The sequence below is a fragment of the Rhodococcus sp. AW25M09 genome (assembly GCF_000333955.1).
Lineage (GTDB): Bacteria > Actinomycetota > Actinomycetes > Mycobacteriales > Mycobacteriaceae > Rhodococcoides.
Genome location: NZ_CAPS01000005.1, coordinates 1 through 115,343, shown reverse-complemented (window position 1 = coordinate 115,343; position 115,343 = coordinate 1). Strand labels below are relative to the sequence as shown.

Genomic DNA, 115,343 nt, shown 5'->3' with positions numbered 1-115,343 from the left:
ATTTTGGTCTCGACGGCTGGGCGCCACGGAGCGACGGCGTCGCTCGCGCAGGAGATGGCGCGAGTATTCCAGCACGAGGGCGCCGATGTCGACGTGCGTACCCCCGACTCCGTCGACGACGTGAGTCGCTACGACGCTTTGATCATCGGCAGTGCCGTCTACTCCGGCCGCTGGCTTCCGGTAGCGAACAAGTTGGTGAACAGGGTGTCCGGGATGGAGCATCCTCCCGTGTGGTTGTTCTCCTGTGGACCGCTGCATTCGAGCAACAGGCCGGTCAACGACACCTCCGATGCCGCACACGCTGTATCGGTTCTGACTGCCATCTCGCATCGTACGTTTACAGGAAAGCTTGATGCAGAACGGCTTTCGGTGGGGGAGCGTCAGATCTTCGCTTCCTCCGGCGCAGTAGCAGGAGACTTCCGAGACTGGGTACTCGTGTGCAACTGGGCGCGAGAGATACTTGCTTGTCTCACGGCCAAGAAACCGGGCGCGTAACCGATTTCGGCACCGACAGCGTCGATCCGACGCCGGGACGATGAGCCGACGGACAGACGTGCGTGTGTATTTCCGCCGCCAACTGCTCCACCGATTCGATCAAGACAGTATTCGCCTCGATCATGTCCTGCAGCAGCGCAGTATTCGAAAGTGTGTGTACCGCAACCTCACTGCTCACCGAGTCTGCACGTTTCGCCGATATCAGCAGAATCGCTCCTTGAAGGCCCGCGATCAGCGACAGGAACAGATTGAGCAGGATGAACGGGTACGGGTCGAATCCATCGCTGCCGTTGTAGACGGCCCATAACGCCATGGTGCCGAGAAAGAGGAATACGAAGGGCCACGAGCCCATTCCGTTGCGGACGCAGTCCGCGGCTCGCTCGCCCGTGGTCAGCGCATCACCGGTTCGGACGCCGGGGTGTCTTCTCCACAGGTTCATCGCCCGAAGGCCTTCGACCGGGAGTGTGCAGCAGAGTCCATGGAACCGAGTGTGTTCCACGTCCATGTGATGGGCGAGGGACGAAAGGCCTCGATCTCCAGGCTTTGTGCCTCCTTGCCCTGCACCTCCGAAATCCGGACCGGCAACTCGGGATGCGTCCCGAATGGGCGGTGACTTCCGGCCCTACATGCCGATCACCGCAGCGCCCACAATCGACAGTGTGCATTGCTCGATGGTCGAGAATGGCACTGATATTCGAGTTGGAGGAAATCCGCGATGAAAGCTGCTGTTGTCACCGAGTTCGGCAAACCACTGGTCGTCAAGGACATCCCGGTCCCAGAACCTGCGCCCCATCAGGTGCTGGTGAAGATGGAGACGTGCGGGGTCTGCCATACCGATATCCATGCGGCGCAGGGCGACTGGCCGGCCAAGCCGACGGTTCCCTTCGTCCCGGGCCACGAGGGTATCGGCACGATCGAGGCGGTCGGTTCGCAGGTATCGAAGGATCGAATCGGAGAGCGTGTGGCCATCGCGTGGCTCGGTTCGGCGTGCGGTGAGTGCGACTACTGCGTCTCCGGCTGGGAGACACTCTGCCTGAAGCAGGAGAACAGCGGATACTCGGTCGACGGTGCATACGCCGAATACGCTGTGGCAGATGCTCGTTACGTCGTTCGCGTGCCCGACGCCATTACCTCCTTCGATGCGGCTCCACTGACCTGTGCGGGATTGACCACCTACAAGGCCGTCAAAGTCGGCGGAGTCACGCCGACACAACGCGTCGCCATCTTCGGAATCGGCGGTCTCGGTCACATGGCTGTGCAATACGCCAAGATCGCCGGCGGATCTGTCATCGCAGTGGACATCGAGGACGAAAAGCTCGATCTTGCAGCCGAACTCGGCGCAGATCAAACCGTCAATTCGGCGACAACCGACCCGGTGGAGGCTATCCAGGCGCTCGGCGGTGCCGATGTCGTGATCGTCCTGGCCGTCATCCCGGCCGTCTTCGATCAGGCCTTCCGATCATTGCGCCGCGGAGGCCGACTGGTCTGCGTCTCGATGCCCGCTCAGGGCGTCTTTCCGGTGCCGATCTTCGACACTGTGGTCGGCGGAATCTCGGTCCTCGGGTCGATCGTCGGCACCCGAGAAGATCTACGCGAAGTCTTCGCGCTGCACGCGGCCGGGCGAACGACGGTCTCGGCTGTCTCCCGCAAGCTCGACGAGGTCAACGACTGCTTCGACGACCTGATGGCCGGACGAGTGACGGCTCGCCAGGTCTTCGAGTTCTGATGGCCGAATTCTCCCTCACCGTAGGTGCATTCAAAGAGTGCTTCGACGGCGAGCAGCGAGTCAGCGTCACCCCGAAGTCGATCACCAGGCTGGCCACTCACGGTGTAGGCGTTCTGGTCGAAGCCGGTGCCGGTGCCGGTGCGTTCATCTCCGACGACGAGTTCGCAGCAGCGGGAGCCGACGTGTGCTCGCGGCAGCGAATCATCGACGACGCGGCAGCGATCACCTGCATCCGGCCACCAGCACAGGAGGTGCTCGGTGCCATGCACCCGGGGCAGATCTTGGTCGGCATGCTGCACACCACGACCGACACGTCGCTGGCTCGGACCTTGGACGAACAGTCCATCGTCGGAATCGATCTCGCTCTGTTGCCGAGGACGCTGAGTAGCGCGCAATCGATGGACGCGATGACCTCACAGGACAGCGTCGCGGGCTACAAGGCAGTCATCGTGGCAGCGGGATTGTTCGGTCGCTACTTCCCGATGATGATCACTGCGTCCGGAACATCCCGGCCGACCAGACTTCTAGTTCTCGGTGCCGGTGTCGCGGGACTGCAGGCCATCGCCACGGCCCGCCGGATGGGAGCGGACGTCACCGGATACGACATTCGGCCCGAATGTCGTTCGGAAATCGAATCTCTCGGTGCCAGGTTCCTCGAACTCGCGAGCGACATCTCGAGTACCACCTCGGACGGCTACGCGCGTTCGCTGACCGCGGAGGAGCAGGGCGCGCAACAGAAGGCGATGGACACCGCACTGGCGGCATTCGACGTCGTGATCACCACGGCCAGGGTCCCGGGGCACCGTCCTCCGACTCTCGTCACGACCGCTGCGATCGAGGGAATGCGGCCGGGATCGGTGGTGCTGGACATGGCGGCCAGCAGTCTCGGCGGCAACGTCGAGGGTTCGGTCCAGGACACCACCACTCATACCGCCAATCATGTGAGCATCGTCGGTGCGGGCAATCTTGCGTCCACCGTGCCCTCGGCTGCGTCAGCGGCGTACGCACGCAACATCGCCGACGTGATCGCACACTTCGTGCGTGATGACAGGCTGAACATCGACACAGACGATCCGATCGATGCTGCAATCGTGGTCGGCAAGCAGACCGACCGGCTCCAGAAGGATTCTGCGCAGCACACGCCTGCCATGGCGAGCGGAATGGCATCGTGAACAGCGATCTCGTCACTGCCATCACCATATTCGTGCTGGCAGTCCTCGTCGGTGCAGAGGTGATCAGCAAGGTGCCCGCCACCCTGCACACACCACTGATGTCCGGTGCCAATGCAATTCACGGCGTCGTCCTGGTCGGCGTGATCCTCATCGCGGGCCGGGTGGACAGTCCAATCGGACTCGTGCTCATGGCATTCGCCGCGATGCTCGCGTCGATCAATGTGGTGGGCGGCTACATCGTGACCGACCGGATGCTCGCCATGTTCCATCACGACGCAGCGGTCCACCATGAACGGAGTTCGAAGTGACGACAACCGACACAGGTGTGCGGTCGCTGCTGTATCTCGCCTGCGCCGTGGCGTTCGTGGTGGGGCTGCACCTGATGAACTCACCTCGCACGGCCAGGCGCGGCAACGCGATCTCCGCATTCGGTATGGGTGCGGCCGTGGTGATCGCAGGCGTGTGTGCGGCCGAAACCGGGTTCGAGTGGACCGTCGCACCGGTGGTGTTGGTCATCGCCGTCGCGATCGGCTCGCTCATCGGTGTGCTCACCGGTAGGCGAGTGAAAATGACCGCGATGCCGCAATTGGTCAGCGCGTTCAACATGGTCGGCGGCGGGGCAGCCGCCCTGATCGCCATCGACGAGACACTCGCTGCGAGTTCGAGTGCCGCGATCAGCGTGGCTGTACCCACGGCGCTGGGAATCCTGATCGGATCGGTGACCGTGACCGGCTCGCTCATCGCCGCCGGAAAGCTCCAAGGGTTTGTGTCCGGCAACCCGATTCGGCTTCCGGCGCACCGGATACTGGAAGCCGGCGCGGTGGCGATCGCACTCCTCGCGGTGATCTGGTCGGTACTCACTCCCGACGGTATGGCACCGCTTGGCCTTTTGATCGTGGCGGCTTTGTCGGTCGGAGTACTCGTAGTTCTGCCCATCGGCGGTGCGGACATGCCCGTGGTGATCTCACTGCTCAACGCCTGCACAGGAATTGCGGTGGCGATGGCTGGGTTCGCACTGGGAAGCACCATCATGATCGTCGCGGGCGCGCTGGTCGGTTCCGCCGGAACCATCTTGAGCGTGCTGATGGGTAAGGCCATGAACCGTTCTATCGCCTCCATCGTCATCGGCGGATTCGGCGTCGGCGGCGCAGCCAGTACCGTAAACGGCGACGAAGCTGGGACACCGGCGCGAGAAACCTCCGCCGACGACGTCGCAATTCAACTCGCATACGCCCACACGGTGATCATCGTTCCCGGGTACGGACTGGCAGCAGCGCGCGCTCAGCGGGAGTGTGCCGATCTCGGCAATCTGTTGGCCGAGCGAGGTATCGACGTCAGCTACGCGATTCACCCGGTCGCCGGCCGGATGCCGGGACAGATGAACGTTCTTCTCGCCGAGGCGAACGTGCCCTACGAACAGCTCCACGACCTCGAAGGCAGCAATCCCGAGTTCCCTCTTGCCGATGTCGCATTGGTGGTCGGAGCGAACGACGTCACCAACCCCGCGGCGCGCAGACCCGGAAACGCAGTGTCCGGGATGCCGATCCTCGACGTCGACAAGGCCAAGAGCGTCGTGGTGTTGAAGCGATCGATGGGCCACGGGTACGCGGGAATCGACAACGAGCTGTTCACCGAGCCCAACACCACCATGCTGTTCGGCGACGCCAAAGCGTCTCTGCAGCAGCTTCTCTCGGCAATCAAAACCCTCGTCGCCTGACGCAGGAACCTATGACAGGAGCACTCCATGTCCTACGCCTCGACCAATCCGTTCACCAATCAGACGGTGGCCACCTTCCGCGACATCACCGACCACGAGTTGGACAACGTGGTGGTGAACGCACAATCCACGTTCCTCTCGTGGAAGGACACCTCCTTCGGCGATCGAGCCAAAATCATGCACCGTGCCGCGGTTCTGCTGCGCGACAACGCAGCCGAGTACGCCCGACTGCTCACTCTCGAGATGGGGAAGCTCTACGCCGAAAGTGTGGGCGAGGTAGAGCTGTCCGCGTCGATCCTCGAGTACTACGCAGACAACGCCGAGGCCTTCCTCGCCCCGCAGGTATTGCCGGCGAAGTCGGGAGAAGCCGGCCACGCCGTGGTGCACAGTGAGCCGTTGGGAATTCTGCTGGGGATTCAGCCGTGGAACTTTCCTTACTACCAACTGGCCCGCGTCGCCGGACCGAACCTGATGGCAGGCAACGTCGTCATCGTCAAACACGCCTCCATCGTGCCCCAGTCGGCAGCCGCGTTCGAGAAGCTCTTCCTCGACGCCGGTGCACCGAAGGGGTTGTACTCCAACATCTATGCAACCAAGGAACAGCTCTCCTCGATGATCGACGATCCGCGCATCCGCGGGGTTGCGCTCACCGGAAGCGAGCAGGCCGGTGCCATCGTCGCGGCGCGGGCGGGGAAGAATCTGAAGAAGTCGACCATGGAACTCGGCGGTACCGATGCATTGATCGTCCTGGCCGATGCCGACATGGACAAGACTGTCGCCTGGGCGCTGTGGGGCCGGATGAACAACGGCGGCCAGTGCTGCGTGGCATCCAAGCGCATCATCGTAGAAGAGAGCATCGCCGACGAATTCACCGCGAAGTTCCTCGACGCGATGGCCGGACTGGAAGCCGGCGATCCACTGCTGGTCACCACCACGTTGCCGCCGATGTCCTCGCAGGCGGCCGCAGACGGTCTACGGGCACAGGTCAAAACGGCACGGGAACACGGCGCGATCGTCACCGAGGTAGGTCCGACAGTCCCGTCCTCGGGAGCGTTCGTGCAACCCACGGTGATCACCCAGATATCGGCCGACAATCCGGTGTACGACATGGAATTCTTCGGGCCGGTCGCGTTGGTCTTCCGAGCTGCCGATGCCGACAATGCCGTTCGGATCGCCAACGACTCCAGTTACGGACTCGGCGGATCGATCTTCACCACCGACATCGCACGTGGTGAAGCGCTCGCGCAAAAGATCGACACCGGAATGGTGTTCGTCAACCATCCCACGTGGACGCGGGCCGATCTGCCGTTCGGTGGGGTCAAGAAGTCCGGATACGGCCACGAGTTGTCCTCGGCCGGAATTCAGGAATTCGTCAACAAGAAACTGATCAACACCGTCCCCATCGACGCTCCCGCCTGAGGGTCGATCCGGACTGCATCACCGGTGGATGTACCCAGGCGGCTCGAAACACCGTAGGGTTCGTCGTGGGCACGCGCTCTACCAGCGCGTGTGCCCACAACGAATCGAGCAGGCATGAATGCAGGGCACACCGGTGACCCCGATCGGGCGAGCCCGGTCGCAGGTCTCGCCGGCTCGGATCAACCCGGCAACGACGAACTCGACGACGACTTCCGGGCCAGCCTCACCGGGCTCGGTCGTTTGGCGATGAGCACCATGTCGCTGAAGGAAACTCTTGCTCATGTAGCAGAATTCGCGGTGCGGGCCATCCCGGGTGCCGACGGTGCCGGGTTGACGCTGTTGCATCCTGACCTGCCCGCGACGATCGTCGCCAGCGCCGACTTCGTCGGTGTGGTCGACGATATCCAGTACGGATTGGGTCAGGGCCCGTGCATCACCGCGGCCGCAGAGGGGATCACCGTACGGTCGGGTTCTCTGGACGTCGATCCCCAGTGGCCCGACTTCGGACCGCGGGTGGGCCGGCTCGGTGTGCACAGTGTGCTGTCGCTGCCGTTGATGACGAAGTCGACAGTGCTGGGCGCGATGAACGTCTACGCACATCGACCCGATGCCTTCGACGATCGAGCGGCCGAGCTCGGCGAGCTCTTCGCGGTTCCCGCGGCGATCTCGGTGCAGAATGCGCGAGCGCTGGACAGCGCGGTGAAACTCACCGAGCAGCTGGAGAAAGCACTGGGCAGTCGAGCAGTGATCGATCAGGCCATCGGAATACTGATCAGTAGAACCGGCTGCAGCGACGCCGAGGGATACGACAAGCTTCGCTCTATCAGTCACGCCGAGCACAAGAAGATTGCCGTGATTGCGCAATCCATGGTCGCCGACGCGATGAAGGCAGCACGCTCACGTCGCCGACGCACATAAACGGTACACAAGCGCGTAGCGTCGTACATGCGGGTGCATCCGAGCCGCGGAGTCCGACGCTGGCCTCGCACCTGCACCGGACGGTGGAATCCCACCGTGGCAGGATTTACGCAAGTACCGAACAGGCGGTCGGGCCGCTCGGGATTCTCGATGAAACTACAGCCACGTCTGCTCGCCGATCTGGCGCGTTTGACCACAGCACTGGACAGCTCCACCGTCGACCTCGCACAACTGGTCGACAGGCTGTCCGCCGACATCGACGCCGCCGTCTCGGCCGTGGTCTCGATCTCTCTCACCGTCATTGTCGACGGCGAATATTTCGAGGTCTCTGCGTCGACGGGTGGCAGTGCCGACCGGTTGCCGGCATCGTCGCTCAGGCTCACCCTCGCCGACCCGCGCAGCACCGGCAGCGAGAAGTATCTGCTCATTCTGTCCGGCACTGCAGGCGCTCTCGTGGACTTCGCGGCCGACGTGAGCTATTCGCTCGGGCTCGACGGTGATGCAGCAGTCCTCGACAGACACCTGCGCATCGACGGTGAGGCAGGATTGCCCGTGTACGGCAGTCACGCCCTCGCCGCTGTGAGCGAGGTCAATCAGGCGATCGGAGTGCTCATCGCGGGTGGGCGCAGCGCCACAGAAGGCCGTGCCGAGTTGCACAGGTTGGCAGCACAATCGGGAACACCGACAGCCGAAGTCGCCCGTCGCACCCTGCGGGATGCTCGTGGCTGGTTTCCACCGCAGGGGCCGTGACGGACGTCCAGATATCGTGACTCAGCGGAAACGATGCGCAATGACGCTGCGCGGCAACTGCAATGGGCTGGGATACGCCACCAGGACCCTGTTTCCGTCCGGGTCGCACCCATCCACATAGCTGATCTCGTCGGCTGTGTGGATGTAGGTGGCCGGGTAGTGCTTGCGCAGTCGAACGCCGATCTCGTTCAGCGACTGAGCACGTTGGGCAGACCACATGATTTCACTGACTCCCAGAGCTGTGATCGGTCGCTCCACCGAGAGGGGGTCTGCGTGGAGATATATCTGAAAGCCGTTTCGGGCCAACAACAATGCTGCATCCTGCTCTCGGATCGAAACGGTGAACTCGAATACCGAGCAGTAGAAGTCGATCGATCGGTCCAGTTCCCGCACCCGGATCAGAGCCGAGGCCACGGCCACCGTGGCGATGTGCGACGGTGTGGGCCCCGCGGGCCCGCTAATGATGATCCCCGGAATGAACGACGAGAACCGGGCACTGCGCGTGCTCGGCGCATTGGCCACTGACCGATCCCAACAACAAACCGACGAATCCTCCATGGCCTCGGCTGCCGACGACGAGCATCTCGGCCTCGGCGCTGGCCTCGATCAGAACCTGCGACGGATATCCATGTGTCACAATCTCTTCGAGACCTTCCGGTCGATCGCTTCCGAACGCTGCCTCGACGGCGTCGTGCAGGAACTTTCTGGCGTCGTCATCGGGGTGCAGCTCACCGACTATGCCGGCTCCGAGGTACGACGGGTACTGCCACGCGGCCACCGCGTCGATTTCCCACTGTGAGGCATCGGCGATGGGGCGTGCGCGCTGCAGCGCAAGAATCGAGCACGGGGAGCCGTCCACTCCCACCACGATTCGCTTCGCAGCTGCTGTGTCATTGGTCATGATCTTCCGTTTCCATTCGCTTGTCGTTGTGTTTGGGTCAGACCGCAGAGCTGGGTCGGACCGAATCGGGCACCAATGGCGCCGCGAAGGTGTCCGGTATCAGTGGTTGCGCCGCGGCAGCTTCCCGAGAAAGGAACGTTCCGAGTTCGCCGATCGTGCTCATCAGGGGCGCGGGAAAGACGACGGTGGTGTTCTTGTCGACGCCGATCTCCACGAGGCTCTGCAGGTTCCGCAGCTGGAGCGCGAGCGGGTGCGCCATCATGATGTCCGATGCATCTCCCAATGCGGCTGCGGCCAGAGACTCACCTTGAGCGTTGATGATCTTGGCCCGCTTTTCGCGTTCGGCTTCTGCCTGACGAGCCATGGCCCGCTTCATGCTGTCGGGAAGCTGAATGTCCTTGAGCTCGACCAGAGTGACTTCGACGCCCCAATCGACCGTCGAGACGTCGAGGATCTCGCGGATGTCGAGATTGATTCGGTCGGTCTCGGAAAGTGTTTCGTCCAATGTGTGTTGTCCGACGACCTTGCGCAACGTGGTCTGCGCGATCTGGTCGATGGCCGCGTAGAAGTCCTCGATGGCTACGACCGACTTCGTCGCGTCGATCACCCGGAAATAGGCGACGGCCGACACATCGATGCTGACGTTGTCCCGGGTGATGATCCCCTGAGACTGAATGGGTTTGGTGATGATGCGCAGTGATACTCGGTGTAGCACGTCGACCATCGGGATGAGTAGGTGTAGTCCCGGGTCTCGCACTCCGACAACGCGTCCGAGTCGGAACAGGACGCCTTGCTCGTACTGCTTGACAACACGAATCGATGCGACGAGTACGAGCACGACGACGACGACGATGGCCACGAGGACTGTCATAGCAATGTTCATGATTACTTCCAGAGAGGTTGAGGAACAGAGGAATTGTCGGTCATAGCCATTACCGGAGGCCGGATGCGGAGGCAGCGAGGTTGCCGCAGATGGCACCGGCCCATTCGTCGACCTCGGCGCGTGATCTGTCGTCCCCGTCGCCGGCGTTGATCATCCGCACCACCGCTCGCTCGAACAACGACAACGTCGACCGATCGAGCTTGCCGCCGAACACCTTGTGCTCTACAGCCCAGGATGCCTCGCTCCATTTCGACTTCGTCGCCGATGGAGTGCTGCCGCCGATCGGTCCGCTGGAGAACAACCACACCGGCCGAGTCTCGAGTTCGGACTGCTCACGGTCGACCAGTGACCGGGCGTCACCGAGCCAGCGGCCCATGTACACGGCACTTCCGATGACGACAGCGTCGTACTCGGCGATGTTGTCCACATCGGCGGCGTCACGGACGTCGACCGTGTCCGGTGAGGCGGTGTCCGACGAGGCGGTGTCCGCCAGCCTCGCGGAGATCTCTGAACCCAGCCATTGCCCGATCTCACGGGTGGAACCATGTCGGCTTGCCGTCGCGATCAGGATGCGCATGATGGGTTCTTCTTCCTCGAGATGGCAGGGGCGGTCGAAAAATGCAGCTGTGCGGCAAGTAGATCCACGGACCGGGTGTACTGGGCTCGGTCGATATCGCCGCGTGCGTAACGAGCGGCGAACAACTCCTCCAACGTGTCGGGACCGGCGATGGTGCGCGCTCTCGCCCATGCTGGAGTTGGAACACGGGACCGCATCACGGCGCACGACAGCACTGCTACAGCGAAAGCGACTGTGAGGGAAAGCGTCATGCGGGTGATCCTGTCGGTGGTTGCACGTGAACATCACTGACGATGACTCTCCCCGGTGGCACGCCCCGGAAACAGGGACTTAGGACCCATGTAGGTCGCCGAAGGTGGTCACCACGATGGTCCTGATCACCGGCCGGGTGTTGTCTGCCGACAGTCCCTACCGATCGGGTACCTCGGACCCTTCCGTCCAGAATCCGCAGGTCGATAGCGTGCGACTGGACGCTGAATTTCCCGAACCGAAGGACTGTCATGCCGAACAGCACTCAGACTGCAGCCGATCAGGTAAGCCGTTCCTTGCCCTCCGATCTCGATCGGCGTCTGACACTGACGCCGCCGATCTCCGGGGTCAGGCCCGTCGGGGAGGTCGACGGTGCGTGGCTGTCGTTCAGTGACGACCTCGACTACGAGGGCCCCGAGCTCATCGAAGCGTTGACGCAACGCCTCGGCCCGATCGATCGAGTCCTGTACTGCCTCGACGAATGGCGGACTGCGCCCAGGCGCATCGCCGTGGCCGGGCGGACTACTCACTTGGACGGGTATCGGTACCAGCCACCACACACGTTGGGTGCGCTCACCGTCGATGGTGACCGTGTGGTGCTCGTCGTGGTCCCGCCGATGATGAGTGAGCCTGCGGCGCAGGTAGTTCTGCACAGTGCCGGTGAGCGTGGAAATGCCGAGACGGTGGAGCAGTTGTTGGGGTTGACCTTGACCGACGTTCCGCCGTTCACCGATCCGATCGTGTCGGGGAATCGATGGGAGTCCGAGGGCGGCGCAGCTCTGTCCTCGGAGTTCGAGGATATCCAATGACCACCGACATGAACGCACCCCCGAGCGCCGGACCTTCGAAGGCCTCGACCGGCTCGGACGATCGACGGTTCGGACTTCCGACGGCAACCGCACTCGTCATCGGTTCGGTCATCGGAACGGGTGTATTCGCGCTGCCCTCCGCGCTCGCGGTCTACGGTCCGATCAGCCTGGTGGCCTTCGTGTTCGTCACCATCGGCGCGATCGGCTTGGCTTTGACGTTCGGCGCGTTGTCCAAGCGGGTACCGGGCTCCGGAGGGCCCTACGTGTACGCACGCGATGCATTCGGTGACTTCGGTGGATTTCTGAATGCGTGGTCGTATTGGATCACTGCCTGGGCGGGTAATGCTGCAATTGTCGTGGCCTGGGTCGGTTACGTCGAAGTCTTCGTCAACACCGACCACGCGAAGCTCTGGTCGATTGCCATTGCGCTGGCGGGCCTGTGGATTCCGGCTGTGGTCAACCTGTCTGGGATACGGAACATGGCGATCACCCAGATCGTCTCCACCATAATGAAATTCGTCCCGCTACTGTTCATGGCCACCGTCGGCCTGCTGTTCGTGAAGTCGGCGAACTTCGGCGCGTTCAATGCCAGCGGAACATCGGTGGCCGGGGCCATCTCGGCGGCCTCCGCCATCGCGTTGTTCAGCTATCTCGGTATCGAGACCGCCTCGGTGGTGGCCGGAAGAGTGCGAGATCCGGAGCGAAACGTCGCACGCGCAACGGTTCTCGGTACCCTGGGCTGTGCGGTGGTCTACATCCTCGGCACGGTGACCGTGTTCGGGACCGTCCCCAACGCGACCCTGCAACTGTCGACCGCGCCGTTCACGGACTCGGCCAATGCCATCTTCGGCGGCAACTGGGCCGGCAACACGGTAGCGATCGCGGCCGTGGTCTCCGGGCTCGGCGCTTTGATCGGCTGGACCCTGATCGTCGGCGAAATGCCCATGGCCGCTGCGAAAGACCGATTGTTTCCCACGGTGTTCGGCAAGACGCGCAGGGGGATTCCGGTATTCGGCATCATCAGTGCAACCGTGCTTGCCTCGGCCTTGACCGTCGTCAGTTACACCAGCTTCGAGAAGGTGTTCACCACCTTGGTGCTGCTGTCGGTGTTCACCGCCGTCGTTCCGTACCTGTTCAGCGCCGCGGCGCAGCTCTACTGGCTGCTGACCCGAGGACGGGCCACCGTATGGCCCCATCTCGTGCGTGACTGTGGCGTTTCTGCTGTGGCATTGGTCTTCTCTTTCTGGGCGCTGGCAGGCAGTGGATATCAGGCCGTCTACTACGGGGTGTTCTGCCTCCTGCTGGGAGTGCCGGTGTACATCTGGCTGAAGGTGGGCCGTAAGGAGTACGGCGAGCTACCGGTCGCGCGATGAACTCCGTCCGGCTCGACCGTCATCACACAGAAGAGGCGCCGGACGACGACGCGAACAGATCTGTCGCGGAGCTTTTCAGGGACCTCAGGACCGGTGAACAGGGGCTCGACGACGCCGAAGGTGTGCGTCGATTGTCGACCTACGGACCCAACGTACTCACCAGGAGTCATGAGCGTCGATGGCCGAAAGAGCTACTGACTCAGTTCACCCAACCGCTCGCGGTGCTATTGGCGTTGGCTGCGGTATTGGCGTGGATCGGCGGAACACACGCGCTCTCCTACGCCGTCGTCGCAGTGATCGTGCTGAATGCGGCTTTCGCTTTCGTGCAGGAGATGCAGGCCGAGAAGGCTGTGGAGGCACTGTCGAAGTTCTTACCCGCCGCCGCCCGAGTAATTCGGGGAGGTGTCCAGTGGGAGATCGCTGCCGCCCAGGTGGTGCCCGGTGACCTGCTGGTCGTGTCGGAAGGCGACAAGATCAGCGCCGACGGAAGAATCATCGATGGGGAATTGACCGTGGACCTGTCCGCGTTGACGGGCGAGTCCATGCCGGTCCAGAGATCCACCGATGCCGGCGACGTGGGAGTGCCGCGACTCGAGGCCTCCGATCTGGTATTCAGTGGCACCACCTGCGTCGGGGGAGACGCGCGCGTGGTGGCTACGCGCACCGGCATGCACACCGAACTCGGTCGCATCGCGTCCTTGTCGCAACGGCCCTCCACCGGCAAGAGTCCCCTCGAACGCCAGGTCACACACGCGACCTTGATCATCGCCGTCGTAGCGGTGGCGGTGGGTGCTGCGTTTCTGCCGATCGGGTTGGTCGCTGGGCTGGGTTGGGCAGCGGCCATCAGTTTCTCGATCGGTTTGATCGTCGCGAACGTGCCCGAAGGCCTGCTGCCCACGATCACGCTCGCACTGGCTGCCGGTGTCAGGCAGCTCGCGGCCAGGGGTGCCGTGGTCAAACGTCTGTCGGCCGTCGAGACGTTGGGGTCGGTGACCGTGATCTGCACCGACAAGACCGGAACTCTCACCGAGAACAGAATGCAGGTCACCCAGCTCTGGTTGCCGAGTGGTCCAGTGAATCCAAATGTTGCACAGCGAAATGCGGGCGCAGTAATGCTGGTGACATCCGGAGCGGCATGTACCACCGCCGAACGTGCAACCGGAGTCAGGGCATCGCCGCTGGGTGATCCCACCGAGATCGCTCTGCTGAATCTCGCGGCGGTCCTCGGAGTCGATGTGTCCCCGGATCAGCGCGCCGCGAATCGGATCGAAGCGTTCGGCTTCGACTCACACCTGAAGAGGATGACGACCGTCGACACCGGTCCTGACGGCCCGGTGATTCATACCAAGGGCGCGCTCGAGACCGTGCTGCCATTGTGCACGCACCTCGGCGGTGGTGACGGTGTTCCGGTTCCTCTCGATGACTTTCTGCGACAGGCATTCTCCGATTCGCTCGATCGTTATGCCCGCCAGGGTCTGCGTGTCCTCGCCGTCGCCGAGCGGGCAATCGAGACGGGTCAGGAGGTGCCGACGCGACGCGAGGACGCCGAAACCGGACTGGGCATCGTCGGGCTCGTTGCCATGGCTGACCCGGTGCGCGATGGCGTCGCGGATGCCGTTCGTGATGCGCACCGCGCAGGAATCCGCATCCATGTGGTCACCGGTGACAACGGTTTGACGGCGTCGACCATTGCCCGTCAGGTCGGTATCGGTACTGCTGCAGGCAGGATCGTCGACGGCGGTGCGCTGGACAACGCGACCGACCGTGAACTGACGGCCATTCTGTCCGGGGACGACGAGATCGTCTTTGCCAGATCATCTCCCGAGGCCAAATTGCGCATTGCACAGGCACTTCGGTCGGCCGGTGAGATCGTGGCGATGACCGGTGACGGCGTCAACGACGCACCGGCGTTGCGTCACGCCGACATCGGAATAGCCATGGGGCGCTCGGGAACCGATGTGGCCCGCGAGGCGGCGACCGTGGTGCTCACCGATGACAACTTCGCCACCATCGTCACTGCGGTCAGCGCAGGGCGTCAGGTCTACGACAACGTTCGAAAATTTGTCCTCTACATCTTCGCGCACGCCGTGCCCGAAGTGGTGCCGTTCCTGGTGTTCGCGGTATCGGGTGGTGCGATTCCGCTTCCGCTGACCGTGCTGCAGATCCTCGCGATCGATCTCGGCACCGAGACCCTGCCAGCACTGGCGCTGGGTCGCGAACCCGCCGAACCGGGACTGATGGATCGTCGTCCACGGCGACAGACCTCGCCCATCATCGATCGTGCCCTACTCTTTCGCGCGTGGCTGATCCTCGGAGCACCTTCTGCGGTACTGGTGATGATGGGGTTTGCGTTCACGTTGCACCGCGCGGGGTGGACTTTCGGAGATCCGACCGGTGTCGGAGACCCCTTGCATCACGCATACATGCAGGCCACAACCATGACGTTTGCGGGAATTGTCGCCTGTCAGATCGGCGTTGCCTTCGCGGCACGCACCGGTCGTGCGTCGCTACGGTCGATCGGGCTACTGAGCAACAGGCCACTGCTGTGGGGCATCGCGTTCGAGCTCGCCTTCACTGCTGCGGTGATCTACGCTCCGCCGCTGCAGTACATCTTCGGAACTGCAGCGCTCGGTCCCGCTCAACTCGTCGTCCTCGTGCCCTTCCCGTTCATCATCTGGGGAATCGACGAAGGCGTGCGTTCGATTCGTCGCCGCCACACCGAGCGCAGCACCGTCACGTCGAAATCGGTCGGCGAGGTCGTTGCCGGGCAGGGACCTCCGCGTCCGGTGTAGGGACGTTGTGCCCTGTTCGCGTCCGGCCCATCGAACGAGGATTGCCTGGCACCGAAGTTTCGCAATCTCGTTCGCGTCATCACACATCGATCAGAAGGAGACCGCCGTGAGTCGTTCGCTCGGAGTTCGATCCGAAGTCGGTCATCTGCGCCAGGCCATCGTCCACCGACCCGGCCTCGAACTGTCTCGTCTCACCCCGGGTAACTGCGACGAGTTGCTCTTCGACGATGTGCTGTGGGCCGAGAAGGCGCACCAGGAGCACGACGCATTCACCGCGACGCTTCGTGCACACGGTGTACGAGTGCACCATTTCGACACTCTGCTGACCGAGACCCTCGGTAACGAGGAAGCGCGCGCGTTCGTCCTCGATCGCACTTGCACCGACGAGTCGGTCGGCCCCACCCTTGCCGGACCCCTGCGAAGGCTGGCCGAGCAGAGCGACGCGGCGACGCTCGCCTCGCTGTTGGTCGGAGGGGTCACCAGGGCAGACCTCTCGCCCCTGCGTGTCGGTAGCCTGCGCTTCGACACCCTGGGGCTCGACCAGTTCGTGCTGCCTCCGCTGCCCAATGCCCTTTTCCCCCGGGATAATTCGGCGTGGATCTACGGCGGAGTCACCATCAACCCCATGGCAAAGCCGGCCCGTCAACGCGAATCCTTGCATGCGCGAGCGGTATACAAGTTTCACCCGCTCTTCACTGCGGAAACCTTTCCGATCTACTACGGGGACGACGACGACTCGCATCAGCCGGCCACTCTCGAAGGCGGCGATATCCACGTCCTCGGACACGGGGTCGTACTGATCGGGATGGGCGAGCGGACCACGCCCATGGGTGTGGAAATCGTGGCAAGGGAATTGTTCCGTACCGGACAGGCGTCCTCGGTCATCGCAGTCCAGCTCCCCAAGTCGCACGCGTTCATGCACCTCGACACCGTGCTGACGATGCTCGATCACGGCACCTTCATCCGCTATCCGTACCTCGATCCGGCATCACTGCGACCGTGGGTGATCACGGCGAGGGACCCGGAAGAGGTGATCGAGCACGACACCGGTGGACTGCACGTTCAGCAACGCGAGAATCTGTTCAGGGTGATCACGGAACTGCTCGACCTGGACAAGCTGACTGTCCTGTCGGCCGACGAGAGTCCGCGAGCCGCAGAGCGTGAGCAGTGGGACGACGCCAACAATTTCCTCGCCGTCTCACCCGGCATCGTCGTCGGTTACGAGCGCAACACGATCACCAACACCATGTTGCGCGACAACGGGATCGACGTCATCGGAATCGCGGGCAACGAACTCGGCCGAGGCCGCGGCGGTGCGCGTTGCATGACCTGCCCCATCGAACGCGATGGCATCTGATGGCATGCGCTCGAGGGTCCTTGCTCAAGGAGATCGACCTGACCAAGGCGCAGTTCCTCTCTCTGGTCGAGGACGCGCGTCTGCTCGCGCAGGCGCATTACGACGACGACTCGCGAGAGCGGCTCGCCGGTAAGAACATCGCGCTCGTCTTCGAGAAGAGCTCCACCAGAACACGATGCGCCTTCGAAGTTGCAGCACACCGCGAAGGTGCCCACGTCACCTATCTGGGCCCGAGCGGGTCTCACCTCGGCAAAGAGGAATCGATTCGCGACACCGCCCGGGTGCTGGGGCGGATGTTCGACGGTATCGAGTTCCGCGGCTTTTCGCAGAGCTCCGTCGAGGAGCTCGCCGAAAATGCCGGCGTGCCGGTGTGGAACGGCTTGACCGACCAATGGCATCCCACTCAGATGCTCGCCGACATCATGACCATGATCGACAATCACGATGGGCCCGTCGAGGAGATCGTGTACAGCTTCGTCGGGGACGGCCGGAACAACGTCGCCCGGTCTCTTCTGGTCACCGGAGCGCTGCTCGGAATGAACGTGCGGATCGTCGCACCGCGTGAGCTGTGGCCGCCGGCGGACGTCGTCGACATCGCCGAAACGCTCGCCGTCGACAGCAGAGCCCGAATCCTGATCACCGACAACATCTCCGATGGTGTCGACGATGCAGATTTCGTCTACACGGATATGTGGGTGAGCATGGGAGAATCCGACGAGCAGTGGTCGTCACGGGTGGAGCTGTTGTTGCCCTATCGCGTCACCGAACAGACGATGAAGCTCACCGGGAAGCCCGAATCGCGCTTCATGCACTGCCTCCCCTCGGTTCACGATCGAAGTACCGCGCTGGGGCAGAGTGTGTTCGATCGGTTCGGTCTGGACGGTGCAGAAGTGACCGACGACGTGTTCGAGTCGCCGCAGTCGCTGGTGTTCGAGCAGGCGGAGAATCGCTTGCACACCATCCGCGCTGTGCTCGTCGAAGCACTGGGCAACTGAGATGCGCATCGTTGTTGCCGTGGGTGGCAATGCCCTTCTTCGCCGCGGTGAGCGGCCCGACGCGGCAGCTCAACTCGACCATATCCGCTCTGCAGCAATCGCTCTCGCACCGATCATTGCCGATCACGAGGTGATCGTCTGCCACGGGAACGGACCGCAGGTGGGGTTGCTCGCGCGGGAAAGCACTGCCGACACGTCGCTGACTCGACCGTATCCGCTCGATGCACTCGTGGCTCAGACCCAGGGAATGATCGGATACTGGCTGTCGCAGGCGCTACGCAACGCCGGAGTGGTCAAGCCGATCGTCAACCTCACGACTCAGGTATGCGTGGATCCGGACGATCCGGCGTTCGCTGTGCCGACGAAGTTCGTCGGACCCATGTACACCCGCGCACAGGCAGAGGCCGTAGTAGACCAGCACGGTTGGTCGGTCGCAGTCGACGGATCGGGGTGGCGTCGAACGGTACCGTCTCCGAAACCGGTTCGCATGATAGAGAAATACTCGATCAACACGTTGCTCGAGGCCGGGTCCGTGGTGGTGTGCGGAGGCGGCGGTGGAGTGCCCGTCGTCGAGGCGGCGAGTGGTGAGCTCAACGGAATCGAAGCAGTGATCGACAAGGACTGGACAGCGGCAATCATGGCCCTCGACTGCGGGGCACGCCGTCTGCTGATTCTGACGGATGTTCCGGCTGTCGTCGACCACTTCGGGACAGCGCAGGAAATCCCGCTGCACAACGTCTATGTCGACGAGTTGATCACGACCGATTTCGCCGAGGGTTCGATGGCACCGAAGATCGAAGCGTGTTGCGCATTCTCCTCTGCCTCAGGGTATCCGGCGATGATCGGCTCACTCGACGATGCGCAGAACGTGCTCGCAGGAATCTCGGGGACCATCATCGCAGACCGGCGAACCGAGGACATCAGCTCGGGCCGCGGGCGTTACTAGATTCTCTTCAGTGATGCTGCGTGTGCCGATAAATGGCAACACCCGCACTGGAACAACTCCACTCGGGTCAAACCCGGGGCATCCTGAGCTTCGCCACGCGAAAAACGAGTTCCACTCCGAATGCCAACAGCACCATGCTCAGCAGAACCAGGCATTGCCCCAGGCTGCTCGTCGCGACAAGAGCGACCAGCGCACCGACGCACGCCAACGCGGCAACCATCGAGATCCACGGTCGCGCATCGCCGCGACTGCGCGCGGTCCGTGCTTCGGCAGTGTTCACCACTGCGAACACGATCAGAAATCCGGCGCTTCCCATGGTGGAGATACTGTGGAGATCGAGAACATTTGCGATGACGACGGTCGATCCACCGGTGATCAGCAGCCCTAGGATCGGTCGGTTCCAGATCGGCCGCTCCAATCGTGCGGGGAGTTCCCCGGACGTCGCGATGACGTAGGTCATCCGTGCCGATCCATACAGTGTGGCGTTGATCGCGGACGCGGTCGACAACATCGCCGCAACCGCAATCAGCGTAAATCCCGCGGACCCCAGAGCTGGTCGGGCGGCCTCGGCCAATGCGTAGTCTTGCGCGTTCACAAGTTGCCCAATGGGGAGGGATCCGACTGCGACAACGGCAACGGCGATGTACAGGACGATCACGAACAACACCGAGATGTAGTAGGCCCGGGTCAAGGTTCGCTCGGGGTGTGCAACGTCTTCGGCGGCGTTGGCGATGAGCTCGAAGCCCTCGTACGCCAAGAAGATGATCATTCCACCCGCAACAATCGATACTGGTGAACTCCACTGCGCCGGTGCCAGTCTGGTGGTCGATACCCCGAATACACCGACTGCGACGAAGAAGATGAGAATCACGACCTTGATTGCGACGACGAACCGCTCGGTGCGTGCAACGGTGCTCGTGCCCGCGACGTTGACAGCTGTGATCGCGAAGAGCACGACGGTGAGAAACAGGTGCTTGCCCAGTCCGTGATACGCGGGCGGAAGGAAACTGGCCGCATAACCGCCGAAGGCCTGTGAGTAGAGAGCGAGCATGACGATGTAGCTGAGCCACAGTAGGACGTTGATGCCGCCGGAGAACAGGCCGCTGCCGAATGCATGGTTGACGAATGCGACGGTTCCGCCGCGGCTCGGATAGGCCGTCGACAGTCGCGCGTAGGACCGCGCCGTCAGCATCGCCACCAAGCCGGCCAGCAGAAACGCCAGTGGTGCTGCGCCCTTGGTTATCTGGACCGACAGCCCCAGTACTGCGAAGATCCCGCCGCCCACCATGCCGCCGACGCCGATCGCGACAGCGCCCCACAAGCCCATCGGCGCAGTGGCAGCAGAACCCGAGCGCGGTGCCATTGCGATCGCTCCTTCCTGCCGGCGTGGCCGGATCAGCGAGACACTGCCGTCAAAGTTAACCGCGTCAGGCACGATCTACCTCGGTGCGTGTGTGGTGCTGGTCGAATGAACACCCGCGATGAGAATGCTGCCTGCGAAAGTACATGAATGACGATCACCGCGATGAGCGCCCTCATCGGCCACTTTTCATCGCTGAGTTCGCTCATGGACACAGCGTGCAGCGCCCAGTGCCGTCGATGTAGAGCATTAGTGCCCTGGCACGTCGGCGAACGGCAGCTCGTACTCGAGTCGGATCACGCGACGTCCGGGTTCGATGTCCCGGTGGTCCGCACGAGACGGCGGCCGGCCGTCGGGACGACGGTGACCGGACATGATGCGCGTGCCAGCACCGATCGGCTGGTCGAACCGAGCATCATTCCGGCGAATCCACCGCGTCCGTGACTACCGATCACCGCCAGCTGAGCGCCCTGCGCATGATCGAGGAGCGCTTGTACCGGTCGGTCCTTGACCACCACCGGGCGCACCGACACCGTGGGATACCGTCGAACATTCGGTTGGAGCATTCGCGCCAACTGATCTGCAGCAGCGGGCCGGTTCGCCGGCCATTCGAGCCCTCTGATCGGGACCCCCACCGACAGATCCGCATCGGACCACGAGTGCACCGCAGTCAGTGGGGCCGAGCGCACATAGGCCTCGTCGAAGGCCAGTTCGACCGCCGCCGCGCTCGCCTTCGTTCCGTCCACTCCTACGACCACCGGACGGGACTCGTGATCGAGACTCTCTCCTGTCCAGCCGCGCACCACCGTGACCGGGCATCGGGCATGGGTGGTGACGGCGAAGCCGATGGACCCGAGCGATCGTTGCTCGGTGCCGCCCAGCCCCCGGGTTGCGATGACGATCATGCGCGAGGTGTCCGACAGCTCGAGCAGCGTGGCGACTGCCGAATTTTCTGACGACACGGTGTCGATGGTGATCTCACCCATCCTCGCGTTGTCGCGAGCCGCCAGTGCACGGGCCTCGTCCAGAATTCTGTCGATCTCCGATCTCGATTGCTGTACAACGGGTTCGGGCAGAATACCCACGCCTGTCAAGGCTCTCGGCAGCGAAATTGCCGAGACGACAACCACATCGGACCGGTGTAATCGCGCGTCGAGTGTTGCCCAGCGCACGGCGTCCAACGCTGCAGCTGATCCATCGACTCCGACGACGGTCGGCAGTGATCTCATCGGGTGACCTCCTCGGTCGGGTGTTCGAGTTACATCAGAGCCCACCCACCGGGTCGGGCGCGGCAGGCGAACAACACCGGAACAGAGGACTTTCGTCTCCGGTTTCGGTGACAAAAGGTCAGGTTGCCCGCGCCTGCGACCCGTAGGCTCGGAAGTAGAGGCGCCCAGCGTGGACGCAGGTGAGGGGTGTCGCCGTGGTCACGGTGTTCTTGGTGGACGATCACGAGATCGTGCGTCGTGGTCTGATCGACCTCATCGACTCCGATCCTGATCTCGAGGTCATCGGAGAAGCGGGCAGCTGTGCGCATGCGCTGGCCCGAATCCCGGCACTGCAACCGGACGTCGCGGTACTCGATGTACGATTGCCGGACGGCAACGGCATCGAACTGTGCCGTGAACTTCTCGATCGCCTGCCCGACCTCAAGACCATGATGCTGACCTCGTTCACCGAGGACCAGGCCATGCTCGACGCGATCCTCGCGGGCGCGAGCGGCTACATCGTCAAGGACATCACCGGCATGGAGCTCACCCGCGCGATCAAGGAGGTGGGGTCCGGCAGATCGCTGCTCGACAATCGCGCTGCCGCGGCGCTGATGGACAAACTGCGAGCCGGAACAGCGACCCCCGGACCGATCGATCACCTGACCAGTCAGGAGCGCACGCTGCTGGATCTGCTGGGTGAGGGTCTCACCAACAGGCAGATCGCTGCCCGAATGTTCTTGGCGGAAAAGACCGTGAAGAACTACGTGTCCCGGCTGCTCGCCAAGCTCGGGATGGAACGTCGCACGCAAGCTGCGGTGTATGCGTCGAAACTCGCCGACACTGCACCGGCGACCGGGCCACACTCGGGGTCGCGCGATGGATGAGGCACACCCCGATACCGCATCGTCACTGCCGCAATTACGACTCGCCGAGTTGCTGGCCGAGGTTCAGGACCGCATCGGAAGGATCTCCGATGCCAGGGTCCAGGCCGACGGACTGCTCGACGCCATGCTCGTGATCACCTCCGGCCTCGATCTGGACGTGACGCTGCGGTCGATCGTGGAATCGGCCGCCAAGCTCGTTGACGCTCGATACGGCGCTCTCGGGGTACGGGGCGACGGTCACGGTCTGAGTGCGTTCATCAACTACGGCATGGACGAGGACACCCGCGTCGCCATCGGCGCGCTGCCCACCGGTCGCGGGGTACTGGGACTGCTGATCGACCAGCCGGAAGTACTACGCCTGGAAGACCTGACGGCACACTCGGAGTCGGTAGGATTTCCGCCGAACCATCCACCGATGAAAACCTTCCTCGGCGTGCCGATTCGGGTTCGCGACGAGATCTTCGGGAACCTCTATCTCACCGAAAAGAAGGACGGCACGCAGTTCACCGAGGACGACGAGGTCGTGACGAAGGCGCTGGCGTCCGCGGCCGGAATCGCCATCGAGAATTCGCGACTGTACGAGGACTCACGTGTACGCCAGGCATGGATGGAAGCGACGCGCGACATCGGAACCGAACTCCTCGCCGGAACGGACATCGACGACGTAATGCAGATGGTGTCGCGAAAGGCACTGCACCTGACCGGTTCCGACGCCGCATTCATCGCAGTTCCCGAGGACGCCGATCAGCCCTTCGAGGATGTGACACAACTCGTCGTCACAGTCAGTGAGGGCGTCGGGGCCAACCGGATGGTGGGGACAGTCATCCCGATCGCTGGGTCGAGTACGGGGATGGCGTTTCACAACCGAACGGCGCTGAGGAAGGAACGACTCGAATACGGGGTAAAGGAATTGGGCAGCGGATTCGGGCCCGCGCTGATTGCACCGTTTCGCGTCGCCGAGGGCGTCAGCGGTGTCATAGTGGTACTGCGCAAGGACAGTCGTGAGCCGTTCGACGACTCCCAGCTCGAACTCGTCTCGAGCTTCGCAAATCAAGCTGCTCTGGTTTTGCAGATCGCCGACTCCACCCGCCGGGTGCAGGAACTCGAGGTGCTGTCCGACCGGGACCGCATCGCCCGCGATCTGCACGATCATGTCATTCAACGAATCTTCGCCGCCGGCCTGGCTTTGCAGAGCACCTTGCAGCGCACCGAGTCTCCCGACCTTCGGCAGCGCCTGTCTCGAACGATCGACGACCTGCAGGACACGGTTCAGGACATTCGGACCACGATCTTCGACCTGCAGAGCACATCGCACTCGGCCACACGATTGCGTCAACGCATCAACGGCGCGGTACTGGAATTGACCGAGAACGTTCCCATTCGTGCCGTCGTGCGCATGTTCGGGCCGCTGTCGGTCATCGATACCAAGCTCGCCGATCATGCTGTTGCCGTAGTGCGCGAGACGGTCAGCAACGTGGTGCACCACGCGCAGGGCGACACGGTGACCGTCACCCTGTCGGTCGGTGACGACCTCGATATCGTGGTGTCGGACAACGGAATCGGGATGCCCGAGGACACCACGTCGAGTGGACTGTCCAACCTCGGTGCCCGCGCCGTCGAATGCGGTGGATCGCTGACGATCGCTCCGGGATCCTCCGGCAGCGGTACGGAGGTGACCTGGTCGGTGCCACTGCCCTGACGGGTGTAGCCGTTGGTCACCTGTTTCGGTGACCTCCGACCGCTGCGCCGAGCCAGGATGCGCTCGTAGCGTTCTCGATGACAGTGCAGGCCGTCGGCGAATCTCGCCTACTGCTCGCAGCTCCGTCGCACCATCGAGAGGAACCCGATGAACAGCTCACACACCACCGGACCCGTTGTGGTCGGAATAGACGGATCGACTGCGGCACTCGATGCGGTTCGCTTCGCCGTACGCGAGGCACGGGGACGTGAAACATCATTGCGGCTGGTGCACGTGATCGAACCCCACCTGCAGCATGAAACCGTATACGGCGCGCCCGACGTGGACGGTGATTACGCCCGCACGGTGTTGGACCAGGCGGCGGTGATGGCCAAGACGAGCGATCCCACCGTAATCGTGGAAGCGATTGTTCTGCAGGGTGACCCGGCGAAAGTGATGCTGTCCGAGGCGGCATCGGCGTGCCTGACAGTGTTGGGCATCACTACCGAGAACTCACTTGCTGCATGGGTTCTCGGATCGGTGGTTCACACCGTCGTGGAGTCCTCGGCTCACCCCGTGGCCCTTGTCCGAACCTTCGACTCCCAGCGAGGAGGCGCGGTGGTTGCCGCACTCGGGGATGCCGAGGTGTCGGCTAAAGACGTCGTCGTGGCCCAGGCATTTCAGGAGGCGGCAATGAGAGGGGCCAGCGTGCTGGCCGTACACGCCCAGGCCGTCTCCTCGATTCTCGCGTCAGCTCTCAGCGGCCCGCCGGATGGACTACACCCCGAATCGGCCATGGACGTTCGGTTGGAACCCTTCGGAGCGAATTACCCGAACATCCGGGTGGCATCGGTCTACGCCGAGGCGGACGCGGGATCGGAACTGGTCGCGGTCTCCGACACTGCCCAGCTGATGGTGGTCGGCCACGAGCGTGATCGAGTGCCGGGACCGACATTGATTGCGCTTCTTCGGCACTCCGAGTGCCCCGTACTCGTCGTCCCGCACGCATGAGTACCGACGGTTCGTCTGCAATCGTCGTCGGCGTCGACGGCTCCAGTTCGTCACTCGACGCGGTCGGTTGGGCTGCACGAGCGGCAGAGCTCCGCGGCGCCACGTTGAGGCTGGTGTCCGCGTACCAGGTCAAGGAGCTCTACACCAGCTTCGTGACGCTGCCAGTGCACATCGGTACCCAGGAGCGCGCTGCGGCAGACACGATTCTCGCCGGGGCCTCGCTCGTCGCCCGTCGTTCGGTGCTCGAACCTGACGCATTGTCCATCAGCGTCGATGCCCTCGTGGGGCCGCCGATCCAAGCGATGATCGATCAGTCCTCCGACGCGTCGTTGATCGTGGTGGGCACCCGCGGCAACGGAGAGTATTTTGCCGAACTGCTCGGCTCGGTGAGTACAGCGGTCTCCGGGCAGGCGCATTGTCCGGTGGTCATCGTGCCGCGAAACGTCTCGATCGAATCGGCACGCGACACGGTGGTCGTGGGGGTCGACGCATCGACCGGCAACGAGAGGTCGATGCAGTTGGCGTTCGAGGAAGCCGCGCTTCACGGAACCGGTCTGGTGGCCGCACACGTCGCGCCGGACGATTCGACCGGGCAGAGCGTTCTGGAGCAGTCTCTCGCGGGCTGGGGTGAACAATATCCGCAGGTGGCGGTGACGCGAACAGTGCTGCACGGGAACGTGGTCGAGAATCTTCTCGAACTCTCCCAGCGGGCACAGGCCGTCGTGATCGGCAGCGGTCGACGCGGACGACTCAGCGGACGCCTGCTGGGCTCCACCGTCAGGTCGCTGTCCCACCGCGTCGACTGCCCGCTGATCATCGCGCGCGGATAGCTACCGATCGGTCACGACCACCTCCATCCGCGAATCTCGGGGAGATCCTCGAAATGTTCGCGGATGTAGGCGTCGTGCCGGATCAATTGGTCGTGGCAGAACTGCCGGAGTTGCTCCTCGCCCTCGGGTGCGTCGGCCGCGCGATCCAGAGCCTCCACGGCCAGGTGATAGCGACTGATCTTGTTCAGCACCACCATGTCGAACGGCGTTGTGGTGGTGCCCTGTTCGATGAATCCACGAACGTGGAATCGCTGAGCGTTCGGGCGTCCGTGCAATAGCTGGTGCACCGCTCGCGGGTAGCCGTGGAACGCGAAGACCACATCGACTGCATCGGTGAACAAATCGACGAACTGCTCGTCCGTGAATCCGTGCGGATGATCGACGACGGGCAGCAGCGCCATCAGATCGATGACGTTGACGACGCGAACCTGCAGCCCGGGTGTCCAGGTACGCAGCAGATCGGCGGCAGCCAGAGTTTCTTCGGTCGGCACGTCGCCGGCACAGGCCAGTACGATCTCGGGACTGCCTGGCACATCGGTGTTCTCGGTGCCGGCCCATCCCCATCTCGATGCACCCGCGGCGGCGTGTTCGCGGGCCTGAGCCAGCGTCAGATACTGGGGATGGCTTTGCTTGTCGACCACCAGCACATTGACGTGTCCGCGGCTGCGGAAGCAGTGATCCGCGACGGCGAGGAGGGTGTTCGAGTCCGGCGGGAGCCAGACGCGCACCACATCGGGAGCCAATGGGATCACCGCGTCGATGAGCCCGGGACCCTGATGGCTGAATCCGTTGTGATCGTTACGCCAACAGGTACTGGTCAGCAGTACGTTCAGTGAGGCAACGGGTGCTCGCCAGGCGAGTGTGCCCGCGTGCTGCAGCCACTTGGTGTGCTGGATCAGCATCGACACACTCACCATGGCGAAGGCCTCGTAGCTGGCGAACAGCCCGTGCCGACCGGACAGCAGGTACGCCTCGAGCCAGCCCTCGCAGAGGTGCTCACTGAGCACTTCCATGACGCGTCCGTCGGCGGCCAGGTTGTCGTCGAATTCTGTGGTCGGCAGCTGCCAGCATCGATCGGTGGCCTCGAAGACGGCCTGAAGTCGGTTGCTGGCCGTCTCGTCGGGGCAGAACAGACGAAAGTTTCCGCCGCCGTGCGGCGTCGAATTGTCGAGATAGATATCGCGCATCATCTCCCCGAGTACGGTGGTCGTCTCGTGCGAGCTGTGCCCCGGTGACTCGACGGTGAGCGCGTAGTTCTCGAGATCGCGAATGACCAAGGGCTGCAACAGAACGCCGCCATTGGCGTACGGGGTGGCACCGAGTCGTTCGTCTCCCGATGGAGTGAGCTCGCGGATGGAGGCCGCCGGGGCGCCGTCATCGTCGAACAGTGACCGTGGATCGTAGGAAAGCAGCCACTGCTCGAGCTGGGCCAGATGCGCCGGATTCTCGCGGACACCGGAGAGCGGAACCTGGTGTGCCCAATGCGTTCCCTCGATCAACCTGCCGTCGACCTCGTGCGGTCCGGTCCAGCCCTTGGGGGTACGCAGGACGATGGCAGGCCACTCGATGCCGTGGTGCGATTCGTTGCTGCGGGCCGCGTGTTGAATATTCCGGATCGCGTCGTGGGCGCGGGTGAGAGCGGATTCCAAGGCCGGGAACACCTCTCGTGGATCGTCGCCCTCGACGAAGATCGGTGCCCAACCCTGGCCTCCCAGGTAGTCGGCGATCGACTGATCGGTGCTGCGGCCGAGTACCGTCGGGCCGGAGATCTTGGCGTCGTTGAGATGCAGGATGGGCAGCACCGCACCGTCGCGGATCGGATTGAGGAAGGCCGGAATCTTCCACGAACCCGAGAGGGGACCGGTTTCGGCCTCACCATCGCCGACGACGCAGGCGACCACCAGGTCGGGGTTGTCGAATGCCTCACCCGCGGCGTGGATCAGTGCGTAGCCGAGTTCGCCGCCCTCGTGGATGCTGCCGGGCGTCTGAACACTCACGTGGCTCGGAATACCTCCGGGAGTGGAGAATTGGCGGCACAGGCGCAGGACGCCGTCGTCGTCGAGCGAGATGTCCGGATAGATCTCGCTGTAAGTGCCCTCGAGGTAAGTGTTCGCAACGAGAGCCGGACCGCCGTGGCCCGGACCGGTGACGTACAGCCAATCGGAATGGGTTCGACAGATCAGGCGATTGAGCAGCGTGTAGATCATCGACAGCCCGGGACTGGTACCCCAGTGCCCGAGCAGTCGTGGTTTGATGTGCTCCACTTCGAGGGGGTGACGCAGCAATACGTTGCCCTGCAGGTAGATCTGCGCCACGGTCAGGTAGTTCGCGGCCGCCCAGTACCGAAGGTCTGCGTCCAGTTCCTCGGAGCTGTAACCGGTGTCGATCGACGGAGCGCTCATCGTTCGGTGGGAACGACAACGACGGGTACGTCGACCGAGTGGACGACCGCGCGTGCGGTGGACCCCAGAAGCATCGATGCGAAACCGCCTCGGCCCCGGCTGCCCACGACGACCAGTTGGGCCGTCTCGGATGCGTGGCGCAGTTCTCGTACCGGCCTGTCCTGAACCACCACTCGGCGAATCACCACGTCCGGGTAGTCGGCCGACCATCCGGCCAGGCTCTCGGCCAACGATGTTCGCTCGGCAAAATCGGAATTTTCCCACGGACCGTCGTCGTCACGGGTCAACACACTGCCGAGCTCCAGATCGCTCCATGCGTGTACGGCGACGAGGTCGACGCCCCGCAGCGATGCTTCTCGCACAGCGAATCCGATGGCGGGTTGGCTACTGGCGGTGCAATCCACGCCGACGATGATCGGTCCGTCGACGACCCCGCCCTTCTTGATCACTGCTACAGGGCATTTGGCGTGCGTCAGAACAGCGCTGCCGACCGACCCCATCAGACCGCCGGTGAATTCGCCGAGTCCCTTCGATCCGAGGACGATCATGGCCGGCTTCACCTCGAGATGGGTGAGGACCCGGGCAGCGGAGCCGTGTTCGAGGCGAGTCTCCAGCTCGAGCGCCTGCCCGTCCAGAGCGTCGCGCACAACATCGACTGCCTCGCCCAGCACCCGTTTCGCGTCGACGTCCGGGTCTGCGAATCGCCCCCATCCGAAGGCCGACGGCGTCGCCGTAGGTGCCCGGTGCGAACAGCGACGACGTGATGACTTCGAGCGGGGCGTGGCGTCGAACAGCCTCGTGCGTTGCCCAGCGGACCGCGTCGAACGATGCGGCAGATCCGTCGACTCCGACGACGACCCGTGTCGATGCATTCATGACGAATTCCCGTCCCTTGACTTTCGTGAGTGAAGACCTCTCGAGCATCGCGGGGTCGGACCGTCACCGACAGAGGCGGAAGTCCCTCGGCTGGTGGCGGAAGTCCCGTGAATTACCCCTGGGGGGTATCACTGCTATCGTCGATGACATGCACTCAGTGGTTCGACACGGCCGCCGGGGTCATGTCGCAGCGAAGACAGTGCTGATTGCGCTGTCGATTTTCGGAGTGCTCCTGATGCATTCGGTGACACCGACGACCATGGTGAGCGGGGAACATGCCGCAATGGTGTCGATGTCCCACCACGAGAGCTCGATATCGGCGGGTGCCGTCGAGCCCATCTGTCCGTCGGCGCATCAGATGATGCATCCCTGCGCAGGCACCACGGTGTCGTGGCCTGCGCTGTCCGTACCTGCGACGAGCAGCGGCGTCGATGTCACGCTCGGCATCGCGGGCGGCATCGGCGGTCATGCCGAGTTCACCTCGGAGCGGGCGCCGCCTTGGACTCTCTGGGAGTTGGACAGATCGGTGACCTTGCGAGTGTGACAGGGAGACCGGTGGACGCACGTTCACCGGCGGATCGACAGACAGTTCATTCCCTCTGTTCGACACTCTTGCAAGGAAATTCACATGCGTACAAAACTGGTCGCTACGTTGGCTGTTGCCACCGTGAGCGCATTCCTCGTCGCCGGCTGCAGCGACACCCCATCGGATTCCGCGGATGCGGGGAACTCGCCCTCGTCGACCTCGGCCCAGTTCAACGATGCGGACGTGACGTTCGCGCGGGAAATGTATCCGCACCACGACCAGGCCGTCGAGATGGCGGCGATGGTCGAGGGTCGCACCGACAACGCCGACATTCGGACGTTGGCGTCATCGATCGAGGCCGCGCAACAGCCCGAGATGGATCAGATGACCGAGTGGCTCACCGAATGGGGCCAATCCGCACCCGAGTCCGATATGGGCGATATGGGCGGCATGGGTGAGTCGAACGGCATGGGCGATATGGGCGACATGGGTGAGTCGAACGGCATGGGCCAGATGGGCGAGATGGACCACAACTCGGCCGGCGGCATGATGTCCCGTCAGGACATGGATGGTTTGACCGCTCTGTCGGGTGCGGAGTTCGATCGAGCGTGGTTGACGATGATGATCGGCCATCACGCCGGCGCAATAGAGATGGCGAACGTCGAAATTGCGGACGGTTCCAACCCTGACGCACTGGAGATGGCCCGCAGCATCGTCGCTACCCAGCAGCAGGAGATCGACACGATGCAGAAGCTGCTCGGCTGACCTGGTTCCTGTCAGCGCGCATTTCAGCAGATCTACCCGTCGACCAACTCGAGTAGGGTGTGACCCGCGGGGAATCCATCCTCGCGGGTCGGTCCGAGGGAGAACGTTCAGATGGCACGTCCACGTGTTGTGGTGCTCGGCGGCGGATTCGGCGGACTCCATGCCGCGCGACGTCTGCGCAAAGAGGACGTCGATGTCACCGTGCTCGAGCGCGGCACCTCCCACGTTTTTCAGCCGTTGCTCTATCAGTGCGCCACCGGTTTGGTGTCCGAGGGCTCGATCGCCAGCCCGCTCCGACATCTGTTGCGTAAGCAGAAGAACGTGCACGTCGTGCTGGGTGAAGCGACGACGGTGACCGCCGACGGTGACGGGGGAGTGGTGACCGCGAGCCGCTTCGACGGGTCGACGTTCGAGCTGCCCTACGACTACCTCGTCGTCGCGGTAGGGATGCAGCAGGCGTATCACGGGCACGATGAATACGTGCAGTGGGCACCGGGGATGAAGACCCTCGACGATGCTCTCGCGATCAGGCGAAAGTTGATCTCCGCCTTCGAGATGGCCGAATCCCTCCCCACGCCCGAGGAGCGTCGCCCGTGGCTCACGTTCACCGTGGCAGGGGGCGGGCCGACGGGCGTCGAATTGGCCGGTCAGATAAGAGAACTCGCCACCAGAGCGCTGGCGAAGGAGTTCGATTCGATCCACCCGTCGGAAGCGCGCGTGCTACTTTTTCACGGCGGCGAGCGTGTGCTCGAATCCTTTTCGGATTCGCTGACCGACAAGGCGCAGCGCACCCTCGACGCCGTCGGCGTGGAAACCCATCTCGGTGTGCACGTCACCGATGTCACCGGAACCGATGTCGAGGTGACGGCGAAGGCCGAACCGAAGACCGTGACCCGCTACGACACTCGCACCGTGCTGTGGACGGCAGGCGTCGAGGCCGTCCCGTTCGTGAAACAGCTGGCCGACGCGATGGGCGTCGAACAGGACCGATCGGGACGTATCGCCGTGCAGCCCGACCTGTCGATTCCGGGACACCGCAACGTCTTCGTCGTCGGAGATATCATGTCGCTGAACAAACTTGCAGGCGTCGCGGAAGTGGCGATGCAGGGTGGGAAAGCAGCGGGCTCAGCGATCGCAGCCGATCTATCCGGTTCTGCGCGTTCGGATTTCAAGTACCGCGATCTCGGCACCGCGGCCTACATAGCCCGCGGGCACGCGCTGGTACAGGCCGGACCGCTGAAGATGTCCGGATTCCCCGGATGGGTGTCGTGGGGCGTCATCCACATCGCGTTCCTGGCCGGCAACCGCAATCGCATCGGGACGCTGATGAACTGGGCGGCAACCCTTGCCACCGGAACCCGACGCGAACGCGCCATCACCTACGGCGATCCGGAAAGTGCTCGCAAACCGTACAACTGAGCGGGCCCCACGGTTCACTGTCGTCGCTGATCGGCGGGAACCCGCCGCCGGACGACGATAGCGAACAATCAGGTGCGAATCAGCCGATGCCGGGGAACACCTCTAAGGTGAACTCGTGATTGCCGTGGATCGCTACGGGCCGGGTGTGGCAACGGTGTGCGGCGGATTCATTGCCGGGTATTCGATTCGGGAATCGCTCGGCTGGGATTCGTACTACATCGAGTCGTCGGGGAAATGGTTCGGGGCGTTCGTCACCGCGCAGTGGGCAGGCACGCTCGCCGTCATGTCCGCCGTGATCGTGTTGGCCGTCGTACAGTCTCGACGCTCCCCAGTGCTGGCGGCAGCGGCTGTGGTGTTCGGCTCGGTCATCGTGGCGTTGCCCTCGTTCGTGCCGATCGCGGCCAATCAGGCCGTCACCACCAACGCCATCGGGGCCGGTGTTCTGGTGGGCGTGTGCGGGCGCATCGCGGCCGGACGTCGAATTCCCTCGGCCGCGCTCGCGGTGGGTCTGCTGCGTTCGATGCTGTTCTACGGCGCGATCTCTGCACTGCGCCCACCGCGTATCGGGCGGTGGATGGATGGCTTGGGTCCGATGTACGTCGAATCCACGGTCCCTCTCGTTGTACTTCTCGCGACCGCGGTCGTTCTGGTGGTGGTGGTGCTGCGCGCACCCGCGGTTCGTTTCGAGGCGGCGGATGCGGTGGTCGTTCTGGTGCTCGCGTTCGTCTACCTGGTCGTCTACACCTATCTCGGCAATACGACGTCGACGGTGCGAATGTGGCTGTTCGCGGTGGTGATCGTGGCCGCGCTGACTTACGGTGGCGCAGTCGATCTGGACGGCCGAGACCGCCGGTACCTGATGCTGGGGTTGGCGATCGCCGCGTCCGGAGTCAATGCGTTGGGTTGGTCGCATGCGTCGTGGTGGGTGCTGATCATTGCCGCGTCGTTGTTCGTGGCAGCGGTAGCGGTGGGTCTGCGGCGAGACCTGTCCACCGCCGCGCTCGGGGTGTTGGCCGTGGTGACGGCCACCGGTCTTGTTCCGGTGGGGGAGAGCTCGGTCAATGTCGTTGGAACCGTTGTCTACTGCACCGTGTATCCCATTGCCCTCGGCGTGGCCGTCGGATCGATGCAGTCGGCGCGCACGGTGGCGTCGACCATCACGCCCCTCCTTCCCTTCGCGCTGACGTTGTTCTGGGTCTCGGCTCCGGTGCCGCCGCGAGAGTTCGGGTGGACGGACGGGACGCCCGATGACTACGTTCCTCCCGTTGTCTGGTTGTCTTCGCCGCTTCCCGTCGGTGTGGTGGTCGCGGTGATCGTCGTCGTGGGTTGCCTGTTCGTCATTCGCAGGGGCGAGCGCGAGCATCACGATCGCATCTCGTATTCGTCCGGTCCATAACGCTCGGGCGGTTTGCTCGAGGTAACGTCACCTCATCTTCGGCCGATGTAGGAACTCGACCGGGTTAACTCGACGAAAAGGTGAAACAGCGTGCCACGATCTCGACGACACGGCTTCCGGCGAATCGGTTCGGCTACGGCCGTCGCCCTCGCAGTGGCGATTCTTCCGACCGCGCTGATGACGCCCGTCGCGTCTGCGGACGAACTGCCTGCTACGACGACGCAGTCGAGCAACGGATCGCGGATCGAGTCGGTGAATACCCTCGACAACAAGCAGGTTCAGCTCGAGGTGTTCTCCGCGTCGATGAGCCGCACCATCCCGGTCACGGTGCAACTGCCCGCCGACGACAGCGTGTCTCGCCCGGTGCTGTACCTGCTCAACGGTGCAGGCGGCGGCGAGGATTCGGCTTCGTGGCAGTCGCAGACCGATGCCGAGGCATTTTTCGCCGACAAGAACGCCTTCGTCGTGACCCCGCAGAAGGGCAAGTGGTCGTACTACACCGACTGGTTGAAAGACGACCCGAAGCTCGGTACCAACAAGTGGAGCACCTTCCTCGGTGAAGAGCTGCCCCCGCTGATCGACGCCCAGTTCGACACCAACGGTCGTCAGTCGCTCGCCGCGCTGTCCATGACGGGTACCTCGGTCCTCAACATCGCGATCAAGTATCCGGGCAAGTTCACCGGCGTCGCGGCATACAGCGGTTGCGCTCAGACCTCCGACCCGATCGGCCAGCAGTTCGTCAAGCTCGTCGTCGAGACCTACGGCGGCGGCAACGTCGAAAACATGTGGGGACCGCTCGACGGACCGGTGTGGCGTGAGAACGACCCGCTGCTCAACGCAGAGAAGCTCCGCGGAACGCAGATCTACATGAGCACCGGCAGTGGCCTGCCCGGTGCACCGAACGACACGTTTGCCAACCCGCGCCTGGACAACGACCCGGCTGTCCTTGCCAACCAGGTCATCGTCGGCGGTGGCATCGAGGTCGCCACCAACTACTGCACGTCCAACCTGGCCAAGCGTCTCGACCAGCTCGGAATCCCCGCGACGGTGGACTTCCGGACCGTCGGTAACCACTCGTGGGGCTACTGGGAGGACGACCTGCACAAGTCCTGGCCGTTCCTGGCAGGGTCGCTCGGCCTCTGATCCTCGTACACGACTACGGCCCCTCGCACATCACGTGCGAGGGGCCGTTGTTCGTAGTCGGGGCAGGTGGATCGACGGTCCGATCGAACGTATGATCGAACGATGGCACGGCGCGCGCACCCTCGACCGCCGTCCGCCATGCGCCCCTTCAAGTTGCTCCGGCCACCGCTGAAGGTATGGATCGACCTCAACATCCTCTACCCACTGCCGCCCCACCACGCGTCGAAATTCAATCCCGAAGGATTCGATGTGCGACGCGTGGTGCCGGGCGATCTGGTCGAATGGTCCATCACCGTGGACGGAGACTGGCTGGGCCGCGTCACGTACGAGCTGATGTCGCGAGACCGCAGTGAAACCGTCACGCACTGGGTGCCCAGCCGTGCGCTCAAACCGCTGTAGAGACGCCGAAAGCCCCGCCTCGATCGAGGCGGGGCTTTTGTGTACTTACCTTCAGAAGCTGTGCTTGCGGGCCTTCTTGGCGAGTTTGCGGGTGGTGCGCTTCGAGGGCACGAACAGGTGCACGGCGCTGCGGCGACGGTTGCGTCGACGAATCAGCACGAATGCGACTGCGCCGGCGGCTGCTGCGATGGCTGCGATGACCGGAGTGCCGACCTTCGCGGCCTCGGCCACATCCTCGCTGTCGATGCGGGGAAATTTGTTCATGACGTCGTCGGCGACGGCAGAGGCCTTGTCGGCTGCCTTGTCGGCGACCTGGGAGGCCTTGTCCTTCACATCCTCGGCGTCGACGTTGCCGACCTTGTTCTCGATGGTCTCCTCGAGGTCTTCGGCCACGTCTTCGACCACGTCGGCGGCCTTCTCGGTGACGTCTGCGGCGGCGTGCTTGGCCTCCTTGGCGGCACCGGCTGCGGAGTCGGCGGCGCTCTCTGCGGCATCGGACACCTTGTCGGCGGCCTGGTGGGTGTTGGCCTTCGCCTGATCGGTGGCACCTTCGGCGCGAAGGCTGTCGTCACCGGTGACCTCGCCGGCCGTCTCCTTTGCAGTCCCGGCCAGTTCCTCTGCCTTGTGCTGAGCCTTGTCGGTGAAGTCGGCCATCGGTGCGTACCTCTTTCGTGTAGGTCGTCTCCGGGTACCCGGAGCTTGGGGCGTCAGATGCAACGCCGATAAGTATGAGTCGAATCGGCCGCTCCGAAACATACGTCCGACCGTGCGTGTTCTGGGTCACTACGTGGAGGCGGGTTCGGTGGTCGGTCGATCGGTGACCGCCGCGAGAGCGGCCTTGGTGAGTTCGACCAGGGTGTCGACATATGGGGTGAACGTCGAATCGGTGGAGTCCGAGAGCGCCCACTCCTGAGCAAAGATGTTGGCGGCACCGATGATCGCGAGAACGACCAGTCGATAGTTGCGGCCCGGCAATTCTCCGCGCGCCGCTGCAGCTTCCGCGAGCGCGCCGAACATCTCGACGATCACCTCTCGCTGGTGAATCCGCCACAGCTCGATATCGGTGCTGACGCCGACGACTTCGACGTAGCAGACCCGGGCCGCCATGCGGGTACGGCAGGTCACGGCGAGGTACGCACGAATAGCCGTCTCGATCGATGCCGAAGCCGACTGCCGCCCGTCGTCGGTCAGGGCTTCTCTCGCCGCGCGCTCGCCCTCCTCGTTCATGGTGGTGACGATCTTCTTCAGTAGCTCCGAGCGGCTTCCGATTTCGCGATAGAAGTGTCGAGTGGACACGTTCGATCCGGAGCAGAGCATGCCGATGGTCGTCGCGGCGTATCCGTGCGTGCCGAACAGAGTGACCGCAGTGTCCATCAGTCGGACGATGCGTTCGGAGGACCGCTCCTGCGGAGACCGGCCTGCATATTTCCTCTCGGACACGAGTCGAGCCTACTGACCGGCGTCGAAGGCAGTTTGGGTGATGTCACAAAAGCGAAAATATGTATTGCCACTTTGATGTGGCGCGGCTTACAGTCAGGCCGGCGCGCAGTCCTGCACGCATGGACGACCGGACGGCAACGAACCATGTACCGAATCAAGCGGGCCGCGATAGTTGCAGTGGTAGTGACTGCCGTCGTGATGAGTGGGGCCGGCGTCGCAGCGGCGAATCCCGGTTTCCCGCCGTCGTTTCCTCTCGGTCAGAATCAGCTGCCCCAATTGCCGACCGAGCCGCAGATCTACGACGTACTGCCGATTTCGGTACCCGACCAGGACTCGTGGTACGACGACCCGTCGGGCATCGGCGACTACGCACCCGGTCAGATCGTGCGGTCGCGAGAAGTGCAGACCCGATTACTAGGAATTCCGTTTCCCGTCTACACCCGCCAATTGCTGTACCGCAGCACCGACGTGCACGGCGGTCCGATCGTGACGGCCACCTCGGTCATCGTCCCCGGGATTCCGTGGGTCGGTGGACCCCGCCCGGTGGTGTCGTATCAGGAGGCGATCGATGCCACGGATTCGTCGTGCAATCCCTCGCATACTCTGCAGGTCGGCACCATGAAGGAATCGGCGCTGCTGGCCGGGTGGCTGGCGCAGGGTTTCGCTGTAAACATGCCGGACTTCGACGGAAAGTTCAACACCTTCAACACGTTCGACGAAGGCAACATGGTTCTCGACAGCCTGCGGGCAGTCAAGAATGACCCCTCGCTCGGGCTCACCGATTCGCGCTTCGCCCTCTACGGGTACTCGGGCGGCGGCTCGGCCTCGATCCGCGCCGCCGAACGGCGGCAGTCCTACGCGCCCGATGTGGAACTGGTCGGCACTGCCTTCGGTGGCACTCCCGCCGATCTCACCGAAATAGCCAGGTACGCACTGTATCCACGACCGGGCGTCACCGGAATCTCGTCGTTCCTGATGTGGCTCGGTCTCGCGGCCCTGTCTCGCGAATATCCCGAAGAGTTCGACACCGCCGATCTGCTCACCACGGAAAGTCGGCAGATTGTGCAGGACCTGCGGAGTAGATGTGTGTACACCGCCGCCCTGACCGGGATGTACCGACCGATGAGCGAATACTTTCAACCCGGAAAGTCGATCGAGACCCAGCCGGGAATCATGAGAGTGCTCGCCGACAACAGCTTGGGCAAGGCGATCCCGGACAGTCCGCTGCTGTGGTGGCACGGCGTGTGGGACGAATTGGTCCCGCCATCGGGAGTGCTCCCCACCGTCCAGAAATACTGGGACGGCGGTGCCGATCTGCGCTTCTACACCACCGCCCCCGAGCACATCACCGCTGTGACTGTCAGCTATCCGCCTGCGCTCGCGTGGATCTCGGCGGTGCTGCGTGGTCTTCCTCCGGGCCCGAAAATCAAGGCCGACTTCGCGCCGTTGCCCGCAGACTTCCCAGGTAGCTGATGGTCATTCGGTCGACGGCTGACGCGTCGAGTGCCATTGCTGAACGGTGACATTGACATCACCATTCAGCAATGGCACATTATTCGGTGTTAGTCGCGGTTTCGCTGGACATTCGGCCGAACCTCGATGGTGTTCGGCGAGACAGCGAGGCGTGGCGTGAAGAAGAGCACAGGTCGATGGCCAGAGGTCGACGGTTCTGCCGACAACTTCAAGGACGTTCTCATCGTCGGGGCCGGGATTTCGGGCGTCGGAGCGGCGTACCGCTTGCAGCAGATGGCACCGGAGCTCAGCTACGCCATCCTGGAAGGTCGTGAGCGAGCCGGCGGTACCTGGGATCTGTTCCGGTATCCCGGAATTCGTTCGGACAGCGACATCTTCACTTTCTCGTTCCCGCACACGCCGTGGCAGGGTGACACTCTGCTCGCCCATGGCGAGGACATCCGCAACTACATCGTCGATACCGCCTACGCCAACGGCATCGACGAACACACTCACTTCTCGACCTCGGTCATCTCGGCGAACTGGGATTCGTCGACGGATCTGTGGACAGTCGAGTCGCTTTCGGGCGGCGTTCCGCGGACCTACCGCAGCCGTTTCGTATTCCTGTGCACCGGCTACTTCGACTATTCGGGTGGGTATACCCCCGACCTGCCCGGGGCGGACGAGTTCACCGGGCAGATCGTGCATCCCCAGCAGTGGCCCGAGAGTCTCGACCACTCCGGCAAGAAGGTCGTCGTGATCGGAAGTGGTGCAACCGCCATCACGTTGGTGCCCTCGCTCGCGGCTGACGCCGCGTCGGTGACGATGCTGCAGCGTTCGCCGACCTACATCGCCTCGCTGCCGATGACGGATCCGTTCACCACGATCACGCAGCGGGTACTACCGGACGCGATTGCCCACAGTGCGCTGCGATGGCGCAACGCACTGTTGATGGTCGGTTCGTATCAGCTGTGCCGTCGCGCACCGAAAACCGCTCGCCGGGTTTTCCGGGCGATGACGAAAGCCCAACTGCCGCGAGGGTACGACGTCGACAAGCACTTCAACCCAACCTATAACCCGTGGGACCAACGGCTGTGTGTCGTGCCAGACGGCGATCTTTTCAAGGCCATTCGATCGCGGCGCGCGACCGTGGTGACCGACCGGATCGCCAGGGTGACCGCCGACGGCATCACCCTGGAATCCGGTGACGAGATCGAAGCCGACATCATCGTCACCGCAACGGGATTGAAGCTCCAAGCATTCGGCGGCATCGAACTGTCCCTGGACGGGCAGCCGTTCGGAGTGCACGACAAGTTCGTCTACAAGGGCCACATGCTCGAAGACGTGCCCAACGTCGCCTGGTGCATCGGGTACACGAATGCGTCGTGGACACTCAAAGCCGACATGACGGCTCAGGCTGTGGCAAAGCTGCTTCTGTACATGCGATCTCACGGCTACACCCACGCGATTCCGGACCGGGCGGGTAAACCGGTGGAATCTCGCCCAGTAGTGAACCTCGCGTCGGGATACGTCACCCGGTCCCTCGACGAGCTACCGAAATCGGGGACCGAACGTCCCTGGTCGGTTCGACAGAACTATATTCTCGACAGAATCGACGCGCGGTTCGACGATCTCACGGAATCGATGACGTTCGGGCGGACTGTGCCTACGAGGGTGGTCGGCCCCGAGGCAGTAGACGTTCGCTCCGCGTAGACCAGAAGAGATTGGATCGCAATGACTTTCGAAATCGACGGCTCCGGGCTCGCGCACACCATCCGCGGTGAGGGGCCCACCTTGGTGCTGATCCACGGAATAGTTCATCGCCAACATGCCTGGGACAGCGTCGTCGAGGCGCTGGCGCGTCACCGGCGCGTGGTGACGGTGGACCTGCCGGGCCACGGCGATTCTCCGGACCTCCCCACCGAAGAATTCGACCTCGGCCCGTGGATAGTCGCGGAGTTGGAGCGATTTCTCGAGCACGTGTCCGTGGACGGCGAGAAACCGCACGTGGCCGGGAATTCCTTGGGTGGATACTTCGCACTCGAACTCGCTGCCCGCGGGGCGGTCGCCTCTGCCACCGCGCTCTCTCCGGCGGGTTTCTTTCGCGGACAATGGGATCAGACGCGTGCGCTACTGGTGTTTCGTCTACTGCGAGCATTGTCCCGAGTCATCAGTCCGATCGCACCGGCCGTGATGCGTTCGGTCGTGGGCCGCACGATCGCCAACGGAGTCTTCTACGCCAAGCCGTGGCGAGTTCCCGCGGCAACCGCGACCATCGACGCGCTCAGCATTACCACCAATCGTGCCATCGACGCAGCTGGTAACGCAGTGCCGCGCTTCAGCATCCCGGTCGACGAGGACGTTCCTATCACCGTCGCGTGGGGGCGTCGCGATTGGGTACTGCCGGTGTATCAGGCACCGTTGGTGCGCAAAATCTTTCCGCAGGCGGAGGTTCGAACGTATCCGGGACTCGGGCACGTGCCGATGTCGGACGATCCGGAGCTGGTGGCGTCGATTCTGTTGAGGGGATCGCGAACCGTCTCACAGTCGGCGTGAGTGCAACGGAAAAGGTCGACGGGCGCAGTCATCGGTGGCGCGATCACAGGGTCGCCCGTCGGCGCGAACTGCTCGACTGCACTCTGGCAGCGATTCGTCGGCAAGGACACGACATCAGTCTCGATGAGATCGCCTCGTCGAACGGTGTCTCGAAAACCGTGTTGTACAAGCACTTCACCGACAAGAAGGGCCTCACTGACGCCGCTATGGCGCGATACGTCGAGACGGCGTTGGTGCCTCGAATCCAAGACGCGATTTCCGAGGATCTCGACGAGTACGCCCTCACCCGGGCGGTGATCACCGCCTACGTCACGACGGTCGACACCGATCCCGAGATCTACATCTACGTTCATTCCAACAATGCGGTCGGTGGCAACCAGGACATCATCACCGCGTCGGAGGAGCTGATCGCAGAGTTGCTGGCCACTGTCATCGGCGAAAGATTTCGAGAGCGGGAGTTCTCGACGGAGGGCTCGATCCCGATCGCATTCGCCATGATCGGTGCGGTCCGATTGGCGGCACACTGGTGGATCTTCGACAGGACAATGACGGCCGACGAGCTCATCGACTACCTCACCATGATGGTGTGGGGTGGAATCGCGGGAATTGCGCGTGCGGCGGGATCGGTCGTGGCCTTCGGCTCGGAGCCTCACTCGTTGACGCTCGAGGGCCCCGGCATGGCGAGTTCGCGAGCCACTCACGGCTCCGTGAACTGCGAGATGTGAGCTTGGTCATGCGCTTTCAACAGATACGGGCGACGTTCGGGGTAGGCCTGATGACAGTCGGTTTCGCTGCCGTGGTGGCGGCGACGTTGCGCGCAGGGGACCCATTCTCTCTGCTCAGCGGTATGCAGTGGATCGCCGTTGCAGTAGGGGCAGGAGCCGTAGGCCTGGGGTGTTGGTGGATTCTGCGTCCGAACACACCGTGGTTCGCGTCACGCGAATGCATTTGGGTAGCCGACATCATGCTCACCGTTTTCGTACTCAGCTTCGAGTCGGCGGTAGCCGCCATGCCGCTGCTGTTCTTGTTCGCGGTCATCGGTTGCTACGCAGGCAGCGTTCATACCCTGACTGTGTATCTCGCGCATCAGGGTTGGGTATTGATGAGCTCCTGCATTCTGATCGTCCGCGCGCTGGCATCACCGCAGCAGTCGACGGCAACGGTCTCGGTCTTCGCAGCAGTACTCGTCTCGGCTCTGCTGCTCGCTCCGACCATTACGCAGCTATCGGTGTTCGAGCTCCGCGAAGCGGCCGCCTCGGCAAACTACGATTCTCTCACCGGCCTGCTCAACAGACGCGGTCTGTACGGCCGTGCGTCAGCTGTGGCCCGAATGGCACGACTGTCACGAACAGCGATCAGCGTGATCGTGTTCGACATCGATGCTTTCAAAACGATCAACGACAGGTTCGGCCATGCTGCGGGGGATCTCGTTCTCGAAGCCGTCGCCCGCAGTTTGGTCGACTGTTTTCCCGAGCCTGCGGCCGTGGCGCGGACTGGGGGAGAAGAGTTTGCGGTACTCGTCCCCGCGAGAGCGAACATCACCGAGGAGCGATCCGCCGAATTCACTGCCGTTGCTGCCCATTCGGCGGGGCTGGCCCTGCATGGTGTGGCCGACGTCGCGGTAACCCTGAGCTTCGGTATATCGGAATACGAGCCTGCCTCCGGTGATTCGGAGCCGGCGACCGACGACTGGCTCCCGTCGATTCTCGCGCGAGCAGACGAGCTCATGTATTTGTCGAAGCGCGCTGGTGGAAACAGAGGTACGACCGACCTCTGAAGCCGGCTCAGTCGGGAAGCGTGATGTTTCGTGCAAGGGCGGCGGCGGCCACTTCCACCGGAAGAATGTTCTTGAACAAGAACAGGTCTTGGCCGAGTATCCACTCGGGAGCCAGTGTGGCCGAGTATCTTTCGAAGTACCCCAGCTGCTTCCCGAACAACACCAGTTCCTCCGGCGTCGAGACCCCCCAGCGCTTTCCGGTCTCCACCAGAGAAGCGACCAGCTTGCTGAGGTCCATCCGGGCGGCTCCTCGGCCCAGAATCGGCTCGAACAGCTTCCGCAGCTGCAGGCCGATCAGTTTGTCGCCCAATGTGGTTCCCTGGGTGACGCCGAGCAGGCGGATGCGTCGCGCAGCTTCGGTGTAGTTGCCGTCGAACAAGGACGCCCGAAACATCTCGCGCAGCACGACGCGCCACTCCTCTGGCAACTCCCCGACGATCCCGAAGTCCAGAAATCCCACCCGACCGTCGTCCAGTGACCACAGATTGCCCGCATGCACGTCGCCGTGGAACGGGCCGTGCAGCACAACGGCTTCCAACCACACCTTCACCCCCCGACGGAGTTGAAGCTCGGAGTCGATCCCTACAAGATCGCCCGGTGTGATGCGGCCGACCGGCGTTCCGTGAACTCGTTCCATACAGATCACCCGGGGTCCGCAATGGCTCCAGTAGATCTCCGGGACCATCACACCGGAGTTGTCCCCGAACGCGTACAGATTGTCGCGAAAGTGCTCCTGCCGCAGTGCTTCGGCTGCACTGTTGAGTTCGAGGGCGGTCAGGTCGTTGAGTTCACGCACGATGACCGTCGCATTGGCGATACGGAAGAACTCGAAGAATCTCTCCAGCAACGAGGCTCCGGCGAACGCCACCCGGAGATCGACGCGCATGTGCCGTCGGATCTCGGGACGCTGGACTTTGACCACAGCCTTTCGGCCGTCCAGCAATACGCAGGCATGGACCTGCGCAACCGACGCCGCAGACAACGGCACGTCCTCGAACGAGTCGAACAGATCCTCGATCTTGCCGCCCAGGTCGCGCTCGATCGCGCGGCGGGCCCTGCGTGCCGAAACGGGAGGAACCCGATCGAGCAATCGCAAACACGCGTCGGCCAGAACCGGAGGAAACACCCCGGGCGACGACGCCATGAGCTGGCCCAACTTGACGAATGTCGGCCCCAGCGCCTCGAATCCCTTCACCACTCCTTCGGCAAGGGCCACCGAGAACCGGCGTCGTTTGCGGAGCCAGAAGATCGGCCAACGGACAATGGCAATGACTGCGGCCGCAACCAGCACGACGGTGATCCAGATCGCGCGGCCCAGCTCTTCGAGTCCGAATCGCGTGATGTCCGGATACTCGATCTCGAGTGCCTCGGGCGGCGGCCCGTCCGGATAGGGACCCGTGGAGGACGCGTAGTCGGTATCACCGCGCGGCACTGGGATTGGCGACGTCACTGGTCAACCACCTACCGTCTTCCTGCTTTTCGAGTGTCATCACCACGGCATTCACCGCCTGGCGTGGTTCGGTGACGGTCGCATTCGATGCCGTCTGATCGATGATAACCAATACTTCCACCTGGTCGATGGCGGTGGATTCGGCAGCGATATCGAGTACCTGCGCTGTCGATGTTGCGCCGGCCTCCACGAGAGTCGCTTGCAGATCACTACTGGTCTCGGCAAACGTTTCGGCCAATGACCCTGTTGCACCGGACAATACGTTCTCCACATAGGTGTCGAAACTATCCGCGCTGTAGGTGAACAGGGTGACCGCAAAGGTGCGAGCAGTATCGACGGCCTCGGTGCGGGAGGTGTCCAAGGATCGCCGGTGTTCGAGCTGATATGCGAACACTCCGGCAACGACGATTGCGCCGATCAACGCCGCCGCGAGAGCGGACACCAACGCGGACGGCCGTCGGCGTAGGCGCTTCGGAGACCGAGGTGAGTCGGCAGGTTCGGGTAACTCTGCCGCGGGCTCTGTTTCGGGCAAGTCGACGGGCTTGTCCACCTCGTCGTCGGTTGTCGGTTCGTCGGTTTTCAGGTCGGTCATCTCGGCTCCTTCGTGGCGAAGACTGGGATCGGTTGTGCGCCCGGTCGGGCTGGAGAGTGGGGGGCCGGTCAGCCACCTGCTACCCGCTCTTTCCCGGTGGACCCGGCAGGTGGACCTCCGGTGTCGTCACCGGGTGGACGCGGAACGTTCTGAGCTCCCCGAACTTGAATCCCCGGATCGGTGCTGTTGCAGTACATGTATTTCAGCGGCGGCGTCATCGCGGCGATGGACGGCGACACGGTCGGGTTGAGGTAATCGCATGTCGGCCTCGGGTACGGATCGGCAACGACGTTGAGTTGGTTGTCGTGGCCTGCAAGTCCGAATGCGCCTGCGCCCGCCGACATCGCCGGGAACAGAGCCTCGATCGCGGGCGTGTGCAGCCGAGCGGCCCTGGCGATGCGGGCCAAGTTCTTCAGTAGATCTCCACCCGTGTTGCGATTGTCGGCGACGACCGCTTTCACGGAATCGAGTCGAGCAGGCGTGTCGTCGAGCAGAGCGCGGATCTCGGCGTCCGACGCGGCCAGCTGCTCGGCCAACGACGTGCCGCCGAGTGCCAGGCGGGTCAGATCGGGCTCGATGTCGCCGACGGTCTGCAGCAGTGTCCGGCCGGTGCGAATCAGGGTGATCGTTTCGGGAAGAACTGAATCCAAGCCGGCGAGCAGAGCCGCTCCGCCGTCGACGATCGCCTGCAGCTGCGCGGGGCCACCTGCCATCGCGGTATCGAGCTCGTCGATGATCGACGACAACTGTGCGGGATCGATCTGACTCACCACATCGGTGACGCCGACCAGCATCGTGGCGAACGGAACCGGGGTATTCGTGCGATCCTGTTCGACCACGTCGCCGTCGACCAGATACGGGCCGTCGTCGGAATCGGGACGGAAGTCGATGTATTGCTCGCCTGCAGCGGACAGTGCAGCGACTACGACGGTGCCGTCGGCCGGAACGCGGTGAACGGCCGCGATGTCCAGCTGCGCCTCGACACCATCGTCGGTGATGTCGACAGCGACGACTCGCCCGATTCGTTGCCCGCGTACCGAGACATCTCCGTTCGCTTGTAACCCGCCGGATCCGTCCAGTCGCACGGTGACGCGGTAGTCGTTCGCAAACGGATCGATCCGCAGCGCTCCGATGGTGAGGTATGCCGTCCCCATCAGGAGGACGAGTACGAGCGCAGTGTTCGAAACGAGTACACGGTGTCGATTCACCCAGTGGCGCAGTATCATCGGCCGGCCGCGTCGTCGTTCGGGGTGCCGGTGGGAGTCGGCGGATCAACGGTGGGCACAGGAGTGAGCCCCTGCCCGGTGACACGTCCGTACACGCGGTCCAACGTGTCGGTCAGGCTGCCGACGAAGTCCTCGCCGTCCTGTGCGCCCGGCCAGTGGCTCGACGGATCGTCCAGCGCCGCCAGGCTCAGCCACGACAGTCGAACGTAGATCGCGACAGAGTTGCCCTTGGTGCTGGAGGCCAGCTTCGGCGCGAGCTGCTCGAGTTGCTTCATGGCGACGTCGAGGTCGTCGCCGATCGCTGCAACGGACGAGAAGGTCTGCTCGGTGCCGACGAGTAGGTCGCGCAGCGCCGGACCTGCTTCGTCGGTGAAGGTTCCGAGCTTGTCGGCCGCACCTCCCGCGGCTGCGAGGACATCGGTGATTCCTGTGCTGTTGTCGGCCAGGGTCTGAGTGAGCTCGGGCAATTGTTGCGCAATTGCGTCGATGGCTTCGGTTCTGGCACCCAGAATCGAACTGAGCTCCTGAGTCCTGGTCAGCATCGAATCGATTTGATCTGTGCGTTGATTCAAGTCTGTCACCGTCGCGGTGAGGTCGGTGATGATGTGCGATGCGTCTGCACTTCGGCCCGCCGTTGCGGTGTCCAACTCTTCGATGATGGTCTGCAGTCTGCTTACGCCGCCACCGTTGACGACCATCGACGCAGAGGCGAGTAGTTCCTCGACGCTGGCACCCGCTGAGGTCGAGGCAACATCGATGGTCGCACCGGGCCGCAACCGCGGAGTGTCCGGGTTCGCTTCCGGCGACGAAGACAGTGAGACGAAGACGTCTCCAAGCGGAGTCGCTTGCCGCAGTTCTGCTCGCACATCCGTAGGCAGGTCCACTCCGGATCGGATAGCCATCTGTACTCGCGCCGTGTAGTTTTCCGCATCGATCTCCTGGACCTGACCGATGTCGACGCCGCCGAGTTTGACCTTCGCCTGCTGGGGGAGGTTCAGCGCATCGGTGAAGACGGCGTCGATGCGGTAAGAATCGGCACCGACCCCAGGGCTGGGGAGCGGCAGGTCCTCGAGTGTGGTGCTGCAGCCGGCAAGGATCGCAGTAGCCGAGAATGCCGCAATCGGCATCGCCCAGGACCTCACGGCTGACTCAGCCCCAGCAGCGCAGCCGAGATTCCGAAGTCCGGCCCGAAGTCGTACACGCGACCGGTTCTGCAACCCTCCGACTTCAGTTGGATGCGCTGGCAGAATTCGTTGACCAATTCGGTATCGAATACCGTTCTGTCGGTGAGGAAATGGACGCGCAAAGCTTGGGAGGCCGGATCGGTGGCGTTCTCCAGATTGCGGAACAGGGTCGGTGCCGTGTCGATCGTCTCGGAGAGCTCACGACCGTGATCGGTCAGTCCTGACACCGCAGTCTTCAAGTTCGCGAACAGGGCTGGGAACGAGTCACGGTTCGCGTCGATCAGACCCGTCAGCTCACTCGTCAGCCGATTGATCTGTGCAACGGTATCGCCGAGGGCAGCCGACTGATCACCGGCTTCGCCGATCACCTGCGCCATGTCGGTCGAGAAGTCACGAATCTGCGTATCGTTCTCTGCAGCAACGCGGCTCAGCTCGCTGACGGAGGTGATCAGGCGAGTCAAGGAATCCTTGTTGTCCACCCCGACCGCCAAGGCTCCGGACAGGTCGTCGAGCGTGGACCGGATCTTGGCACCGTTTCCCGTCAACCCGTCGTTCGTCACCGCCAATAGGTCCGCGATCGGTCGATTGCCGTCGCTGTTGTCCGCGAGTGTGGTCGACAATTCGGTCACGGCGGCAAGCACTCTGTCGATCTCGACGGGTACGTGAGTTCTGGCCAGCGGCACATGCGCGCCGTCTTCGAGTACCGGTCCGGTTCCCGAGTACGGAGGGGTCAACTCGACGTGCCGATCGGTCACCACCGACGTCGAGATCGTCGCCACATCGAGATCGGCAGGCAGTTGGACCGACTGGTCGACCGTCATGCTGATGCGTACGTGCGATCCCTGCGCCTCGACGCTGTCGACCGTTCCTACCGACATGCCCAACACCGCAACCTCGTTTCCTTCGTAGAGTCCGGCAGAGTTGTCCAGATCGGCGGTTATCGTGATGGTCGAACCGGTCACGGACGACAACGACCGGGGCACACCGCAGCCGGCGGTCGACACGAGCACCGCTGACACGCACACAACCGCGCCGACGCGGATCCCGGCTCTCATCGGCACCCCTGCACCACGTTGGCAGAGCACAGCCAGTTGTCCGGCAGAAGCGACCACGGAGTGGCGATGTCGGCATAGGGGCCGTTACCGAAGGCGTTCGTCATCTGTCGGACTGTCACCGGTAGACCCTCGTAGACCCTCCGCAGTGTGTCGTCGTTGTTCGCCAAACCCTGACTCAGCGCGGTCAATTGACCGATCAACGGTTCTATGGCTGCGCGGTTCTCGGTGAACACGCTGTCGAGCTGGGCGGTGAGGGCGTCGGTGGCCGCAATCAGCTTCGCCACCGCACCCCGTTGCGAGACAATGGATCCTGCGAGTGCAGCGCCTTGGCCCAGCATCGACGTCAGGGCGGCGCTGTTCTCCGACAATCGCTCCGTCACCTGGTCCGCGTCGTCGAGTAGTGCGGCTATCTGATCGCGCCGATCGGAGATCACCCTGGAAAGGGTCGAGATGCTGTCCAATGCCTGCCCGGTCAGTTCGGGAGTGCCCTCGAGCTGATCGGCGACCGTGGTCAGTGACTCGCGCACCGTTCTCGCGTCGACCTGCTCGATCACCGGTGTGCCGGTCTGAATGGCCTTCTGCAGATCGAAAGGAACTGTGCTGTGCGACAGATCGATCGGATTCTTCCCCAGCGGGGTATCGCCGTCGGGCGTGAGCGAGACATAGCGCGATCCCAGAATGGTGGACAGCTTGATTTCGGCTCTCGTGTCGGAGCCCAGCTCCACGGAGTCGTCCACCTCGAGTGCGACCGAGACGTGATCGCCCGTCAGCGCGAGAGAATCGACCTTCCCGGCGGAGACTCCGGCGATCCGAACGTCGTCTCCGCTCTGCAGTCCGGCGGACTGAGCGAAGAGGACGTCGACGGTGCGATTGCCCATACCGGCATGCTGGTAGCCGATCACTGCGACGAAGAGTAGGACGATCGTCGCGCATCCGACGATGCCGCGCCAGAAGTCGCGCTGCATCGTCGGTAGGGATGCCCGAATGCGGGACGGTAACGATGTCATTCGAGGCAGACCTCCGACTGTGCTGTGCCGCCGACTTGACTGAAAACACCTGGTGAAAAGAGTAATCCGGCGAAGCTGACGTCCAGATTGCACACGTACATGTTGATGAAGCTGCCGTTCTCGGTTATGCGCGCGAACGACGCGAGCACCGAGGGCAGTAACCCGATCGACGTGCGCAGTTGCGCACCGTCTCCGTTCACGAGATCGGTGGTCGCTCCGAGTCGATCGATGGTGCCTGACAGCGTCGGCCGTACGTCGTCCACCATGTCGGCCACGGGACCGGCAGTGTCTCCGATCGTGCGCACCGCAGTGGCCAGCGGCCCCGCCTGCGCATTGAGATCGGTCATCAATTTCTGTGTGGACTCGATCAGGGTCACCGTTTCGTCGCCGCGATCGGCAACCTCGGCCAGTACCTCTCCCAGGTTGGTCAGAATGAGGCCGATTACTTCGTCCTTCTCCGCGAATTCCGATGCCAATGAGACGCTTTGAACGACCAGAGTGCTGATCGAGACACCATCTCCCTGCAGCGTCTGCACGATGGACTCGGACAAGGAATTGACCTGCTCGGGATCGAGCACGCTGAACAGTGGTTGGAAGCCGTTGAGGAGAGCCGAGACATCGAACGACGGCTCGGTGCGATCGGTCCCGATGGTCGAGCCGGGCTGGACCGACCCGGTGGCTTCCCCGCTGGTGTCGAGGGCGAGGTAGCGCTGGCCGATCAAGTTCTGGTACTTGATCGAGATTGTCGTGTTCTGGTACACCGTCTGACCGCGCTCGAGGATGAAACGCGCTCGTGCTGTGTGACCGTCGAGCGATACGTCCTCCACCTTACCTACTCGCACGCCGGCGATCCGGACGTCGTCGCCGCTCTGCAGTCCAGATGCATCCTCGAAAAGCGCGGCGTACGTGTTGGTTTCGCCTGCGACCGAGCGGCCCAGCGTGGTCCAGATCAGCGTTGTCACCGCAATGGCCAGGACCATGAAGACACTGAATCCGATCAACGGACGGCGGATCGACTTCATGGTGCACCGACCGAATCGGCATTGTCGATCGCGATGGTCTGCCCACGAAGCAATGGGCCGAGAAGGATGACCGAAGTGGCATCGGCCGGTCTACCCAGAACGGCGCCGATCGCCGCCTTCTCGTCATCGCTGCCGACGGATCCGACGTTGCCCGGTGAGTACGAAATACCCTCGGCCGATGCGTCCTCGTCGTCCCCAGTGCCGTTATTCACAGGGCCGTCGTCCCCAGTGCCGTCGCCCGAAGTGCCCTCGACCACAGTGCCGGTGCCCACAGTGCCGTTGCCCCCGGACCGCGACGGCGGTGCCGTGCTGCAGCTGGGTCCGGCCAGATCGCCGTAGCGGGGGCAGTCCTGCCTGGTGTACGGAGTGAAGGGGGTAGCGGTGATGTCGATCGACCAGATCAGTCGACCGTTGGGGCCGGTGAAAGCGCGGTTGAAGCCTTCCAGAGTCTGTCCGAGTGCTCGCACACCGGCAGGGAGGTCGTCCCCGTTGACGGCCAGTGCACCCATGACCGGATCCAGGTCGCGAACCAACGCGATGGCGCCGGACAGGTTGGGTGCCAGTGCCGCGTCGAGACTTGCAGTGGACCCGGCCGCGCTGGTCAGGAAGTTCGTCAGTTGGGAGCGTTTCTCCGCGATGGTTGCAGCGGGAATCAGCGAACTTTCCAAGGTGTCCAACAACTGTGGTGCAGTTCTGCTCAGGCTGCCGATCGAGGTGTCGAGCAGATCGATATCGGTGGTGAGGTCCGGTATTTCGGCACGGAGTGTGCTGAGGTACTTGCTGGCAACCGAGACCGTGGTGCCTATCGATTCGCCTCGGCCTTCGAGGGTGTCGGCGAGCGTGCTCAGTACCGAGCTCGACTTCTCCGGGTCGACGGCCGTCAACACGTTTCGCAGACTCGTCATCGCGGTTTGCAGCTCCAGTGTTTCCCGTGATGCGTCGCCTGGAATGGTTGTGCCTGCCTCGATGCTGGTTCCTGCACCGGTGTCCACCAGCTCGATCGAGGAGACGGCGAAGATGTTGCTGGGCACCACCCTCGCGGTGACGGTATTCGGAATCGTCTCGGCCCGGGCAGGATTCAATCGGATTGCTACCGTACTCGTTCCCGCAGCATCATTGTCCACCCCGGCGACCATGCCGACCAGAACTCCGCGGAACTTGACGTCCGCATTCTGCGGCAGACCGTCGCCGAGTGAAGGCATCGACGCGACGACATCGACGGTGTTGCGCCAGATACCCGTGTAGCGCGCCAGTAGAACCCCCGCGATCGCACTGATCACCAGGAATACACACAGGCCGCGAATTACGAGCGCGGACATCGATGGTGTCCGTCCTCCCACGTCGAACATGCCGCCCTTATCCCGAGATCCTGATGCCGGGATCGGATCCCCACATCGCAAGGGTCATCAAGGTATTGACAAAAATGACGACGATGATGCTGGTCCGAATGGCTCTGCCTGCTGCCACGCCCACGCCCTCCGGACCGCCGGACGCGTAGTACCCGTAGTAGCACTGGATGATCGTCGTGAGCAGAACGAAGACAACGGCTTTGGCCACCGAATACAGGACGTCCTGGACGGAGAGGAACGAGTGGAAGTAATGCAGGTACGTGCCCGCGGATTGTCCGCTCTGCACTCCGACCACGATTTGGGCGGTCAGGTAGCTCGCGCTCAATCCGAGGACGTAGAGCGGCAGAATCGCGATCACCGCGGCCATCATGCGGGTGCTGACGAGGTAGGCCAGCGGGTCGATTGCGAGTGACTCGAGCGCGTCGATCTCCTCGCCGATCCGCATCGAACCCAATTGTGCTGTGAATCTGCAGCCGGCCTGGGCGGCGAAGCCGATGGCTGCGATCAGGGGTGCCAGTTCTCGAGTGGTCCCGAAGGCGGACACGGCCCCGGTCAGAGGACCCATCCCCAAGAGATTCAGCGCGGTGTAGCCCTCGATACCGACGGTGGCTCCGGCGAAGGCCCCGAGCAGGACGATCACCCCGATGGTGCCGCCGCCGACGACGATGGCACCGTTTCCCCAGCTGACGTCCGAGAGCAGCCGCCAGAGTTCGGGTCTGTACCGCCTCAGCGTGTACGGCATGGATCCTATGGATCGGCTCAGAAAGGTCGCTTGATGGCCCAACGTGGCCAGGGCGCGAGTCGGGGCGCCGACGACGATGGTTGCGGTCGTGACGACAGGCCTCAGCAGCGGCGGAGTGTATCGAGTAGCCATGTCAGATCAACCGAGCCGGGAACACAATGGTGTAGAGCTGGGTGAACAGCACGTTGACCGCGAAGAGCAGGATCACCGAACTGACCACCGCCGCGTTGACCGAATTCGCCACACCGCCCGGGCCGCCCCTGGTCGTCAATCCCTTGTCGCAGGCCACGATTGCGACGATCGCGCCGAAGACGACGGACTTGACAAGCGCCAGGACCAGATCGCCGACGGTGGCGAAGGCAGCGAACGTGCCCAGATAGCTTCCCGGTGTGCCGGACTGAACGAATACATTGAACATGTAGCCGGTGATGAATCCAACGAAGCAGACGCTCCCGCACAGCAACACGCTGACCAGCATCGCTGCGGCCAGCCGCGGCACCACCAAACGCTGCAGCGGCGAAATGGCCATGACCTTCATCGCGTCGATCTCGTCCCTGATGGTGCGCGAACCCAAGTCCGCGCACACTGCCGACCCGACGGCTCCGGCCATGAGCAGTGCAGTCACCAACGGAGCCCCCTGCCGGATGATGCCGAGACCGTTCGCAGCTCCCGCGAAGGACGTGGCACCGACCTGGCCGGCGATGGCACCGACCTGAACCGAGACGATGACTCCGAAGGGGATCGCGACCAGCAAGGTCGGAATGACCGATGTGCTTGCCATGAAGGCACATTGGCGGATGAACTCGGAGAACGGAAACGTTCGGTGCGCTATGTCCGACGTGAGCGATCTACCCGCGCGGACGCCCATCGCCATCTGGCGTCCGAAAGTGGAGACCGCGACAGCGGGGTGCTGTCGCAAGTAGTTCGAGGCCATCCGGCCCATCGCGTTGGTCATCAGCGGTCGAGCACCGCTCGAATCGGTTCGGCGGCAGGCACTGATTGGCATGCCAGCCGGACACCCTGGTGAAGTTCGTGGTCGTCGAGCGTCTCGTTCGCCAGCATTGTCACGGTGCCCGCTGTGAGTGTGTAAGCGCAGCCACCGCAGGTGCCTTCGCGGCACACGTACGGCGGATCGAGACCGAGTTCGAGGAGCCGGTCGAGCAGCTTCGTGCCTGTATTCCAGGCGAATTCGGTCGATATTCCGTCGATCTCGACCTCGGCGGTGACAGAGTCCGAATCCGGTTCGTGGGTGAGAGGGGAGTCGTTGTTCCGAAACGGATTCGAGTCGAAGGAGGAGAACACCTCGCGATGTGTTCTGCGTGCTGTGGTGCCGGTGCGGGTGAGCCATTCCTCGGCGACGTTCATGTATTGCGGGGGACCGCACAGGAGTGCCTCGTACTCGGTCGGGATTCTCGTGTCGAGCGATGCCAGTCCGGCAGCAGTGGGCAGTCCCGAGTCCGAGGCGTACCAGTGGTGGATGTCGAGTCGATCGGGAAAGCGAGACTGCAGCTCGGTCAGTCGGTCCGCGAAGATCACCGAGTTGCGGTTCTGATTGGCGTAGACGAGGGTTATTCGGTTGGCGTGCTGGAACAGCGCAGTCTCGAGGATCGACATCATCGGGGTGATTCCGCTACCCGCGGCCGCGAGCACGAAGTCGACGTCCCAGTTCTCGGGTCCGAACATGCCCGACGGCTTCAGCGCCTTCAGTCGCATCCCTCGAACTGCGTTCTCGTGCAACCAGTGCGACGCGACACCGTCCTGGATTCGTTTGATTGTCACAGTCGGCAATGGGCCACGTGCCGGTGAACTCGAGAACGAATAGCAGCGCGCAATCGAATCGCTGTCGGCGTAGGGAATCTCGAGCGTGAGAAATTGCCCCGGCTCGTAGTGAAGATACTCGTCTCGGCGTTCGGCAACGACGAAGCCGAGAGAGATCGCATCTTCTGTCTCGTAGGTCACCTCGGCAATTTCCAGTTCGAGGATTCTGGCTTCTGAACCGCTGGTAGACGTACCGAGCTGTGCCAATGGTGCGCCTTTGAACATCGTCACGTGCTCCCCCCTTCGGGCTCGAAATGTGTCAGCCGTCACTGTTGCACACTTCGCCATCTTTTAATAGGCCATTGACAAATGGCGGATAGCGGATCATGGTGACGAGGTGACTACGACCACAAATCGCGACCACCTGCCGCGGGGCGTCTTCGCCGCAGGTTCCCGACGAACTCGTATGGCGGCGTTGACGACTCGGCTGACGCTGCGCCCGATGACCAACCTGCTACCGACGAACCGCAGTGGTGTCGAGTTCTCCCGGCGCCTCGTCGCCACCTCGATGAACCTCTTCGGACCGGTTCCGAAGGGAACGCGAGTGGATCTGGTGTCCGACGACCCGGTACGTGGCGAGTGGGTACGAGCACCCGGGCTGACCCCGGGGCCACGCGTGGTTCTCTACATCCACGGCAGCGCCTACGTCATCTGCTCCGCGCGAACGCACCGCGGCCTGACCTCGCGATTGTCGAGATCCACCGGACTGCCGGTGTTCACGGTGGACTACCGGCTCGCTCCGGAACACCCGTTCCCCGCCGCAGCCGACGACGTCGAATCGGCCTATCGCTGGCTCCTCGACCAGGGGTACTCGGCCGCGAACATCGTGATCGCAGGAGACTCGGCCGGCGGCCACCTCGCGGCCGACCTGCTCATCGAGAACGACCGAACCGGGACGCCCCAACCGGGGGCAATGGTGTTGTTCTCGCCGCTCGTCGACCTGAACTTCGGGCTCTCTGCGCAGGCCGAACGCTCGCGGAAGGACCCGATGATCTCGGCAGCGGCAGCTCGAAAACTAGTAGCGCTGTACACCGACGGTCATGACGCCGACCTCCCTCGGCTACGGCTCGATCTTGCACTGGTGCGCGATCTGCCGCCCACCCTGATTCAAGTGGGCGGAGCCGAGATGCTGCGCGGCGACGCGCGGCATCTGAACACGATGATCCATGCGGCCGGTGGACTGTGCGAACTCGAGATTTGGCCCGACCAGATGCATGTGTTCCAGGCTCTCCCACGGTTGATACCCGAGGCCGAACACGCACTCGAGCATGCATCCGAGTTCATCACCCGAACACTCGACAACCCCGTCGTACAACATAATTCGATGAAACAGGTAAATCGATGAGAACCAAGATCGGGAAACCGTCGTACGGGTCGAGGGCGGTGGTGACCGGTGCAGGCAGCGGCATCGGCCGAGCATTCGCGCTCGAGCTGGCCCGCCGCGGAGGTGCCATCATGTGCGCTGACATCTCGTTGCCGCGAGCGCAGGAGACGGTAGCGATGGTGCACGCACTCGGCGGCATCGGATTCGCCGTCGAATGTGACGTGTCGATACGTGAGCACGTCGAAGAGCTCGCGCTGCGCGCCGGCATCGAGTTCGACGGGCCCGTCACGGTACTGATCAACAATGCCGGGGTCGGGATCGGCGGAAAGCCCGTTGGAGACATCGGTTTCGAGGACTGGAACTGGGCACTGTGTATCAATTTGTGGGGCGTCATCCACGGCTGCGAAGTGTTCACCCCTGCGTTCCGGACCGCAGGCGAGGGCGGAATCATCAACGTCGCCTCTGCCGCCGGCTTCGCCGCAGCGCCGCTGATGGGTCCGTACAACGTGGGTAAGGCCGCAGTGATGTCGCTGTCGGAAACGATGGCGGCGGAACTGTCGGGCACCGGTGTGCGCGTATCGGTTCTGTGCCCCACGTTCGTCAAGACCAATGTGGCGGTCGACGGCCGAATCACCGCGAGTTCGTCCCGGCTGGCCGAGATGGCGATGCGCTGGACCGGACGATCGCCCGACAAGATCGCTGCCGGAACCCTCGATGCCTTCGACAAGGGGCGGCTCTACGTCGTGCCCCAGTTCGACGCCAAGGCCGTATGGCGATTCAAGAGACTGCTACCCGCGGTGTACGTGCGAGTTCTGGGGCTACTCAACCGTGTGATGCCCGCCGAGCAGGAGCCGACGAAGAACGACACCCTTACCTCGACAACCACAGGAGCCTGACATGGCAATGGATTTCGAAGACATGTTGACCAAGATCAAGGATCGGCAGTGGGCGCTGGCCGACATCGATTGGGACGCACCGGGGGCCGAGACCATCAGCCCGGAACTGCACGCCAAGCTCAAGCCCTTCATGTCCGATCTGATGTGGATCGAGAACGTGGGGGCGCGAGGCTTCGCCGCGATGGCGCTGAAGGCACCGAACGAGACCTTGGCCGAAATCTATCGCTACTTCCACGCCGAAGAGCAGAAGCATGCCAATGCCGAACTCGCTCTCATGCGTCGGTGGGGCATGCTCGACGGCGATCAGATGCCCGAGCCGAACATCAACGTCAAGCTCGTGATCGACTGGCTGGACAAGCACTCCGACGGGCTGTCGCTGGCCGTGCTGGGAACCGTCATTCCGATGCTCGAGGTCGCATTGGACGGTGCGCTGGTGAAGTTCATCATGGACGAGATCGACGACCCGGTGTGTCAAGCCGTGTTCAAGAAGATCAACTCGGACGAATCACGCCATCTGGCTGTCGATTTCGCGGTGATCGAGCTGCTCGGGCATTCTCGGATGCGCAAGATTCTGGTCGACACCGTCGGTGCGTGGATGAATCCTGCCCTCATCGTCGGCACTCTGCGGTACATCCCGCTGCTGAACAAGATGCGCGACAACATCGTCGAGATGGGCGTCGACGAAGAGCGGCTCTACACCGCGATGAAGAGATTCCGCAGTGTGGGGCAGCGCAGCCCGGAGGCGCTGCGCGTGCCGATGTATCGAATCGTGCAGTGGCACGGCAGCATCGTGATCAATCGCAAGCATCCCTATCACCTCCTTGCGGACGGACTGGTGAAGCTGACCGGCCGGTACCCGGCCAAGACACTCAATTCCGAGCCGACCTGGGCCAAGGAACTGACCTACGAGCCCGTCGCATGAGCGAGTTCGATGTGCGTGAAGATGTGCTCGATGCGGTGATCGTCGGCGCGGGATTCGCCGGAATCGGTGCGGCTATCCGACTGCGCAACAAAGGTATCGAGAACTTCGTCATCCTCGAACGCGGCAGCGCAGTCGGTGGAACCTGGCGCGACAACACCTACCCGGGCGCAGCCTGCGACATTCCGTCGAGGTTGTACTCGTACAGCTTTGCGCCCAATCCGGACTGGTCGCACACCTACTCCGGTAGCGGCGAGATTCTCGACTACATCCACACGATGGTGAACGAGTTCGACATCGAGTCGCGTATTCGATTCGGGCACAACGTTATCGACATAATCTGGAACGAAGCGGCCGGTCACTGGCATCTGAGCAGCGACGGGCGGGCCGATGTTCGAGCGCGCACGGTAGTGATGGCGTCGGGGCCGCTCGCCAACGCCAGCCTACCGAACATTCGCGGCATCGACACCTACGAGGGGCACAAGATCCACAGTGCGCGCTGGGATCACGACTACGACTTCGAGGGCAAGAAGATCGCGGTCGTCGGAACCGGGGCGAGCGCTGTGCAGATCGTTCCCGAACTGGTGAAGATCGCCGAGACGGTCAAGGTGTTCCAACGCACTCCCGGTTGGACGTTGCCCCGGATCAATCGAAAGACGCGGGCCGGCACCAAGCGTCGATACGCGCGGGTCCCGCAGACTCAGACCCTGGCGCGTTCGCTATGGTTCTGGGGCCACGAGTTCGTCGCCCTCGGTGTCGTCTGGAAAACACCGCTCACTCGCATCGTCGAATTGGTCGGTCGCGTGCATCTGCGTCGTCAGGTTCGCGATCCCTGGCTACGGCGTCAGCTGACACCCCGTTTTCGGGCCGGCTGCAAGCGACTGTTGATGACCAGCGACTACTACCCGGCTCTTCAGAAGCCGAACTGCACGCTGGTGACCTGGCCGATCGCGACGCTCTCACCGAGGGGAATTCGGACCGTGGAAGGCGTCGAGCACCAGTTCGATGCCATCGTCTTCGCCACCGGATTCGACGTCTCCAACACCGGGACGCCCATACCGATCACTGGTCGCGACGGCCGCGTGCTGGCCGACGAATGGAGCGCAGGGGCCAAGGCGTACAAGAGTATTGCGGTATCGGGCTACCCGAACATGTACTTCACCTTCGGGCCGAACTCCGGGCCTGGACACAGCTCGGCGCTGGTGTACATGGAGGCTCAGATCGACTACCTCGTCGAGGCGATCTCCCTCGTGCTGGACGGCAATCTGCACAGCGCAGATGTGCGCCAGGACGTTCAGGATGCGTACAACGAGGAGATTCAGCGCAAACTGGCGAAGACGACCTGGAATTCCGGTTGCAGCAGTTGGTATCTCACCGAAGACGGTTTCAATGCCACCATGTTCCCCGGCTTCGCCACCCAGTACGTCGCCCAACTCGAACACGTCGAGCAGGGCGACTACAACGCCGTCCCGAGTCGCGTGGACGTACCCCGGGAACCCACCCGGGTCGTTGCCCACTCCTGAACCACACGAAAGAAACGAAGATGGGATTTCTCCCCAAAAACCCGGCCGACGTGATCGGACGGGCAGACAAGGCACTCGGCAACGTCGACGACGTGCTCGGGCGCGTCGATGGAACTCTCGACGAGGTGGCGGCGACGTTGGCGAAAGTACAGGAGGTTCTCACCATGCTCGACGCCAAGTTGGGTGCACTCGATAAGGTAGACACCATCGCTGACCAAGTGAACGCCTTGCACGAGAGCATGCTTCCGGTGCGATGAGGTTCAAAACCGGCTCTCCCTTCCGCCGCGTGGTCGACGTATATCCTGTGGGTCGGCGCGCGGCGGAGGGAGGGAGATCGGTGGAGTATCGAATCGACGACTTGGCTCGAGAGGCCAAGACGACCACTCGCAACGTGCGGGCTTACCAGGAACGCGGACTACTTCCGCCGCCAACTCTCCGAGGCCGCGTCGGAATCTACGATGACGATCACCTGACGCGGCTGAAGGTGATCGACGCGCTGCTTCAACGGGGGTTCACCTCGGCGCACATCGCCGATTTCTTCTCGGGCTGGGAGCAGGGCAAGGATCTGGGGGAGATCCTCGGGCTCCAGGAAATCGTCACCCGTAAATGGTCGTCCGAAGAGACCACTACCATTCCCCTCGAGCTGATCGCGGAATTTCTCGGAGATGACAACGACACCATCGTTGCGCGACTGACCGCAGCGAAGCTGATCAGGATCGACGGCGACCAGTGCGAGATCCTCGACCCCGCTCTTCTCGAGGTGTTCGTCGATCTGAGCCAGTACGGCTTCACCCTGGAGCAGTTGCTCGATCAGCACGAGCTGACCGCCTCGAAGATGAATGCCATCGCCGAGTCGATGGTGGGGTGCGTGACCGACCACTTGGCGGAGCAACACGGGCCGGGTTGGCTCCCGAAATCGGGCGAGATCGCCGAGACCACCGAGATGTTCGAGAAGATGCGCAGCCTGGCGATGACATCGGCGCAAGCGGAACTCGCCCGAGCCCTCGACCGCGTCCAGGAAAAGGCACTGGATGAGTATCTGTCGCAGACGCTGGCCAGGCAGAACGAGTGAATCCGGTTTGAAGAGTGCGGCAATCGGACACACTCGTTTACCGACAGCCGAACGGCGGCTGACTGCTGAAGGGGGCACCATGAGGTTCGTAACGTTGATCGTTCTCGTCTGGCTGATTGTCGGCGCTTTCGCGTCGTACCAGCGCGGAGACTTCGAGAGCGGACCCGAGAACTGTGCAGGCGCGGGAACCATCGCCTTGACCGTTGTCGCAGGACCACTCAACTATTTCGGCATCAACCCCGAGGTCACGGACTGCAACGTCACCATCCCGCAGCCCAGCGAGTGAGTGATCCAAGTCTCTGATCGCGCGCCCGCGGATCACCTTCCCTAACCTGGTGAGGTGCTCCGCGGACGCTTGCTGCTGATTCTCGCTTTCGCGATCCCAGTTGTAATGGTGTCTCTGGTGGGTATCGGCGGCTACGTCGCCTTCACCAAGGCTCGCGTCGATCCGATGACTACCGCCGATGCCATCGTCGTGCTGGGCGGTGAGCACGACGGCCGAGAGGCATACGGCATCTCACTCGCTCAGCAGGGAGTGGCCAAGACCGTCGTGCTGTCCGATCCGTACGGTTCCAGCGACCCGACGATGAAGAAGTACTGTGCGGCTTCCACCTCGCAGTTCGAGGTGCTCTGCATTCCACCGGCTCCGTCGACCACGCGCGGAGAGGCAATCTTCACCCAGAACCTCGCCCGTGAGCGCGGGTGGAATCACGTCGTAGTCGTCACCTGGCGCTACCACCTACCCCGTGCACGGTTCATCTTCGATCGATGCTTCGACGGCACCGTCACCATGCGTCCGACGCCTCGTGCCTACGACTTCTCCCTCGTCGAGTGGGAATTCACCTACCTGTACCAGCTCGCGGGATTCGTCAAGGCAGGTATCCAGGGAACGTGCGATAACTCGCTGAACGACTGACCTGCTCACACCAGCTTGTGATAGAGCGTGACGCCGGACTTCCATGCCAGGAATCCGAACATCACGGCAGCGATACCGCCCACGATGTTTGCAACGAAAAATGCTGCTGCGCTGCGATATTGCTGATCGCGGGTGAGTCGGAGAGTGACCACTGCCACCGCTGCCATCGGAGCCACGGAAGCCAGGAAACCGACGGCCACCACCGATCGAAGAGCTTCCGGTGGATCGATCGCGAATACCAGTCCCAAGGCCGCAGATGCCGTCAGATTGAGCGCGGACAGCCGTCGCCGAGACGTGAGCGCGAACGAGAACACGAACTGCGCGAGCGCCGCCAACCCACCCCCGGCTGCCACCAGCACGATCGTCGTCATGGCGTGGTGCGCGGTCTGGTGATCGCCGCTCCGAGAGCCGTCGCGATCAAGGCCAGCATCGGTGTTCCCAGCAGATAGATCACCGAATTCCACGCGCCGCGATGCGTCACCGCCTGAAACGCGTACAAGCTGAAAGTGGTGAATCCGCAGGCAAGGCCGAACAGCCCCGCACGAGCCGCCGGAGCCGGCCGGCCGGACAAATACCCGAGCGCAGCACCGACGACAAGACAGCCGAACACATTGACGCCGAAGGTGCTCATCAACAGCCACCGCGGCGATGAGCGCCACGTCCATACCTCGTACCGCAACGCAGCGCCGACTGCGCCGCCGATGGTGACCGCGACATAGTCGACGACCGAACGACGACGGTCCGCTCGTTGCAGTCCCTCGATCACCGCAGCGAGCCTAGTACGCGTGCGACAAGTCGGCTGTGCGGACGCAATGCCGCCGTCGTCGCCCGGGCCCCACGAGAGTCAATGTCACGTCGCCCGGGCCCCACGGGAGTCAATGTCACGTCTAGTGGACTTTTCGGGGGTCAATGTCACATCTAGTGGACTTCGCCGGCGCTGGTTGTCTGCTAACGGCGGGGTAAAGTCGCCGTGTGACTGCCGACGATATGGGCCCCGGGCCCCAGCACTTCGATGTAATCGTGGAGTGGCGTGATCAGGATGTGATTCTGGCCGTGTCCGGTGAACTGGATCTGGTGACTGCTCCCGACTTGTCCGAATCGGTCGCTCTGGTGCTCGAGAAGTCGCCGACGGCCGTGGTGATCGATCTCAGTGATGTGGGATTTCTCGCATCTGCAGGCATGTCGCTGCTGGCGTCGACGCATCAGCAACTCGGCGGTGGGGCCGGGTTTGCGGTGGTCGCGGATGGTCCGGCCACCGGTCGCCCGCTCACTCTGGTCGGTCTCGACGAGGTGTTCGGCATCTACGCAACGGTCGACGAAGCATTCGTTGCAATTCACAAGGGTAGATCTTGAACTTTTGGGTAGACGGGACTCATGATGGCGACACTCTCCGGAGGTGACGACTCACATTCCGACAGTTCGATCTCGACGGCAGGCGCGCGAATGGAAGAACTTCTGTTCACCGGCGAACCGGCTGATGCGGATCGAGCGTCGGAACTTCGTCGTGAGCTCGGGGAGTGGTTGGACGGTGTGGGCGTCGATCAGGATCGGGCGTACGACGTGGTGTTGGCGACGTACGAGGCCATAGCGAACAGTGTCGAGCACGCGTATCGAGACCATTCCGATCGTGGCACTCTCGACATCCGGGTGCTGTGTGGTGCCGAGGGACGGATCGACGTGAAGGTGACCGATCGGGGAGATTGGGCGTCGCACAGCTCCGATCCCAACCGCGGGCGCGGTGTTCCGCTGATGCGGGCCTTGGCCGACAGCGCTGCAGTCACCTCGGATGAGAGCGGTACGACGGTACACATGATCTGGGACGCGCTTCAGAGCTCCTGATCCTTCCGGCACACTGGTCACATGGTCGACGTGCAGATCGCTACAGCGGAGAAGAAGAAGATAACTCTCCCCAACCTTCGAGTGTTGTGGCAGTTCGTACGACCGCACCGCCGGACCCTCGTGGTCGGAATGGCCCTCGGTCTTGTCGGTACCGGTGCTGCGCTGGCTACGCCGATGGTCGCGAAGGGAGTACTCGACGGCCTCGGCAGCGATGCTTCGCTGATCGCCCCGATCGTGCTGCTGGTGGGTTTGCTCGTCGTCGGTTCGGTGGTGCTGTACCTGCAGTGGATCGTGCTGGGGGTGCTGGCCGAACGAATCGTGCTCGATGCCCGCAAGTCCATCGTGCGCAAGTATTTCGGAGCCACGGTCGGCAGTCTCGGCACGCGGCCCACCGGTGAGCTCGTCACCAGGGTCACCTCCGACACCGTCCTCCTGCGCGAGGCGGCGTCGAATGCATTGGTAGCCATAGTGAACAGCGTGGTCGGCTTGGTCGGAGCGCTGATTCTCATGGCGATTCTCGACGTGGTGTTGCTCGGTGCGATCGCGTCGGCCATCATCGCGATCGCCGTGCTGTTCTCGCGCCTCATGCCGCCGATTGCCGTGGCGCAGAGACAGTCCCAAGAGGCAGTGGGTCGCCTGGGCGGAATTCTGGACGGCACTCTGCGCGCCATCCGCACCGTCAAATCGAGCAGGGCCGAGGTGCGCGAATCGGAACGTGTCATCTCGGAGGCGCGTATTTCCGCGCAGCACAGCGTGCGAGCGGTGAAGATCTCGGCGCTGGCGTGGACCTTCGCCGGCGGCGGAGTGCAATTGGCGATCATCGGGATACTCGGGCTCGGCGGCTATCGCGTCAGTACCGGAGCGCTCGCAGTGTCGAGTCTGATCGCGTTTCTGCTCTACGCGTTTCAAGTGATGGGTCCGGTCCAGACTCTGGCGACCAACATCACCGCTCTGCAGGCCGGCATGGCTGCTGCTGCCCGTATCCGCCAGATCGACGACTTGGTGACCGAAGTGGGTCGGGAGGGAACAGTGCGGTCGGCGAGAACCGCAGCGCGCGCGCCCGCCATCGAGTTTCGCAGTGTGACAGCCAGATACGCGCCGGGTAGAGAGCCTGCCGTGTGCGGCATCGACCTCGAGGTGCCGGCGCGTGGGCACACGGCGATCGTCGGGCCGTCCGGTGCAGGCAAGACGAGCGTGTTCTCGCTGATCCTGCGTTTCCTGACGCCGGAGAGCGGTGAAATCCGTCTCGGTGGAACTCCGTACGACGAGCTGACCATCGACGAGGTGCGGGCCAGGCTCTCCTACGTGGAGCAGGAGACCCCGGTGATCCCAGGCTCGATCCGGGAGAACCTGCTGTTCAGTCACCCCGAGGCCACCGAGTCCGACATCTGGGCGGCCCTCGAGTCGGTACATCTGGACTCGGCGATCCGTGCGCTGGACGACGGATTGGACACCGATTTGATCGGCTCCACCGTCTCCGGCGGACAGCGACAACGAATTGCGTTGGCACGGGCCATTGTTCGGCGGCCCGAGATTCTTCTGCTCGACGAGGCGACGGCCCAGGTCGACGGCCGCACCGAGGCAGCCATTCACGAGGTGATCCGAGCAATCGCGTCCGAGGCGGCCGTCGTCACCATCGCGCACCGATTGTCCACCGTGCTCGATGCCGACACGATCCTGGTGATGGAGGACGGAGTGGTTCGCGCCCGGGGCACCCACGAGGAGCTCATGAATACCGACGCGCTCTATCGAGAACTGGTGGCTGCGTTGCGAATAGGCGACAACACCGCACTGCCGACGCCGAGCTGAGCCGAACGCCTAGGGTTCGGAATCGGACTCCGTGGTGGTGGTCTCTTCGTCCGAGGTGTCCTCCGACGTGGTCGTTCGGTCGGGTTCGGTCGTTCGTTCGGGCTTGGTGGTGCGGCGCGAGCTTCGGGTCGTCGTCGTCGTCGTCTCGGACCGGTCCGGGGTGGTTGTCGTAGGACGGGGGGTGGTGGGCTCTGCAACCCGCCAGGTGGGAGACGGGGGCACGATGACGATCGTCGAGGTCGGTGTCGTCGACACCGAGTTCAGGTTGTCCGACTTCAGTGCGGGCGGGCGAACCGTCTGACTCGTATCGTCGAATGCGCCACCCATGGCGCCGATAGTCAATCCGACGGCAACGGCCACTCCTGCACTGGCCACAGCTGCGAACGCGATCATTCTGTCGCGCATGCCCAGACCCTAACGCCGTGGCCGAACCCGGATGGTCGGCAATGATGCGAGAACGTTACCTCAGCGAGTGAAACGATGGGAGGCGACGCTCACTCGGTCGACAACCGCAGGACGGTCGGTAGCGCCTCGGCGATCAACTCCCCGGCCCGTTCGTACTCCGACTCCTCGCGGCGGTAGGGATCACCGATATCGAGCGTGTCGACGCGGTGTACCGCTCGCGCGTCGGCGAGAGCGCCGACCGACTGCGCGCCCGAGGCGGCGGTCAGACCGTACGCCTCGAGCAAGGTGAACGTGCGACGCATCTGCCGTGGTGCGAGGGCGAGAACGGCATCGCGGTGAGCCGCTGTCATCGTCAGGACCAAGTCGGCTTCTGTCGCGATCGCCGGTGTGAGGCGTCGGGCGACGAATCCGTCCGGATCGCCTCCGAGGTGGGAGAGGACCATCGCGGCAGTCGGGTCCATCGCGTGTCCGGTCAAGCCCTGGGTTCCGGCACTGCTCGCGGTCAGCTCGAACCCCCCTTCCGCGGCGAAGGCAGCAGCAAGGCGCTCCGCAGTCGGCGAGCGGCAGATGTTCCCGGTGCAGACGAACAGAACGCGCATGCCGCAACTGTAGTGGTGTCGAACGGTGCCCAGCAGGGCACACGAGCGGAGTGTGCGGAGTAGGCCGGACAGCTCGGCAACGACAGCGCTGCGACGCAGTCGCGGGACGCGCTACAGTGTGCAATCGGGGGATCGAGACTCGTTCGTGACATCGGGTCTCGGCGTGGGTTCACGGGGATGTCGACAAAAGGCAGGTAATGACCGAAGTTCTCGGTGTGTCGGTGGGGGCCAGTGCGGTTCGCATGGCTCGACCTGACGTGCGCCCTCAGAACTCCGGTCGCATGGGTTTTCACCATGACACCGTCGATGCCTACTGGGAGCGAGCCGAAGATCTGGCCGCCGAATCGATCGGGGTTGTGCTCTCGCAACCGGGCGACGGTGGTCCGGTGCAGGCGACCGGCGTCGCATACCGCGATCAGCAGCAGTTCGGCGAGATCCAGCAGGCGATGGCCAGTCAGCGGCTCTACAACTATCGACTGGTTCCCGAGGCCAGGGCAGCGTTGCAGTACCTCGAGGCGTCGGGCGAGCTGGGACACTTCGGCACAGTCGGAATCTACGACCTCGGCAGCTCCGGTTTGACGATCAGTGTCATCGACCGCGGTACCGGTCAAGTTCTGCTCGCCGAGCGCACCATCGACATCAGCGGTGACGACTTCGATCGACTCATCTCGGACAATCAGCTCGCTAAGCAGGGCGTCGACATAGCCGACAATCAGGAGCTGAGCGAGTTCACCGCACGCTGCCGGGTGGCCAAGGAACAGCTTTCCACCAGCGGTGCCGTGTGCCTACCCGGCGACGGCGGGGTCATCCTGATCTCACGCGAAGCGTTCGAGTCGCTGGTGACCGTTCCGATCGAATACTCGGCGCGGTTGGTACGCGATGTCATCAGCCGGTCACCCAAACACGTGGACGCGCTCGTCCTCATCGGTGGCGGAGCGCGCATTCCGCTGGTCGGTTCGATTCTCGACGCGTGGATCGGCCTGCCGGTCATCACGCCGGCCGATCCGGAATCGGTGGCAGCCCGCGGCGCGGCGCTTCTGGCGACTCCGGTGGCCGACGCGGCGCGTCGAGCTGCCCCCGCCCCGGCACCTGCACAGGGCGTCCGGCAGTCCGCAGCCGAGCCCGCCTCGCTGTCCGGGGCTCCGGAGTGGTTGAGCCCAGAGCCCGCAGCCGAAGGGCCGGCCGACTCCAAGCGCAAGGTCCGCGGCGCGGTCCTCGTCGCGGGCGGTCTGGTGGCTGTCGCTGCTCTGGGCTTGTCTCTCGGTTACGGCGGTGGTGCGACGGAACCGACGAGCGCGCCTGTGGACACGACGGTTCCGATCACCGCGGTCCCGACCACGCCGAGAACAACCGTGCCGCCCACCACTGCGCCGCCCTCAACCACCACTGCGGCGCCGACCACCGAGGCTGCCCAGGCCCCGGCTCGCACCAATTCCGAGCCGGCTTACGTGCCGCCCGCAGCTCCCGCGCCTGCACCCGCTCCGCCACCTCTGATTCCCGGCCTTCCGCAGATTCAGTTGCCGCAGATTCAGTTGCCGCCGGTACCGGTCATCGAGCTACCGCGCTTCTGACCGGAGCGCGTTATTCAGGGCAGTTGTACCTCTGCGAGAACAGCCAGGTGATCGCTGTCCGGAATCGCCAACGGCCGGACCGACCGGGCAGCAACGTTGCTGCTCGTCACAAGGTGATCGAGGCGCGCGAGCGGCCGCTCCGACGGAAACGTACGGAACAGTCCAGCGCCCGCCGCGTCGGCTGCGTCGGAGAACGGTGTGGACGCCAACCTACGGAACTGTCGGTGGTCGTTGGTGGCGTTGAAATCGCCGGCGACGAGCACGGTGCCCTGGTAGGTCTCCATGATCGACCGCATTCTGGCCAGGTCGGCATCCCATTCGGCGGTGTGTCGGGGTGTGGCGGGCGACATCGCATGGAACGAGACGAGAGTCAGATCCTGCCCGTCGACGGTGGTTCGAGCTTGGACCGGCACGAATCCGAAATTGTCGAGACGGGTGCCATCGGTCAGCGGTGTGCGGCTCCACAGGCCGGTACCGTCGGCCACCGGTAGTGCAGCTTTGAAAGAGAACGGGAGCATGTCGTCGATGCCCGCCGCCTGGAGATCGGTCACTTCCTCGGGAGTCAACTCCTGTACTGCCAGGACGTCGACGTCGTTGTCACGGACCGCGGCGACGATGGCTGCCGCGTCGGCCTCGCCGTGTGCCGCGTTGATGGTGAGTAGCGACAGCTCGGGTCCGGAGTTGTCCGGCCCGTCGGCCAGGAACATCGGCACCTGCACGCCGACGACGGCAAGTGTGAGAACGAGGGCAGCGGCCGATCCGATCCGCGAGCGAGCGGCAGCGAACAGGATCACCGCAGCGAGAGACAGAACACCGATATATGGCGCGCCGACAACCAATGCAACGAAAGTGATCTCCGTTACACCTGCTTGCCTGACGGCAAAAATTCCAAGAGTGACTGCGATCAGAGTCCAGCCGATGACCAGCGCTGCGCTACGAACGAAACGGCGCATCGCCTTCGTACCTCCTGTTGTGTGCCCGAGTTGGGCATGGATGTGTCGGGTGTTGTCTACACTCGGCATGTGCCCAGCTCAGAGCCATTATGCAAGTGTCATCACGAACAAGCTGCGCACCGACATTACCGGCGCGGAACCGACTGTTCGCTGTGTGATTCGCCCCCGTTTCAGGGGGCCGATACCGCTTTTGTCGAGGTGGTGGTCCAGAAAGTAGTTTGCCTCGGCAAAAACAATCCTACCGCTCGATTCGATGCGAGGAACAGACCGAGTCGTTAGGATTAGAAGTCTGAATACACGTAATACGGACAAATGCGGCTCGGGGACCGTCCGACATCTGATCCGGTAGGAGAGGCTTCATGTCGAACGATGCAGTGCTGGACAGGCTCAGGGACGGGCTACGTGTTCTCGAACTCGACCCCATCAGCTACCGACCCCACCCGATTCACAATCACGATCGCATCTGGACCGAAACCAACTGTTACGTCGACCTGTGGATCGAGGTACTGCATTCCTTCGGTGCCGACCCCACTCCCGCTCTCGCCTTCGTGTTGAGTGCCGGATGCGACGGTCGGCAATGGGACTTCGTGAAGATCGTGCCCGAGGATCTGCGCACTCTCTACGGCATCGGTGTTGCCGAGATGAACGTGTGGCGACCAGTGCTCGAGCACGTCGTCGAAGGCCTGGAAGACGGCATTCATGTCACCGTCGAAGTCGACGGCTTCTGGCTGCCCGACACCGCCGGCACCAGCTACCGAAACCAGCACACCAAGACCACCATCGTGCCGAACCTCGTCAACCACGAGGACAAGGTGATGGGCTACTTCCACAACCGCGGCTACTTCGAGCTCACCGGAGCCGACTTCGACGGGATATTCAACCTCGCTCCCGCGCCGCATGCCGAGGTATTGCTGCCCTACGTCGAACAGATTCGAGTGGACACCGCCGTACTCGACGCGGGTGTCGGTGACCGAGACCTCGACGTCGCTCGCGCGCATATGGCCCGTCGGGCACCGGGGAATCCGGTCGACGCGTTGGCCCGGCGCGTCGTCGCCGACATCCCCCTCGTGCAAACTGCGGGAACAGACGCATTCCACCTGTGGTCGTTCGGACTACTTCGTCAATTCGGGGCCACTGCAGAACTCGCGGCCAACTATGTGGAATATCTCGAGGGCCGCGGCGTGACGGGCGCGGCCACCGCGGCGCGGCACTTTCGCGACGCCGCCTCCGGTGCCAAAGCCGTGCAATTCCGGATGGCGCGCGCGGCACGTGGCCGGGACGTGGTGCTCGACGAGCCGCTGATCGAGATGAGTAAGAATTGGACAGCAGCCATGGATCTCGTTGCGGGTGCTTTGGCGGCGTGATCGATCTGCTCGACGGCGTTCGGTGGCGGCTGGCCCGAACCGACGCCGGTTCCGTTCTCGACCCCGGCGATTTGCCGGCCGGTCTCGACTGGTTCGACGCCATGGTTCCGGGCACCGTGGCGAGTGCGCTGAAAGACACTGTCGGCGCGGCGAACCCGGACGAGCACGATTGGTGGTTCGTCGCCGAGGTTCCCACCCCTGATCATCGTCGGGCGCGAGTGACGTTCGGCGGCATCGCCACTCGTGCCCACATCTGGATAGACGGTGTGCACCGCACGGCGGTGACGTCGATGTTCGTTCCCGAGACCGTCGATCTGGCCGACTGCGGCACCAGCGTCCGCATTGCCATCCACATCGAATCGCTTGCCTCGCAACTGAAGTCTCGGCGTCCCCGGGGCCGCTGGCGCTCCTCGATGATCGCCGCGCAGGGTCTTCGGCACGAGCGTACGACAATGCTGGGACGTGCACCCGTGTACGGTCCGCTGCCGGTACCAGTCGGACCGTGGCGGCCGGTGACGATGACGGCGATCCCCGAGGTTCGTCGCAGAGAACTGTCGACGGCGGTGTCCGGTACCGACGGCATCGTGGTTCTGCGCGCCGAGTTGGAGCATCCGGGCGTGGCTCGAGTTCTGATCTACGACGACAAGTCTTTGGTTCACACAGTCGAGCTCGGTTCGGTCGACCGCATCGACTCGTCTCTGACGCTGCCGAACGTCGAACTCTGGTGGCCGCACACGCACGGCCGGCCACGAACATATCGCGTCGCACTCGAGATCGACGGCACCGTCCACCCCATCGGAGTCGTCGGGTTTCGGACGGTGGAGCTGGACCGCACGGCGGGCGGCGCGCAACTCGTCGTCAACGGCGAGGACGTCTTCTGCCGCGGCGGAACCTGGACGCCGCCGAACCCGGTGCGGCTGTGGTCGTCGGAGGCGGACCTGCGGGCTGCGCTCGAACAGCTCCGGCAGGCGGGCCTGAACATGGTGCGGGTGGTCGGCACCCTGGTGTACGAGCAGCCCGAATTCTGGTCGCTGTGTGCAGAACTGGGCATCATGGTGTGGCAGGACGTCATGTTCGGCACGGTCGACCCACCCACCGACGAGGTCTTCACTGCTTCGGTCGCGCGCGAGCTCGACGCGTTCGCCGATACTGTGTCGGCGAACCCGTCCCTGATGGTCGTCAGTGGCGGAAGCGAGACGCAGCAACAACCGACGATGCTGGGTCTCGCTGCCGACGGGCAACGAATGATGATGCTGGACAGTGTTTTACCGGAGTTCATTGCCGATCGCCTGCCTGCCGTGGCCTACGTGACGTCGAGCCCGTCCAGCGTGGAGGGGGAACTGCACACCCATGTGGGTGACGGCATCGCCCATTACTTCGGTGTCGGTGGATATCTCCGTCCGCTGTCCGATATTCGCAGTGCCGGCGTACGTTTCGCAGCGGAGTGTCTGGCGTTCGCGGTGCCCCCGGAGCGTGCGTCGGTGGAGAAATTCTTCGGGTCCGCGGCCGTTGCCGGTCACCACCCGGAGTGGAAGGCTGCTGTTCCTCGCGATCGCGGCTCGTCCTGGGACTTCGAGGACGTGCGCGATCATTACGTGCGCGAGATCTTCGGCGTCGATCCGCACTCGATCCGCCGGGACGACGCGGAGCTGTACCTCGACTACGGCAGAGCCGCCACGGTCGAAGCATTCACCGAGGCGTTCGGGCATTGGCGTCGTGCTTCCTCCGGGTGCTCCGGAGCTCTCGTGCTGACGCTCCGCGATACCGTGCCCGGTGCCGGCTGGGGCATCATCGACACCGCTGGTATTGCCAAGGCTCCGTTCTATGCGTTGGCGAGAGCGAGCGCTCCCGTGGCACTGCTGCTGTCCGACAACGGACTCGACGGGTACTCGGTGGAACTGGTCAACGACGGACCGGCACGCTCGGGCACGATTCGAGTGGTGCTGCACGCTTCTCGAGGTAGCCACGACTTCGAGGTGGCGGTGAGCGTCGACGCGAACGATTCGATCGAACTGACTGTGGACTCCATCGTCGGCGCGTTCACCGACGTCAATCATGCGTACCGCTTCGGTGGTCGAACCTATTCGGCCATCACCGTGCTGTTCCTCGACGGCGGTGGCGTCGAGGTGGCGCGAACCACTGCGCTCGTCGGCCCGCAGAGTCGGCAGAACACGGTGGGTCTGACTGCCGAGGTCATCGAAAAAAGCACTGGTACATGGGAATTGACGGTGCGGTCGGACTGGGCGGCGCAGTACGTCTGCGTCGACGTCGACGGCTTCGAGGTGTCGGACTCGTGGTTCCACCTGGCACCCGACGAGCCCCGCAGGCTGACCCTCGTCAGCCGTGGCGGGAGTGCACCGCGAGGCCATGTTCGAGCGCTCAACTCCGTGGACCGCGCGTCGGTGGCTCCGAAGGTCGTGAGCGGTAGTTCGTAGTGCGCTACGAACTACCGTGCACGTGTCGCTAGCGGCTCGTGCTGAGTTTGCCTCGGGCATAACCGATTCCGGCGGCACCGACGCTTGCTACCACTGCCATCGCGCCCCAGGCCCGCGCAGGGTTGCCGCGCGCCGCAGCACTGGTCTCTCGGCCGACCGCGCGAGGCAGGATCTTGGCGGTGTAGGCACGTTCGGAGGACAGCGCGTCCTCGGCTCCGATCAAACGGGCGATTGCCGCTTTCGACACACCCTCGGCATAGCTGCGCGTGATGAGGTAGCGCGGTCGAGTGCGGTCTGCGCTGACCGTGTGATCGACGACGATCGAAGGGTCGAACACGATCTGTGCGTCGGGGTGATTCTGGCGCAGACGGATGCACAGTTCCGTCTCCTCGCAACCGAGCGGAACTCGCCCGATGCGGCCGATGCCGGAGACGAATCCACCGAGCGCGACGATGGGGTCGCGGCGGAACGACATGTTCGCGCCCATGAGATTGCGGACCTGAGCGACTTCCGTGGGCTGCCCGCGGTAGGTGCACCCGACGACCCAATCGAGTTCGCCGGGTTCACCTACTACCTCGGCCGGTAAGAAGGCCGGACGTTTGTCCGGCCATACCGGGTATGCAGAGCCCCCGACGGCGTACACGGCATCGTCCGAGTAATGGGACAGAATGGCTCCGAGCCACTCTGTGGTGCGCGGTGACGCGTCGTCGTCCAGGAAGACGACGATGTCACCGGTCGCGAGGTCCAGCGAGGTGTTGCGCGCACCGGACAGGCCGCGAGGATGGTTGTTCTCCACCACGTTCACGGTCTGGTGCAGCGGTAGGAATTCGGTGCGTGCGCGTTCGGCCAGCTGCGCATTGTGATCGATGACGAGGATCAGTTCGTCGGCAGAAACCGTCTGGCCGAGAACGGCGCGAACAGCAGCGCTGAGCTCTGACCATCGAGCCGATGTGTACGCGCAGATGACGACCGAGGAAGTCGGCAGACTCACGCCGTCTTCTCGCGGAGTTCGAGCACCTCGTTGTACGACTCCATGGCCTCGAACTCGAGGTCCATGTCGGTACGGGCGTCGATCGACTCTCGCAATGGGCGGACGATGGACTTGCGCTTGATCCGCCGTGCACGCATGCGCTCGGTCATCAGGGTGCGCAGCACCCGGAATCCGTCGGAGAAGGTGCGTAGGTTGCTCTGACCGTAAATGCGGGCCAGCTCGACGCTCGGCACCTCTTCGATGCGGACGGAGGCCTCGGCGAAACGGCAGTTGATGATGGTTTCGATCTCGAAGCCGTCGCCCCAGAGCATCGTCCCTTCGGCGCCCGGCTGGTCGACGACGGGCAGGTCCAGGACCGGCACCAGGTCGCGCCAGAAGGCGTTGTAGCCGTAGCAGAGATCGGAGAATCTGGTTCCGAACAAGGTATTGGCCACGAGGTGCAATCCGCCGTTACCGGCGCGGCGCAGCGGGGTGATGTCGTGGCTGCCGCCGCCGTCGCAGAACCGACTGCCCTTGGCGAAGTCGGCCCCTGCGGTCAGGGCCTCGATGAAGCGCGGGATCTCGGCAGCATCGGCCGAGCCGTCGGCGTCGAACATGACGATGATGTCGCCGGTAGCTGCCTCGAACCCGCACGCGAGGGCATTGCCCTTGCCCTTGCGAGTCTGCTGGATGATGCGGATATCTGCGCGAATCTCGCGAGCTGCGTCAATGGTGCCGTCGACGGAACCACCGTCGACCAGCACGAGTTCGTAGTCGTGAGAGAGCAGTGGGAGGACGTGGCGAAGGTTTGCGGCCTCGTTGAGCGTCGGGATGACGACACTGACGCGGGGATTCTGACGATTCAACATATCCATTCCACATGTTCGAGTTCGGTGGGCGCTAGCTGATCGAGCTACTGCAGCTGTATCGGACCGATGCGACGCGACCCCCGCCGACGTCACACAAACGCTCCGGGGGTTTGATCAACCCGCGAAACGCTTCTTCTTGTTCCTGTCTGAAAGCTTAAAAGATGCTTTCAGATTGTCAAGCTACGCATAAACGTACTCTAAGAATGTTTGCCAGGCTAGCTGCTAAGGGTGATGTCCGTTACTGCCCGATGTCACGCCGGCAACTGGGCGTCGAAGCGCTGCCGACCCCGCACGTGGCTCGACGGACTGTGCCGACGGCTGGGTGTCACCGCCGCGGGAAAGGTCCCTGATCCACCTGATGAGGGGCACCAACAGCACCAGGGCACCGAAGGCCTCGGCGGCCAGATACGACCAGCCGATGCCTGCAATGCCCAGTGTCGGAGACAAGGTCAGCGACCCGGTGACGATGATGATGGTGGCCGCGATTTGAACGAGCACCGCGAGCCGCATTCGGCGTCGGACGCGGGCCAGACCGTCATACAGGGCACCGACCACGGCGAGAGGAATGGTAACGGCCGCGAGATGGACGATGATGGTTCCGTTTTCGCGATAGGCCGGTCCGACGATTCCCAGCCCGAACGGGGCGACTACCGCGAGAAATACCGAACCCGCGGTGGCGACGATGCACAGCAGGCCGATGAATCGCTTGGCCAATTTGGCGAACTGCTCGGGATGCGCAGCGGCCTCCGCAACGAAGGGTCCGACCAACACTCCGATCAAGACGTACATGGCACTGACAATCGACCAGGTGAGTGAGAAGTAGGCGTTCTGTTCGGCACCCAGTGTGCTCACCACGATGATCGGGATCATCAGCGGCGCCAAAGTCCCGAGGGCCGTGATGCCGTAGGCCGATCCGAAGTACGACCACAACTCCTTGCGAGGCGGGAGGCTGGGTGCCAGCCGGTACCTCGGATCGGAGTTCAGCTTCTTCCCGAACGCGCGGAACAGCACGACCGCCGCGATGGCCGCCGGAACAGCCCACGCAGCAATGATGGTGAAACTGCGCCCGGTTTCGTAGGTAACCGCGAGCACCGCCAACTTCACGACCGCGTGGAAGACGTTCTTCGCCGCTGCCCATCGCGCGAATCCTAGGCCGGACGACGTTTGATCCTGGAGCGCGAACACCGCCAGCACGCCCACGAAGATGGGAAATGTCGCGATTTCGGTGGTGGTGGTGAACAATTCGTCCAAGGGCGCCACGACCAGAAATACGCATCCGAGAATCAGCGCCAGCGAGAGCACGGAGGCGTAACCGCGGAACACGTAAGACCGGGCGCGGACCCCGGCTGTCGGGAGAAATCGCTCGTACATCGAGCCCAGGCTCAGGTTCGACAACGTCGCGATCATCACCGCAGACGCGATCACCGCCGATGCACTGCCGACTTCTTCTACCGGGAACAGACGACCTGCTACCGCCCAGAAAGCCAGTCCGAGCCCTCCGGTGGCGATGGTGGAGAACATCATCGCGAACGAATTGAGCGCCAGATTGCGTCCGGCGGGCTTGGAGCCGGCGACTGCAGTCCCCGATGCCTCGGCTGACGTGAACATCGGGTCGTCGTCGGAAATCGAGTCGATGGCAGGCGCTACCCGCAAAGGCGCGGTGCGGCTGTTGAAGCCCATGTCCCAACGAACTGGCTCGACCGGGTAGTAGGTCAGCTGATCGAGTCGGGCGTGATCGGGAGGGGAGATCCTGGGAGCGCGATGCTTCACAACGGAATCCAGTTCACCTTCACGAGCGGCACATACGGTTCGACTTCGACGCCCAGAGCTTCACCGATCGTCGCGAGCATCTCGGCACGTACCGTGTCGCGGACATCGCGGCCGAAGAGGGTGTGATCTCCGCTCGCGTACGCTTTCACCGAGGGTGAGTGAGTTGGCTGGGCTCGGCGGCGCAAGCGGCGCAGACTCTCCGGCCCGCGATTGTCGATGAACCACTCCCGGTCGTCCGGTACGAGCAGCACCGACGCGCGCACTCCCTCCCGCTGCAAGACTCCGAGCGAGATTTCGGGCACCTGGATCCATCCGCGACGACCGAGCGCGAGCCACAGGCGATACGGCATCCGAGGTTGAGACCAGTTCTTGAAGCGGACGGCTGCCGTGTGTGCCCGGTCGAGCACAGTGGCAGTCAAGCCCTGCTTCTTCGCAATGGCTGCTCTCTTGGTGAAATTCACCCGCCGCGTTGTCCATTCGCGCATGTTGATCAGAATTGCCGCGTTCAGGTTTTCGCGATGCGCGGCGTACCCGGCGTACCACGCACCGGAGCACAGACCTGCTACGACGATGTTGTCGGGCGTTGTCCCTGCTGCTCGGACTGCGCAGAGCGCATCTTCGTCGCCCAGCTCGCTGTAGAGCTCGGGGGCGTCGTCGACACCGACATCGCCACTTTCCCCGGTGCCGCGGCGATCGAAACGGACGGAGCTGATACCGGCGGAAGCGAGCGTACGAGCCAACTCGACCCACAACCGCACCGGCCCGACTCGGTGTTCGTATGCGGTGCCGTACAGGACCACGACCGGGTACCCGTCGGAAGCTTCGGCCGCGGTCGTGCGGATAGCGAAAAGCTCACTGCCACCCAATCGTTCGATCGTCTCGACGACATCGCCTCTCGGCGTCGAGACGACGGCCGTGCGTCGGACGGGGACGGTGACCTGCTCGGCGGCAGTCGTGAACTTGGTCTGAACCCACTGCGTGATCATGTCGATGTCGGCGCGGGGAATCACCACTTCCCACGCTGGCGGCTCGAGGAATTTGTCGTGATCGCTCAGCGAGTGCTGCTGCGCCTGCTGGGTGTCCACAAGTCTGCGAACAGCCGGAGAGTCGGCGCGTTCTCTTCGAGTGGCAACCAGTACCGGACAGCCGAACCGGTCGATTTTCGATGAATCGAGCGTCGAGAATTCTGAGGCGACGTCGGCGTGCAACACCGCGCCGACGATGGAGACGCGCGGGTCGGATTCGTCGTCCCGCGCGACGGTCATTGCGTAGAGAGCACGCTGCTCGCGGAGGTATGACCGCCCGCTCACCACCGGATCCCAGAACACCATGCCGGTCAGGGGGCCGCACTCGCTCATCACCGACGCGGCGAGCAACGACCCGACCCGCAGCCCTACGACCGCGACATCCCGAACGCCGCATCGGCGCACGAACTCGACTGCTGAGACCACGCTTCGTTGCCACTTGTCGACAATGCCGTCGTCGTCTTGAGCGCCACCGGAGTCCCCTGTTCCCGGGTAGTCGAATCGCAGCACCAGCAAGCCTGCCGCGCACAACTGCTGCGCGAGAAGGACGAGTCCTCGGTACGAGTCGACCTGCTCCTTGCCGAGCGGGGGAACAAGCACGACGGCACCGCGTGCGACCGATCCTTCGGGAATGTGTACGGCTCCGAGCAGCGGTGACTCCGCTGGACCGAACCAGGTCGACTGCCGCCCCGGCACCCCTGCTTCGGTCATCGGGAACCGGTCGAAACCGTCCTCGGCACCATCCGCGTCGGATGTGGCCGTACTCGATCTGTTCACCGCGCTCTCCGATGGCTGGTAGTGATGTCGATGTCGATCGCTGCTGTCATGACCGAAGCGAACTCGGCCACTTGTTTCGGTCGACACCGTGAGTCCGTAGCAGAGCCAGCGCAATTCGCTCCATACCGAAGCCGACGCAGGCACTGTGTGCCGATTCACCGTCGGCGGTGCTGATTCCGAAAGTGTGGCCGAAGTGGTCGCGGTGGCAATTGCACGAGACCACGGCCGTTCCGTCGTCCAGATCGCCGTACAGCCGAACGACCAACTCCGTCTTGAGGTTCTCGTTGCGTTGGTTGGCTGCGAGCATTCGGCCCGCCCGGCCGAAGAACGGATCGTTGGCGATGACCGGCTCTGCTTCCAGACCGAGGTCCGTCAGTACTTCCAGACCACGCTGCACCCACCGCTCGCGATGGGCGACAGCATCGTCGGCGGTGCCTACCCGGACGATTTCGTGCATGCGGAAGGCCTGCATGCGAGCAGGATCGACCGCGGGTTCGTGCCGAAAGCAGTATCCGTATATGTCGTAGGTCGTGCCCTCCTCGGGCAGGACGGGCGGCAGCATGGAGTACGACGGGTGGCATGCAGCGGACACGAGCATCGTCCCCGCTGACTCGAGGTGGTGGTCCCAATCCTTGCCCTCTGACCGATCGGCGAGCAGGGCGGCGTGGGCCTTGTTGTCGCCGTCGAACGTATTGATCGCACCGGTGAGATTGGGGAACGACGCGATGTAGTCGGTCTTCTCGAACGCTTCCCTGGGAAACACCGGTGGGAAGCGGAACCGCGGAACACCGGATCCGTGCTCTGCCGCACTCGCGGCCACGACCCGGCGGTCGATGGACTCGACGATGTCCTCGAACTCGCCCGAGCGGCCGTACAGGCCGAGCACCGTCGACGGGATCAACAGACCTGCATCGACGAGTTCCTGTCTGAACTCGCTGCGCTCGGTGTCGAGTTCGGAGATCTGGTCTTGTGTCTGCGTCATCATTTACCTTTGTAGAGAAGCGCGAGCTGAGAGTTGTGCCCCAGAATGCGTTCGTTGCTGACCATGATCGCCGAGCCGTGCGCGTCGCGCAGGTGCCGTCCGATGCTGAAGTCGCCGTCTTCGCGGTATCCCGAAATGCCACAGATTTGCATGGCCTTACCGACGATGTCGATGACGAGAGTCGATGCTGTCACCTTGACGTTGTTGATCTTCACTGCGAAAGCTATGGAACCCAGCTCTTCGGGAGAGTGGGCTATGGCCTCGAATTTCGCGGCGGCACCGAAGACCGTGTCGACGAGCTGCTCGTGCACAACGAACATCTCGGCCAGCCGCAGAGCAGAGGGCGGAGTGGTGCCGGCATTCCTACTTGCAGCTTTGCGGACGAACTTCCGTGATTTGGACACGGCTGCGTCGGCGATGCCGAGCCAAGCCGAGGCCCACAGTACGTGCGCGACCGGAAGCATGGTCTGCGACGAGATCTCGCCGTAGCTGTCGCCCAGGATGCTCGACCGATCCGCAACGGCGTCGAGCTGAAAGCCCGGGCTGCAGGTGCCGCGGAATCCCAGCGTGTCCCAGTTGCCGGTGCGTTGGAGGGTGACATGCGGCTTCTCGCACACAACGAGAACTTGATCGCTCGGCGGGCTGTCGACCGATCGCCGTGCCGTGGCAAGAACGATGTCCGCGTATTCGCCGTACGAGATCACCGGAGCGGTCTTCGCCAGGTGGATGCGATCTCCGTCGTACTCCACAGCGCAGCTACTGGAACGCACGTCACCGCCGATGTTGATCTCGGTCGTCGCCGACGCCACCAGCGGTTGATCAGCAGCGATCCGGCGAAGCAACGCGTCCGACGAGGGGGTGCCGCCATGGCGGACGATGCTCAGGACCTGCGACTGGTGCATGACGAAGATCATTGCCGTCGAGGCGCATTCGGCACCGAGGTCACGCGCGATTCGGGCCAGCTCGCTGAGCGAGAGGCCACCGCCACCGAACGCAGTAGGTATTGCTGCGGAGAACAGGTCGGCCGAGCGCAGAGCTTCGACGGACTCGCTCGGAAACCTACCCTCGCGATCTACCTCGGCCGCGAAGGTGCGGAGGGTCTTGAGAACATCGCTGAGGGGCAGCTTCGAAGCGCGAACATGAGGGGACGCGGTCATGGACTCAGCCCGCTAGTTGTGAAACGGCGGCACTGATCGCATCGATGCTCGCGAACGTGGACTTCTGCAACATCGAGTCCGGGAACTCGATGTCGAACTCGTCTTCGAGGCCGATCATGACGTTGACGCTCGAATGAGACGTCAAGCCACTGTCGTACAGATCGGACGCAGAGTCGATGTCGGACGCGGCAACTGGCATCTTGCCGAGCTTGTCCAGCACGCTTCGGATGCGTGCATCGAACTGCGGACTGAGCGTTTCCATCGTGACGTACCTCCACCGATCGCTTGGGTGCGAGACCGGCTGGTCTCGCAAGTCGTACAGGCCGACTGAAAATAATTCGACCCGCAGTCTCCCCAGACCCGTCCAAACAATATCTCAGATTGTTTGTTATCGATACCGCATACCGACTGCAAGTATGGTGACCTACGTCCCGCATGTCGCATTTCGGTCCGATTTGCACGTTTCTGCCCTAGCGGGCATGCGTACGATAGGTTGCGATCGATCGTTCACGAGGTAGCAATAGAAGGAACACACGCGATGGGACCAGTCTGCGGCGTGGCCGTGGAGTCGGACGCCCTGCGGATCGCCTATTTCGAGGGCGACCGCCGCGTCGTCGAATCCATCGGTCTCGAGCCCACCGATTTCGACAGGACGATCGACGACCTGATCGACCGGATCGAAGAACGGGGTCCGTTCGAGAACATCGTCTTCACCGGTCGTATGGCCGACGAACTGCGGTACATGGACTCCGTGACGTCGCGAAGTCTGTCTGTGGAAACGCTGGACGAGTCGTGGGCGTTGCTGTCCTTCGTCCGAACGCTCGACACCCTCGCCGATGCGACGAATGTGCTGGTGTTGGACCTCGGTCGAAGTGGAACGTCGGCTTTCGCGATGAACCCGGTGGAAGGAACCATCCGGTGGCACGCTCGATCGGAGACGTTTGGCGGTGAGCGCCTCGACGACGTAGTGCAGCACTTGGTGATGACGAAGGGAATACTGCCGGAACCAGAAGGCCACGAAGGCGTCGAGTCCTACCGAAAGTTCTTTCGCGAACTCAGAGAGCTCCTGACGACGTCGGCAGGGGTGCGTGCACCGAACAACGGACCGATGATCCTCGGCCGCGACGAGTTCGAGGATGCCGTGACCCCCTTGATCGACGACATGCTCGAGTGGGCGAGTACCGAGACTCCTGACGCTGTGGTGTTGCTCGGTGGAGTGGCCAACAGCCCACTCGTCCAGCGGCGAGTCAGCACGAAGTGGCAGGTGCCGGTCACGTTGCCCGACTCGGAATCGCCGGTGGCCGAGGGCGCAGTGATCAGAGCGGAGACGAGCCGGGATGCCGGTCCGGAACACGGCCCGACGCTCGATGAGCCCGGACCTGAGCAGGATTCGGAACCGGAGCGCGAACCGGAACCGGAGCGCGAACCGGAACCGGAGCGCGAACCGGAACCGGAGCGCGACCCGGAACCGAAGGTGGATTCGGAACCGGTGTCCGAGACAAAACTCGAGCCGGAGGCAAACCTCGAGCCGGCAACGGTACGCGAGTCGGAAGTAGCGCAGGATTCGACTCCGCAGGGTTCGAATCCGGGGGACGGGTCGGCAGCGAAACTTCGGTGGGACGCTCGCCGTGCTGTCGCCGCACCTGTCCTTGCCTACTTCTCGACGTTGTCGGACCGGCAGTGGTCGAGGCAGGCTGTTCTGAAGGTCGGCGCAGCCGCAGTATCGGTCGGTGTCGTGGTCGTTGCACTGATGTTCGCGGTGTTTGCGGACTTCGATAACGAACCTCGGTCGGTGATCAACACGGACCCGGGTTTCGAGGCAACTCTTGCCGAGATTGCACCCCCGCTGAGCGAGACCGCTGCACCGGATCTGCCCGCGGGAGAGGGACCCGTAAAACTGTCTTTCCAGCAGCTCTACATCGAGCAGTACGCCTACTCCGGTGAGATGTACCAGCCTTCTGTCGGTGAGTCCGAGACCGATTTCGGAGGACTGGCCAGCGACGTGGACTCCTTCGACAGCGCCGCAGAACAGACGGGCCGGTAGGCACCCTCCGTACAATTGACCGCGAGACGGTACCGTAGTCGGGTGGCGCCGTGTACGACGTCCGATGACCATCGCCGACGAAGTGAGGCCGACAACCGTGACTGTGCTGCTTGGGGTGTCCATGGGGACCCGGGCTGTGCGTACGGCGCAGCCCCGTGCCGAGCAGTTCTCGGTGCCCGCTGCCGAGCGTTCCGGGCTGGTTACCGACATCGAGCGACCGCTGTTCTTCCGCAACGAACTCATCGACAGTGCCGACGGAGACCTCCCGCACCTGGCCGTCGAGTCGATCGGTGCCGCAGCCGAAAGCGAGCCCGAAATCTCCACCGGCGTCGCTTACCGCGACCCGCGACAGGCGGACGCGCTGCACGCCGCGCTCGCCGGTGCACACCTGCACAACTATCGGCTGGTCCACGAGGTGGAAGCCGTGGTCGAGTACCTGGCGGCAACCGGCGAGGCTCGCAACTGCCGCTCGGTCGCTCTGTTCGACCTCGGCAGTTCCGGACTGACCGTCAGTGTCGTCGATTTGGTGCAGCGCACCGTCATCGCCTCGCAGCGATCTGGTGAGTACAGCGGCGACCTGCTCGACTCCTACGTGCGGAACAATCAACTCGAGCGCCTCGGCAAGCAGTCGACCGACCCCGACATCGCGCTGTTCGAGAAGCGCTGCCGAATAGCCAAAGAACGCCTGTCGACTCAAGATGCGGTGTGCCTGCCCGATGCGAGCGGAATGATTCTGCTCTCTCGGGAGAACTTCGAGTTGTTGATCGCCGATCTGCTCGACGAAGCGATCGAGTTCGCGCGTGGAGTGATGGTGGGTGCGAACGCCCCCATCGACGCCGTCGTGCTGATCGGCGGCGGTGCTCGCATGCCGATCGTCCAGAAGCGCGTCGGACCGCTTCTGGAACTGCCGTCGATCGTGCCGACCGAGCCCGAGACCGTCGCAGCACGGGGAGCGGCTCTGTCCGCTCGGCCGCACTCGCGCACTCGCACCGCATCGCGCCCCGTCGCCGATGCGAACCCGGCGGCGCACGTGAAGCTGCCTCCAGCACAGGGTGAATCCGGGTCGGCAGAGGTCTCGGTGCGTCCGTCCACCCCGACTCCGCCACCGCGCACCCCGCGACTTCGCCCACCACCGCCTCGTCCTCCGCTGGCCGCGCCGGTCCGTCCGGTTCCGGCTCGTGCCGAGGGTTTGCATGCTGCGCCGCCGGTGCCTGCAGCCGAGCCCTCGGTGGTCCGTCCGGTTCCCGCTCGTACCGAGGCTTTGCATGCTGCGTCGCCGGTGGCTGCTGCGGAGCCCTCGGTGGTCCGTCCGGTTCCGGCCCGTCCGTGGATCGCGTCCGACGCCACCGACAGCACAGTCGCCGACGCTCCGGCCGACGTTTCTGTCACCGACGCTCCGGCGGACGTTTCTGTCACCGACGCTCCAGCCGAAACCACGGGCGCGGCGGCAGATTTCGAGTTCTCGAAGTTCACCGATGCCGCCGCCGTCGAATCGGCGTCGGACACGGCTGTGGTGGATGACCTTCTCGACGACGATCAGCGCGATGGGTGGTTCGAGGAGGGTATTGCGGCACTGAGCACCGGTGTGGGGACGCAGCCTGCCGAGGATCCGGTCGACGAGCCCGAGGTAGCCGAAACTGTTGCAGCAGAGACTGTGACGCACTCATCCAATACGCACTCGGTCACCGATTCCTCGATCGAAGACGACGGCAAGCCGGTTCCGTTCCAGCTCAAGAACGTCTACTGGCTCGATGCCGACTACGACGACGACGATGGTGAGGACGATCGCACCCGCGCTCGGCGCAGGCTTCGTACCGGCGGTGTTCTCGCGCTGACTTTTGCCGCAGTGGTAGCTGCATCCGGGTTCATGCTCACCCATCAGGGCACGCCGCAGGTGGTCGATACCTCGGTCAGTCGCACACAGACCGAGGTTCCGGCGGTCACCACTGTGGAGCCGGCTCCGGTGGTACCTGCTCCGGTGTTGCCACCTCCCGCACCGCTACCCGAGACCACTGTCGAGCCGACCACGGAACAGTCGGAGCCCACGTTCGAGCAACCGGTGATCCCGGAGCCGGTGATTCCGGAGCCGGTGATTCCGGAACCGGAGACCGCTACGTCCGAACCGGCACCGCCGCCACCCGTGGAGTCGGTTCCGCCGACGCCGGAACAGCCGCCGCTGTTTCCCGGTTTCCCGGACTTCACGTTCCCGGTGTTCCCACCGCCAGGGCCGGCACCCGCCGCTCCCTGATCGAGTTCACTTGTCCGCGGGGGTGTTTCGCGGTCTGATGTGTTCGAAGATGAGGATCGTCTCGGTTGCGGCGACGGCAGGGTCGGCACTGAGATTCTCGACCACGAAATCGCGCAACGTGGCGGTATCGACAGTTGCCACATGCACGAGGAAATCGTCGGCACCGGCAATGAAGTAGATATTCAGCGTCTCCGTTCGGGAGGCGATCTTCGATCCGAATTCGCTGATGCGTCGTCGAGCGTCTGCTTGCAGGCGGACCGAGATCATGGCCTGGATGCCCTGGCCGAGCGCCTCGGGATCGATGTCGGCGTGAAAGCCACGGATCACGCCGCGTTCGACGAGAGCGCGAACTCGTGCCAGTGCGGTGGATGGCGCGATACCCGCAGTGGCGGCGAGAGCGTTGTTGGGTGTACGGGCGTCGCGGCGAAGCTCGTCGAGCAGAATGTGATCGATTCGGTCCAGCGGGGTGGACCGAACATCGTTCGGCCGGGGCCCCGACTCACCTGTCTTGAAGGAATTATCACTCACCATTCTCCGACTATACAGAATTATATTCACATCGATTGCGGGTATTTCGTAGATAATTCATAGTTGGCCTACACGGAGGAGCTACAGCTTCACGTCAACCACCACCGAGGAGGCCGCCATGAAGATCGGAATTCCACGCGAGATCAAGAACCACGAATACCGGGTGGCCATCACCCCGGCGGGCGTGCATGAACTGGTCTCGCGAGGACACGAAGTGATCATCGAAACCGAGGCCGGAGCCGGATCGTCGTTCACCGACTCCGACTACAAGGCCGCCGGTGCCCAGATCCGCACCGACGTCGCCGAGGTCTGGGAAGAAGCAGAGCTGCTGCTGAAGGTCAAAGAGCCTATTGCCGAGGAATATTCACGCCTGCGCAAGGGTCAGGTGCTGTTCACCTACCTGCATCTCGCGGCGTCCAAGGCGTGCACCGACGCGCTGTTGGAGTCGGGAACTACCGCCATCGCCTACGAAACTGTCACTGCTGCAGGCGGTTCACTGCCGTTGCTCGCGCCGATGAGTGAAGTTGCCGGACGCCTCGCACCGCAGGCAGGTGCCTATCACCTGATGTCCAGTGAAGGGGGACGCGGAGTTCTCATGGGCGGAGTGCCCGGAGTGCGTCCCGCCAACGTCGTGGTGATCGGAGCCGGCGTGTCCGGCCGGAATGCCACCGCAATCGCATTCGGCATGCATGCCGACGTCACTGTGCTCGACCTCGATGTGAAGGCGCTGCGTGCCATCGACGACCAGTACCGCGGGGCGGTCAAGACGGTGGTGTCGAACGCCTATGAGCTCGAACAGGCGGTTCTCGCCGCCGATCTCGTTATCGGCGCAGTACTCGTGCCCGGAGCCAAAGCCCCGAAGCTCGTGTCCAACAGCCTGGTTCAGCGCATGAAGCCGGGCTCGGTTCTGGTCGACATCGCGATCGACCAGGGCGGCTGCTTCGAGGATTCCGTGGCCACCACCCACGCCGATCCCACCTACAAGGTGCACGAGTCGGTGTTCTACTGCGTCGCCAACATGCCCGGCGCTGTTCCGCGCACCTCCACGTACGCACTCACCAATGCCACTCTGCCGTACGTCGTCGCACTTGCCGACAAGGGTTGGGAAGCTGCGTGCGAGGCAGACTCGGGCCTGAAGGCAGGACTGAGCACGCACAACGGTGCTCTGCTCTCGGAGACCGTCGCTGCTGCGTTTGCCTGACGAGCGGCTGCGCCGCACGTGAGCGGAAATTCGTAGCAGAGGTCGAAGTCCCACTCACATGCGGCGGAGCCGCTCTATGCGCTGTGTCGACCCGAACCTTGGGAGCGGACAGGGCGGGCGTCTTTCGGTGCTCGCCCTGAGCTGATCGGACGCGCCAACAGCACGGCAATCGCCGTGGTCAACGGCACCGACAGGGAGAGGGCGACGCCGCCGACGGCGGAGCGGACTATCTCGATGGCTACCGAATCGCCGGTGAGCACGTCCTGGATGGAGCGGTCGGCGACGCTGAAGAGCAGAAGTAGCGGTAGCGCACCACCGGCGTAGGCGAGCACGAGGGTGTAGACGGTACTGGCGATGTGATCGCGCCCCACCCTCATCGCGGCGGTGAAGATCTCACGCCGCGACGCCGTCTCGTCCACCGAGGCGAGCTCGAACGCCGCCGACGCCTGCGTGATCGTGACGTCGTTGAGCACACCGAGCGAGCCGATGATGAAGCCGGCCAACAGCAGGCCGGTGACGCTGACGTTGCCGATATAGGTCTGTACGGCGGTGTTCTGTTCCTCCGACAACCCGGTCAGGTGGGTCATCCGGATGGCGACGTAGGACAGCACTGCCGCCACCGCCATCGAGGTGAGGGTGCCCAGTAGCGCCGAACTGGTGCGCAGATTCACCCCGTGCGCCAGGTACAGCACGGTGTAGAGGATCACCGCACCGGCGACGAGGGCGACGGGAATGGCGGGCGCGCCGTCGAGCAGTGCGGGCAGCATGAACACCACCAGTACAGCGAACGCGATGATCAGGCCGACCAGAGCGCGGAATCCCCGCCAGCGGGCGACGACGCAGATGACCACGGCGAACACTCCGACGATCAGTGCCAGTGGCAGGCCGCGGGAGTAATCGTTGAACGAGTAGCGCACCCCGCCGGAGGGATCGCTCTGGACAACCAGCCGAATCTTGTCGCCGGCGCTCAGAGTCGGTTGGCCGGGCCCCGGCGCGATCTCGAGGACTGTCCGTTTTCCGGCGTCCTCGCCGGTGGTGATGTCGACGATGCTGCGTTGGCATTCGTACGAGTCGTTGACCGCGGGTGTCGGGTTGCCGGTGAACGGTCTGCCTGCGTCAGGACTGCCACAGGATCCGATGCTCTGCGAGGTGATGGTGCCGGCCTCGGTGGACACAGCACCGCCGCCGGCGGTCTGGAACGGTAGCGGAATGTCGACGCTTTGCGCGCTGGGCCAGAGCGCGAAGGCACCGGCGACGACGGCGATGGCGATGGCGACGAGCAGTCCGACGACGACCTTGGCAGCGATCGGCCCCAATGGAACCGGGCTGTCGCTGTGTCCGTGTCCGTGCCCATGCCCGACGTGAGAGCCGAGACCGGTTTTGCTGCCGTCGGGATGACTGCCGTGTGGTTCCACGGTGTCAGATTAGTGGCAGATGCGAGGAGCTCGGTGGCGGGGAGCAGGGGGGCGTCCCCCGCCACCACCTGACCGACCCAGGGGGGGAGGGTACGGCCAGGGCTCGCGGGCACCGAAGTGCCGTCCGCCAATCTACAGATCATTTGTGGTTCAGGCGGGATCACCCCGCTGTTTTTTGCATCACTTTCAACTACTTTCGAGCGTCATTGCTTGTACGAGGCGAGGAAGTTGCCGAATCTCTCGATCGCCACCGCCAGATCTCGGGCCCACGGCAAGGTCACGATGCGCACGTGATCGTGACCGGGCCAGTTGAATCCGGTGCCCTGAACCACGAGGATCTTCTCCTGCAGCAGCAGGTCCTGGACCAGTTTTTCGTCGTCGTAGATTTCGTGCACCTCGGGATCGAGTCTCGGAAACGCGTACAGCGCGCCCCGAGGCTTGACGCACGACACGCCGTGGATCGCGTTGAGTTTCTGCCACGCGACGTCACGCTGCTCGAGCAGGCGACCGCCGGGCAGGATCAGATCCTCGATGCTCTGATAGCCACCGAGCGCGACCTGAATGGCATGCTGAGCAGGCACATTGGGGCACAGTCTCGTCGAGGCGAGAAGATCGATGCCCTCGATGAAACCTGCAGCGTGCTTCTTCGGTCCGGTGATCGCGAGCCACCCCGCGCGGTAACCGGCCACCCGATACGCCTTGGACAGTCCGTTGTAGGTCAGGCACAGCAGATCGGGAGCCAAGCTCGCCAGCGAGGTGTGCTGGGCGTCGTCGTAGAGGATCCGGTCGTAGATCTCGTCGGCGAGCAACAGCAGCTGATGCTTTCGTGCCAATTCGACGATGCCTTGCAGCACCTCTTTCGAATACACCGCACCCGTCGGATTGTTGGGGTTGATCACCAGCAGTGCGACGGTCTTCGGCGTGATCTTCGACTCGATGTCGGCGAGATCGGGATTCCACCCGTTCTCCTCGTCGCACATGTAGTGGACGGCCTTGCCGCCGGACAGCGTCGTCATCGCCGTCCACAGTGGATAGTCCGGGGCTGGGATCAGCACCTCGTCGCCGTCGTCGAGCAACGCCTGCATCGTCATGGTGATCAGCTCGGACACCCCGTTGCCGAGGTAGATGTCGTCGACGTCGAGTTCGGGGAAGCCCGGTTCGAGTTCGTAGCGCGTGACGATGGCGCGCCGCGCCGACAGAATGCCCTTCGACTCCGAGTAGCCCTGGGCCACCGGCAGCGCCGCGATCATGTCGCGCACGATCACGTCCGGGGCCTCGAACCCGAACGGAGCGGGATTGCCGATGTTGAGCTTGAGGATGCGGTGTCCCTCGGCCTCGAGACGGGCGGCGTGGGCGTGTACCGGTCCACGGATCTCGTACAGCACGTTCTGCAGCTTGGTCGACTGCTGCAGCGTGCGATAACGCGGCTGGGAGTTGCTCTGCGGAGTGGTCACCCGTCACATCGTGCCAGGTGGGCGGTATCGGTTTCCACAAGGTTGTTTCGCGCGGGGTTGTTTCGCCGCGAACGTGCGTTCAACCGTGAGCCGGATCGGGTCGACCGGACCACCACGGTGCGGCGGCGGTCGGATCGAGGCCGACCAGGCTGTTCAGCTCGTCGAACAGCTCGAGTTCTCTCGCTTCGTCGTAGGACTCGTCCGAGGAGGCAGTCCGACGGTCGATCTCGACGTAGTCTCCACGCGGCTCGGTCGCCAGTGCGAGGGTGGCCAAGTTCCGGCCCGACACCTCGGGTGTGGACACTCCGGGCAGCGGTCGCAGGATCGGCATCACCCGTTTCCACGCGAATTGCGCGACGGTCCCACGATTCCTCGCGAGCTCGGTCCCCGGCATCATTCCGGGATCGAAACAGATGGGGACGACAGATTTCGGTGCGCGTCGCGCAAGCTCGTGGGTGTGGTGAAGCAACGCGAGTTTGCTCGTGGAGTATGCGACGCCACCGCCGATCCCGCGGGTCGTGGCCAATTGCCCAGCCGATGCCCAGTGCGGCGCGGGCACCATGGCGTACGAGCGTCGAAATTGTCCGTAGTGCGTGCCGGATCCGACGTGCACGACTGTCGTCTCGTGCGCGTGCGGCGACAGCATTCCCAGAAGCAGATGTGGCGCAAGCACATTGACGGCGAACGTCAGCTCGTATCCGTCCGAACTTCGCGCCGAGGTGTCCACCGTCTGAACCCCGGCAGCCAATACGACTGCCTGTAGTGGCCCGCTGATCTGCTCGGCCGCGGCGCGTACCGAGTCCAGGCTCGACTGGTCGCAGACGACGTACGTCTGGCCGGGAATCGCGCTTTCGAGTTCGGCCAGCCGTCGGTTCGACCGCGCGGTGAGTACGAGGGGGTGACGTTCGGCCAGGCGCAATGCTGCCTGCATACCGAGGCCAGAGGTTGCTCCGGTGATCAGAATCGGTCTGTCAGTTGCTGTCATTATGTCACACTATGACATAATCGCAAGCAGTGTCGAGAGGTGGTGTACTTGAATGGTGTCTGCGCCCGCCTCCCGACGTCAGCTCCGCACGCGAGATCGGCTGGCGTCCGCGGCAATGCGACTTTTCGCGGAGCAGGGCTACGACAACACCACCGTTGCGCAAATCGCAGATGGGGCCGACCTGTCCGCCCGCTCGTTCTTTCGCTACTTCGCAGACAAAGATGCGGTGCTGTTCTCCGGGGAAACTGCATTGCTCGATGCTGTGGCGCGGGTCGTCGAGGATCACGCCGACGATCTCGGGTCGCTGATGCACGATGCGCTGAACGCCGCTGCGGACGCGCTCGACCTCGACCGCGACGGCTTCGTGGTGCGTCACCGTGTCATTGCTGCGAGCGACCGACTCAGAGGGCGTGAACAGGTGATCCAGCTCGACATGCAGGCGGCGTTGTCTGCTGGGCTCGTCGCTGCCGGTGTCGATCGCAACGAAGCCTCGCTGACGGCGCGAATGACGATGGCCCTGTGGAACGAGGCATGCGAACGGTGGGTTACCTCGGGAATGCGTCTGGGCGATCACCTCGACGCCGTCCTGGCGGAGTTCCGCAACCTGTAGTCGTAGTGGTTGTCGGAGGTGGATGGAACAATCTGTCCTATGTGCGGACGGTATGCCAGTACCCGGAGTGACAGTGACCTGCAGGCGGTGTTCGACATCGCCGAGACCGTGGGCGAGGAGGTGCCGCCGTCGTACAACGTGGCCCCGACGCAGACCGTGCGTACGGTGCTCGAACGTGCGCCGAAAGACGAACCGGAGTCTGCCGCCGTGCGGCAACTGCGGTCGGTGCGCTGGGGTCTGATCCCCTCGTGGGCGAAGGACGCGAAAATCGGTTCCCGACTGATCAATGCCAGGTCGGAGACCATCACCGAGAAGCCGTCGTTCAAGAAGGCCGCAAGCCGTCGACGCTGCATCGTGCCCGCCGACGGGTACTACGAGTGGGAGAAGCGCGACGGTGCCAAGGTGCCGTACTTCCTGCATCTGGACGACGTGGTGGCCATGGCCGGTCTGTACGAGCTGTGGCGTGACCCCGCCAAGGCCGACGACGATGATGATCGTTGGATATGGTCGGTCACCGTGCTCACCGCACCGGCCGCCGATGCGCTCGGCCACATTCACGATCGCTCGCCGGTGGTGCTCCCGCCGGATCTGCGCGCGAGCTGGCTCGATCCGACGGTGACCGACCTCGGCGACGTGCAGGAGATGTTGGCCTCGGTTCCCGAACCGCGGCTCGAGCCCTACGAAGTGAGCACCGCGGTGAACAGCGTGAAGAACAACAGTCCCGAACTGCTGCTGCCGGTGTAGCGCTCAGAACGATATTCCGGCGTAGGGGGATCGGTCGGTTCGGAAGAGTCGGTTCGCGGCACACAGCGCAGCAGGTCGATTCACTACGACAGAACCGGCTCCGGCGATGCGCTGCCAGCTGAAGCCGCCGAGGAACGCCGCCGCGAGGGTCGACACGTCGACCTCCAGGTCCGCTGCCGCGTCGGTTCTTTCGACCCGATGAGTGCCCGAGTCGTTCTTACCCGCGGAATCCTCGGACGAGATCCGGTAGCAACCGGTGTTGTGGGGCAGCACAGCGTCGTTGACCCTGATCACGACGGTGCCGTCGCCCTCGTACGTCCGCGCCGCTAACGCTGCCTCGACGTTTACCAGCCGCAGCCATGTCTCGTCGCTTTCGCCCACTGCCCGATATGCCCGTCGATCCTCGAACATCAACGGGAGTGAGGTGTCGATCGGTAACGTTGACAACACGATTCGGTCCACGAGATCGAGTGTGAGCAGGAAACGGATCAGGCCCGCTTCTGCTTCCGGAGTCGGAGCGAAGAAGTCGTCGACCACTACCGTACGAGGCCCGCTGCCGAACCAGCTTCCGGTATCGATCGGCCGGTATCGAACGAATCCGGTCTCGGCGCCGATCGGGCCGTACAGGCCCACGTAAGCCGGGTCGGTCCGAGCGACGCTGCGGAGTTCGAGCTCTGCCCACCAGCCTGCGGGCCGGTCGATCGTTCCGGGCCGATCCGGTCGATTGTCTTCGGAGATCCTTTTCAGAATTTCCCAGCACTCGGACGGCCGGGCCAACCGAACCTGATCCCCGACCGGCACCGATTGTCGGAGCTGCGCCCGCCGGGTGTCGACCTCGGCCGAGACGGATGAACTTGCGACTCCGTACCCGAAGCGTTCGTAGATGGTCGCCTCGGAGGCCCGTAGCGTTGCGAGGATTTCGCCGCGGCTGTCGATGTCGTCGAGTTGATGCCGCATCAGCGAGGTCACCACACCTTTGCGCGTGTGGGTCGGCAGGACGCCGACGCCGGTGACCGCGGCATGGGGCACGATCGCGCCGCCGGTAACGGTCAACGAGCTCGTTGCCGAAGTCGCGGTTCCGACGAGTTGATCGCCGAGGTAGGAGCCGAGCGTCCGGCCGGGCTCTACCACCGCGGCGATGTCCTTCGGTTCTATCCGAGCAGCCAGCGGAAGACCGACCATCGAGGTCAAAAACACGTTGTTGGCCTCGACCAGTCGATCGTCGCCGTGAACTACCTCGACGCGCGCAGGTGTGTTTCGGGCCGAGCGTCGCTACCGTCAGTGCTGTTCACGACTGGACTCTCGCATCGAATCGAGCGCCGAGGCAAGCGATATTACTGCGACGGGTGCAGCTGTGATCCGTCTCGAAGCCTGCGTCAGCAGGCGAGTCTGACGGTACAGATCTGCTCGATGGCTATGCGGGTTGCCGCTGGCAGTTCGGCCGCGAGGGGTGTGTCGAGAACTCGACGCAGCCGCTGGAAGTACGTAGGCGCGTCGACGCCGAACGCCACGTAGATGTCCTCGTCGCTGCCACCGCCGTACCCCTGCCAGGTGCGGCCGAAGTCCAGAATCTCGTGGTCCATTGATCGGGTAGTGGTCCGGCGCATGGTGTTCCCCCTCGTGGTACTTGACCTCCATCATCCAGGTCGCGATTGAAGGGCCGGTGAACACTGCGTTACGTACACGTCAGTTCACTAGGCTGGAAGCCGTGACTGCTCTCGCATTCGGATCCTGGCCTTCGCCCATCACTGCAGCCGACCTGTCCTCGGCCGGACACCCCGTCGAGGGCGGTCGCTTCGTCGATAGCGAAATCTGGTGGTCGGAATTGCGTCCCACCGAAGAGGGCCGCACAGCGATCTGTCGCTACGTCGACGGAGGCGTGCAGCCGATTCTGCCGGCACCGTTCAATGCCCGGACGCGTGTTCACGAATACGGAGGGGGAGCCTGGACCGCAACCGACAACGGCGACCTGGTGTTCGCCGAATTCTCGGACCAACGCGTCTATCGGCTCACCCCCGGCGGCGCACCCGTCCCGCTGACTCCGAAACCGGCTGTGGCGTCGAGCATCCGGTACGCCGAACTGTCGGTGGTCGGTACCGATGTCATTGCGGTCCGGGAGATGCACGACGCGGGCACGGTGTCTCGTGACATCGTGGCCATCGACCTCGGCGGCGACGGGGTGCGCTCGCTGGTCGCCGGCTCGGATTTCCTTGCGTTCCCGCGACTGTCCCCCGACGGCACCCGCATCGCCTGGATTGCCTGGAACCACCCGCAGATGCCCTGGGACGGAACCGAACTACGTGTCGCCTCCCTCGCCGATCCGAAATCCTGGACGGTGCTGCTCGGCTCCACCGAGGAATCGGTGATGCAGCCGGAATGGATCGACGACGAATCGCTGTACGCCATCAGTGACCGAAGTGGTTGGTGGAACTTGTATTCGGTCCGCATCGACGGTTCGATCACACCGCTGCTGGCGCTCGATGCAGATTTCGGGGCCCCGCTGTGGCGGCTGGGATCGAGTTGGTACGAGGTGTTGAGCGACGGGAAGTTGCTGACCGTGCGGACCGTCGGCACCGACACCCTCGCGGTACTCGATCCGGCGTCGGGGACGCTCGACGACATCGTGCTCGACGGTGTGACGTCGGTAGGTCTCGGTGGGAGTTCGGGATCGACCGTGTTGATCAAGGGCGGCGGAGCGCAGGTGACCAACGGGTTGTTTGCGCTCGACCTCGATTCTCGCGAACTGAACTCCGTACGTTCGGGCTTCGAATCCGTCCCCGACAGCGCGTATCTGCCGCAGGGGCGTCAGGTGACGTTCCAGGGACCGAACCGCGAGGTGCATGCCATCGCCTATGCGCCGTCCAACCCGTCTTACGAAGGACTGGACGGCGAACTCCCGCCGTACGTCGCGTTCGTGCACGGCGGCCCGACGGCGCATGTGGCACCGGCTCTGAACCCGCTGTTCGCGTACTTCACCAGCCGCGGCATCGGCGTCGTCGATGTGAACTACGGGGGTTCGAGCGGATACGGCCGCGAATACCGCAACCGGCTGCGCGGTCAATGGGGCGTCGTCGACGTCGAAGACACCATCGCCGCAGTGCAGGGGCTGGCCGACAACGGCCTCGCCGACCCCGACCGATTGGCGATCGAGGGTGGCTCGGCAGGGGGTTGGACGGTGTTGGCCGCGCTGACGTCCTCCGACGTATTCGCTTGCGGGGCTTCGTATTTCGGTGTCGCCGAGCTGGAACTGTTCGTCGCCGAAACGCACGACTTCGAATCCCGCTACATCGACGGGCTCATCGGACCACTACCCGAGGCCATCGACCTCTACCGGACCCGCGCCCCGGTCAACAACGTCGCCGGGCTTTCGTGCCCGGTGTTGCTGCTGCAAGGCTTGGACGACCCCATCGTTCCGCCCTCGCAGGCCGAACGATTCCGAGACGCCATGGTGCAGAAGGGAATACCGCATGCGTACCTGGCTTACAAGGGCGAGTCGCACGGATTCCGTAAGCTCGAAACGCAGGTGAATGCGCGAGAATCGGAACTGTCCTTCTACGGCCAGGTCATGGGATTCACGCCGCCCGGGATTCCTGAGCTGCAGCTGTGGCGTCCTGCTAGGTGAGTGGGACTTCGTAGCAGGGGTCGAACTTCCGCTCACCTGGGCGGGTGGGCATGCTTCGATTCGAAAAACTCGAGTAGCGCGCTGGGGATAGCGCAGTACTTGCTGTTGCCCTCGGACAATTTGCTACCCGCCTCGAACGCTGCCTTGGACGGGCCGTCGTTCTCGCGGATGAGTGCACAGAGACGCTCGTCGGTGCGGCCGGATTCGCAACACTTCTCGACATGAGCCCGGTCGTCGGGGGACAAGGCCGTCCACCACTCGTCGTAGCGGCGAAAGAGCTTGTCCGCATCGTCGGTCATGCCTGCTCCTACTTCTCGGGTATGCAGTTCGAGTCCGACCCTACTCACGATGTCCGATTCGTCCAGCGTTGCGGGGGCGAACCACACCACCCCTGTCGACGACTGCGCGCCCCCGCTCTGAAGTGAGCGGGGGCGCGCAGTCGGTGAAGAGGGTGTGAGGTTATTTCCGGCGACCGGGAACCTTGGCTCCTGGAGCGAATCCGAGTCCACCGGCCTTCGGCTTGGGCGGAGTCCGATCATCCGAACCGTTGGATGCGGCGTCACCCGCAGTGTCCGAAGCCTCAGCCGTGGGAGCCTCGGTGGCAGGTGCCTCGGCGTCCGGAGTCGGCTCGGCCTTCTCGGCCTTCTCGGGCTCTGCTGTCTCCGGCTCAGCGGCCGGTGTCGCTGCAGGTGCAGCGGCGGGCTTGCCCGGTGCCTTCGCGCCCGGCTTCTTGAATCCGGACTTCACGGCCAGGCCCTTGGGCTGGACGGTCGGCTTGGATTCGCTTGCTGCGGGGGCAGATTCCGTTGGTGCCTCCGCGGTGTTTGCCTCAGCGGTCGAAGCGGCCTCGGCGGGCTTACCCGGTGCTTTCGCGCCCGGCTTCTTGAATCCGGACTTCACGGCCAGGCCCTTGGGTTTGACGGAGGGCGTCGACTCGGCAGCCTCAGGTGCGGCTGTGGCCTCGGGAGCCTCCACTGCAGGTGCCGGTGCAGCAGCCTTTGCGCCGGGTGCCTTGCCCTTCATCTGGAGACCATTGCCTCCGGGTGCCTTGCCGCCGGCCATGCCGAGACCCTTGGGCTTGGCAGTAGGTGCAGCGTCCTCCGTGGGCTCTTCGGCCTTGGTTGCAGATCCGGGTGCCTTCGCTCCTGGTGCCTTGGCGAGACCCTTCATCTTCAGTCCGCCGCCGGCCTTCGGAGCCGGAGCTGCGGGAGCGGTCTTCGCCTCGGCCGGCTCTTCGACGGGTTCGATGCGCTCGGTCTCTTGGACCTCCATCGCCTTTTCGGTCTCGAGCTTCTCCTCCGGAGTGAGCTCGCGCGGGATCACCTTGATGTTCTCGGCCAGTACCGAGGACTCCACCCGGGTGATGGACTCGAGCATCAGCTGCGCGACATCGACGACCTCGACGCCTTCGTGAGCGCCGCCTTCCTGGCGTGCGGTGACACCGTCGGTGAGCATGACGCGGCAGAACGGGCAGCCGGTCGCGATCTTCTTCGGGTTGGTCGCGAGCGCTTCGTCGACCCGGTCGATGTTGATGCGCTTGCCGATGTTCTCTTCCATCCACATGCGTGCGCCACCGGCGCCACAGCACATGGACCGCTCACCGTGGCGCGGCATCTCCTTGAGGTTCGAGCCCGACGCGGCCATGAGTTCACGGGGAGCGTCGTACACCTTGTTGTGACGGCCCAGGTAGCACGGGTCGTGGTACGTGATGTCCTGGCTGACCGAGGCCACCGGGATCAGCTTCTTCTGGCGCACGAGGCGGTTGAGCAACTGCGTGTGGTGGACGACGTCGTAGTCGCCACCGATCTGCGGGTACTCGTTGCCCAGCGCGTTGAAGCAGTGAGCGCACGTAACGACGATCTTGCGCTTGTTCTGCTGCACGCCGTCGAACACATTGTTGATCGTTTCGATGTTCTGCATCGCGAGCTGCTGGAACAGGAACTCGTTGCCCGCGCGGCGAGCGGAGTCGCCGGTGCAGGTCTCGTCCGCACCGAGCACCAGGAACTTCACGCCTGCAGTGGCAAGGAGCTCGGCGACGGCCTTGGTGGTCTTCTTCGCGCGGTCCTCGTAGGCGCCGGCGCAACCGACCCAGAAGAGGTACTCGTAGTCCTGGAACGAATCGGCGTCCTGGCCGAAGACCGGGATGTCGAAGTCCATCTCGTTGATCCAGTTGAGACGGTCCTTCGAGTTCTGGCCCCACGGGTTGCCCTTGTTCTCCAGGTTCTTGAACAGACCTGCGAGCTCGGACGGGAACTCGGACTCGATGAGCACCTGGTAGCGGCGCATGTCGATGATGTGGTCGACGTGCTCGATGTCCACCGGGCACTGCTCGACGCAGGCACCACAGGTGGTGCAGCTCCACAGCACCTCGGGATCGATGATGCCACCCTCGATGGCATCGGCGACGAGCTTGCGATCGGCTTCGTCCCGGGCGGCCTGCGGGATGGCGTCGAGCTTGGCCTGATCGACGTTGCCCTCGGCGTCGACGAGTCCGACCTCGTCGCCTGCCATGTCCTTCTTGCCGCCGGCCAGCAGATACGGCGCCTTGGCCTGGCTGTGGTCGCGCAGCGACATGATCAGCAGTTTGGGGGAGAGTGGCTTACCTGTATTCCACGCGGGGCACTGCGACTGGCAACGGCCACATTCGGTGCAGGTGGTGAAGTCCAGCCAACCCTTCCAGCTGAAGTCCTCGACCTTGCCTGCGCCGAACGCGTCGACGTCCGGGTCGGCCTCTTCCATCACGAGAACCTTGCCATCGGACATCATCGGCTTGGCCGGTCCGAGCGCGACGCTGCCGTCGTCCATGCGCTTGAAGTAGATGTTGGGGAACGCGGTGAAGCGGTGCCACGCGACGCCCCAATTGATGTTCTGGCCCACGTAGTAGAGCCAGATCATGCCGGACATCAGCTTGATGAACGCGAAGATCGACACCATCTCCACGCTGGCCGGGAGCAGTGTGGCCACCCGCATGGTGAAGAAGTCGGTGTAGGGGTTCGCGTCTCCGAACGTGGCGATCTTGCCGGCCTTGACGAAGATCATTCCCAGTCCTTCGACCAGGACGACTGCCTCGACGAAGTACGCCGCGCGGAATCCGGAGCCGCCGAAGCGCGACATACGCTCGGGCTTGCGGGGATGGTTGAGCTGACGGATGACGATCAAGGTGAGGATGCCGATGACGGTTCCGAGACCGAGGATCTCGTCCATCAGGTGATAGACGGCCCAGCTGCCGACGATGGGCCAGTGGAATTCGGGGTTGAACGTCTGGCCGTAGGCCTCGAACCAGAACACTGCTCCGGCCATGAAGCCGATCATCACCAGCCAGTGTGCCCAGCCGACGGTGCGGAACTTGACCATCTTGGTGTGGGCGAGGAACTCGACGACCATCTGCTTGAAGCGAGGCACGATGGGGCGCCAGCGGTCGGGGGCGGGCTGGCCCAGTCGGACGATGTTGAACATCCTCAGTCCGCCACGGATGAAGGAGTACCAACAGACGAGGCTCAGCAGAGCACCGACTGTGCCCAACGTGATCGTCAGCGCGTTCATGGCGCGGCCTTTCGTTCAGGTGGCAGCTGGAGCAGCTACCGCGGGTACGGCCGGTCGAACTATACGACGGCCGATGTTACTCGCTGGTAGCAGTAGTTATCTACTGGCGGGTAACTCAACATCGATCAGAGCAAGCGATGCTGGTGGATGCCGAAATGAGGCCGTCCGACGGGCGGGCTGAACTCGTCGGTAGGTTGTCTCGCAGCTCACGGTAGGCGTATGCCCTCGAGGTGCTGTCGGGAAGGCAGTCCTTACCTGCCCGAAATGCTTCCCGGCAGGGGATCGGTGCCTCTCGAGTGGACGTGTCTGTTCTGTCTCGTATTCACCTGTTCGACCGACATATGCGGCGTGATGATCACGTGTCGTGGCCCTGTGCTCTGCGGTTTTTCGAAATTTCTGTGACTTCTGATAACTAATGGGCGGCGAGACGGTGACGAAAGGACAACGAACGGTCGGATTCATGGGTTACCATTTGCTCGCACCAAAGGTCGCAAAAGCGTCATCGGGGTGACTTTGCGTTTGACGGTTGCCTATCGGTACTGCCAAGCATTCCCTGTACAGAAACGGAACAGACTCCACATGAAACTCAGCAAACTGGTCGTTACGTCGGCCCTCGTCGCAGTTGCGATGGGCTTGGCCAGCGGAACCGCGTACGCACAGTCCCCGACTGAGCAGACGACTCCCGATACCAACTACACCGTCGATCTGGAAGACCGCACGATCGTCACCACGATCGATGCAGGCGTCTTCAAGATCGCCGACGACGGCAAGACGGTCGACGTCCTCGACGCCGCCGACAACACTCTCCTGACGCTCCCGCTGTCGTTCAACCTGGGCGGACTGAACTTCCCGTACGAGCAGAACCTCGACAACGACGGCAAGACCCTGCGTCTGGTCCCGCAGCTCGATCTCACCAAGGCGTCGGCCAACTCACGCAGCATCGGCGCAACGGCTGTCGCCTCGCCCGAGGAGAACTACGCAGCGCAGGAGAACTTTCAGTCGCAGCTCGCGCTTGCCACGGCAATCGGCAGCCTGAGCGGAACGATCGTCGGCGCGGGCGTTGGTTGCCTCATCGGTGGAACTCCGCCGGCGCTGACGGTAGTCGGCATCCCTGTCGCAGTGCTTACTTGCATCGGTGGAGCGCTCGTCGGTGCGCCGATTGGTGCACTCGCGGGCACCATCACGGCCGGCGGCCCGACCCTCGTCGTCGCAGGCATCGACTTGATCAACACGCTGAACGCGGCACCGGGCACCACGGTGTACGCCAAGTAGACCCAACTCGTTCCGAAACGAGGGCTCACGATCTCATCGAGGTCGTGGGCCCTCGTTCGTTGTCAGGCAGCGGGATTGGCCTCAGGGGCAGCTGTGCTCGCGTCCAGTAGGGAGATGGGCATCGAGCACGCGGCGCGAAGTGCCCGCCGGACGACGTCCGCATCGACGAACGTCGAGTGGAAAGACGCGGCGACGCGGATGGAGTCGCGTAGTCGCGCAGTGGTCAGGGTTATGTGTCCGTGGCTTGCGGGGGTCACCATGACGCGATACGAAGCCTTTGCCTCTCCGATGAAGTCGATGTCGTTCAATCGGGCGTGGCGTCCGATATCGGACAGGGCCAGGCGAATGGTGTCGGGTGCGTCGGGCGGCGTGGTCTCGGTAAGGCTCGCTGAGCGCAGTCGGGCGAGCTTCGAGCGCAGCCCGACCATCATCAGGTTCGCGACCGGCTGCCCGCAGTCGATGATTCGCCGCCATTGGCGTGAGAGCAGGACCGTGTCGGTGGTGTCGGGGAGGTCGACGTCGATGCCGGCCGATAGATTGGCCAGGGTGGTCCGATCAGCAGGGAGATACCTGCGCACGTCGAACAGCACCTTGGCGACATCGTCGATGAGCATTCCTTCGTCGCGCAATGCGGCGTCGAGGGCGGCAAAGAACAAGATAGAGATCGACTGGCCGGGGCGGAACTCATCGCGCCACCTCATCAGCTCACGGGTACAGCCGATCGTCGCTGCGTCGGCCACCACTTCGACGGACGACGTCATCGCAATGGAATCCGGCCCAATGGAATCGTGCGCGGCAGGAGCCGTCTGGGTGGGCGAGCTCGCCGGTATGGACACGGTGTCTGCGTTGCCTGCAGTGCGCTCGTTCCGTCGCTCACGCATCGCGGGACCGAGTCGGGAGCGCAGAAGGTGGAGGAGGCGTCGAGGATCGGTTCCCAAGGAGCGCATCGCCGCCACGGTGAGCGGACGAAGAGTGCGAGCGCTCGTCGCCCACTTCGGCACGACGCCGTTGCGTGCGTCGACGTCGGCCAAGGTGTGGGAGAGGTTGATGATCATCTGGCCATCGCCGATGCCGTGATTCATACAGAACAGAACATGCTCTCCGTGCACAGTGATGGAGATCGGTTCGGCGGGGTCGTGGACATCCAACAGCGCAGACATTTCGCGGTCGTAGTCGTCTTCGGTGATCTCCGAACCCTGTCGGACGGCCCGCAGCAGGCGTTCCGGGTCGTATTGCCAGCGACGGGACCTCGAATCCGGAACGAGCCCCAACCGGGCGGCGGGACCGACGCTCATCGTCGTGCGAAGGGCGCGGCGAATGCCGTCCACTCCGCCGTGATCGACTGGGCCGAGGGCGACGACGGTCCAGTTGCCTGCAATCGCGACATCGGTCTCGTGAACCGTGTGGTGCGAGGGAAAGTCCACGTTCATCGCGTAGTCACTTCCGAGAGACGGGATTACTTGTTGTTTACGAGAGGAATATCAACATTATGGTCGTGATGGGCATTTCAGCCAACTCTGAGTACGATCGATTGTACTTAAACCAACTATGAGACAGGATACCGGCGTGGCGCGCGAGTTGAGCGGAGTTGAGGTGCTCGCTGTGTCGCTGTCGACGTCGGTGGGCGGAACCGATCACAGCCTCCGCAATCTGGCGCTTGCGCTGCGCGCGAGGGGCGTGACCGTGACCTTGGGTGCGCCGGGCGGTAGTGCCACCGAGAAGTGGTGGCGCAGCAGTGGCCTCCCGTTTCTTCCGTTGGATTTGCCACAGCGCGTCGGTATCCGTCGACAGGGAGAAATGTCGCTGCACCCGCTCGGCCAGCTGGTCGCTCAAGGACCCAGGAGTGCGCGCACAGTGTCGATCCTGCGCCGTGCGGCCCGCGACTTCGACGTGCTGCATTCCAATCATTTGCTACTCCATCTCGACGCGGTACTCGCGGCCAGGCTCGCGCGGAAGCCGGTGATCGTCGAATTCCACGACATCGTCCCGGCTGGTGCGGGACGCGTTTTGCTTGCTGCGATAGCGATGACAGCGACTCGCACGGTGGCGGTCAGCAGCGCGGCAGCACAGCAGTTGCCGGCTCGTGCCGCGCGTCGAGCGAGCGTGGTTCACCAAGGAATCGATACCACGGCGTTCGCGCCCGGTGCCGGTGATCCGAACCTGAGATCCAGCATGACCGCGGATCCCGACGCACCGTTGATCGCGGCGGTCGGACGCATCGACCGCGAGAAGAACCTCGATGTGTTGATCGACGCCGTGGCCCGCGTACGCCGGTCCGGAGTCGACGCGCATCTCGCCATAGTGGGCGCGCCCAGCGAGGATGACGGGGGTTACCTCGCCGAGTTGCAGACGGCGGCCGCCCGGTTGTTGCCCGGTGCGTATCGATTCCTGGGCCGCACCGACATGGTGGCGTCAACACTGCGCGCCGTGGACGTGCTGGCCTGCCCGTCGCAGGACGAGCCCTTCGGGCTCATTGCACTAGAGGCCCAGGCCTGCGCGGTGCCGGTCGTGGCGAGTGACACCGGAGGCTTGGTCGATTTTGTCACCGACGAGTGGACCGGTCTGGTTGCGCGCACCGGTGACGCAGACTCGTTGGCCGCGCAACTGCGCAGGATGGTCACCGATCGGGACTTGGCCCGCGGTCTGGCCCTGACCGCGCGAGAACAAGCCGCCGGCCGGTTCGATTCCGAACATCGCGCGCAGCGATTCGTCGACATCTACAGTTCAGCAATCGGGGACAAGCGCAGCACTTGAATCGAAGCAGTCGGTTTCGAAGCGGAGCCGGCGAAGCGACCCATGACTTCGGATGCTGGGGCATCCACACGCACACGCTCGTACCGAATCGGAGTTCTGATGCTCGACCACACCACCAACGGCGACTTGCGCCGCCGCACTCCACGGCGGATCGGCGCGGCCCTGCTCGCCATGACGCTGGCCGGCACCGGCTACGTGTTGGCTCCTCGACGGTCGCCTGCCCCGCTGGGCGCGGGAGATCGATTCGGCGACGGCGACGTCATCACCGTCGTCGTCGGCACCGTGGGCCGGCCGTCCTTGCTGGGCACGGTCCACGCCGTGCTCGGCCAGTCCTACCCGGCCGTCGAGCTCGTGGTGGTCGACAACGCACCGACCTCCGGCCGGGTCGAGGACGCATTGAAGTCGATAGACGATCCCCGATGCATCGTCGTGCCAGAGCCGCGTCGTGGGGTGTCGCGAGCCAGAAACACCGGAGTGCGGCACGCGTCCGGCCGGGTGGTTGCGTTCACCGACGACGACGCCGAGCCGGATCGGCATTGGCTGGCGGCGCTGGCCGATGTGTACTCGGCGGATCGAGACGGCGTCGTGGTCGGGGTGACCGGACGCGTCGTCGGACTTGCGGTCGAGACGGATCAGCAGCGCTGGTTCGAGGAATCCGGCTTGTTCGAGAAGGGTGCTCGGCGGACGGTCTGGACCCTGGCATCGACAGGCGCGGTGCCGGACGAGTTGGGCGAGCGCGGAACCGCGGCCCTGTTCCCGTACACAGCCGGGGAGATGGGCAGCGGTAACAACATGTCGTTCCGAAAGCGGGCCTTCGAGTCGCTCGCCGGCTTCGACGAGAGAATCGGCCCCGGCACCCCCACCAAGGGCGGCGAGGACCTGGAGTTGTTCCGAAGAGCTGTGCTGCGCGGTGGAACGATCGTCTACTCGCCGACGGCCGTCGTCGGTCATCATCATCGGGCCGATCATGCCGCACTACGGCAGCAGATGTTTGGGTACGGGAGCGGAATGGCCGCCATCGTCACCAAGCTGTTCCTCGACGGCGGAGTACCGGCGCGCGCGCTGCTCGGCCGACTCCCGACCGCTTTTCGTATGCTCCTTGCACCCGAGGAGAACCGATTCGCCGTCGGGGCTCCGCCCATGCCCCGCGACCTCAAGCTCATCGAGCTGTTCGGTTATCTGTGTGGCCCGTTCCTGTATGTCAAGGCCATCACGGTCCGCAGGCCTGGGACCAACTCGTGACCGTCGCCGACACGGCAAAGACACCTGACGGCGTGGGTACGGCAGAGTCGGCGCGTCCCCAGGCCGGCTTCCGGGGTGCGCAGGCGCTGCTGTTTGCCGCCGCTGCGGTGGCCATCGCGTCGACGTTGCTGGCCATCTTGGCCGGATCCGATCATGCGGACGCGCTGCCGAACGGGCTACGAGTGGCGGTGGTGGTCGCTGCAGTGACCCTGCTGCCCGGCGCTCCGATAGCGGTACTGCTGCGCATTCGGCAGCCGGCTCTGGTGGGGTCGGTCACGGTCTCGATCTCGTTCGCGACGATGCTGATCATCGCCCAGGCCGAGGTGGTGACCGGAAACCTCAAGCCGGTGACGGTGCAGCTCTACATCTGTGCGGTCTCGGCCGCCCTCATTCTGTGGTCGTCGCGGACCTTGGTGAGCGCTGCGCCTCGTCCGAGTCCTGCCCGGGCCGTGGTGGTGACCCGATGCGTGCTGCTGGGTGCGCTCGTCGTTGCGGTCGCGTTGTTCGCCCACGCGACGAAGGTGTTGCGACCTCAGGCGTCCGGGGCGCTCGGGGTCATCACCCACATCGGCATCAGCTATCTGGTCGCGCTGCTGATCGTGGCGGCGGTCATCGCAGTTGCCCTGTCCAGGGCCCGTCTCGACTCGGTGGTACTCGGCGCAGCCGGTCTCGCGCTGATCATGTTCACCACCATGTACGTGTCGTTGGCCGACGGCGTCACATCGGTCCCGACGGCGTACACCCACCGCGGACTGATCGATATCATCGCGTCGTTGCAGGGGTTGCCGCCGCCGTCGGACGCGCGGTTCAGCTGGGCCGGATTCTTCTCGGCCGGTGCCCATATGTCCGGGGCCGGTGGACTGTCGGATCTGTCTCCGATGCTGCTGTGGGCTCCGCTCTTCTACGGCGGCTTGACCATGCTGCCGCTGTATTCGATTGCACTGTCACTCACCGGGCGCAAGCGTGTCGCGTGGATCGCGGTCATCCTCTACCTGTCGTTCAACTGGTACCAGCAGGACTATTTCGCGCCGCAGCCGACCGCGACCATGCTGTATCTCACCATCTGCGCCCTGCTGCTCTGGCAGCTGCGCGTCGCGCCCCTTCCGGCGGCACCGTCGTCCTGGCGACTGTGGATCGTCGCAGTACCGCGACGCACTCTCGGCACCGTCCGCGGATTCGGTGCGGGCAGAACCCTTGCCGTCGAGGCGCTGATGGTCGTCCTGATCGCGGCAATCGTCATCACCCACCAGCTGACACCGATCGTGTTGATCGCAGCCCTGTTCCTGTTTTCGCTCACCGGCACAACGCGATACCGCCTGTTGTGGTTGTTCGCTGTGGCGCTGTTCGTGGCGTGGTTCAGCTACGGAGCAGTCGACTACTGGAAGGGCCACCTGGCCTACGTGCTCGGCGACGTCGGGCAGGTATCCGGTGCCGTGCAGGGCGGCGTCAGCGACCGCATCGGTGCCGATCCGCTGTACCAGAAAATGCAGTATCTGCGGCTTGCGGCCTCGGGCGCGCTTCTCGTCTTCGCGTTCGCGGGCTGGTTGACGTACTGCAAGCGGACGACGTGGCTCATGGGTGGTCTGCTGTGCATGGTGCCGTTCGGCCTGGTTCTGGTGCAGAGTTACGGCGGCGAAGTGGTGATCCGTTGCTTCGTGCTGGCCTCACCGTTCGTCGCACCCTATGCGGCGGACGCACTGGTTCGCACGTTCGCGATCCTCCGCCGGCTCACGCGTCGAGCGGCTGCACCACGCCACTGGACACGAACGATTGCCGCAACCGCCGCGATTCTGGGAATCGCCCTGATATTGACCGCAACTCGAGGGTTGAACACCTCGTTCGAGCACACCGACGAGGATCAGATTCGATACGGAGACGCGCTGATGCGGTCGGTCCCGAAAGGCTCGGAAATCATGGTTATCGGAACAGCCGCCGGTTTGGTGTCCGCTCGCTATTTCGACGACGTCAGAGTGGCGACCATGGAGTCGTTCGAGTGCCTCGACGATCTCAGCGGCTGTGTGCGAAGTGAGAATCCCGATTTCGTGTTCACGACCCGACAGTCCTCGGCGCAGATCTATCTGCAGTACGGGTACTCGCAGTCGGTCGTCGACCAACAATTGGGCGTGTTGGTCGGATCGGACCAGTATCGAGTGGTGGTCGAGACCGCCGACCTGACCATCCTGCAGAACACATCCACTCCGCCGGTGGTGCTCAAATGATCGCGCTGTGGATGGGATTTCTCGCATTCGGTGCCCTGTTCGTGGCACTCGTCGTTTCGTCGGTACTGCGTGAACGTGAGGTCCCGACCGATGGCGCGATCGGGCGCGGTGGCAGCCGCCGCATGAACCGCGCGGGAGTGCTGTCGGTGGTGCTGATCGTGCTGTTGGTGCTGGCAGCGGCCGTCGTGATCGTACGGTTCCAGCAGATTGCGATCTGGGAGTGAGTATTGGACGCGTCCTGTCGGTGTCTCTGCTGGTCGTAGCGACAACGGTCTCCTGCGCGCAGACCAACCACTTCGAACCTGCCCTGGTCAGCAGTGAACGGTGCGATCCGATGGCGGCCGACGTGATGTCGGGGGACGCGGTGCCCAGGGAGGACCCGCCGGGTTGGCACCAGATCTTCGTCGACGATTTCGACAGGTGCGATCTCGGCGACAACTGGGGTGCCTACTACGGCCGTCCCGGAGGTGACCCGGCCAGTTGGTGGGATTACGAGCAGGCCTCTGTCAGCGGTGGTGCGCTTCGGCTGCGCGCAGAGCAGAAGGATGGTCGCTGGGTGACCGGCGGCGCATCGAATTCGCCGGTGTCCCAGAAGTACGGCAAGTGGGATGTGCGACTGCGCGCAGACCGTTCGGACGAGATCAGCTATCACATTCTGTTGTGGCCTGCCGATGAGGTCTGGCCGCCGGAGATCGACATCGCCGAAAGTGCAGACGGGACCCGGCAGACGATGTCCTCGTTCCTGCACTGGAGTGGAGAAAAAGACGAGCATCACTTCTCGCAGGCGGACCTACAGTTGGACACGAACCAATGGCAGACCGTCGGAGTCGAATGGGACCCAGAACAGATCAGATACATGGTCAACGGAAAGGTATGGGCGCGAACCCCATTGGGTGCGTCGATTCCGGAGGACTCCGATGTGGCTCGGGATTCAGGCTCAAGCAGGGGCGTGCACCAAGCTCGAATACTGGGGTGTGGGGGAGTGCGGCCGGGCGGGAACTCCCGAAGTCGCCTACGTGGACGTCGACTGGGTATCGGTGTACGAGTCGGACGGATCGGCGTCGAACGTGCAGGACACACCGTCGGGATCGGTTCTGCTGGAACAACAGAATTAACGTGACCGAGGTCTACGACGTCCGGATGCTCAGGCCGGGGTTCTCGGCGAGTACGTCGTTGATGGGTGTGGCGAACAGTTCGGGACGCTGGCCCTGCATCATGGTGAAGAGGGTCGCGAACTCGCAGGATGGCTGATCGCCCACAGTGGAGGCGCTGGAAATGCCGACGGCGAGGGTGCCGCTGACGACGGGTCCACCACTGTCGCCGCGCAGGGCGCAGATGGAGGTGCTGAAGCTGCGATCCAGAACGCCCTCACCCATGGCGACGCTGCGACCGGTGGAAAGAATGGTGCCGCAACTGAATCCGGTTCGCGAACCGGATTTGCAGACCGGTGCACCCACGATGGGGTCCACTGTTCCGGTGACGTGCAGTGGACCTGCGCCGGGAACTCGCACCGCGTTGCCCTCGAATGATCCGATGTTGTTGTCGTCGATGTCGATCAAGGCGTAATCGTTGTGCGACTGGCTGGTTCGGTAGAACGAGCCGAATTTCGACCCGACGAGACTGCCGTACATGGGGTACGCACCCGTCGAGGACGCGGAACCGGTAGCGCCCGTGCCCGGATCGCAGTGCCCGGCGGTGATGTTGACGGCTCCGCGCTTCGTATCGAGCGCATTGAAGCCGAGGGAGCAGCGCAGACCGAGACCGGCCGGTGTGCCGGCGAGAAAGCTGTCGCCGCCGAGGTAGGAACTGGCACGAATCGGACCGGCGGTGAGCGAAGGGTCGAACGGCAACAGGTCCAGGAGTGGTCGAACCGCGACGTGCACGGCGGGCGGGACGTCGATTGCGGATGCGTCGACCAACAAACCGGCAGCCGACGCCGCGTCGGCCACCTCGGTGTGAGTCGGTCCGCCGGCTACCGCGACGACAGGTCGACCGTCGTCGTCGAGCCAGGAACCCGTGACGCCCTCGGAACCGATGGTGGCGGTGAACTCTGCCAACCGGCGAGCCGCATCGGCTCGGTCGAGAAATTGTTGCGGATTCAAGCCGAGGTCACGGGCCACGGCTTCGGCCAGCGCGGGCGACAGCAGTGGCTCGGCAGCTGCCCGTGGCGCGGACACCGCCATTCCCATCAGGCACGACACGACAACGATCGACAGTCCGAGCGCACGGCGACGCATGGATAACCCCTCCCAAGGCACCACGATGTGATGCCATTCACTTCGGGTACGACTATAGGGGGTTACGTGGCTCCGGCATGACCGCGCTACTCGGTTCGCAGGGTTGCCCCGGTGGCTCCTATGACCTGATCGATGGGAATGCCCAGGCTCGCGGTGCCGCCGTATTGCGCCAAAGTCAGGTTGGCTTCGTTGCAATCGGGTGCGCCGCCACTGTTGGATCCGCTGGTGATGCCGAGTGCGAGCGTTCCGGTCACGATCGCACCGCCGCTGTCACCCGCCAGAGTGCATGCGGTGCTGGCGAATCCACGAACGGTACGGGACGTGCCGTCCTCCATGTAGAGCTGAGTCTCGACGCGGTCTGCGGCAACGATTCCGCAGGTGAACGACGAGGACTGTCCGGACTTGCAGACCGGCGCTCCGATCACGGGAGCCGCTGTTCCGGTGATGGCGACGGTGCTGCCGTTGGCTCCGCGCACGGTAGGACGGTCCAGACCGGAGGTGATGCCCGAGTCGTTCAGGGCGATCACCGACCAGTCGAGGCCGTCCTGTGCGCCCAGGCTCGATCGATCGAACGTCCCGATTTGCGTGCTGCGTGCGATGTCCGACGGATCCGGAAGGTAGACCGGCGCGCCGCCGACTCCGGTGGCCTTGTTCGGATTGCAGTGTCCAGCAGTGAGATTGACCGCGGCACCGGAGCCGTCGACGGCATTGAAACCGAACGAGCAGATGCTGATGTCGGTGGTCGGCGCTTGGCCGATCGGCCCGGGCGTCGTGACGTAGGTGTCGCCGCCCATGGGGGTCGGATCGGCCGGACCGTTTCCTCCGGGAGACAGAATGACCTTGATATTGGCCAATAGCGTCGGCAGGTTGAGGGCCCTACCGATCGGGCTGTTCACCAGGTCGACGACGATCTGATTGTCGATGAAATCTATTGCTGTTCCGTTGATCTGCTGGGAGATCTCACGAGGGAGGGCGGCGATCCAACTGTTGAGATCTGCCAGCGACTTCTCCAGCCCATCCGCCGACACCGGTGACTGCGCTGTGGCGTAACCGTCCTTGGCGACGGCCTGTGCTGCGGCAGGTGAGGTGACAGCGACGACGGCATTGCCGTCGGGCCCGATCCAGGCACCGGCAAAATCCGCCGGACGGCTGGCCCGGAAGTCCGAGGCGTAGGCGGACAGTTCCTGAGCGCGAGCCGCCCGATCGAGATACTCCTGCGGGGAGATGTTCAGATCTCGTTGCACGGCCTCGACGAGCTCGGCGGGAAGCTGATCGGCGGCAGCTTGGACGACGGGATCGGCGGCCGCTGTTCCGGAAAACGAAGCAACGATCACGAAAGCCGTCGAACACAGCACTGCAGCACGCAGCGCCCCGGTGTTACGCATGAAATCCCTTCATCGGGTGCTAGGTATCAGCGACCTACCATAGGGCATCAGGCGCGTAGCCAGTGTTGTCGCAGCTCAGGGCTGAGTTTCCGTAGGTGTCGTGTCGGTTGTGGTGGCGGTCGTCGTAGTCGCCTCGGCCGGGGTAGTGGTCACCGCTGTCGTGGTGGCCGCGGGCGTGGTGGTGGTGACGACGGGCTCAGGCGTCGGCTCAGGCATGGGCTCGGGTACGGGTGCCGGCGGCGGGGCGGGAAGGGGTGCGGGTTGGGGCGGAACGTACGGCTCGTAGGTCGGTTCGTCGACCACCGGTGCCACGATCGCCGGCGGAGCGGGAGAAGCAGTCGTGGTCGACGGCGTGCGAGTGGAGGTGACGACCGGCGAGCCGGCATCGGTGACGGTCGGGGGCGGCGCCGCGGGCGAACCACCGAACACTCCACTGACTGCCGCGATGGCGAGGACGATGACCACGCCTGCAGCAGCGCCGGCAATGATGGTGGCGATGGTTCGTGAGCGTTCGCTGCGTCCCGTTTTCGCACCGGACGACGGGGCGGCCATGTCTCCGGTGTCCGACGCGCTGTCCTGGGCCGGCTCGATCGGTTCGGACCGGAATCCCGACGCTCCGAACAACGGTGCCGCCGCGGGAATCGCCTGGGAGAATGCGAGGGACTTCTCCGGCGCGACCACCGGAATGGCGTCGGTATCGAGGGAGTCGTTGCCGTCGTTGCGGGTGACGACCGGCGCGGCACCGGTGACCAGGGAGTTGCCGTCGACATCCTCGATCTCTGCGAGCATCAGTGCGCCGCGGGTTGCGGCGAGCGGCTCGACGAGCAGTGGGCCCGAGGATCGTTCGGCGATCTCCGCCGCCACCGGCGGGAGTGCTGCGCTGCCTCCGGTGAGCACCATGGTGTCGGTCTGCGGCACGTCGAGGGTGCGCACCGCCGGCTCGATCAGGTTCGCGAACTCGGCTCGCGTGATGGTCGTGGTGTGCGACAGACCCGGCAGTTCCACCGAGATGACGGCGTCCTCGGCTGTACTCAGTGTGTGTTTGGCTGCCTCACAGGAGGCGACGACGCCTGCCAGGGCGCTCCGGACTGCCTCGTCGGACAGGTCGATGTGCTCACGATCGGTCACCACGTGATCGAACAGTGCGTCGGTGAAGACATCCCCGCTCACGGCGGTGGTGCGGACGGTTCCACCTCCCGGGTATGTGGAGATGTCGGTGCCGGTGGCACCGATGTCGATCACCGTGGCACCCAACCCGGGGTTGCGCTGAGCGAACGTGCTGACGGCTTTCGCATCGGGCACCAAGGCGACCGAGGTGAGGCCGGCGTGGTCGAGGGCGTCGCGCAGGAGAGCGACGCTGTCGCGCGGCCATCGCGTCGGGTACGTCATGGTCGTCACAGGCGTCTCGCCGGACTCGACCGTGGCAGCCACCAGGGAAACCAGGCAGTTGGCGGCGTTGGCCATCAGATCCTCGGCGCGGTAGGCCTCGGCCTCGGGGTCGAGGTCCTCCTGCCGGCCGACCAGGTCCACGAACCGAGTGAACGGTGCTGTGTCGGCGGGTTCACCGAGATGTGCGCGCCCGTCCTCGTCGAATCTCAGTGTCGTCGGCAGTACGACGATCGTCGGTTCCTCGTCCGAGTGGGCGCGATGGACCGCGACCGACCTGGTATTGCCGATGGTGATGCCGAGATGTCTTGCACCGCTCATGGATTTGCCCCTGTCGATCGGTCCTTCGGCGTTCGGCCGGAGTCCGAGGCGTCCCGACCCGCTGGATCCGGTCCGGGTTCGGGCGGGTCCTGTTCGGGACTGTCGATGGGTGCGTCGGTCGTCTCGAGCGGACGAGGTGCGACGGGATCGATCTCGGCTGCGACGGCACGATCGTCGTCCAGATAGAGGCCGACGTCCGGTGCGCCGACGCGCACAGGGCGGGGCTGCTCTGTCATGGGGTCATACCTGTTTTCGGTCGGGAGTGATTCTCTGTTCCTATGTCGCTTCGGGGCCTTGCACAGTTACAGGGCTGACAGTTGCGCTGGTCGAAGCCCCGTAGCCCATGGCACGCAGCATCGAGATCAGCTCTGAACGAGACTCGGCCCCGAGCCTGCGCCGAATTCGAGCCACATGATGTTCGACGGTTTTCGGCGAGATGTAGAGGCGGCTGCCCACCTCGCGGTAGGTCACTCCGAGTACGAGCAGTTCCGCGACCTCGGCTTCGCGTTCGCTCAGAGAACCACTCGGTGTGGGCGTAGTTCCCGGATTGTCCCGTTGGTGTGTGGTGGGCTGCCGCAGCGACCGGGCGATGTGCAGCAACGAGGTGGCCGTCGCGGTATCGGTGACGGTGAGGGCGGCCTCGCTCGCCAAGCGGGCTCCATCCCAGGGCAGCCCGAAGGTGGTCAGCGTGCGCGCCGAATTCTCGACAGCGGTCGCATCGGGTCTGCCTTGCAACACGCCGAGCCAGGCGCGGCCGGCGGCAGCCAGTGCGGCGCTGTACGGATGGGTCGGAGCGGCCGCGGCCAGAGACTTGGCGTGCGGCACCAACGCGTCGGGTGTCTGGGCCACGATGGCGGCCTGAACCTGATACCAATGCAGCGCGGACGCCCAGATCGGCGGATCTCCGAGCGCCGCGAGCAGATCGTTGGCCTGCGTGACGAGATGTTCGACGCGGTCGACCTGGCCGAGTCGGGTTGCTGCCAAGAGTAATTCGCCCAGGGGTAGCAGCGCGAACAGGTCTGCGGAGTACTCGGAGATCACGTTCTGTGCGTGGGTCCAGGCCGTGATCAGTGATCCTGCATCACCGGATCTGCGGGCCAGGCCCACCCGAATCGCGTGCAGAAAGAGCTGATTACGGACGTGCGACACCGGAATCCGAAGAGCGTCGATCGCAGAGCTCGCATCGGCTGCATCTCCGCGCAGCATCGACGCCCAGGCTCCGATGAGGCTCAACCTGGTATGTGCCTCGGATCCTGGACGATGTTCGGGGAGCGCTCGCGTCAGAATGGAGTCGACGCGGGTGAGGTCGCCGCAGTGCACGGCATGCACGGCGGCAATGGCCGCAGCAGTGTCGGGGATGCACGATCGGTCGGATACGTTGCCCATCAATGTTATTGCGCGCATCATCGAGTTCGCGGCGGCACTCGCTGCGGCTGCGCTGCGCGAGTCGATGGACTCGACTACACCGGTCACGAGCAAGGTGCCCGACGCCGTGCTGGAGGTCGGCGCAAGGGCGGACACCGCGGCCATCGACCGGTCTGCGGCGCTGCGATCACCGGCCGCGGCAGCGGACAGCGCCGCCCACACCACATCGGGCCCCAGCCGATCGTCGCCGAGCCAGGTGAACAGTTGCGCACTGCGCGAGAGCATTCCACGCTGCGCCGCAATCGAGGCCGAGACCCGCACCGCTGTGCGCAGATCCGAAGAATCACAGTCCGCGGCGATGTCGAGTACCACGTCGGCGTAGCGACCCGCCTCGTCCAGGTCGCCGGTGGCGGCCGCGACCTCCGACCTGCGGGCCGCCAGTGCCGACGAGTCGAAGCCGGCGTCCACCGCTGCGTCGTACAGGGCTCCGGCTGTCTCGATCGACGCCGAATCGGCTTGCTGTACAAGAAAATCCGCCAGACCCGCGTGGACGACGCCACGCTCGGCCAACGCACGTGCGGCGATGGCGTCGAGCACGCGGGATCGGGCAGCGACATCGGTGATGGAGTCGAGCAGGGTGCGGCAGCGTCGATCGCCGATCAACTCGATCAGCGGGGCCTCGGCCGATGGAATCAACGTTCCGGTGGAATCGAGGACGCCGGAGCCGAACGCGAGGTCGACAAGCGACTCGGCCTCGCTCTCGCGCGCGACGATCTGCGCGGCCGTGGCGGGCTCGGGTGGCATCCCGAATCGAGCTGCGAGTAGCAGTGCGCGGGTGTCGTCGGTGGTCTCGATCAACATCCGGCGGTGCTGCTCGGCAACCGATTCGGTCACCGTTCGCAGGGGAGCCGGATCGGAGCGATCACTGCCGAGTGCAGTCAACGCCGCGTCGACTGCGGCCAGGATTCCGCCGGTGGATTTGGCGATGGCACCGGCCAGCGCGGCCGACAGAGGCCGTGCGATTGCGGCCGAACGCGCGGCGATGGACGTCTTGTCCAGTGGAACCAGTGTCAGTCGAGCGGGACCAGCGGAAGCGATCATCTTCTCGATCCGAGAGTCGAACCTGCGCGGTGCGGTCGCCACTATCAGAGTGATGTCCGAGCGTGTTGCGGCAGCGGCAATCTCGTCCAACCGCTGGTCCGACAACAGGTGCGCATCGTCGATCAGAACCGTCGCCCCGGACGGCGCGTCGGCGATGCTGCCGGGGTACGGATCTACCGACGCCGCGACCGCGTCGAGAACAGCGGAGCGACCGGAGCCGTTCACCCCGACGACGACATGAAACCCCCTGGTGCCGAGCGCATCACGAACGAAGCGATCGGCGCGCTCGACGCCGACGAGTGTCGATCGGGTGCTGGTCACGGTCGGGCGTCAGCCGATCGGGAGGATCTGGCCCGGAAGATTGAGTACCCCGTCGAGCGTCTTGTCGACAGTGTTAGCGGTGTTCGGGAGGGGGTTGGTGAAGGTGGGGGCCTGGTAGCTGGGGACTTGCACGTTCGGAGCCTGAGGTGCCGGGGGAAGCTGCACGGCGGGTGGTTGGTAGTTGGGAACCGTCGGGGCCGCGACCGAGGGGATGGTCGGCACGGTTGCTGCGCCGTTGCCGGCGGGAGCAGGGGCGGGTGCTCCGGCGGCCGGGGCACCAGCGACCGGGGCGCCGGTGGCCGGGTCGATCTGCGTCACCGAGCCGTCGGAGTTGACCACCGTGCGCGGGGCACCATCGGATGCGGCTGGCGCAGAGCCATTTTCATCGGTTGCTGTCGTCGTGGCGACGTCTGCCACCGCTGCGGTGGTCCCCGGTGTCGTGGTTCCCGAGATCGAGGTCTCCGCGTTGGATTCGGCCGGAGTGGTGTTGTCGGACGTCAGCGCCGTGCCCACCGACAGGCCACCGCCTGCGAGAAGCGCGAGGACGACGACGGATCCAGCGACGAGGCCGGCCTTCTTGCGGCCGGACATGCCCTCATCGGACTGGACGGCGGTGGGTGTCGGCGCGGGCCTGGGGGTCGGGCGTGCCATCGGAGCCGCCGTGGCTGCGGAAGCCACGGACGCGGCGGGAACCGCGGCCAGGGCTGCCGCGTCGTCGGCTGCGGTGGCGTCGGCGATGTCGCTGCCGAGGATCGCGGCACCGACGGCGACGGTGAGTTCGGGGCGCGGTCCGGCCACGACGGGTGCCCGCAGTTCGGACGAGATGAGCTCGGCAACCAGCGGCATGGCTGCGCTGCCACCGACGAGCACCACCTGGTCGATGTCGGTGACCTCGAGCCCGGCGGCGGTGACGGCGTCACGCACGACTCCGATCGACGCCATCAGCGATGCACGCACGAGTTCTTCGATCTCGGAGCGCACCAGACGAACCTCGGTCTGCAGACCGGGCAGTTCGACGGTCAGAGAGGTGGACGTGTCGTAGGAGAGCTGTTCCTTCGCCTCGCTGCAGCGGGCTCGCAATTCCACCAAAGCCCCGACGGTGTCGGGGTCGAAGGGATCGAAATCGAAGGACTGGCTTCCCGAGACCGTGTCGAGGACGTACTGCATGATCGCGTGGTCGAACTGCGCGCCGCCGAACTCCGGTGAGTGAACCCCCGTGCCGACGACGCCTGCGTCGGAGCCGGTCCGTAGCAGGGTCACGTCGAGTGCGCTGGCACCGAGGTCGTAGACCACGGCCAGGCCGTCGGACTGTGGCCCCCGTGTCACCTCGAGCCACCGCATCGTGGCAACGGACTCGGGTACCAGCGTGACGTCGGCCAGCCCTGCGCGGTCCAACGCCTCACCGAGAACCTCGGCGGTGTATGCGGTCCAGTTGGTGGGGTGGGTGACGACGACGGTCGGGGTGGAATCCGATCCGGCGGAGGCTTCGGCGACGAGTGCGCGAGTAGCGGTGGCATACAGATCCTCGGCGAGGTGCGTGCGTCCGTCGTCGTCGATCAGCTCCACCGGATCGCCGACCCGGTCGGCGAATCCACCGATAGAATTCCGCCTCGATCGATCCCACAGTTCGACCAAGCTCGGGGCCGCTCCGGGGCGAAGGTGGAGCGCCGAACGCTTGACCACCGAGGAGACGGGGTCGGTATCGAGGGCAGCTACAGCCGTCGCCGAGCCGATACGGATGCCGAGTCCTGCGTTCATGTTCGTGTCGCCGCCTTCATCTCGCCCAGCCGTCGGTAGTACTGCCGTCACTCGCATTGTCGGCCGGCACTGGCTATTCGTTACGTCTCACAGCAGGTTAGAGCGTGGAACGAGTGAAATCCCCTAAAGCACCAAGATCCCTAACGAAACCCCCCTGGCAACCCCGGGGGGAGTAGGGGGATCGCCCCCGTTGGGCGGGGGCCCGCCGATGCCTAGATTTGTGATCAACCACGAAGCACCCCTCGTCAAGGAGACCCAGATGGCTACCAACGCCGTACTCGATTTCATCCTCAGCCTGCTGCGCGATGACCAGGCTGCCGCCGCATACTGCGCCAACCCCCAGACGGCTCTGGCCGCCGCGGGCCTCGGCGATGTGACCCATGCGGACATCGTTGCGGTTGCTCCGCTGGTCGCCGAATCGGGACTGTTCGCCGGAGCCGGCAGCCAGCTCTCGGCCATCTTGGGTGCCGGCGGATCCGCAGGCCTCGACGGCGCACTCGCCGGGGGAGCGAGCCTCGGCGGAGGCTTGTCGGCCGGTCTCGGGCTGGCCGCAGGCGCAGTCGCCGGTGGCGGACTCGCAGCGGGCGGCAGCCTGACCGGTGGCATCGACGTTACGGGCGAGATTGCGGCATCCCTGCAAGCAGCACTCGCTGCGGCGCTGGCGGTGGGCGGGCAGATCGGTGCCGAACTCGGTGCCGCGTTCGGTGGTGCCTTCGACGCATTGATCGGTGCAGGCGCAGGTATCGGCGGCGGTGCCGGTCTCG

General features: G+C 63.9%; 106 protein-coding genes and 1 pseudogene (1 of these 107 running past the window's edge). 56 read left to right on the top strand and 51 right to left on the bottom strand.

Features of this window, described 5'->3' with window-relative positions; translation table 11 throughout:
* On the top strand, positions 1-495 hold the 3' portion of the coding sequence (locus tag RHODMAR_RS28045; protein WP_008710273.1) for a flavodoxin domain-containing protein. 6 nt of this gene lie to the left of the window's left edge; only the last 495 of its 501 coding nucleotides appear in the window; its start codon lies off the left edge, out of view; it ends in the stop codon at positions 493-495.
* On the opposite strand, the gene RHODMAR_RS00975 is transcribed toward RHODMAR_RS28045, so the two are convergent.
* The gene (locus RHODMAR_RS00975; protein ID WP_008710271.1) at positions 470-934 is read right to left on the bottom strand and encodes a DUF1003 domain-containing protein; all 465 of its coding nucleotides are present in this window, start codon (positions 932-934) and stop codon (positions 470-472) included. The genes RHODMAR_RS28045 and RHODMAR_RS00975 overlap by 26 nt on opposite strands.
* A gap of 276 nt (positions 935-1,210) precedes the next feature.
* On the opposite strand from RHODMAR_RS00975, the gene adhP reads away from it, so the two are divergent.
* The 7 genes from adhP (at position 1,211) to RHODMAR_RS00940 (ending at position 8,197) form a co-directional block, all read left to right on the top strand.
* Complete coding sequence (gene adhP / locus RHODMAR_RS00970) at positions 1,211-2,221, top strand: alcohol dehydrogenase AdhP (RefSeq protein WP_008710269.1); 1,011 nt, start codon at positions 1,211-1,213, stop codon at positions 2,219-2,221.
* Positions 2,221-3,393 (top strand): NAD(P) transhydrogenase subunit alpha, encoded by a 1,173-nt coding sequence (locus RHODMAR_RS00965; protein ID WP_008710267.1) that lies wholly within the window; start codon positions 2,221-2,223, stop codon positions 3,391-3,393. Before adhP ends, RHODMAR_RS00965 begins: the two co-directional genes overlap by 1 nt.
* Positions 3,390-3,701, top strand: a complete 312-nt coding sequence (locus RHODMAR_RS00960) for an NAD(P) transhydrogenase subunit alpha (RefSeq protein WP_008710255.1) — start codon at positions 3,390-3,392, stop codon at positions 3,699-3,701. The genes RHODMAR_RS00965 and RHODMAR_RS00960 overlap by 4 nt, the downstream gene beginning before the upstream one ends.
* A complete protein-coding gene (locus RHODMAR_RS00955; protein WP_008710253.1) occupies positions 3,698-5,110 on the top strand; it encodes an NAD(P)(+) transhydrogenase (Re/Si-specific) subunit beta in 1,413 nt (470 codons plus the stop codon). The genes RHODMAR_RS00960 and RHODMAR_RS00955 overlap by 4 nt, the downstream gene beginning before the upstream one ends.
* Positions 5,111-5,137: 27 nt before the next feature.
* The gene (locus tag RHODMAR_RS00950; protein WP_008710252.1) at positions 5,138-6,529 is read left to right on the top strand and encodes an NAD-dependent succinate-semialdehyde dehydrogenase; all 1,392 of its coding nucleotides are present in this window, start codon (positions 5,138-5,140) and stop codon (positions 6,527-6,529) included.
* Between the two features lie 114 nt (positions 6,530-6,643).
* Positions 6,644-7,447: a GAF and ANTAR domain-containing protein gene (locus tag RHODMAR_RS00945; protein ID WP_008710250.1), complete on the top strand. Its 804-nt coding sequence runs from the start codon at positions 6,644-6,646 to the stop codon at positions 7,445-7,447.
* A 150-nt stretch (positions 7,448-7,597) separates the two neighbouring features.
* Positions 7,598-8,197, top strand: coding sequence for a hypothetical protein (locus tag RHODMAR_RS00940; RefSeq protein ID WP_008710248.1), 600 nt, complete (start codon positions 7,598-7,600; stop codon positions 8,195-8,197).
* 21 nt (positions 8,198-8,218) lie between these two features.
* On the opposite strand, the gene RHODMAR_RS00935 is transcribed toward RHODMAR_RS00940, so the two are convergent.
* Genes RHODMAR_RS00935 through RHODMAR_RS00915 form a run of 5 tightly spaced genes read right to left on the bottom strand, consistent with a single transcriptional unit; the run spans position 8,219 to position 10,809 of the window.
* The gene (locus tag RHODMAR_RS00935) at positions 8,219-8,611 is read right to left on the bottom strand and encodes a hypothetical protein (protein WP_232433534.1); all 393 of its coding nucleotides are present in this window, start codon (positions 8,609-8,611) and stop codon (positions 8,219-8,221) included.
* 43 nt (positions 8,612-8,654) lie between these two features.
* Positions 8,655-9,098 (bottom strand): universal stress protein, encoded by a 444-nt coding sequence (locus RHODMAR_RS00930; RefSeq protein WP_008710245.1) that lies wholly within the window; start codon positions 9,096-9,098, stop codon positions 8,655-8,657.
* 37 nt (positions 9,099-9,135) lie between these two features.
* Positions 9,136-9,981 carry a slipin family protein gene (locus RHODMAR_RS00925; protein ID WP_008710243.1) on the bottom strand — a complete coding sequence of 282 codons (846 nt, stop codon included), beginning with the start codon at positions 9,979-9,981 and terminating at the stop codon, positions 9,136-9,138.
* Between the two features lie 49 nt (positions 9,982-10,030).
* Positions 10,031-10,558, bottom strand: a complete 528-nt coding sequence (locus tag RHODMAR_RS00920) for a flavodoxin domain-containing protein (protein WP_008710231.1) — start codon at positions 10,556-10,558, stop codon at positions 10,031-10,033.
* The gene (locus tag RHODMAR_RS00915; protein ID WP_042937403.1) at positions 10,546-10,809 is read right to left on the bottom strand and encodes a hypothetical protein; all 264 of its coding nucleotides are present in this window, start codon (positions 10,807-10,809) and stop codon (positions 10,546-10,548) included. Before RHODMAR_RS00915 ends, RHODMAR_RS00920 begins: the two co-directional genes overlap by 13 nt.
* 249 nt (positions 10,810-11,058) lie before the next feature.
* Between RHODMAR_RS00915 and RHODMAR_RS00910 the strand changes: the two genes are divergently transcribed.
* The 6 genes from RHODMAR_RS00910 (at position 11,059) to RHODMAR_RS00885 (ending at position 19,079) form a co-directional block, all read left to right on the top strand.
* Positions 11,059-11,616, top strand: a complete 558-nt coding sequence (locus tag RHODMAR_RS00910; protein WP_008710230.1) for a DUF5994 family protein — start codon at positions 11,059-11,061, stop codon at positions 11,614-11,616.
* Positions 11,613-12,989, top strand: a complete 1,377-nt coding sequence (locus RHODMAR_RS00905) for an amino acid permease (RefSeq protein ID WP_008710229.1) — start codon at positions 11,613-11,615, stop codon at positions 12,987-12,989. Before RHODMAR_RS00910 ends, RHODMAR_RS00905 begins: the two co-directional genes overlap by 4 nt.
* Positions 12,986-15,781 carry a cation-translocating P-type ATPase gene (locus tag RHODMAR_RS00900; RefSeq protein ID WP_008710228.1) on the top strand — a complete coding sequence of 932 codons (2,796 nt, stop codon included), beginning with the start codon at positions 12,986-12,988 and terminating at the stop codon, positions 15,779-15,781. Before RHODMAR_RS00905 ends, RHODMAR_RS00900 begins: the two co-directional genes overlap by 4 nt.
* A 106-nt stretch (positions 15,782-15,887) precedes the next feature.
* The gene (locus RHODMAR_RS00895) at positions 15,888-17,138 is read left to right on the top strand and encodes an arginine deiminase (RefSeq protein WP_008710227.1); all 1,251 of its coding nucleotides are present in this window, start codon (positions 15,888-15,890) and stop codon (positions 17,136-17,138) included.
* The gene (gene argF, locus RHODMAR_RS00890) at positions 17,138-18,133 is read left to right on the top strand and encodes an ornithine carbamoyltransferase (RefSeq protein ID WP_042937402.1); all 996 of its coding nucleotides are present in this window, start codon (positions 17,138-17,140) and stop codon (positions 18,131-18,133) included. The genes RHODMAR_RS00895 and argF overlap by 1 nt, the downstream gene beginning before the upstream one ends.
* Before the next feature lies 1 nt (position 18,134).
* The gene (locus RHODMAR_RS00885) at positions 18,135-19,079 is read left to right on the top strand and encodes a carbamate kinase (RefSeq protein WP_008710224.1); all 945 of its coding nucleotides are present in this window, start codon (positions 18,135-18,137) and stop codon (positions 19,077-19,079) included.
* Between the two features lie 67 nt (positions 19,080-19,146).
* Here RHODMAR_RS00885 and RHODMAR_RS00880 read toward each other — a convergent pair whose 3' ends face one another.
* Together RHODMAR_RS00880 and RHODMAR_RS00875 are read right to left on the bottom strand one after the other, a co-directional pair.
* On the bottom strand, positions 19,147-20,442 hold the full coding sequence (locus RHODMAR_RS00880; RefSeq protein ID WP_008710221.1) for an APC family permease: 1,296 nt from the start codon (positions 20,440-20,442) through the stop codon (positions 19,147-19,149).
* Positions 20,443-20,735: 293 nt separating this feature from the next.
* Complete coding sequence (locus RHODMAR_RS00875; RefSeq protein ID WP_008710220.1) at positions 20,736-21,668, bottom strand: universal stress protein; 933 nt, start codon at positions 21,666-21,668, stop codon at positions 20,736-20,738.
* Between the two features lie 194 nt (positions 21,669-21,862).
* Here RHODMAR_RS00875 and RHODMAR_RS00870 point away from each other — a divergent pair, with 194 nt between their 5' ends.
* The 4 genes from RHODMAR_RS00870 to RHODMAR_RS00855 all read left to right on the top strand — a co-directional run bounded on the left by RHODMAR_RS00870 (position 21,863) and on the right by RHODMAR_RS00855 (position 26,053).
* The gene (locus RHODMAR_RS00870) at positions 21,863-22,534 is read left to right on the top strand and encodes a response regulator (RefSeq protein WP_008710218.1); all 672 of its coding nucleotides are present in this window, start codon (positions 21,863-21,865) and stop codon (positions 22,532-22,534) included.
* Positions 22,527-24,233: a sensor histidine kinase gene (locus tag RHODMAR_RS00865; protein WP_008710217.1), complete on the top strand. Its 1,707-nt coding sequence runs from the start codon at positions 22,527-22,529 to the stop codon at positions 24,231-24,233. Before RHODMAR_RS00870 ends, RHODMAR_RS00865 begins: the two co-directional genes overlap by 8 nt.
* Before the next feature lie 147 nt (positions 24,234-24,380).
* Positions 24,381-25,223, top strand: coding sequence for a universal stress protein (locus RHODMAR_RS00860; protein ID WP_008710216.1), 843 nt, complete (start codon positions 24,381-24,383; stop codon positions 25,221-25,223).
* On the top strand, positions 25,220-26,053 hold the full coding sequence (locus tag RHODMAR_RS00855; protein ID WP_008710215.1) for a universal stress protein: 834 nt from the start codon (positions 25,220-25,222) through the stop codon (positions 26,051-26,053). Before RHODMAR_RS00860 ends, RHODMAR_RS00855 begins: the two co-directional genes overlap by 4 nt.
* An 11-nt stretch (positions 26,054-26,064) precedes the next feature.
* Here RHODMAR_RS00855 and RHODMAR_RS00850 read toward each other — a convergent pair whose 3' ends face one another.
* From RHODMAR_RS00850 to RHODMAR_RS29355, 3 genes and pseudogenes are all read right to left on the bottom strand, one after another.
* On the bottom strand, positions 26,065-28,455 hold the full coding sequence (locus RHODMAR_RS00850; RefSeq protein ID WP_008710214.1) for a phosphoketolase family protein: 2,391 nt from the start codon (positions 28,453-28,455) through the stop codon (positions 26,065-26,067).
* On the bottom strand, positions 28,452-29,102 hold the full coding sequence (locus tag RHODMAR_RS28835; RefSeq protein WP_269744579.1) for a universal stress protein: 651 nt from the start codon (positions 29,100-29,102) through the stop codon (positions 28,452-28,454). Before RHODMAR_RS28835 ends, RHODMAR_RS00850 begins: the two co-directional genes overlap by 4 nt.
* A 157-nt stretch (positions 29,103-29,259) precedes the next feature.
* Positions 29,260-29,331 (bottom strand): annotated as a pseudogene (locus tag RHODMAR_RS29355) (hypothetical protein); the annotation flags it as partial.
* 148 nt (positions 29,332-29,479) lie between these two features.
* On the opposite strand from RHODMAR_RS29355, the gene RHODMAR_RS00840 reads away from it, so the two are divergent.
* From RHODMAR_RS00840 to RHODMAR_RS00815, 6 genes are all read left to right on the top strand, one after another.
* Entirely contained in the window at positions 29,480-29,875 is a 396-nt protein-coding gene (locus RHODMAR_RS00840; RefSeq protein ID WP_042937399.1) for a hypothetical protein, read from the top strand.
* Positions 29,876-29,959: 84 nt separating this feature from the next.
* A complete protein-coding gene (locus RHODMAR_RS00835) occupies positions 29,960-30,622 on the top strand; it encodes a DUF305 domain-containing protein (protein ID WP_008710209.1) in 663 nt (220 codons plus the stop codon).
* 111 nt (positions 30,623-30,733) lie between these two features.
* Positions 30,734-32,041 carry an NAD(P)/FAD-dependent oxidoreductase gene (locus tag RHODMAR_RS00830; RefSeq protein WP_008710205.1) on the top strand — a complete coding sequence of 436 codons (1,308 nt, stop codon included), beginning with the start codon at positions 30,734-30,736 and terminating at the stop codon, positions 32,039-32,041.
* Positions 32,042-32,156: 115 nt separating this feature from the next.
* Positions 32,157-33,437, top strand: a complete 1,281-nt coding sequence (locus RHODMAR_RS00825; protein WP_008710203.1) for a hypothetical protein — start codon at positions 32,157-32,159, stop codon at positions 33,435-33,437.
* Between the two features lie 90 nt (positions 33,438-33,527).
* A complete protein-coding gene (locus tag RHODMAR_RS00820) occupies positions 33,528-34,580 on the top strand; it encodes an alpha/beta hydrolase (RefSeq protein ID WP_042937396.1) in 1,053 nt (350 codons plus the stop codon).
* Between the two features lie 102 nt (positions 34,581-34,682).
* Complete coding sequence (locus RHODMAR_RS00815; protein ID WP_051047694.1) at positions 34,683-34,979, top strand: hypothetical protein; 297 nt, start codon at positions 34,683-34,685, stop codon at positions 34,977-34,979.
* Between the two features lie 51 nt (positions 34,980-35,030).
* Here the strand turns inward: RHODMAR_RS00815 and RHODMAR_RS29525 are convergent, their stop codons facing one another.
* Both RHODMAR_RS29525 and RHODMAR_RS00805 read right to left on the bottom strand, forming a co-directional pair.
* Positions 35,031-35,633 carry a CsbD family protein gene (locus tag RHODMAR_RS29525; RefSeq protein ID WP_008710198.1) on the bottom strand — a complete coding sequence of 201 codons (603 nt, stop codon included), beginning with the start codon at positions 35,631-35,633 and terminating at the stop codon, positions 35,031-35,033.
* Between the two features lie 129 nt (positions 35,634-35,762).
* Positions 35,763-36,419, bottom strand: coding sequence for a TetR/AcrR family transcriptional regulator (locus RHODMAR_RS00805; protein WP_008710196.1), 657 nt, complete (start codon positions 36,417-36,419; stop codon positions 35,763-35,765).
* Between the two features lie 144 nt (positions 36,420-36,563).
* Between RHODMAR_RS00805 and RHODMAR_RS00800 the strand changes: the two genes are divergently transcribed.
* From RHODMAR_RS00800 to RHODMAR_RS00780, 5 genes are all read left to right on the top strand, one after another.
* A complete protein-coding gene (locus tag RHODMAR_RS00800) occupies positions 36,564-37,892 on the top strand; it encodes a lipase family protein (protein ID WP_008710194.1) in 1,329 nt (442 codons plus the stop codon).
* Between the two features lie 156 nt (positions 37,893-38,048).
* Positions 38,049-39,584: a flavin-containing monooxygenase gene (locus RHODMAR_RS00795; RefSeq protein WP_232433533.1), complete on the top strand. Its 1,536-nt coding sequence runs from the start codon at positions 38,049-38,051 to the stop codon at positions 39,582-39,584.
* A gap of 21 nt (positions 39,585-39,605) precedes the next feature.
* The gene (locus RHODMAR_RS00790; protein WP_008710189.1) at positions 39,606-40,427 is read left to right on the top strand and encodes an alpha/beta fold hydrolase; all 822 of its coding nucleotides are present in this window, start codon (positions 39,606-39,608) and stop codon (positions 40,425-40,427) included.
* On the top strand, positions 40,424-41,152 hold the full coding sequence (locus RHODMAR_RS00785) for a TetR/AcrR family transcriptional regulator (protein WP_008710188.1): 729 nt from the start codon (positions 40,424-40,426) through the stop codon (positions 41,150-41,152). Before RHODMAR_RS00790 ends, RHODMAR_RS00785 begins: the two co-directional genes overlap by 4 nt.
* Positions 41,153-41,202: 50 nt before the next feature.
* Complete coding sequence (locus RHODMAR_RS00780) at positions 41,203-42,204, top strand: GGDEF domain-containing protein (protein ID WP_157225923.1); 1,002 nt, start codon at positions 41,203-41,205, stop codon at positions 42,202-42,204.
* Positions 42,205-42,211: 7 nt separating this feature from the next.
* Here the strand turns inward: RHODMAR_RS00780 and RHODMAR_RS00775 are convergent, their stop codons facing one another.
* The 11 genes from RHODMAR_RS00775 to RHODMAR_RS00725 form a co-directional block, all read right to left on the bottom strand.
* Positions 42,212-43,654: an ABC1 kinase family protein gene (locus RHODMAR_RS00775; protein WP_232433532.1), complete on the bottom strand. Its 1,443-nt coding sequence runs from the start codon at positions 43,652-43,654 to the stop codon at positions 42,212-42,214.
* Entirely contained in the window at positions 43,623-44,246 is a 624-nt protein-coding gene (locus RHODMAR_RS00770; RefSeq protein ID WP_008710181.1) for a hypothetical protein, read from the bottom strand. The genes RHODMAR_RS00775 and RHODMAR_RS00770 overlap by 32 nt, the downstream gene beginning before the upstream one ends.
* Positions 44,247-44,314: 68 nt before the next feature.
* Complete coding sequence (locus tag RHODMAR_RS00765; protein WP_157225922.1) at positions 44,315-45,454, bottom strand: MCE family protein; 1,140 nt, start codon at positions 45,452-45,454, stop codon at positions 44,315-44,317.
* Between the two features lie 14 nt (positions 45,455-45,468).
* Positions 45,469-46,599, bottom strand: coding sequence for an MCE family protein (locus RHODMAR_RS00760; RefSeq protein ID WP_008710177.1), 1,131 nt, complete (start codon positions 46,597-46,599; stop codon positions 45,469-45,471).
* A gap of 11 nt (positions 46,600-46,610) precedes the next feature.
* On the bottom strand, positions 46,611-47,711 hold the full coding sequence (locus RHODMAR_RS00755) for an MCE family protein (protein WP_008710175.1): 1,101 nt from the start codon (positions 47,709-47,711) through the stop codon (positions 46,611-46,613).
* Complete coding sequence (locus RHODMAR_RS00750; RefSeq protein ID WP_008710173.1) at positions 47,708-48,718, bottom strand: MCE family protein; 1,011 nt, start codon at positions 48,716-48,718, stop codon at positions 47,708-47,710. Before RHODMAR_RS00750 ends, RHODMAR_RS00755 begins: the two co-directional genes overlap by 4 nt.
* Positions 48,715-49,740 carry an MCE family protein gene (locus tag RHODMAR_RS00745; RefSeq protein WP_008710171.1) on the bottom strand — a complete coding sequence of 342 codons (1,026 nt, stop codon included), beginning with the start codon at positions 49,738-49,740 and terminating at the stop codon, positions 48,715-48,717. Before RHODMAR_RS00745 ends, RHODMAR_RS00750 begins: the two co-directional genes overlap by 4 nt.
* Positions 49,737-51,059, bottom strand: coding sequence for an MCE family protein (locus tag RHODMAR_RS00740; protein ID WP_008710169.1), 1,323 nt, complete (start codon positions 51,057-51,059; stop codon positions 49,737-49,739). Before RHODMAR_RS00740 ends, RHODMAR_RS00745 begins: the two co-directional genes overlap by 4 nt.
* Before the next feature lie 37 nt (positions 51,060-51,096).
* Entirely contained in the window at positions 51,097-51,963 is an 867-nt protein-coding gene (locus RHODMAR_RS00735) for an MlaE family ABC transporter permease (protein WP_008710167.1), read from the bottom strand.
* Position 51,964: 1 nt separating this feature from the next.
* Positions 51,965-52,774 carry an MlaE family ABC transporter permease gene (locus RHODMAR_RS00730; protein ID WP_051047701.1) on the bottom strand — a complete coding sequence of 270 codons (810 nt, stop codon included), beginning with the start codon at positions 52,772-52,774 and terminating at the stop codon, positions 51,965-51,967.
* A gap of 11 nt (positions 52,775-52,785) precedes the next feature.
* Positions 52,786-53,874, bottom strand: a complete 1,089-nt coding sequence (locus RHODMAR_RS00725; RefSeq protein WP_232433536.1) for a ferredoxin--NADP reductase — start codon at positions 53,872-53,874, stop codon at positions 52,786-52,788.
* Between the two features lie 112 nt (positions 53,875-53,986).
* On the opposite strand from RHODMAR_RS00725, the gene RHODMAR_RS00720 reads away from it, so the two are divergent.
* The 8 genes from RHODMAR_RS00720 (at position 53,987) to RHODMAR_RS00685 (ending at position 60,299) form a co-directional block, all read left to right on the top strand.
* Positions 53,987-54,994, top strand: a complete 1,008-nt coding sequence (locus RHODMAR_RS00720) for an alpha/beta hydrolase (protein WP_232433531.1) — start codon at positions 53,987-53,989, stop codon at positions 54,992-54,994.
* The gene (locus RHODMAR_RS00715) at positions 54,991-55,869 is read left to right on the top strand and encodes an SDR family NAD(P)-dependent oxidoreductase (RefSeq protein ID WP_008710161.1); all 879 of its coding nucleotides are present in this window, start codon (positions 54,991-54,993) and stop codon (positions 55,867-55,869) included. The genes RHODMAR_RS00720 and RHODMAR_RS00715 overlap by 4 nt, the downstream gene beginning before the upstream one ends.
* 1 nt (position 55,870) lies before the next feature.
* Positions 55,871-56,791 (top strand): hypothetical protein, encoded by a 921-nt coding sequence (locus RHODMAR_RS00710; RefSeq protein ID WP_008710159.1) that lies wholly within the window; start codon positions 55,871-55,873, stop codon positions 56,789-56,791.
* Positions 56,788-58,311, top strand: a complete 1,524-nt coding sequence (locus RHODMAR_RS00705; RefSeq protein WP_008710153.1) for a flavin-containing monooxygenase — start codon at positions 56,788-56,790, stop codon at positions 58,309-58,311. The genes RHODMAR_RS00710 and RHODMAR_RS00705 overlap by 4 nt, the downstream gene beginning before the upstream one ends.
* Positions 58,312-58,331: 20 nt before the next feature.
* Entirely contained in the window at positions 58,332-58,568 is a 237-nt protein-coding gene (locus tag RHODMAR_RS00700) for a hypothetical protein (protein ID WP_008710152.1), read from the top strand.
* Positions 58,569-58,648: 80 nt separating this feature from the next.
* Positions 58,649-59,383: a MerR family transcriptional regulator gene (locus RHODMAR_RS00695; RefSeq protein ID WP_042937389.1), complete on the top strand. Its 735-nt coding sequence runs from the start codon at positions 58,649-58,651 to the stop codon at positions 59,381-59,383.
* A 79-nt stretch (positions 59,384-59,462) separates the two neighbouring features.
* Positions 59,463-59,669, top strand: a complete 207-nt coding sequence (locus RHODMAR_RS00690) for a hypothetical protein (protein WP_008710150.1) — start codon at positions 59,463-59,465, stop codon at positions 59,667-59,669.
* Between the two features lie 54 nt (positions 59,670-59,723).
* Positions 59,724-60,299 (top strand): YdcF family protein, encoded by a 576-nt coding sequence (locus tag RHODMAR_RS00685; RefSeq protein ID WP_008710149.1) that lies wholly within the window; start codon positions 59,724-59,726, stop codon positions 60,297-60,299.
* A gap of 5 nt (positions 60,300-60,304) precedes the next feature.
* Here RHODMAR_RS00685 and RHODMAR_RS00680 read toward each other — a convergent pair whose 3' ends face one another.
* Together RHODMAR_RS00680 and RHODMAR_RS00675 are read right to left on the bottom strand one after the other, a co-directional pair.
* A complete protein-coding gene (locus RHODMAR_RS00680; RefSeq protein WP_042937387.1) occupies positions 60,305-60,670 on the bottom strand; it encodes a CrcB family protein in 366 nt (121 codons plus the stop codon).
* Complete coding sequence (locus tag RHODMAR_RS00675; protein ID WP_008710148.1) at positions 60,667-61,065, bottom strand: fluoride efflux transporter FluC; 399 nt, start codon at positions 61,063-61,065, stop codon at positions 60,667-60,669. Before RHODMAR_RS00675 ends, RHODMAR_RS00680 begins: the two co-directional genes overlap by 4 nt.
* Before the next feature lie 206 nt (positions 61,066-61,271).
* Between RHODMAR_RS00675 and RHODMAR_RS00670 the strand changes: the two genes are divergently transcribed.
* Genes RHODMAR_RS00670 through RHODMAR_RS00660 form a run of 3 tightly spaced genes read left to right on the top strand, consistent with a single transcriptional unit; the run spans position 61,272 to position 63,947 of the window.
* The gene (locus RHODMAR_RS00670; protein WP_008710147.1) at positions 61,272-61,652 is read left to right on the top strand and encodes an STAS domain-containing protein; all 381 of its coding nucleotides are present in this window, start codon (positions 61,272-61,274) and stop codon (positions 61,650-61,652) included.
* Positions 61,653-61,673: 21 nt separating this feature from the next.
* Entirely contained in the window at positions 61,674-62,138 is a 465-nt protein-coding gene (locus RHODMAR_RS00665) for an ATP-binding protein (protein WP_008710138.1), read from the top strand.
* A gap of 21 nt (positions 62,139-62,159) precedes the next feature.
* A complete protein-coding gene (locus tag RHODMAR_RS00660; protein ID WP_008710136.1) occupies positions 62,160-63,947 on the top strand; it encodes an ABC transporter ATP-binding protein in 1,788 nt (595 codons plus the stop codon).
* Between the two features lie 9 nt (positions 63,948-63,956).
* Here RHODMAR_RS00660 and RHODMAR_RS00655 read toward each other — a convergent pair whose 3' ends face one another.
* Entirely contained in the window at positions 63,957-64,352 is a 396-nt protein-coding gene (locus RHODMAR_RS00655; RefSeq protein ID WP_008710135.1) for a hypothetical protein, read from the bottom strand.
* An 89-nt stretch (positions 64,353-64,441) separates the two neighbouring features.
* Entirely contained in the window at positions 64,442-64,951 is a 510-nt protein-coding gene (locus RHODMAR_RS00650) for an arsenate reductase/protein-tyrosine-phosphatase family protein (protein WP_008710134.1), read from the bottom strand.
* Between the two features lie 197 nt (positions 64,952-65,148).
* Here RHODMAR_RS00650 and RHODMAR_RS00645 point away from each other — a divergent pair, with 197 nt between their 5' ends.
* The gene (locus RHODMAR_RS00645; RefSeq protein ID WP_008710133.1) at positions 65,149-66,522 is read left to right on the top strand and encodes an Hsp70 family protein; all 1,374 of its coding nucleotides are present in this window, start codon (positions 65,149-65,151) and stop codon (positions 66,520-66,522) included.
* A 14-nt stretch (positions 66,523-66,536) separates the two neighbouring features.
* Here the strand turns inward: RHODMAR_RS00645 and RHODMAR_RS00640 are convergent, their stop codons facing one another.
* Complete coding sequence (locus tag RHODMAR_RS00640) at positions 66,537-67,475, bottom strand: endonuclease/exonuclease/phosphatase family protein (protein WP_008710132.1); 939 nt, start codon at positions 67,473-67,475, stop codon at positions 66,537-66,539.
* A gap of 359 nt (positions 67,476-67,834) precedes the next feature.
* Between RHODMAR_RS00640 and RHODMAR_RS00635 the strand changes: the two genes are divergently transcribed.
* Both RHODMAR_RS00635 and RHODMAR_RS00630 read left to right on the top strand, forming a co-directional pair.
* Positions 67,835-68,839 (top strand): DUF1839 family protein, encoded by a 1,005-nt coding sequence (locus RHODMAR_RS00635; protein ID WP_008710131.1) that lies wholly within the window; start codon positions 67,835-67,837, stop codon positions 68,837-68,839.
* On the top strand, positions 68,836-71,274 hold the full coding sequence (locus tag RHODMAR_RS00630; protein ID WP_008710130.1) for a glycoside hydrolase family 2 protein: 2,439 nt from the start codon (positions 68,836-68,838) through the stop codon (positions 71,272-71,274). The genes RHODMAR_RS00635 and RHODMAR_RS00630 overlap by 4 nt, the downstream gene beginning before the upstream one ends.
* A 28-nt stretch (positions 71,275-71,302) precedes the next feature.
* Here the strand turns inward: RHODMAR_RS00630 and RHODMAR_RS00625 are convergent, their stop codons facing one another.
* The 7 genes from RHODMAR_RS00625 to RHODMAR_RS00595 form a co-directional block, all read right to left on the bottom strand.
* Positions 71,303-72,265 carry a glycosyltransferase family 2 protein gene (locus tag RHODMAR_RS00625; protein WP_008710129.1) on the bottom strand — a complete coding sequence of 321 codons (963 nt, stop codon included), beginning with the start codon at positions 72,263-72,265 and terminating at the stop codon, positions 71,303-71,305.
* Complete coding sequence (locus tag RHODMAR_RS00620; RefSeq protein WP_008710128.1) at positions 72,262-73,119, bottom strand: glycosyltransferase family 2 protein; 858 nt, start codon at positions 73,117-73,119, stop codon at positions 72,262-72,264. Before RHODMAR_RS00620 ends, RHODMAR_RS00625 begins: the two co-directional genes overlap by 4 nt.
* 216 nt (positions 73,120-73,335) lie before the next feature.
* Positions 73,336-74,883, bottom strand: a complete 1,548-nt coding sequence (locus tag RHODMAR_RS00615; protein WP_008710127.1) for a lipopolysaccharide biosynthesis protein — start codon at positions 74,881-74,883, stop codon at positions 73,336-73,338.
* Entirely contained in the window at positions 74,880-76,685 is a 1,806-nt protein-coding gene (locus RHODMAR_RS00610; protein WP_008710126.1) for an alpha/beta hydrolase, read from the bottom strand. The genes RHODMAR_RS00615 and RHODMAR_RS00610 overlap by 4 nt, the downstream gene beginning before the upstream one ends.
* A 46-nt stretch (positions 76,686-76,731) precedes the next feature.
* A complete protein-coding gene (locus RHODMAR_RS00605; protein WP_008710120.1) occupies positions 76,732-77,670 on the bottom strand; it encodes an amino acid--[acyl-carrier-protein] ligase in 939 nt (312 codons plus the stop codon).
* A complete protein-coding gene (locus RHODMAR_RS00600) occupies positions 77,667-78,824 on the bottom strand; it encodes an acyl-CoA dehydrogenase family protein (protein WP_008710119.1) in 1,158 nt (385 codons plus the stop codon). The genes RHODMAR_RS00605 and RHODMAR_RS00600 overlap by 4 nt, the downstream gene beginning before the upstream one ends.
* 4 nt (positions 78,825-78,828) lie before the next feature.
* On the bottom strand, positions 78,829-79,086 hold the full coding sequence (locus RHODMAR_RS00595) for an acyl carrier protein (protein ID WP_008710118.1): 258 nt from the start codon (positions 79,084-79,086) through the stop codon (positions 78,829-78,831).
* 276 nt (positions 79,087-79,362) lie between these two features.
* Between RHODMAR_RS00595 and RHODMAR_RS26805 the strand changes: the two genes are divergently transcribed.
* Positions 79,363-80,868, top strand: coding sequence for a putative chaperone protein (locus RHODMAR_RS26805; RefSeq protein ID WP_008710117.1), 1,506 nt, complete (start codon positions 79,363-79,365; stop codon positions 80,866-80,868).
* Positions 80,869-80,932: 64 nt separating this feature from the next.
* Positions 80,933-83,116, top strand: a complete 2,184-nt coding sequence (locus RHODMAR_RS29350; RefSeq protein ID WP_008710116.1) for an Hsp70 family protein — start codon at positions 80,933-80,935, stop codon at positions 83,114-83,116.
* Between the two features lie 6 nt (positions 83,117-83,122).
* On the opposite strand, the gene RHODMAR_RS00580 is transcribed toward RHODMAR_RS29350, so the two are convergent.
* Complete coding sequence (locus RHODMAR_RS00580) at positions 83,123-83,647, bottom strand: Lrp/AsnC family transcriptional regulator (protein WP_042937383.1); 525 nt, start codon at positions 83,645-83,647, stop codon at positions 83,123-83,125.
* Positions 83,648-83,762: 115 nt separating this feature from the next.
* Here RHODMAR_RS00580 and ald point away from each other — a divergent pair, with 115 nt between their 5' ends.
* Positions 83,763-84,845 (top strand): alanine dehydrogenase, encoded by a 1,083-nt coding sequence (ald, locus tag RHODMAR_RS00575; RefSeq protein ID WP_008710113.1) that lies wholly within the window; start codon positions 83,763-83,765, stop codon positions 84,843-84,845.
* A gap of 74 nt (positions 84,846-84,919) precedes the next feature.
* Here the strand turns inward: ald and RHODMAR_RS00570 are convergent, their stop codons facing one another.
* The 3 genes from RHODMAR_RS00570 to RHODMAR_RS00560 form a co-directional block, all read right to left on the bottom strand.
* Positions 84,920-86,260, bottom strand: a complete 1,341-nt coding sequence (locus RHODMAR_RS00570; RefSeq protein ID WP_008710109.1) for a YibE/F family protein — start codon at positions 86,258-86,260, stop codon at positions 84,920-84,922.
* Between the two features lie 203 nt (positions 86,261-86,463).
* Positions 86,464-87,714: a pyridoxal phosphate-dependent aminotransferase gene (locus RHODMAR_RS00565; RefSeq protein ID WP_008710107.1), complete on the bottom strand. Its 1,251-nt coding sequence runs from the start codon at positions 87,712-87,714 to the stop codon at positions 86,464-86,466.
* A gap of 79 nt (positions 87,715-87,793) precedes the next feature.
* Positions 87,794-88,699: an SDR family NAD(P)-dependent oxidoreductase gene (locus RHODMAR_RS00560; RefSeq protein ID WP_008710104.1), complete on the bottom strand. Its 906-nt coding sequence runs from the start codon at positions 88,697-88,699 to the stop codon at positions 87,794-87,796.
* A gap of 52 nt (positions 88,700-88,751) precedes the next feature.
* Between RHODMAR_RS00560 and RHODMAR_RS00555 the strand changes: the two genes are divergently transcribed.
* Positions 88,752-89,309 (top strand): TetR/AcrR family transcriptional regulator, encoded by a 558-nt coding sequence (locus RHODMAR_RS00555; RefSeq protein WP_008710102.1) that lies wholly within the window; start codon positions 88,752-88,754, stop codon positions 89,307-89,309.
* Between the two features lie 39 nt (positions 89,310-89,348).
* Entirely contained in the window at positions 89,349-90,053 is a 705-nt protein-coding gene (locus RHODMAR_RS00550) for an SOS response-associated peptidase (RefSeq protein ID WP_008710101.1), read from the top strand.
* A gap of 3 nt (positions 90,054-90,056) precedes the next feature.
* Here the strand turns inward: RHODMAR_RS00550 and RHODMAR_RS00545 are convergent, their stop codons facing one another.
* A complete protein-coding gene (locus RHODMAR_RS00545; RefSeq protein ID WP_008710099.1) occupies positions 90,057-91,250 on the bottom strand; it encodes a GNAT family N-acetyltransferase in 1,194 nt (397 codons plus the stop codon).
* 179 nt (positions 91,251-91,429) lie between these two features.
* Positions 91,430-91,636 (bottom strand): DUF3263 domain-containing protein, encoded by a 207-nt coding sequence (locus RHODMAR_RS00540; protein ID WP_232433530.1) that lies wholly within the window; start codon positions 91,634-91,636, stop codon positions 91,430-91,432.
* Positions 91,637-91,761: 125 nt separating this feature from the next.
* On the opposite strand from RHODMAR_RS00540, the gene RHODMAR_RS00535 reads away from it, so the two are divergent.
* Positions 91,762-93,675, top strand: coding sequence for a dipeptidyl-peptidase 5 (locus tag RHODMAR_RS00535; RefSeq protein WP_042937379.1), 1,914 nt, complete (start codon positions 91,762-91,764; stop codon positions 93,673-93,675).
* Between the two features lie 32 nt (positions 93,676-93,707).
* Here the strand turns inward: RHODMAR_RS00535 and RHODMAR_RS00530 are convergent, their stop codons facing one another.
* Together RHODMAR_RS00530 and RHODMAR_RS00525 are read right to left on the bottom strand one after the other, a co-directional pair.
* On the bottom strand, positions 93,708-93,974 hold the full coding sequence (locus tag RHODMAR_RS00530; protein WP_157225921.1) for a hypothetical protein: 267 nt from the start codon (positions 93,972-93,974) through the stop codon (positions 93,708-93,710).
* 160 nt (positions 93,975-94,134) lie between these two features.
* Positions 94,135-97,218, bottom strand: coding sequence for a (Fe-S)-binding protein (locus RHODMAR_RS00525; protein WP_008710095.1), 3,084 nt, complete (start codon positions 97,216-97,218; stop codon positions 94,135-94,137).
* Between the two features lie 579 nt (positions 97,219-97,797).
* On the opposite strand from RHODMAR_RS00525, the gene RHODMAR_RS00520 reads away from it, so the two are divergent.
* The gene (locus RHODMAR_RS00520; protein WP_042937376.1) at positions 97,798-98,490 is read left to right on the top strand and encodes a hypothetical protein; all 693 of its coding nucleotides are present in this window, start codon (positions 97,798-97,800) and stop codon (positions 98,488-98,490) included.
* A 62-nt stretch (positions 98,491-98,552) separates the two neighbouring features.
* Here the strand turns inward: RHODMAR_RS00520 and RHODMAR_RS00515 are convergent, their stop codons facing one another.
* Complete coding sequence (locus tag RHODMAR_RS00515; protein WP_008710090.1) at positions 98,553-99,920, bottom strand: hypothetical protein; 1,368 nt, start codon at positions 99,918-99,920, stop codon at positions 98,553-98,555.
* A 136-nt stretch (positions 99,921-100,056) separates the two neighbouring features.
* On the opposite strand from RHODMAR_RS00515, the gene RHODMAR_RS00510 reads away from it, so the two are divergent.
* From RHODMAR_RS00510 to RHODMAR_RS00490, 5 genes are read left to right on the top strand one after another with little or no spacing between them, the layout of a single operon-like run.
* Positions 100,057-101,244 carry a glycosyltransferase family 4 protein gene (locus RHODMAR_RS00510; RefSeq protein WP_232433529.1) on the top strand — a complete coding sequence of 396 codons (1,188 nt, stop codon included), beginning with the start codon at positions 100,057-100,059 and terminating at the stop codon, positions 101,242-101,244.
* 42 nt (positions 101,245-101,286) lie between these two features.
* The gene (locus RHODMAR_RS00505) at positions 101,287-102,486 is read left to right on the top strand and encodes a glycosyltransferase family 2 protein (RefSeq protein ID WP_051047685.1); all 1,200 of its coding nucleotides are present in this window, start codon (positions 101,287-101,289) and stop codon (positions 102,484-102,486) included.
* Positions 102,483-104,705, top strand: coding sequence for a hypothetical protein (locus tag RHODMAR_RS00500; protein WP_008710083.1), 2,223 nt, complete (start codon positions 102,483-102,485; stop codon positions 104,703-104,705). The genes RHODMAR_RS00505 and RHODMAR_RS00500 overlap by 4 nt, the downstream gene beginning before the upstream one ends.
* Positions 104,702-104,929, top strand: a complete 228-nt coding sequence (locus RHODMAR_RS00495) for a hypothetical protein (protein ID WP_042937374.1) — start codon at positions 104,702-104,704, stop codon at positions 104,927-104,929. Before RHODMAR_RS00500 ends, RHODMAR_RS00495 begins: the two co-directional genes overlap by 4 nt.
* Entirely contained in the window at positions 104,926-105,825 is a 900-nt protein-coding gene (locus RHODMAR_RS00490) for a glycoside hydrolase family 16 protein (protein WP_008710080.1), read from the top strand. Before RHODMAR_RS00495 ends, RHODMAR_RS00490 begins: the two co-directional genes overlap by 4 nt.
* A 7-nt stretch (positions 105,826-105,832) precedes the next feature.
* On the opposite strand, the gene RHODMAR_RS00485 is transcribed toward RHODMAR_RS00490, so the two are convergent.
* The 6 genes from RHODMAR_RS00485 to RHODMAR_RS00460 all read right to left on the bottom strand — a co-directional run bounded on the left by RHODMAR_RS00485 (position 105,833) and on the right by RHODMAR_RS00460 (position 114,579).
* A complete protein-coding gene (locus tag RHODMAR_RS00485; protein ID WP_008710077.1) occupies positions 105,833-106,942 on the bottom strand; it encodes a S1 family peptidase in 1,110 nt (369 codons plus the stop codon).
* Between the two features lie 86 nt (positions 106,943-107,028).
* Entirely contained in the window at positions 107,029-108,327 is a 1,299-nt protein-coding gene (locus tag RHODMAR_RS00480; RefSeq protein ID WP_008710075.1) for a S1 family peptidase, read from the bottom strand.
* Positions 108,328-108,402: 75 nt separating this feature from the next.
* Entirely contained in the window at positions 108,403-110,034 is a 1,632-nt protein-coding gene (locus RHODMAR_RS00475; RefSeq protein WP_008710072.1) for an Hsp70 family protein, read from the bottom strand.
* Positions 110,031-110,270 carry a hypothetical protein gene (locus tag RHODMAR_RS00470; protein ID WP_042937372.1) on the bottom strand — a complete coding sequence of 80 codons (240 nt, stop codon included), beginning with the start codon at positions 110,268-110,270 and terminating at the stop codon, positions 110,031-110,033. The genes RHODMAR_RS00475 and RHODMAR_RS00470 overlap by 4 nt, the downstream gene beginning before the upstream one ends.
* A 40-nt stretch (positions 110,271-110,310) precedes the next feature.
* Positions 110,311-112,821: a helix-turn-helix transcriptional regulator gene (locus tag RHODMAR_RS00465; protein WP_008710070.1), complete on the bottom strand. Its 2,511-nt coding sequence runs from the start codon at positions 112,819-112,821 to the stop codon at positions 110,311-110,313.
* Between the two features lie 9 nt (positions 112,822-112,830).
* Positions 112,831-114,579, bottom strand: a complete 1,749-nt coding sequence (locus tag RHODMAR_RS00460) for an Hsp70 family protein (RefSeq protein ID WP_008710068.1) — start codon at positions 114,577-114,579, stop codon at positions 112,831-112,833.
* A gap of 259 nt (positions 114,580-114,838) precedes the next feature.
* Here RHODMAR_RS00460 and RHODMAR_RS00455 point away from each other — a divergent pair.
* The coding region (locus RHODMAR_RS00455) for an IniB N-terminal domain-containing protein (protein ID WP_008710066.1) at positions 114,839-115,343 on the top strand (505 nt) is incomplete at its 3' end.

Bases quoted from the DNA above. Each gene is read 5' to 3' on its own strand.
- RHODMAR_RS00975 (WP_008710271.1), bottom strand. From the start codon at position 934: ATGAACCTGTGGAGAAGACACCCCGGCGTCCGAACCGGTGATGCGCTG.
- adhP (WP_008710269.1), top strand. From the start codon at position 1,211: ATGAAAGCTGCTGTTGTCACCGAGTTCGGCAAACCACTGGTCGTCAAG.
- RHODMAR_RS00965 (WP_008710267.1), top strand. From the start codon at position 2,221: ATGGCCGAATTCTCCCTCACCGTAGGTGCATTCAAAGAGTGCTTCGAC.
- RHODMAR_RS00950 (WP_008710252.1), top strand. From the start codon at position 5,138: ATGTCCTACGCCTCGACCAATCCGTTCACCAATCAGACGGTGGCCACC.
- RHODMAR_RS00945 (WP_008710250.1), top strand. From the start codon at position 6,644: ATGAATGCAGGGCACACCGGTGACCCCGATCGGGCGAGCCCGGTCGCA.
- RHODMAR_RS00940 (WP_008710248.1), top strand. From the start codon at position 7,598: ATGAAACTACAGCCACGTCTGCTCGCCGATCTGGCGCGTTTGACCACA.
- RHODMAR_RS00930 (WP_008710245.1), bottom strand. From the start codon at position 9,098: ATGACCAATGACACAGCAGCTGCGAAGCGAATCGTGGTGGGAGTGGAC.
- RHODMAR_RS00925 (WP_008710243.1), bottom strand. From the start codon at position 9,981: ATGAACATTGCTATGACAGTCCTCGTGGCCATCGTCGTCGTCGTCGTG.
- RHODMAR_RS00920 (WP_008710231.1), bottom strand. From the start codon at position 10,558: ATGCGCATCCTGATCGCGACGGCAAGCCGACATGGTTCCACCCGTGAG.
- RHODMAR_RS00915 (WP_042937403.1), bottom strand. From the start codon at position 10,809: ATGACGCTTTCCCTCACAGTCGCTTTCGCTGTAGCAGTGCTGTCGTGC.
- RHODMAR_RS00910 (WP_008710230.1), top strand. From the start codon at position 11,059: ATGCCGAACAGCACTCAGACTGCAGCCGATCAGGTAAGCCGTTCCTTG.
- RHODMAR_RS00905 (WP_008710229.1), top strand. From the start codon at position 11,613: ATGACCACCGACATGAACGCACCCCCGAGCGCCGGACCTTCGAAGGCC.
- RHODMAR_RS00900 (WP_008710228.1), top strand. From the start codon at position 12,986: ATGAACTCCGTCCGGCTCGACCGTCATCACACAGAAGAGGCGCCGGAC.
- argF (WP_042937402.1), top strand. From the start codon at position 17,138: ATGGCATGCGCTCGAGGGTCCTTGCTCAAGGAGATCGACCTGACCAAG.
- RHODMAR_RS00885 (WP_008710224.1), top strand. From the start codon at position 18,135: ATGCGCATCGTTGTTGCCGTGGGTGGCAATGCCCTTCTTCGCCGCGGT.
- RHODMAR_RS00880 (WP_008710221.1), bottom strand. From the start codon at position 20,442: ATGGCACCGCGCTCGGGTTCTGCTGCCACTGCGCCGATGGGCTTGTGG.
- RHODMAR_RS00875 (WP_008710220.1), bottom strand. From the start codon at position 21,668: ATGAGATCACTGCCGACCGTCGTCGGAGTCGATGGATCAGCTGCAGCG.
- RHODMAR_RS00865 (WP_008710217.1), top strand. From the start codon at position 22,527: ATGGATGAGGCACACCCCGATACCGCATCGTCACTGCCGCAATTACGA.
- RHODMAR_RS00860 (WP_008710216.1), top strand. From the start codon at position 24,381: ATGAACAGCTCACACACCACCGGACCCGTTGTGGTCGGAATAGACGGA.
- RHODMAR_RS00855 (WP_008710215.1), top strand. From the start codon at position 25,220: ATGAGTACCGACGGTTCGTCTGCAATCGTCGTCGGCGTCGACGGCTCC.
- RHODMAR_RS00850 (WP_008710214.1), bottom strand. From the start codon at position 28,455: ATGAGCGCTCCGTCGATCGACACCGGTTACAGCTCCGAGGAACTGGAC.
- RHODMAR_RS00840 (WP_042937399.1), top strand. From the start codon at position 29,480: ATGCACTCAGTGGTTCGACACGGCCGCCGGGGTCATGTCGCAGCGAAG.
- RHODMAR_RS00835 (WP_008710209.1), top strand. From the start codon at position 29,960: ATGCGTACAAAACTGGTCGCTACGTTGGCTGTTGCCACCGTGAGCGCA.
- RHODMAR_RS00830 (WP_008710205.1), top strand. From the start codon at position 30,734: ATGGCACGTCCACGTGTTGTGGTGCTCGGCGGCGGATTCGGCGGACTC.
- RHODMAR_RS00815 (WP_051047694.1), top strand. From the start codon at position 34,683: ATGGCACGGCGCGCGCACCCTCGACCGCCGTCCGCCATGCGCCCCTTC.
- RHODMAR_RS29525 (WP_008710198.1), bottom strand. From the start codon at position 35,633: ATGGCCGACTTCACCGACAAGGCTCAGCACAAGGCAGAGGAACTGGCC.
- RHODMAR_RS00800 (WP_008710194.1), top strand. From the start codon at position 36,564: ATGTACCGAATCAAGCGGGCCGCGATAGTTGCAGTGGTAGTGACTGCC.
- RHODMAR_RS00790 (WP_008710189.1), top strand. From the start codon at position 39,606: ATGACTTTCGAAATCGACGGCTCCGGGCTCGCGCACACCATCCGCGGT.
- RHODMAR_RS00780 (WP_157225923.1), top strand. From the start codon at position 41,203: ATGACAGTCGGTTTCGCTGCCGTGGTGGCGGCGACGTTGCGCGCAGGG.
- RHODMAR_RS00770 (WP_008710181.1), bottom strand. From the start codon at position 44,246: ATGACCGACCTGAAAACCGACGAACCGACAACCGACGACGAGGTGGAC.
- RHODMAR_RS00760 (WP_008710177.1), bottom strand. From the start codon at position 46,599: ATGCCGATTGCGGCATTCTCGGCTACTGCGATCCTTGCCGGCTGCAGC.
- RHODMAR_RS00755 (WP_008710175.1), bottom strand. From the start codon at position 47,711: ATGAGAGCCGGGATCCGCGTCGGCGCGGTTGTGTGCGTGTCAGCGGTG.
- RHODMAR_RS00750 (WP_008710173.1), bottom strand. From the start codon at position 48,718: ATGACATCGTTACCGTCCCGCATTCGGGCATCCCTACCGACGATGCAG.
- RHODMAR_RS00745 (WP_008710171.1), bottom strand. From the start codon at position 49,740: ATGAAGTCGATCCGCCGTCCGTTGATCGGATTCAGTGTCTTCATGGTC.
- RHODMAR_RS00740 (WP_008710169.1), bottom strand. From the start codon at position 51,059: ATGTCCGCGCTCGTAATTCGCGGCCTGTGTGTATTCCTGGTGATCAGT.
- RHODMAR_RS00735 (WP_008710167.1), bottom strand. From the start codon at position 51,963: ATGGCTACTCGATACACTCCGCCGCTGCTGAGGCCTGTCGTCACGACC.
- RHODMAR_RS00730 (WP_051047701.1), bottom strand. From the start codon at position 52,774: ATGGGCCGGATGGCCTCGAACTACTTGCGACAGCACCCCGCTGTCGCG.
- RHODMAR_RS00725 (WP_232433536.1), bottom strand. From the start codon at position 53,874: ATGTTCAAAGGCGCACCATTGGCACAGCTCGGTACGTCTACCAGCGGT.
- RHODMAR_RS00715 (WP_008710161.1), top strand. From the start codon at position 54,991: ATGAGAACCAAGATCGGGAAACCGTCGTACGGGTCGAGGGCGGTGGTG.
- RHODMAR_RS00710 (WP_008710159.1), top strand. From the start codon at position 55,871: ATGGCAATGGATTTCGAAGACATGTTGACCAAGATCAAGGATCGGCAG.
- RHODMAR_RS00705 (WP_008710153.1), top strand. From the start codon at position 56,788: ATGAGCGAGTTCGATGTGCGTGAAGATGTGCTCGATGCGGTGATCGTC.
- RHODMAR_RS00700 (WP_008710152.1), top strand. From the start codon at position 58,332: ATGGGATTTCTCCCCAAAAACCCGGCCGACGTGATCGGACGGGCAGAC.
- RHODMAR_RS00690 (WP_008710150.1), top strand. From the start codon at position 59,463: ATGAGGTTCGTAACGTTGATCGTTCTCGTCTGGCTGATTGTCGGCGCT.
- RHODMAR_RS00680 (WP_042937387.1), bottom strand. From the start codon at position 60,670: ATGACGACGATCGTGCTGGTGGCAGCCGGGGGTGGGTTGGCGGCGCTC.
- RHODMAR_RS00665 (WP_008710138.1), top strand. From the start codon at position 61,674: ATGATGGCGACACTCTCCGGAGGTGACGACTCACATTCCGACAGTTCG.
- RHODMAR_RS00660 (WP_008710136.1), top strand. From the start codon at position 62,160: ATGGTCGACGTGCAGATCGCTACAGCGGAGAAGAAGAAGATAACTCTC.
- RHODMAR_RS00655 (WP_008710135.1), bottom strand. From the start codon at position 64,352: ATGCGCGACAGAATGATCGCGTTCGCAGCTGTGGCCAGTGCAGGAGTG.
- RHODMAR_RS00650 (WP_008710134.1), bottom strand. From the start codon at position 64,951: ATGCGCGTTCTGTTCGTCTGCACCGGGAACATCTGCCGCTCGCCGACT.
- RHODMAR_RS00645 (WP_008710133.1), top strand. From the start codon at position 65,149: ATGACCGAAGTTCTCGGTGTGTCGGTGGGGGCCAGTGCGGTTCGCATG.
- RHODMAR_RS00640 (WP_008710132.1), bottom strand. From the start codon at position 67,475: ATGCGCCGTTTCGTTCGTAGCGCAGCGCTGGTCATCGGCTGGACTCTG.
- RHODMAR_RS00635 (WP_008710131.1), top strand. From the start codon at position 67,835: ATGTCGAACGATGCAGTGCTGGACAGGCTCAGGGACGGGCTACGTGTT.
- RHODMAR_RS00620 (WP_008710128.1), bottom strand. From the start codon at position 73,119: ATGGATATGTTGAATCGTCAGAATCCCCGCGTCAGTGTCGTCATCCCG.
- RHODMAR_RS00605 (WP_008710120.1), bottom strand. From the start codon at position 77,670: ATGATGACGCAGACACAAGACCAGATCTCCGAACTCGACACCGAGCGC.
- RHODMAR_RS00600 (WP_008710119.1), bottom strand. From the start codon at position 78,824: ATGACCGCGTCCCCTCATGTTCGCGCTTCGAAGCTGCCCCTCAGCGAT.
- RHODMAR_RS00595 (WP_008710118.1), bottom strand. From the start codon at position 79,086: ATGGAAACGCTCAGTCCGCAGTTCGATGCACGCATCCGAAGCGTGCTG.
- RHODMAR_RS26805 (WP_008710117.1), top strand. From the start codon at position 79,363: ATGGGACCAGTCTGCGGCGTGGCCGTGGAGTCGGACGCCCTGCGGATC.
- RHODMAR_RS29350 (WP_008710116.1), top strand. From the start codon at position 80,933: ATGACCATCGCCGACGAAGTGAGGCCGACAACCGTGACTGTGCTGCTT.
- RHODMAR_RS00580 (WP_042937383.1), bottom strand. From the start codon at position 83,647: ATGGTGAGTGATAATTCCTTCAAGACAGGTGAGTCGGGGCCCCGGCCG.
- ald (WP_008710113.1), top strand. From the start codon at position 83,763: ATGAAGATCGGAATTCCACGCGAGATCAAGAACCACGAATACCGGGTG.
- RHODMAR_RS00560 (WP_008710104.1), bottom strand. From the start codon at position 88,699: ATGACAGCAACTGACAGACCGATTCTGATCACCGGAGCAACCTCTGGC.
- RHODMAR_RS00555 (WP_008710102.1), top strand. From the start codon at position 88,752: ATGGTGTCTGCGCCCGCCTCCCGACGTCAGCTCCGCACGCGAGATCGG.
- RHODMAR_RS00550 (WP_008710101.1), top strand. From the start codon at position 89,349: ATGTGCGGACGGTATGCCAGTACCCGGAGTGACAGTGACCTGCAGGCG.
- RHODMAR_RS00540 (WP_232433530.1), bottom strand. From the start codon at position 91,636: ATGGACCACGAGATTCTGGACTTCGGCCGCACCTGGCAGGGGTACGGC.
- RHODMAR_RS00530 (WP_157225921.1), bottom strand. From the start codon at position 93,974: ATGACCGACGATGCGGACAAGCTCTTTCGCCGCTACGACGAGTGGTGG.
- RHODMAR_RS00525 (WP_008710095.1), bottom strand. From the start codon at position 97,218: ATGAACGCGCTGACGATCACGTTGGGCACAGTCGGTGCTCTGCTGAGC.
- RHODMAR_RS00520 (WP_042937376.1), top strand. From the start codon at position 97,798: ATGAAACTCAGCAAACTGGTCGTTACGTCGGCCCTCGTCGCAGTTGCG.
- RHODMAR_RS00515 (WP_008710090.1), bottom strand. From the start codon at position 99,920: ATGAACGTGGACTTTCCCTCGCACCACACGGTTCACGAGACCGATGTC.
- RHODMAR_RS00505 (WP_051047685.1), top strand. From the start codon at position 101,287: ATGACTTCGGATGCTGGGGCATCCACACGCACACGCTCGTACCGAATC.
- RHODMAR_RS00495 (WP_042937374.1), top strand. From the start codon at position 104,702: ATGATCGCGCTGTGGATGGGATTTCTCGCATTCGGTGCCCTGTTCGTG.
- RHODMAR_RS00485 (WP_008710077.1), bottom strand. From the start codon at position 106,942: ATGCGTCGCCGTGCGCTCGGACTGTCGATCGTTGTCGTGTCGTGCCTG.
- RHODMAR_RS00480 (WP_008710075.1), bottom strand. From the start codon at position 108,327: ATGCGTAACACCGGGGCGCTGCGTGCTGCAGTGCTGTGTTCGACGGCT.
- RHODMAR_RS00475 (WP_008710072.1), bottom strand. From the start codon at position 110,034: ATGAGCGGTGCAAGACATCTCGGCATCACCATCGGCAATACCAGGTCG.
- RHODMAR_RS00470 (WP_042937372.1), bottom strand. From the start codon at position 110,270: ATGACAGAGCAGCCCCGCCCTGTGCGCGTCGGCGCACCGGACGTCGGC.
- RHODMAR_RS00460 (WP_008710068.1), bottom strand. From the start codon at position 114,579: ATGAACGCAGGACTCGGCATCCGTATCGGCTCGGCGACGGCTGTAGCT.